The 115,343-nt window shown below is 66.8% G+C and carries 96 protein-coding genes and 1 other annotated feature (2 of these 97 running past the window's edge); of the genes, 45 read left to right on the top strand and 51 right to left on the bottom strand.

Features of this window, described 5'->3' with window-relative positions:
• The 4 genes from IFT71_RS04115 to IFT71_RS04100 all read left to right on the top strand — a co-directional run.
• Positions 1-752, top strand: partial view of a WD40/YVTN/BNR-like repeat-containing protein gene (locus IFT71_RS04115; protein WP_244654710.1) — the final stretch only. It extends 1,459 nt beyond the left edge of the window; only the last 752 of its 2,211 coding nucleotides appear in the window; the start codon falls outside the window, past its left edge; it ends in the stop codon at positions 750-752.
• Between the two features lie 4 nt (positions 753-756).
• On the top strand, positions 757-2,385 hold the full coding sequence (locus tag IFT71_RS04110; RefSeq protein ID WP_446740743.1) for a DUF5597 domain-containing protein: 1,629 nt from the start codon (positions 757-759) through the stop codon (positions 2,383-2,385).
• 52 nt (positions 2,386-2,437) lie between these two features.
• The gene (locus IFT71_RS04105) at positions 2,438-5,326 is read left to right on the top strand and encodes a glycoside hydrolase family 31 protein (protein WP_192139186.1); all 2,889 of its coding nucleotides are present in this window, start codon (positions 2,438-2,440) and stop codon (positions 5,324-5,326) included.
• 165 nt (positions 5,327-5,491) lie between these two features.
• Entirely contained in the window at positions 5,492-7,801 is a 2,310-nt protein-coding gene (locus IFT71_RS04100; protein WP_197976037.1) for a glycoside hydrolase family 3 C-terminal domain-containing protein, read from the top strand.
• Here the strand turns inward: IFT71_RS04100 and IFT71_RS04095 are convergent.
• On the bottom strand, positions 7,755-8,963 hold the full coding sequence (locus IFT71_RS04095) for an MFS transporter (protein WP_159510638.1): 1,209 nt from the start codon (positions 8,961-8,963) through the stop codon (positions 7,755-7,757). The two genes, IFT71_RS04100 and IFT71_RS04095, sit on opposite strands and share 47 nt — an antisense overlap.
• Before the next feature lie 224 nt (positions 8,964-9,187).
• Between IFT71_RS04095 and IFT71_RS04090 the strand changes: the two genes are divergently transcribed.
• Positions 9,188-10,078, top strand: coding sequence for a LysR family transcriptional regulator (locus IFT71_RS04090; RefSeq protein WP_192139280.1), 891 nt, complete (start codon positions 9,188-9,190; stop codon positions 10,076-10,078).
• Positions 10,079-10,104: 26 nt separating this feature from the next.
• On the opposite strand, the gene IFT71_RS04085 is transcribed toward IFT71_RS04090, so the two are convergent.
• The 8 genes from IFT71_RS04085 to IFT71_RS04050 all read right to left on the bottom strand — a co-directional run bounded on the left by IFT71_RS04085 (position 10,105) and on the right by IFT71_RS04050 (position 19,759).
• Positions 10,105-11,637, bottom strand: coding sequence for an MFS transporter (locus IFT71_RS04085; RefSeq protein WP_192139184.1), 1,533 nt, complete (start codon positions 11,635-11,637; stop codon positions 10,105-10,107).
• On the bottom strand, positions 11,634-13,073 hold the full coding sequence (locus tag IFT71_RS04080) for an efflux transporter outer membrane subunit (protein WP_192139183.1): 1,440 nt from the start codon (positions 13,071-13,073) through the stop codon (positions 11,634-11,636). Before IFT71_RS04080 ends, IFT71_RS04085 begins: the two co-directional genes overlap by 4 nt.
• Positions 13,073-13,975 (bottom strand): efflux RND transporter periplasmic adaptor subunit, encoded by a 903-nt coding sequence (locus IFT71_RS04075; RefSeq protein WP_192139182.1) that lies wholly within the window; start codon positions 13,973-13,975, stop codon positions 13,073-13,075. Before IFT71_RS04075 ends, IFT71_RS04080 begins: the two co-directional genes overlap by 1 nt.
• Complete coding sequence (locus IFT71_RS04070; RefSeq protein ID WP_107932953.1) at positions 13,972-14,178, bottom strand: DUF1656 domain-containing protein; 207 nt, start codon at positions 14,176-14,178, stop codon at positions 13,972-13,974. Before IFT71_RS04070 ends, IFT71_RS04075 begins: the two co-directional genes overlap by 4 nt.
• Positions 14,175-16,229: an FUSC family protein gene (locus IFT71_RS04065; RefSeq protein ID WP_192139181.1), complete on the bottom strand. Its 2,055-nt coding sequence runs from the start codon at positions 16,227-16,229 to the stop codon at positions 14,175-14,177. The genes IFT71_RS04070 and IFT71_RS04065 overlap by 4 nt, the downstream gene beginning before the upstream one ends.
• Entirely contained in the window at positions 16,226-16,678 is a 453-nt protein-coding gene (locus IFT71_RS04060; protein WP_192139180.1) for a MarR family winged helix-turn-helix transcriptional regulator, read from the bottom strand. The genes IFT71_RS04065 and IFT71_RS04060 overlap by 4 nt, the downstream gene beginning before the upstream one ends.
• Positions 16,679-16,791: 113 nt before the next feature.
• Positions 16,792-18,582 carry an IlvD/Edd family dehydratase gene (locus IFT71_RS04055; RefSeq protein ID WP_192139179.1) on the bottom strand — a complete coding sequence of 597 codons (1,791 nt, stop codon included), beginning with the start codon at positions 18,580-18,582 and terminating at the stop codon, positions 16,792-16,794.
• A 31-nt stretch (positions 18,583-18,613) separates the two neighbouring features.
• A complete protein-coding gene (locus tag IFT71_RS04050; RefSeq protein ID WP_192139178.1) occupies positions 18,614-19,759 on the bottom strand; it encodes an aldose epimerase family protein in 1,146 nt (381 codons plus the stop codon).
• A 135-nt stretch (positions 19,760-19,894) separates the two neighbouring features.
• Here IFT71_RS04050 and IFT71_RS04045 point away from each other — a divergent pair, with 135 nt between their 5' ends.
• Positions 19,895-21,226 (top strand): sugar MFS transporter, encoded by a 1,332-nt coding sequence (locus IFT71_RS04045; protein ID WP_183935740.1) that lies wholly within the window; start codon positions 19,895-19,897, stop codon positions 21,224-21,226.
• A 25-nt stretch (positions 21,227-21,251) separates the two neighbouring features.
• On the opposite strand, the gene IFT71_RS04040 is transcribed toward IFT71_RS04045, so the two are convergent.
• Positions 21,252-22,013 (bottom strand): FadR/GntR family transcriptional regulator, encoded by a 762-nt coding sequence (locus IFT71_RS04040; protein WP_056407587.1) that lies wholly within the window; start codon positions 22,011-22,013, stop codon positions 21,252-21,254.
• A gap of 111 nt (positions 22,014-22,124) precedes the next feature.
• On the opposite strand from IFT71_RS04040, the gene IFT71_RS04035 reads away from it, so the two are divergent.
• The 3 genes from IFT71_RS04035 to IFT71_RS04025 all read left to right on the top strand — a co-directional run bounded on the left by IFT71_RS04035 (position 22,125) and on the right by IFT71_RS04025 (position 25,667).
• Complete coding sequence (locus IFT71_RS04035) at positions 22,125-23,678, top strand: aldehyde dehydrogenase (NADP(+)) (RefSeq protein ID WP_166747840.1); 1,554 nt, start codon at positions 22,125-22,127, stop codon at positions 23,676-23,678.
• A gap of 67 nt (positions 23,679-23,745) precedes the next feature.
• Positions 23,746-24,738 carry an AraD1 family protein gene (araD1, locus tag IFT71_RS04030; RefSeq protein WP_192139177.1) on the top strand — a complete coding sequence of 331 codons (993 nt, stop codon included), beginning with the start codon at positions 23,746-23,748 and terminating at the stop codon, positions 24,736-24,738.
• Positions 24,739-24,740: 2 nt separating this feature from the next.
• Complete coding sequence (locus tag IFT71_RS04025) at positions 24,741-25,667, top strand: Gfo/Idh/MocA family protein (protein ID WP_192070498.1); 927 nt, start codon at positions 24,741-24,743, stop codon at positions 25,665-25,667.
• 42 nt (positions 25,668-25,709) lie between these two features.
• Here the strand turns inward: IFT71_RS04025 and IFT71_RS04020 are convergent, their stop codons facing one another.
• Positions 25,710-26,399: an OmpW/AlkL family protein gene (locus tag IFT71_RS04020; protein ID WP_183935735.1), complete on the bottom strand. Its 690-nt coding sequence runs from the start codon at positions 26,397-26,399 to the stop codon at positions 25,710-25,712.
• 126 nt (positions 26,400-26,525) lie between these two features.
• Between IFT71_RS04020 and IFT71_RS04015 the strand changes: the two genes are divergently transcribed.
• Positions 26,526-27,845 (top strand): radical SAM protein, encoded by a 1,320-nt coding sequence (locus IFT71_RS04015; RefSeq protein ID WP_192139176.1) that lies wholly within the window; start codon positions 26,526-26,528, stop codon positions 27,843-27,845.
• Positions 27,835-28,551 carry a Crp/Fnr family transcriptional regulator gene (locus IFT71_RS04010; protein WP_192139175.1) on the top strand — a complete coding sequence of 239 codons (717 nt, stop codon included), beginning with the start codon at positions 27,835-27,837 and terminating at the stop codon, positions 28,549-28,551. The genes IFT71_RS04015 and IFT71_RS04010 overlap by 11 nt, the downstream gene beginning before the upstream one ends.
• 22 nt (positions 28,552-28,573) lie before the next feature.
• Here IFT71_RS04010 and IFT71_RS04005 read toward each other — a convergent pair whose 3' ends face one another.
• Positions 28,574-30,232, bottom strand: a complete 1,659-nt coding sequence (locus IFT71_RS04005; RefSeq protein ID WP_192139174.1) for an ATP-binding cassette domain-containing protein — start codon at positions 30,230-30,232, stop codon at positions 28,574-28,576.
• Positions 30,229-31,950 (bottom strand): thiol reductant ABC exporter subunit CydD, encoded by a 1,722-nt coding sequence (gene cydD, locus IFT71_RS04000; RefSeq protein ID WP_192139173.1) that lies wholly within the window; start codon positions 31,948-31,950, stop codon positions 30,229-30,231. Before cydD ends, IFT71_RS04005 begins: the two co-directional genes overlap by 4 nt.
• Before the next feature lie 118 nt (positions 31,951-32,068).
• On the opposite strand from cydD, the gene IFT71_RS03995 reads away from it, so the two are divergent.
• From IFT71_RS03995 to IFT71_RS03980, 4 genes are all read left to right on the top strand, one after another.
• Entirely contained in the window at positions 32,069-33,670 is a 1,602-nt protein-coding gene (locus IFT71_RS03995; RefSeq protein ID WP_192139172.1) for a cytochrome ubiquinol oxidase subunit I, read from the top strand.
• Between the two features lie 33 nt (positions 33,671-33,703).
• On the top strand, positions 33,704-34,843 hold the full coding sequence (gene cydB, locus IFT71_RS03990; RefSeq protein ID WP_192139171.1) for a cytochrome d ubiquinol oxidase subunit II: 1,140 nt from the start codon (positions 33,704-33,706) through the stop codon (positions 34,841-34,843).
• Positions 34,844-34,871: 28 nt separating this feature from the next.
• Positions 34,872-34,994: a cytochrome bd-I oxidase subunit CydX gene (gene cydX, locus IFT71_RS03985; RefSeq protein ID WP_031440400.1), complete on the top strand. Its 123-nt coding sequence runs from the start codon at positions 34,872-34,874 to the stop codon at positions 34,992-34,994.
• Positions 34,995-35,097: 103 nt separating this feature from the next.
• Positions 35,098-35,808 carry a Crp/Fnr family transcriptional regulator gene (locus IFT71_RS03980; protein ID WP_192139170.1) on the top strand — a complete coding sequence of 237 codons (711 nt, stop codon included), beginning with the start codon at positions 35,098-35,100 and terminating at the stop codon, positions 35,806-35,808.
• 27 nt (positions 35,809-35,835) lie between these two features.
• Here the strand turns inward: IFT71_RS03980 and IFT71_RS03975 are convergent, their stop codons facing one another.
• Together IFT71_RS03975 and IFT71_RS03970 are read right to left on the bottom strand one after the other, a co-directional pair.
• A complete protein-coding gene (locus tag IFT71_RS03975) occupies positions 35,836-36,432 on the bottom strand; it encodes a hypothetical protein (protein WP_192139169.1) in 597 nt (198 codons plus the stop codon).
• A 242-nt stretch (positions 36,433-36,674) separates the two neighbouring features.
• Entirely contained in the window at positions 36,675-37,010 is a 336-nt protein-coding gene (locus tag IFT71_RS03970; RefSeq protein ID WP_159510654.1) for a hypothetical protein, read from the bottom strand.
• Here IFT71_RS03970 and IFT71_RS03965 point away from each other — a divergent pair.
• The 3 genes from IFT71_RS03965 to IFT71_RS03955 all read left to right on the top strand — a co-directional run bounded on the left by IFT71_RS03965 (position 36,982) and on the right by IFT71_RS03955 (position 41,802).
• Positions 36,982-39,450: a PAS domain S-box protein gene (locus IFT71_RS03965; protein ID WP_192139168.1), complete on the top strand. Its 2,469-nt coding sequence runs from the start codon at positions 36,982-36,984 to the stop codon at positions 39,448-39,450. The genes IFT71_RS03970 and IFT71_RS03965 overlap by 29 nt on opposite strands.
• 19 nt (positions 39,451-39,469) lie before the next feature.
• A complete protein-coding gene (locus IFT71_RS03960; RefSeq protein WP_031394397.1) occupies positions 39,470-40,084 on the top strand; it encodes a response regulator transcription factor in 615 nt (204 codons plus the stop codon).
• Between the two features lie 77 nt (positions 40,085-40,161).
• On the top strand, positions 40,162-41,802 hold the full coding sequence (locus tag IFT71_RS03955) for a Na+/H+ antiporter (protein WP_192139167.1): 1,641 nt from the start codon (positions 40,162-40,164) through the stop codon (positions 41,800-41,802).
• Between the two features lie 15 nt (positions 41,803-41,817).
• On the opposite strand, the gene IFT71_RS03950 is transcribed toward IFT71_RS03955, so the two are convergent.
• Positions 41,818-42,804: an alpha/beta fold hydrolase gene (locus IFT71_RS03950; protein WP_244654709.1), complete on the bottom strand. Its 987-nt coding sequence runs from the start codon at positions 42,802-42,804 to the stop codon at positions 41,818-41,820.
• A 152-nt stretch (positions 42,805-42,956) separates the two neighbouring features.
• On the opposite strand from IFT71_RS03950, the gene IFT71_RS03945 reads away from it, so the two are divergent.
• Positions 42,957-44,363, top strand: coding sequence for a coniferyl aldehyde dehydrogenase (locus IFT71_RS03945; protein WP_192139278.1), 1,407 nt, complete (start codon positions 42,957-42,959; stop codon positions 44,361-44,363).
• Positions 44,364-44,400: 37 nt separating this feature from the next.
• Here IFT71_RS03945 and IFT71_RS03940 read toward each other — a convergent pair whose 3' ends face one another.
• The 4 genes from IFT71_RS03940 to IFT71_RS03925 form a co-directional block, all read right to left on the bottom strand.
• On the bottom strand, positions 44,401-46,728 hold the full coding sequence (locus tag IFT71_RS03940; protein WP_192139166.1) for a TonB-dependent receptor: 2,328 nt from the start codon (positions 46,726-46,728) through the stop codon (positions 44,401-44,403).
• Between the two features lie 87 nt (positions 46,729-46,815).
• Positions 46,816-48,066 (bottom strand): MFS transporter, encoded by a 1,251-nt coding sequence (locus tag IFT71_RS03935; RefSeq protein ID WP_192139165.1) that lies wholly within the window; start codon positions 48,064-48,066, stop codon positions 46,816-46,818.
• A gap of 100 nt (positions 48,067-48,166) precedes the next feature.
• Positions 48,167-49,246, bottom strand: coding sequence for an LLM class flavin-dependent oxidoreductase (locus IFT71_RS03930; protein WP_192139164.1), 1,080 nt, complete (start codon positions 49,244-49,246; stop codon positions 48,167-48,169).
• Positions 49,243-50,136, bottom strand: coding sequence for an aldo/keto reductase (locus IFT71_RS03925; protein ID WP_192139163.1), 894 nt, complete (start codon positions 50,134-50,136; stop codon positions 49,243-49,245). Before IFT71_RS03925 ends, IFT71_RS03930 begins: the two co-directional genes overlap by 4 nt.
• A gap of 31 nt (positions 50,137-50,167) precedes the next feature.
• On the opposite strand from IFT71_RS03925, the gene IFT71_RS03920 reads away from it, so the two are divergent.
• The 6 genes from IFT71_RS03920 to IFT71_RS03895 all read left to right on the top strand — a co-directional run bounded on the left by IFT71_RS03920 (position 50,168) and on the right by IFT71_RS03895 (position 58,879).
• Complete coding sequence (locus IFT71_RS03920) at positions 50,168-51,256, top strand: Gfo/Idh/MocA family protein (RefSeq protein WP_274602296.1); 1,089 nt, start codon at positions 50,168-50,170, stop codon at positions 51,254-51,256.
• Positions 51,257-51,328: 72 nt separating this feature from the next.
• Entirely contained in the window at positions 51,329-51,628 is a 300-nt protein-coding gene (locus IFT71_RS03915; RefSeq protein ID WP_031394383.1) for a putative quinol monooxygenase, read from the top strand.
• A 108-nt stretch (positions 51,629-51,736) separates the two neighbouring features.
• On the top strand, positions 51,737-52,252 hold the full coding sequence (locus IFT71_RS03910; protein WP_056407618.1) for an RNA polymerase sigma factor: 516 nt from the start codon (positions 51,737-51,739) through the stop codon (positions 52,250-52,252).
• A 36-nt stretch (positions 52,253-52,288) separates the two neighbouring features.
• Positions 52,289-53,224: a FecR family protein gene (locus IFT71_RS03905; protein WP_192139162.1), complete on the top strand. Its 936-nt coding sequence runs from the start codon at positions 52,289-52,291 to the stop codon at positions 53,222-53,224.
• The gene (locus IFT71_RS03900; protein ID WP_342212586.1) at positions 53,221-55,602 is read left to right on the top strand and encodes a TonB-dependent receptor; all 2,382 of its coding nucleotides are present in this window, start codon (positions 53,221-53,223) and stop codon (positions 55,600-55,602) included. The genes IFT71_RS03905 and IFT71_RS03900 overlap by 4 nt, the downstream gene beginning before the upstream one ends.
• A gap of 79 nt (positions 55,603-55,681) precedes the next feature.
• Entirely contained in the window at positions 55,682-58,879 is a 3,198-nt protein-coding gene (locus IFT71_RS03895) for an autotransporter outer membrane beta-barrel domain-containing protein (RefSeq protein ID WP_192139161.1), read from the top strand.
• 24 nt (positions 58,880-58,903) lie between these two features.
• Here the strand turns inward: IFT71_RS03895 and moaC are convergent, their stop codons facing one another.
• From moaC to IFT71_RS03875, 4 genes are read right to left on the bottom strand one after another with little or no spacing between them, the layout of a single operon-like run.
• Complete coding sequence (gene moaC, locus IFT71_RS03890) at positions 58,904-59,377, bottom strand: cyclic pyranopterin monophosphate synthase MoaC (protein WP_031396379.1); 474 nt, start codon at positions 59,375-59,377, stop codon at positions 58,904-58,906.
• The gene (trpC, locus tag IFT71_RS03885; protein WP_031440383.1) at positions 59,374-60,150 is read right to left on the bottom strand and encodes an indole-3-glycerol phosphate synthase TrpC; all 777 of its coding nucleotides are present in this window, start codon (positions 60,148-60,150) and stop codon (positions 59,374-59,376) included. The genes moaC and trpC overlap by 4 nt, the downstream gene beginning before the upstream one ends.
• Position 60,151: 1 nt before the next feature.
• The gene (gene trpD, locus IFT71_RS03880; RefSeq protein ID WP_192139160.1) at positions 60,152-61,144 is read right to left on the bottom strand and encodes an anthranilate phosphoribosyltransferase; all 993 of its coding nucleotides are present in this window, start codon (positions 61,142-61,144) and stop codon (positions 60,152-60,154) included.
• Complete coding sequence (locus IFT71_RS03875) at positions 61,141-61,749, bottom strand: anthranilate synthase component II (protein WP_192139159.1); 609 nt, start codon at positions 61,747-61,749, stop codon at positions 61,141-61,143. The genes trpD and IFT71_RS03875 overlap by 4 nt, the downstream gene beginning before the upstream one ends.
• Before the next feature lie 167 nt (positions 61,750-61,916).
• Here IFT71_RS03875 and IFT71_RS03870 point away from each other — a divergent pair, with 167 nt between their 5' ends.
• Positions 61,917-62,327, top strand: a complete 411-nt coding sequence (locus IFT71_RS03870; protein WP_031440380.1) for a hypothetical protein — start codon at positions 61,917-61,919, stop codon at positions 62,325-62,327.
• Positions 62,328-62,415: 88 nt separating this feature from the next.
• Here the strand turns inward: IFT71_RS03870 and IFT71_RS03865 are convergent, their stop codons facing one another.
• Positions 62,416-63,921, bottom strand: coding sequence for a chorismate-binding protein (locus IFT71_RS03865; RefSeq protein WP_192139158.1), 1,506 nt, complete (start codon positions 63,919-63,921; stop codon positions 62,416-62,418).
• A complete protein-coding gene (locus tag IFT71_RS03860; protein ID WP_192139157.1) occupies positions 63,905-65,848 on the bottom strand; it encodes a peptidylprolyl isomerase in 1,944 nt (647 codons plus the stop codon). The genes IFT71_RS03865 and IFT71_RS03860 overlap by 17 nt, the downstream gene beginning before the upstream one ends.
• A 118-nt stretch (positions 65,849-65,966) precedes the next feature.
• On the opposite strand from IFT71_RS03860, the gene tpiA reads away from it, so the two are divergent.
• Entirely contained in the window at positions 65,967-66,722 is a 756-nt protein-coding gene (tpiA, locus tag IFT71_RS03855) for a triose-phosphate isomerase (RefSeq protein WP_192139156.1), read from the top strand.
• 54 nt (positions 66,723-66,776) lie between these two features.
• On the opposite strand, the gene IFT71_RS03850 is transcribed toward tpiA, so the two are convergent.
• The gene (locus IFT71_RS03850) at positions 66,777-68,165 is read right to left on the bottom strand and encodes a leucyl aminopeptidase family protein (protein WP_192139155.1); all 1,389 of its coding nucleotides are present in this window, start codon (positions 68,163-68,165) and stop codon (positions 66,777-66,779) included.
• A 10-nt stretch (positions 68,166-68,175) separates the two neighbouring features.
• Complete coding sequence (locus tag IFT71_RS03845; RefSeq protein ID WP_192139154.1) at positions 68,176-69,570, bottom strand: serine hydrolase domain-containing protein; 1,395 nt, start codon at positions 69,568-69,570, stop codon at positions 68,176-68,178.
• Positions 69,571-69,731: 161 nt separating this feature from the next.
• Here IFT71_RS03845 and IFT71_RS03840 point away from each other — a divergent pair, with 161 nt between their 5' ends.
• Positions 69,732-69,878, top strand: a complete 147-nt coding sequence (locus tag IFT71_RS03840; protein WP_107045915.1) for a lmo0937 family membrane protein — start codon at positions 69,732-69,734, stop codon at positions 69,876-69,878.
• A 78-nt stretch (positions 69,879-69,956) separates the two neighbouring features.
• Here IFT71_RS03840 and rimO read toward each other — a convergent pair whose 3' ends face one another.
• Positions 69,957-71,285: a 30S ribosomal protein S12 methylthiotransferase RimO gene (gene rimO / locus IFT71_RS03835; RefSeq protein WP_192139153.1), complete on the bottom strand. Its 1,329-nt coding sequence runs from the start codon at positions 71,283-71,285 to the stop codon at positions 69,957-69,959.
• Between the two features lie 96 nt (positions 71,286-71,381).
• Here rimO and IFT71_RS03830 point away from each other — a divergent pair, with 96 nt between their 5' ends.
• The gene (locus IFT71_RS03830; RefSeq protein ID WP_192139152.1) at positions 71,382-72,479 is read left to right on the top strand and encodes an anhydro-N-acetylmuramic acid kinase; all 1,098 of its coding nucleotides are present in this window, start codon (positions 71,382-71,384) and stop codon (positions 72,477-72,479) included.
• A 57-nt stretch (positions 72,480-72,536) separates the two neighbouring features.
• Here IFT71_RS03830 and IFT71_RS03825 read toward each other — a convergent pair whose 3' ends face one another.
• From IFT71_RS03825 to IFT71_RS03805, 5 genes are all read right to left on the bottom strand, one after another.
• Positions 72,537-72,845: a hypothetical protein gene (locus tag IFT71_RS03825; RefSeq protein WP_056676217.1), complete on the bottom strand. Its 309-nt coding sequence runs from the start codon at positions 72,843-72,845 to the stop codon at positions 72,537-72,539.
• Positions 72,846-72,928: 83 nt separating this feature from the next.
• On the bottom strand, positions 72,929-74,107 hold the full coding sequence (locus IFT71_RS03820) for a vWA domain-containing protein (RefSeq protein ID WP_192139151.1): 1,179 nt from the start codon (positions 74,105-74,107) through the stop codon (positions 72,929-72,931).
• A gap of 64 nt (positions 74,108-74,171) precedes the next feature.
• Positions 74,172-74,717, bottom strand: a complete 546-nt coding sequence (locus tag IFT71_RS03815; protein WP_192139150.1) for a CHAP domain-containing protein — start codon at positions 74,715-74,717, stop codon at positions 74,172-74,174.
• Between the two features lie 73 nt (positions 74,718-74,790).
• Complete coding sequence (locus tag IFT71_RS03810) at positions 74,791-76,194, bottom strand: hypothetical protein (RefSeq protein WP_192139149.1); 1,404 nt, start codon at positions 76,192-76,194, stop codon at positions 74,791-74,793.
• Positions 76,195-76,323: 129 nt separating this feature from the next.
• Positions 76,324-77,178 (bottom strand): AAA family ATPase, encoded by an 855-nt coding sequence (locus IFT71_RS03805; protein ID WP_192139148.1) that lies wholly within the window; start codon positions 77,176-77,178, stop codon positions 76,324-76,326.
• Between the two features lie 171 nt (positions 77,179-77,349).
• Between IFT71_RS03805 and bla the strand changes: the two genes are divergently transcribed.
• Positions 77,350-78,216 (top strand): class A beta-lactamase, encoded by an 867-nt coding sequence (bla, locus tag IFT71_RS03800; protein ID WP_192139147.1) that lies wholly within the window; start codon positions 77,350-77,352, stop codon positions 78,214-78,216.
• Positions 78,217-78,234: 18 nt separating this feature from the next.
• On the opposite strand, the gene IFT71_RS03795 is transcribed toward bla, so the two are convergent.
• Positions 78,235-78,903 (bottom strand): DUF6975 family protein, encoded by a 669-nt coding sequence (locus IFT71_RS03795; RefSeq protein WP_192139146.1) that lies wholly within the window; start codon positions 78,901-78,903, stop codon positions 78,235-78,237.
• Between the two features lie 401 nt (positions 78,904-79,304).
• Here IFT71_RS03795 and IFT71_RS03790 point away from each other — a divergent pair, with 401 nt between their 5' ends.
• Complete coding sequence (locus IFT71_RS03790; RefSeq protein WP_446740746.1) at positions 79,305-81,509, top strand: S9 family peptidase; 2,205 nt, start codon at positions 79,305-79,307, stop codon at positions 81,507-81,509.
• 98 nt (positions 81,510-81,607) lie between these two features.
• On the top strand, positions 81,608-82,636 hold the full coding sequence (locus IFT71_RS03785; protein ID WP_031439890.1) for an aspartate-semialdehyde dehydrogenase: 1,029 nt from the start codon (positions 81,608-81,610) through the stop codon (positions 82,634-82,636).
• 184 nt (positions 82,637-82,820) lie between these two features.
• Here IFT71_RS03785 and IFT71_RS03780 read toward each other — a convergent pair whose 3' ends face one another.
• Positions 82,821-83,462 carry a YitT family protein gene (locus IFT71_RS03780; protein ID WP_031394464.1) on the bottom strand — a complete coding sequence of 214 codons (642 nt, stop codon included), beginning with the start codon at positions 83,460-83,462 and terminating at the stop codon, positions 82,821-82,823.
• Positions 83,463-83,682: 220 nt separating this feature from the next.
• Here IFT71_RS03780 and IFT71_RS03775 point away from each other — a divergent pair, with 220 nt between their 5' ends.
• Positions 83,683-84,444: an alpha/beta fold hydrolase gene (locus IFT71_RS03775; protein WP_192139144.1), complete on the top strand. Its 762-nt coding sequence runs from the start codon at positions 83,683-83,685 to the stop codon at positions 84,442-84,444.
• A 162-nt stretch (positions 84,445-84,606) separates the two neighbouring features.
• A complete protein-coding gene (locus IFT71_RS03770; protein WP_192139143.1) occupies positions 84,607-86,439 on the top strand; it encodes a M2 family metallopeptidase in 1,833 nt (610 codons plus the stop codon).
• 119 nt (positions 86,440-86,558) lie between these two features.
• On the opposite strand, the gene IFT71_RS21330 is transcribed toward IFT71_RS03770, so the two are convergent.
• From IFT71_RS21330 to IFT71_RS03755, 3 genes are all read right to left on the bottom strand, one after another.
• A complete protein-coding gene (locus tag IFT71_RS21330; protein WP_192139142.1) occupies positions 86,559-87,023 on the bottom strand; it encodes a hypothetical protein in 465 nt (154 codons plus the stop codon).
• 79 nt (positions 87,024-87,102) lie between these two features.
• Positions 87,103-88,539 (bottom strand): AMP nucleosidase, encoded by a 1,437-nt coding sequence (locus tag IFT71_RS03760; protein WP_192139141.1) that lies wholly within the window; start codon positions 88,537-88,539, stop codon positions 87,103-87,105.
• Positions 88,540-88,660: 121 nt separating this feature from the next.
• Positions 88,661-89,140, bottom strand: a complete 480-nt coding sequence (locus IFT71_RS03755; RefSeq protein ID WP_031394784.1) for a peroxiredoxin — start codon at positions 89,138-89,140, stop codon at positions 88,661-88,663.
• Between the two features lie 109 nt (positions 89,141-89,249).
• Between IFT71_RS03755 and IFT71_RS03750 the strand changes: the two genes are divergently transcribed.
• Together IFT71_RS03750 and ahcY are read left to right on the top strand one after the other, a co-directional pair.
• Entirely contained in the window at positions 89,250-89,810 is a 561-nt protein-coding gene (locus IFT71_RS03750) for a YqgE/AlgH family protein (RefSeq protein ID WP_056407654.1), read from the top strand.
• A 173-nt stretch (positions 89,811-89,983) separates the two neighbouring features.
• Positions 89,984-91,417: an adenosylhomocysteinase gene (gene ahcY, locus IFT71_RS03745; protein ID WP_037530116.1), complete on the top strand. Its 1,434-nt coding sequence runs from the start codon at positions 89,984-89,986 to the stop codon at positions 91,415-91,417.
• A gap of 106 nt (positions 91,418-91,523) precedes the next feature.
• Here ahcY and IFT71_RS03740 read toward each other — a convergent pair whose 3' ends face one another.
• From IFT71_RS03740 to IFT71_RS03730, 3 genes are read right to left on the bottom strand one after another with little or no spacing between them, the layout of a single operon-like run.
• Positions 91,524-92,870 carry a cell wall hydrolase gene (locus IFT71_RS03740; protein ID WP_192139140.1) on the bottom strand — a complete coding sequence of 449 codons (1,347 nt, stop codon included), beginning with the start codon at positions 92,868-92,870 and terminating at the stop codon, positions 91,524-91,526.
• A gap of 5 nt (positions 92,871-92,875) precedes the next feature.
• Complete coding sequence (gene cysK / locus IFT71_RS03735) at positions 92,876-93,796, bottom strand: cysteine synthase A (protein ID WP_031394778.1); 921 nt, start codon at positions 93,794-93,796, stop codon at positions 92,876-92,878.
• Entirely contained in the window at positions 93,793-95,145 is a 1,353-nt protein-coding gene (locus IFT71_RS03730) for an MFS transporter (protein ID WP_192070465.1), read from the bottom strand. The genes cysK and IFT71_RS03730 overlap by 4 nt, the downstream gene beginning before the upstream one ends.
• 218 nt (positions 95,146-95,363) lie before the next feature.
• Between IFT71_RS03730 and pdhA the strand changes: the two genes are divergently transcribed.
• Positions 95,364-96,413 (top strand): pyruvate dehydrogenase (acetyl-transferring) E1 component subunit alpha, encoded by a 1,050-nt coding sequence (pdhA, locus tag IFT71_RS03725; RefSeq protein WP_031394777.1) that lies wholly within the window; start codon positions 95,364-95,366, stop codon positions 96,411-96,413.
• Positions 96,413-97,837, top strand: coding sequence for a pyruvate dehydrogenase complex E1 component subunit beta (locus IFT71_RS03720; RefSeq protein WP_192139139.1), 1,425 nt, complete (start codon positions 96,413-96,415; stop codon positions 97,835-97,837). The genes pdhA and IFT71_RS03720 overlap by 1 nt, the downstream gene beginning before the upstream one ends.
• Positions 97,838-97,886: 49 nt before the next feature.
• On the opposite strand, the gene IFT71_RS03715 is transcribed toward IFT71_RS03720, so the two are convergent.
• From IFT71_RS03715 to IFT71_RS03705, 3 genes are read right to left on the bottom strand one after another with little or no spacing between them, the layout of a single operon-like run.
• Positions 97,887-98,483, bottom strand: a complete 597-nt coding sequence (locus IFT71_RS03715; RefSeq protein WP_192139138.1) for a TadE/TadG family type IV pilus assembly protein — start codon at positions 98,481-98,483, stop codon at positions 97,887-97,889.
• A gap of 56 nt (positions 98,484-98,539) precedes the next feature.
• Entirely contained in the window at positions 98,540-99,139 is a 600-nt protein-coding gene (locus tag IFT71_RS03710) for a TadE/TadG family type IV pilus assembly protein (RefSeq protein ID WP_166747885.1), read from the bottom strand.
• Entirely contained in the window at positions 99,136-100,836 is a 1,701-nt protein-coding gene (locus tag IFT71_RS03705) for a TadE/TadG family type IV pilus assembly protein (RefSeq protein WP_183935691.1), read from the bottom strand. The genes IFT71_RS03710 and IFT71_RS03705 overlap by 4 nt, the downstream gene beginning before the upstream one ends.
• Before the next feature lie 75 nt (positions 100,837-100,911).
• Between IFT71_RS03705 and IFT71_RS03700 the strand changes: the two genes are divergently transcribed.
• The gene (locus IFT71_RS03700; protein ID WP_342212585.1) at positions 100,912-101,622 is read left to right on the top strand and encodes a squalene/phytoene synthase family protein; all 711 of its coding nucleotides are present in this window, start codon (positions 100,912-100,914) and stop codon (positions 101,620-101,622) included.
• A 79-nt stretch (positions 101,623-101,701) separates the two neighbouring features.
• Positions 101,702-102,181, top strand: a complete 480-nt coding sequence (locus tag IFT71_RS03695) for an EF-hand domain-containing protein (RefSeq protein WP_192139137.1) — start codon at positions 101,702-101,704, stop codon at positions 102,179-102,181.
• Here IFT71_RS03695 and trmFO read toward each other — a convergent pair.
• Complete coding sequence (gene trmFO / locus IFT71_RS03690) at positions 102,117-103,484, bottom strand: methylenetetrahydrofolate--tRNA-(uracil(54)-C(5))-methyltransferase (FADH(2)-oxidizing) TrmFO (RefSeq protein ID WP_192139274.1); 1,368 nt, start codon at positions 103,482-103,484, stop codon at positions 102,117-102,119. The two genes, IFT71_RS03695 and trmFO, sit on opposite strands and share 65 nt — an antisense overlap.
• Positions 103,485-103,542: 58 nt before the next feature.
• On the opposite strand from trmFO, the gene IFT71_RS03685 reads away from it, so the two are divergent.
• Complete coding sequence (locus IFT71_RS03685) at positions 103,543-103,974, top strand: DUF488 domain-containing protein (RefSeq protein WP_192139136.1); 432 nt, start codon at positions 103,543-103,545, stop codon at positions 103,972-103,974.
• A gap of 173 nt (positions 103,975-104,147) precedes the next feature.
• Positions 104,148-104,203, top strand: a sequence feature (sul1 is cis-regulatory element that is thought to sense ions involved in sulfur or methionine metabolism; They are found in Alphaproteobacteria).
• A gap of 71 nt (positions 104,204-104,274) precedes the next feature.
• The gene (locus tag IFT71_RS03680; RefSeq protein ID WP_192139135.1) at positions 104,275-105,756 is read left to right on the top strand and encodes a SulP family inorganic anion transporter; all 1,482 of its coding nucleotides are present in this window, start codon (positions 104,275-104,277) and stop codon (positions 105,754-105,756) included.
• Positions 105,757-105,854: 98 nt separating this feature from the next.
• Here IFT71_RS03680 and IFT71_RS03675 read toward each other — a convergent pair whose 3' ends face one another.
• The 4 genes from IFT71_RS03675 to yaaA all read right to left on the bottom strand — a co-directional run bounded on the left by IFT71_RS03675 (position 105,855) and on the right by yaaA (position 110,613).
• The gene (locus tag IFT71_RS03675) at positions 105,855-106,205 is read right to left on the bottom strand and encodes a DUF952 domain-containing protein (protein WP_192139134.1); all 351 of its coding nucleotides are present in this window, start codon (positions 106,203-106,205) and stop codon (positions 105,855-105,857) included.
• Complete coding sequence (gene gyrA, locus IFT71_RS03670; RefSeq protein ID WP_107933066.1) at positions 106,202-108,982, bottom strand: DNA gyrase subunit A; 2,781 nt, start codon at positions 108,980-108,982, stop codon at positions 106,202-106,204. Before gyrA ends, IFT71_RS03675 begins: the two co-directional genes overlap by 4 nt.
• Positions 108,983-109,180: 198 nt before the next feature.
• Entirely contained in the window at positions 109,181-109,867 is a 687-nt protein-coding gene (locus tag IFT71_RS03665) for an SDR family NAD(P)-dependent oxidoreductase (protein WP_192070459.1), read from the bottom strand.
• A complete protein-coding gene (yaaA, locus tag IFT71_RS03660) occupies positions 109,864-110,613 on the bottom strand; it encodes a peroxide stress protein YaaA (protein WP_192139133.1) in 750 nt (249 codons plus the stop codon). The genes IFT71_RS03665 and yaaA overlap by 4 nt, the downstream gene beginning before the upstream one ends.
• A 163-nt stretch (positions 110,614-110,776) precedes the next feature.
• Between yaaA and IFT71_RS03655 the strand changes: the two genes are divergently transcribed.
• The gene (locus IFT71_RS03655) at positions 110,777-112,069 is read left to right on the top strand and encodes a hypothetical protein (RefSeq protein WP_031439911.1); all 1,293 of its coding nucleotides are present in this window, start codon (positions 110,777-110,779) and stop codon (positions 112,067-112,069) included.
• 100 nt (positions 112,070-112,169) lie between these two features.
• Here the strand turns inward: IFT71_RS03655 and IFT71_RS03650 are convergent, their stop codons facing one another.
• Positions 112,170-112,637 (bottom strand): Lrp/AsnC family transcriptional regulator, encoded by a 468-nt coding sequence (locus IFT71_RS03650; protein WP_031393257.1) that lies wholly within the window; start codon positions 112,635-112,637, stop codon positions 112,170-112,172.
• Between the two features lie 195 nt (positions 112,638-112,832).
• Between IFT71_RS03650 and IFT71_RS03645 the strand changes: the two genes are divergently transcribed.
• Together IFT71_RS03645 and IFT71_RS03640 are read left to right on the top strand one after the other, a co-directional pair.
• Positions 112,833-114,650, top strand: a complete 1,818-nt coding sequence (locus IFT71_RS03645) for a histidine kinase dimerization/phospho-acceptor domain-containing protein (RefSeq protein WP_342212584.1) — start codon at positions 112,833-112,835, stop codon at positions 114,648-114,650.
• Positions 114,647-115,343 carry the 5' portion of a polysaccharide deacetylase family protein gene (locus tag IFT71_RS03640; RefSeq protein ID WP_192139132.1) on the top strand. Its footprint extends 290 nt past the window's final position, so 697 of the gene's 987 nt are visible here — the first part of the coding sequence; it begins with the start codon at positions 114,647-114,649; its stop codon lies off the right edge, out of view. The genes IFT71_RS03645 and IFT71_RS03640 overlap by 4 nt, the downstream gene beginning before the upstream one ends.

Here is a 115,343-nt window from a genome sequence, read left to right as displayed (position 1 = left end):
CGAGCCTGGCCTGGTCGCAGGATGGGGCCCGGAGCTGGCAACCGCTCGTCACGCCGGGCAGGGGCGCGTCCGAACGGACCGGCGATGCGCCGATCATCGTCTCGGCAGACGGTGCGGCGTTTATCGTCGAGACCGAACAGCCAGTCCTGACCCGCGATCGCGGGCAGACCTGGGTCCGGATCCAAGGTCTTCCGGCGAGGCTGCGGCCGGTCGCCGACAAGGTCGACCCATCCCGGTTCTACGTCGTCGACACGCTGAACAACCGCGTGTTGCGCAGCACGGACGGCGGCGCGCATTTCACGCCCGTCGCTGCACAGGGCCTCCCCGCTGACCTTTCGACGGCGCAGGGCCGCAACCGGGAGGCGCAGAGTCCGCTGCTCGCGACGCCGGGCACGGCGGGCCTGCTGTGGCTCAATCTCGGCGGCGACCTGTATCGCTCGGTCGACGGCGGCGTGCACTGGGTGCGGGTCGGGGCAGGGTTGCACGTCGCGCAATTCGGTCTGGGCAAGGCGGCAGCCGGCGCCCGCTGGCCGACACTCTACGTGATCGGCCAGCAGGCCGGACAGGATGCGGTGTGGCGATCGATCGACGGCGCGACGACGTGGCAGCGGATCAACGACGACCGGCATCAATGGGGACTGCGCTTTCGCGTGATCAGCGGCGATCCGCGAATATTTGGCCGGGTCTACATCGGTACCGACGGCCGCGGCGTCGTCTATGGCGACCCGGTCGCCCGGAACACGAAGAGCTGAGGGGATGAAGATGAAACGACAGGCTCTGCTGTTTGCGTTGACGATGTCCGCGCTGGTGACCGCCGCACATGCGCAACAGGCGACGCCGGTGCCGCATGTCGAGACGAAGAACGGCCGTCATGCGCTGATCGTCGACGGCGCGCCCTTCCTGATGCTCGGAGCGCAGGTCAACAATTCGAGCAACTATGCCTCCGCGCTGCCGAAGGTCTGGCCGATGCTCGAGCGGATCCATGCGAACACCGTCGAGGTCCCCGTTGCCTGGCAACAGATCGAACCGGTCGAGGGGCAGTTCGATTTCTCGTTCGTCCAGACGCTGCTCGATGAGGCGCGCGCGCATGACAAGCGGGTCGTCCTGCTCTGGTTCGGAACGTGGAAGAACACAGCGCCGGGCTACACGCCCGACTGGGTCAAGCTCGACAATCGCCGCTTTCCCCGGATGAAGGACAAGGCGGGGCAGGATCATTCCGTCCATACGCCGCTCGCCCGGTCGACGCTCGAGGCCGACAAGCGCGCCTTTGTACGCCTGATCGGCTATCTCAAGGAGCATGATCCGCAGAACACGGTCATCCTCGTCCAGCCCGAAAACGAGGTCGGCAGCTACCGCGTCCCGCGCGACTACAGCCCGGCGGCGAACGCGCTGTTCGCGAAGCCCGTGCCCGCGGCGCTGACGCGCAAGCTCGACAAGCGCGCCGGAAGCTGGACCGCGCTGTTCGGCGCGCAGGCCGACCGCGCGTTCAACACCTGGCACACGGCACGATATGTCGACGAGATCGCTGCCGCGGGCAAGGCGGTCAAGCCGATCCCGATGTACGTCAACGCGTCGCTGGCCGGACCATCCAATGTGCCCGACCCGACCGGTGTCGCCAGTGGCGGGCCGCAGCAGGACGTGCTCGATATCTGGAAGGCGGCAGCGCCGTCGATCGATTTCGCCGCGCCCGACATCTATGACCGTGCGAGCGAGAACGTCGCGCAATATCTCGATAAATATGCGCGGGCCGACAATGCGCTGATGGTCCCCGAAATCGGCAATGCCCGCGAATTCGCGCGCTATTTCTACGGTGCGCTGGGTCGTGGCGCGATCGGCTACGCGCCGTTCGGGATGGATGATACCGGCTACGTCAACTATCCGCTCGGCGCGCGGTCTCTCGACGAGGCGACGCTCGATGCGATCGCCAAGCCCTATGCCCTGTTTGCCGGCATGGCGCGCGAGTGGGCGAAGATCGCGTTCGAGCGTCCGACCTGGGGCGTCTTCAAACCCGACGACAATACGCCCCGGTCGACCGTGATGGGCGAATGGACGATCGCTGCGACCTGGGGCGAATGGCAGTTCGGTCAGAAGGACTGGACCTGGATCAAGACCGAGCCCGCGCCATGGGGCAACGAGCCCGTTGGCGGCGCGGCGATCGCGCACTTGTCCGCCAATGTCTTCCTGGTCGCCGGCGACCATGTCCGGCTCAACTTTGGCGCGCGATCGGGGGGGGCTGCAAACGGGCTCGTCCTGCGCGTCGACGAGGGGCATTTTCGGGACGGTGTCTGGGTGCGCGACCGGATCTGGAACGGCGATCAGACCGACTACGGGATCAACCTGATCGAGCCCGTGCTGCTTCGGGTCACGATGGGCGCATATCGCTGAAACATTACCGATCGACGCGCCGCGGGCTGCGTCGGCACCGCTGGAGAGTAAGATGACCAAGCCATTCCTGACCCTGTTGCTGGCGAGCAGCGCGATCGCCTCCGCGCACGCCGCTGCGCCCGGCGGGTACGAGAAGATCGACGGCGGCATTGCCGTGACCCCCGCAGGCGGCGCGACCGCGCGCGTAGAGGTCACGGTTCACGGCGACGGGATCATCCACGTCGTCGCCGCCCCGGCGACTTCGCTCGGCGCGACCCGCGCGGCGAGCCTGATGGTGCCGAGCCCGCCCAAGGCGGGCGCGTACACGGTGACGGAGCGGGCAGGGCATGTCCTCATCAAGACGGCGCGGGATACGGCGGACGTCGACCTCGCGACCGGGCACGTCCGGTTCCTCGACGCTGCCGGCAAGACGGTCCTCGACGAGGCCAATACGCGCCGCTTCCTGCCGAAGACGGTCGACGGGCGGCAATATGTCACGGCGTCACAGCAGTTCAACCGCGGTACCAGCGAGGCCTTTTACGGGCTCGGCCAGCACCAGAATGCGCAGATGGATTATAACGGCGAGGACGTCGAACTCGCGCAGCACAACATGGACATCGCCGTGCCCTTCCTGGTTTCGACCGGCAAGTACGGCATCCTGTGGGACAATGACGGGATCACCCGGTTCGGTAATCCCAAGCCGTATGACCTCGTCGGCGCGGGAACCGACACGGGCCTGCGCGTGACGAGCAACGGCAAGCCGGGCTTCACCGCCAACTATTATCTCGACGGCAAGCTGGCGGTCACGCGCCAGGAAGCCACGATCAACTATCAGTATATCAAGGACCAGGCCAACTGGCCCGAGGCGGCCAAGGCGCGCACGGTGGCGGCGACCGGCGGCCAGAACACGGCCGGCAACGCGGCCCAGACGCAGCGGGTCGTATGGACCGGCCGCGTCACGCCCGACCAGACGGGCGATCACAAATTCCAGCTCTATGGCTCGAGCTATTTCAAGGTGTTCGTCGACGGGCGCGAGGTGCTCAACCGCTGGCGGCAGAACTGGAATCCCTGGTACGCCAATTTCGACCTGCCGATGACCAGGGGCAAGGCGGCGGAGATCCGCATCGAATGGGATCCGAACGCCGGATATATCGCGCTGCTCCACAATGCCCCGCTGCCCCAGGCCGATCGCCACTCGGCCTGGTTTACAAGCGACGTCGCGCGGTCGGTCAATTACTGGTACGTGCCCGGCAGCGACATGGACGACGTGATTGCGGGCTATCGCAAGCTGACCGGCAAGGCCGTCATGATGCCCAAATGGGCCTATGGCTTCTGGCAGTCGCGCCAGCGCTACAACACGCAGGACGAGGTCGTCGACGTCGTCCGCAAGTACCGCGACCTCCGCATCCCGCTCGACAACATCGTGCAGGACTGGTTCTACTGGCCCGAAAACGCCTGGGGCAGCCACCAGTTCGACAAGACGCGCTTTCCGGAGCCGCAGAAGATGGTCGACCAGCTCCACGATCTGAACGCGAACTTCATGATCTCCGTCTGGCCGAAATTCTACCCGACCACCGACAATTACAAGGAGCTGGCGGCCAAGGGTTTCACCTATGACGGCAATCTGAAGATGGCGAACAAGGACTGGGTCGGGCCCGGCTATGCCAATACCGACTATGATCCGTATGCGCCCGAGGCGCGGACGATCTTCTGGCGGCAGATGCGCGACAGCCTCGCCAAATTGGGGGTCGATGCCTGGTGGCTCGATGCGTCGGAGCCGGACATCCATTCGAACCTGTCGATCCCCGAGCGGATTGCCGCGATGGGCCCGACCGCGCGCGGGCCGGCGGAGGAATTCTTCAACAGCTTCCCGCTGGTCCATGTCGGCGCGGTCTATGACGGCTGGCGCCAGTACAAGCCCGATGTCCGGCCGTTCATCCTGACCCGCTCGGGCTTTGGCGGACTGCAGCGCGAGGGGGCCGCGATCTGGTCGGGCGATGTCGCCAGCCGCTGGTATGACCTGCGCGCGCAGGTGTCCGCGGGCGTCAATGCGTCGATGTCGGGCATTCCCAACTGGACGCACGATATCGGCGGCTTCGCGCTCGAGGACCGCTATGCGAGCAAGACGCCCAAGCCGGCCGATCTCGATGAGTGGCGCGAGCTCAACCTGCGCTGGTTCCAGTTCGGTGCGTTCAGCCCGTTGTTCCGCAGCCATGGCGAGAGCCCGTACCGCGAGATTTACGAGATCGCGCCCGAGGGCACGCCGATGCGCGCCTCGATGCTCTGGTATGATCAGCTTCGCTATCGTCTGATGCCGTATATCTACACGCTCGCTGCGGAGACGTGGTTCAAGGACGGCAGCATCATGCGGGGCATGGTGATGGATTATCCCGACGACGTGAAGGCGCGCCGGATCAACGACCAGTATATGTTCGGCCATGCGTTTCTGGTCGCGCCGGTCACCGACTACAAGGCACGGTCGCGCCCGGTCTATCTGCCGGGTGCGGCGACGCTCTGGTATGATTTCCAGTCCGGGCAGACGTATCGCGGCGGCCAGACGATTGACGCGCCCGCGCTCTACACACGCATGCCGCTGTTCGTGAAGGTGGGGGCGATCGTGCCGATGGGGCCTGTCCGCCAGCATGTCGATGACCTGCCCGACGCACCCGTGACGGTGACCGTCTATACCGGCGCCAACGGGCAGTTCAGCCTGTACGAGGATGACGGTCGCAGCGAGCAATATCGCGGCGGTGCGTTTGCGCGCATTCCGATGCGGTATGACGATGCAGCGGGCACGCTGTCGCTCGGTGCGCGCGAGGGCAAGGGCTTCAAGGGCATGGCGACGTCCCGCATGATCAACGTGCGCTGGATCACGCCCGGCAAGCCGGTGACCGACGCCGATACCGCCGATGCGACGGTGACCTATGCGGGCAAGGCGATCACGGTGCAGCGCCCGCGTTGATGGCCGCGCGAGGGGGCACGGACGCGAAATCCCTTCGGGCCTGAACAGTCGCGGCGGACATCTGGACGCCGCGACGAATGCCGGGCTAGATCGGGCGAAACGAGACTAGGCGGGACGGCATGCGCCGCCCGTCTAAAGACGGCATGTAGAGAGAGAAATGTGATGATGACGCGCGGTACCCGATCGCTCCTGAACGTCTTGCTGCGCAGCGCGGTGCTGGTCGGTGTGATCGGGGTTTCGCCCGCGCTGGCGCAAACGACGAACAACGCGCCCACGGCGGCGGCGGCGAAGACCGATGCGCCGGTCGCGCGGCCATGGATGGATGCGAGCCTCGATCCGTCCGTCCGCGCCGATCTCATCCTCAAGGAGATGACGCTCGACGAGAAGCTGCAGCTGACCTTCGGCTATTTCTCGACCGATGCCGCCTGGCTCAAGACGCCGACCAAGAATTGGGAGTTTCCGAAGGACGGCTTGCCGGGATCCGCGGGGATCGTTCCGGGCATCGCGCGGCTGGGTATCCCGAGCCAGTGGCAGACCGATGCGGGGGTCGGTGTCGCCAGCCAGCGCAGCGCAACCCCGCGGCTGCGGACGTCGCTGCCATCGGGGATACTGACCGCGGCGACGTGGAACCCGGCGCTCGCCGAAGCCGGTGGCGCGATGATCGGCAACGAAGCGTTCCTGTCGGGCTTCAACGTGCAACTGGCGGGCGGCATGAATTTGCTGCGCGAACCCCGTAACGGCCGCAATTTCGAATATGGCGGCGAGGACCCGCTGCTCGCGGGCGTCATGACGGGGCATGCGATCAAGGGAATCCAGTCCGAGCATGTCGTCTCGACGATGAAACATTACGCGTTCAACGGGCAGGAAACCAACCGCTTCACGATCGATCACCGGATCGGCGAACAGGCGGCGCGCCAGTCGGATCTGCTGGCGTTCCAGATCGCCAACGAGATCGGCCAGCCGGGTTCGGTGATGTGCTCGTACAACCGCGTCAACGGTCATTATGCGTGCGAGAACGACTGGCTGCTGAACACGGTCCTTAAGAAGGACTGGGGGTTCAAGGGCTATGTGATGTCGGACTGGGGGGCCGCCCATTCGACGACGGAAGCCGCCAATGCCGGGCTCGACCAGCAGTCGGGCTGGGCGTTCGATCGGTCGCCCTATTTCTCCGAAGCGCTGCGCGAGGCGGTCAATAACGGCCATGTCAGCACGGCGCGTGCCGATGACATGGCCCGGCGCGTGCTGTGGGGGATGTTCTCGGTGGGCGCATTCGATACGCCGGTCCGCGGCGATCGCGCGACGACGATCGACTATACCGCGCACGCTGCGGTCACGCGAAGCGATGCCGAGGAGGGCATCGTCCTGCTGAAGAACGACGCCAATCTGCTGCCCCTGGCGAAAACGGCGAAGTCGATCCTGCTCATCGGTGCGCATGCCGATGTCGGCGTGTTGTCGGGCGGTGGATCGTCGCAGGTCTATTCTCACAACGCGCCGACGAGCGGCCTGATCGTGCCGGACGAGTTCAACAAGGGCTTTCCCGGCCCCAAGACCTATCACGCATCGTCGCCCATGACTGCGCTACAGGCCCGCACAGGTGCTCGCGTCACCTATCTCGACGGCAAGGATCTGCGCGCGGCGGCGGCTGCAGCGCGCAAGGCCGATATTGTGATCGTCTTTGGCGAGCAGTGGACGGGGGAGTCGATCGACGTCCCCGACCTGGCGTTGCCCGATGCGCAGAATGCGCTGATCGACGCGGTCGCCCGCGCCAACCGCAAGACCGTCGTGGTGCTCGAGACGGGCGGGCCGGTCGTCATGCCGTGGCTGTCTAAGGTCGGCGCAGTGATCGAGGCCTGGTATCCGGGCACGGCGGGCGGCGAGGCGATCGCGCGCATCCTGACCGGCGAGGTCAATCCGTCGGGTCGCCTTCCTGCGACCTTCCCCGCGTCGCTGTCGCAATTGCCGCGCCCGGTTCTGGAAGGCGACCCGAAGCTCGACCGCGACGCGCATCCGATGGGCAATTACGACATCGAAGGCGCCGCCATCGGCTACAAGTGGTTCGACAAGACCGGCCGCAAGCCGCTGTTCCCGTTCGGCTACGGTCTGTCCTATACCCGGTTCGCGCTCGACGGTCTGAAGGCCGAAGCAAAGGGGAAGGGCATCGCCGCGACGTTCGCAGTCCGCAATACCGGGTCTCTCGCAGGCAAGACCGTCGCCCAGGTCTATGTCGCGGCGCCGGGCTGGGAAGCGCCCAAGCGGCTCGGCGCGTTCCAGAAGGTCGCTCTGGCACCGGGGGCGAGCCAGTCGGTGGAGACGATGATCGACCCGCGCCTGCTCGCGACCTTCGACACGGCGACCGCGACGTGGAAGATCGCGGAGGGCAACTATCAGGTCATGCTGGCCGACTCCGCGGTGAGCATCGCGCAGACGGTCACCGTGCATCTGCCGGCGCAGACGCTCGACAGCCGGGGGAAATAGCGGATGGTGCGGGGGCTGTCGCGCGGCGCCGGACGCCGATCAGGACCGCGATCAGTCCCAGCGCCGACGCCCCGGCACCCGCAAGCGCGACCATCGGATAGCCGAGGCCTGCCGCGATGACGCCGCCGCCAAGTGCCGCGCCGATCGCGTTGCCCAGGTTGAACGCACCGATGTTCATCGCCGAGGCGAGGTTCGGCGCGTCGGCGGCGGCGTGCATGACCCGGACCTGAAGCGGGGGGACGAGCGCGAAGCTGGCGACGCCCCACAGGAAGATGAGGATCGCGGTCGGGACCTTGAATGGCATCAGCACGGCGAAGGCGACCAGGATCGCGGTGAGCAGCGCGAGCGTCACGATCAGTGTCCGGTCGACCGAGCGATCGGCGAACCGCCCGCCGAGCCAGTTGCCGACCGTCAGCCCCACGCCGTAGGTCACCAGCATCGCGGTGACATAGCCGAGCGACGCCTGCGTCACCTCGCGCAGGATCGGCGTGATATAGGTGAAGACGGTGAACATCGCGCTGGCGCCGACGACCGTCAGGCCGAGCGCACCCAGTACGGGCCCGCGCGTGAGGACACGCAGTTCGGCCTTCGGGTCGGCTCCGGTCGGCGCGGGCAACGTGGGAAGCGTCAACCGCAGCGCCGCCATCGTCGCGAAGCCCAGCGCCGAAATACCCCAGAACGACGCGCGCCAGCCGAGACGATCGCCTGCCCATGTCGCGAGCGGGACGCCGACGACATTGGCGATGGTCAGCCCCATGAACATCGCCGCGACCGCACCGGCCCGGCGTTCGGGCGGCACGAGGCTGGCGGCGACGATCGCCCCGACCCCGAAGAACGCGCCGTGGTTGAACGACGTCAGGATCCGCGCGGCCATCAGCATGCCGTACCCCGTCGACATCGCGGCGAGCAGGTTGCCGATCGTGAAGATGCCCGCCAGCATGATCAGCAGCGTGCGGCGCGGCACGCGCCCGGTCGTCAGCGTCATCAGCGGCGCGCCGATGACGACGCCCAGCGCATAGGCACTGATGAGCAGGCCCGCGGTCGGGATCGAAACGCCGAGATCGCCGGCGATGACGGGGAGCAGCCCCATGGGGGCGAATTCGGTCACGCCGATGCCGAACGCGCCGACGGACAGGGCCAGAAGCCCGGGGTTCAATTTCATCACTATGTTCCTAATGATTTGGGCGGTTCGGACCGTCGACGGACTTAGCCGGGCGTAACCCTCTCGCTGACGATTGGGCGGCAGGCATGGCTGGATCTGCAGCCCCGATGATCCCGATCGCGACTTAACCCGGCTTCGATTTCGAGGCATAAATAGGGCAACGCGCTCGGCGTTATTAGGGGGCGATGTGACGAAGGACCTTTGACTTGAACGCAAAGACCGGAATGGGGGCTGATCGGGCCCGTGCGCTCGAGATCTTCGCGGCGGTCATGCGCGAGGGAAGCTTCTCTGGAGCCGGCCGCGTGCTCGGACTGACGCCATCCGCGGTGGCGCGGGCGATCGACCGGATCGAGGCTCGGCTCGGCGTCCGGCTGCTCCTGCGGTCGACCCGTGCGCTGACCCCAACGGCCGAAGGGCAGGCCTATCTCCAGACGGCGCGTCGGATCCTGGCCGACCTCGACGATGCCGAGCAGCAGATCGCCGATCAGGGCGCGCCCCGGGGACGGCTGCGGATCAGTGCCGCGCTGTCGCATGGGCGGTTGTGCGTCGTCCCGCTGCTCGGCGCATTTGCGGAGGCCTATCCGCACATCCTAGTCGATATCGCGTTGACCGACACGATCGTCGATGTTGCGGCGGGGCAGGCGGACGTCGCGATCCGCTTCGGTCCGCTGGTCGACAGCCTGTTGACCGCCCGGAAGCTCGGCGAGAGCCGGCGGGTGATCGTCGCGGCACCCGACTATCTGGCGCGGCGTGGTACCCCGACCAAGCCCGAGGACTTGCACCGGCACAACTGCCTGAATTTCAACTTTCGTCGGGTCGAACCTGTCTGGCCGTTCCGTGTCGATGGGGTAGACATGGCGCTCGTCGTGACCGGCAATATCGAAGCCAATAACGGCGAAACATTGGGGCAGCTGGCCGCCGCGGGCGTCGGGATCGCGCGCGTCGGCGCGTTCAGCGTCGTCGACGATATCGCCGCAGGCCGTCTCGTCCCGCTCTTCGAGGCCTATAATCCGGGCGACGTCGAACATATCCACGCGCTCTTCGTCGGCGGTAGCAACACGCCGGCGCGGGTCCGGGTGTTCGTCGACTTTCTCGCGGAACGCCTCCGGGGCTGATCGCCGCGCCGGTGTGCCGGGAGGGGTTATCGACCCGCGGCCATCCCGGGCCGCGCAGGCGTCTGCCGGTGACCGCTGAGATCGGATCCGGCATCGACGGCAAAGCGGCGGTTCCAGATCGTCGCGGCCGCCGACACCGCCGTCACGACCAGGAAGGCGAGGGTGAAATCGGCGAGCACCGGGCGTGTCGTGCCCGATCCGAGCATGCCGACATGCAACGCGGCCGCGCCGACGCAGATGCCGAGCGAGAGCATGAGCTGCTGGAACGTCGCGTAGAAGCTGGTCGCGCTGCTCATCCGTGACGATGGAATCTCGTCATAGGCGATCGTGTTGTAGGCGGAGAACTGGAACGACATGAAGAAGCCGGAGAGCATCAGGACGCCAAAGATGACGGGGATGGGCCAGTCGGGGCGGAACAGCCCGCACACCGCATAGCCGCCGCTCGAACACAGGCCGCCGACGATCAGGCTGTTGCGGAATCCGAACCGTCGCAGCACGCGGGGGGCGAGGCTCTTCATCATCAGCGAACCGATCGCCCCGGCGATCGTGATGGCGCCGCTCGCCGCCGCGGTCATGCCGAAGCCGAGCTGGAGCATCATCGGCAACAGGAACGGTTGCGCGCCTTGCGTGATCCGCGTCAGCGATCCGCCGATCACCGACAGGCGGAAGGTCGGGATCCGCATCAGCGACAGGTCGAGGATCGGATCGCTGCGGCGTCTGGCGTGGCGGATATAGGCGACGCCTGCGACCAGGCCGACCGCGATGAGCCCGACGGCCTGCGCCAATTCGCCCGTGCGGCTGGTCATCTCGAACCCGAACAACAAGCAGCCGAGCGACACGCCCGACAGGATGAAGCCGGGGACGTCGAACCGTGCCGGCCGATCCTCGCGCACATCACCGATATAGCGGGTGACGAGCACCACGCCGAGCATGCCGATCGGGATGTTGAGGTAGAAGATCCAGCGCCAGTCCAGATAGGTGACGATCGCGCCCCCGACCGGCGGCCCGAGGATCGGACCGATCAGCGCGGGCATGATCAGCCACGACATGGCCTGCACCATGTCTTCCTTGGCCACGCTGCGAAGCAGGACGAGACGCCCGATCGGGATCATCATCGCGCCGCCCAGACCCTGCAGGAACCGCGCGCCCATCATGAACGACAGGCTGGTCGCCCGACCGCACAGGATCGAACCACCGACGAAGATCAGGATCGCGGCCCGGAACACGGTGCGCGATCCGAACCGGTCGGCGAGCCGCCCGCTCGCCGGGATGAAGATCGCCAGCGCCAGCAGATAGGAGGTGAGTGCCGATCCCATGCTCGTCGCGGGAACGCCGAAATCGCGCGCCATGGTCGGCAACGCCGTCGCGAGCACGGTGGAATCCATCTGCTCCATGAACAGCGCGCAGGCGATGATCAGTGCGGTGACGCGGTAGTCGCTCGGCGTGTGCGCGGGCGCTCCGGCGTCGCGCGGGACCCGCGCGATCGCGTCGGCGGCCGGGACGATGCCGTCGCGGACTTCGCTGTTGATCGCGGCGAGCCCCCGCCGGCGAAGCCTCATGCCTGCCACCCGCCGCCCAAGGCCCTGAAGACATCGACCTGACGATCGATCAACAACGCGTCGGACGCGGCGAGGTTGGCCTGGGCCGTGGTCAGCGCCGCCTGCGCGGTCAGCAGCGACAGGAAATCGGTTCGGCCAAAGCGATAAAGCGTGCCCGCCTGGCCGGCGGCGGTCGCGGCGCTCGCCTGCGCCCGCGACAGCGCGGCGTTGCGGTCGCCTTCGCGCGCATAGGCGGACAGCGCGGTCTCGGTCTCGCGCAACGCCTCCAGCGTCGTCGAATCGAACTGCGCCAGTGCCTGATCCGCCGAAGCGCCGGCCTGCGCGATCCGTGCACGGACGACCGGGCGGTTCGGAAAGCTCCAGCTGATGAGCGGGCCGAGCCCCAGGTGAAACGCGCTGGTGGATCCGAGCGTCGAGACCGGCCCGGTGAACCCAGCGGATCCCCCCAGGCTGACCTGCGGATACAGGTCGGCGGTGGCGATGCCGATCCGCGCGGTCGCTGCGGCCAGTGCGCGTTCGGCCTGACGGATATCGGGCCGGCGGCGGATCAGCGCGGCGCCGTCGCCGATCGGCAGCGGCCGGGTGAGTGCGGGGGGCTTTGCGCAGGTCGCGATCTCGGCGGGATAGGCGGCGGGGGCGCGCCCCATCAGCGTCGCCAGCCGGTAGAGCGCGGCGGTGCGCGTCGCGACCTGTGACGGGATCAACGCCTCGCTCTGGTCGACCGCGGTCCTTGCACGCGTGACGTCGAACGCCGTGCCGCGCCCGCCACGCTGCAGCCGGCGCGTGACGTTGAGCGTCTGGCGCTGGAGGGCAAGTACGCGGCTGTTGGCGGCGAGCACCATGTTCGCCGTGCACACCGCGGCATAGCTGCGCGCGGTTTCGGCAGCGACGGTCACGCGGACGTCGTCGCGCGCGGCGGCGACCGCCTGCGCATCGCCCTGCGCGGCTTCGATCGCGCGCCGAACGCGCCCCGACAGGTCGAGCGGGTAGGCGAGGGTGATGCCGAGATTGGCGTCAAGCGTTCCGGGCAGGTTGCCGCGGCTCGCATAGGGCCGGTCGATCGACGTACCGCCGCCGATCGTGGTCGACAGCGTCCGCCCGGCGGCAACCTCCGCAACCACCGCGTCGGCACGGCGGAGATTGGCATCGGCCGCGCGCAGATCGGTGTTCGCAGCCAGTGCCTCCGCGACGAACGCGTCGAGGCGGGGATCGCCATAGAGTTGCCACCAGCGATCGGGGAGGGGGGCATCGACGAACGCGGCCTCGTGACCGCTGTCGAACGCGCCCTGCGCGGCGGGCATCGCGGCGACGGCGCGGTCGGGGCGCGCATAGTCCGGGCCGGCGGTGGTGCAGGCGACGAGGCCGAGCGCGAGGATACTCGTGGCGAGACCGCGGCGGGTGGGGGAACGGCTGATTGGCGAGAGACGCGTGCGCATTACGCCGGCGCTCCCGACTGAAGTTTGGGTTCCACCGTCACTGTCGCCGTCCGCCCGACGATAAGCGGGACACCCTTCGGCACCTGCACGAGCTTCACACGCACGGGGATGCGCTGTGCGAGGCGGACCCAGTTGAACGTCGGATTCACATTGGGCAGCAGGTTGGTCGTGTTCGTCCGTTCGCTGTCATTGATGCCCGCCGCGATACTGTCGACGCGGCCGTGCAACGCCTGCGCTTCGCCCATCAGATGCACGGTTACCGGGTCGCCGAGATGGATGCTGCCGAGCTTGGTTTCCTCGAAATAGCCCTCGACGCGAAGCGAGTCCGTGTCGATCAGCGCCATCGCCTGCGCGCCCGTCGCAATATAGTCGCCGGGGTGCAGGTCGAGATTGGTGACGATGCCGTGCACGGTCGCCCGCACCGTCGTCCGCGCGAGGTTCAGCGCCGCGGTCGATCGCGCGCTCCGGGCCTGCGCGAGCGTCGCCGAGGCGGTGGCGACGCGCGCGACATTCTGTTCGTGCGCTTCCTTGGCGACCAGATCGCCTAGCGCGAGGTCGCGTTGCGCCTCGCGCCGTGCCTGCAGCAGGGTGGCGCGCGCGCTGGCGATCGAGGCATCCGACTGGGCGAGCGTCAGTTCGAAACGCGGACGATCGACCACGAACAGCACGTCGCCGGGCTTGACCATCTGGTTGTCCCGCACCGCGACGCGCGTGACGAGACCCGCGACATCGGGCGTGACGCGAACGATGTCGGCCCGGATATGCCCGTCGCGCGTCCACGGATCGCTCTCATAGCGCTTCCACAGCCACAGCGCGACGACCACCGCGAGCGCGACGATGACCAAGGTGACGGCGGAACGGCCGAGCGGGGCCAGCAGGGACTTGAGACGGGGCGAGGTCATGCGGAAGGTCCGGTGAGCAGGGCAAGCAGCCCGAGGATGAGGATGAACAGCGCCAGGTCGACCAGCGGACGATAGGTCACTGCGCGGTACACCCCGGCAAAGGCGAGCAGGCGGGTGGTGACGCCCGTGAGCACGACCGCGGCGACCGCGAGCAGGAGGAGGGTCGGCAGATAGACACCGCCGATCGAGATCTCGCCGGTCATGCGGGCATCTCCGGTGAGCCCGCATAGGCGGGGGCGGAGGGAAAGAGGTTGCGGCGCAGCGAGGTGAGCGCGAGCACGCTCGTGCGGTGTCGCTCGGGCATGCTCGACGCGAAGCCGGCCAGCGCCCGGTCGATCCCCGCGAGCAGATCGGGTTCGGGGGGCGCAGGCTGGTTGGGGCGTAGTGCGCGGTAATGCGCGCCGACCCCGCGCAGCACCGGCGTGATCATCGCCGCCTCGTCGACCGGACCGTCGATGCGGAGCTGGCGGAGTTCGCCGACCGCCACACCGACGCGCAGGTCGGTCAGCGCATCGAGCAGCGGCTTGCCGGGATCCTCGCCCTGCAGCGCCAGCCGCGGTGCGAGCAGGCCAATCCGGTCGAGCATCCGCGCGATCCAGCCCGCCGTATCGGGCCGGTCGGTCGAATCCGCGCGCGTCGCCAGTTCGCGCCAGCCGGCGCGGAGCAACCGCCGCGCGCTGGTCTGCGCCCCGATCGTCTGGAACAGGCCGACCGTGACGACCGCGAACAACGTCCCGATCAATTGCGCGATCGCGCCGTTCATAAACTGGTCGAACCCGCCGCCGAACCGGTCGTTCAGCCCGACCGTGTTGAGTCCGCCGAGCAGTGCACCGAGCGTGACGAGCAAGGTTGCCGGCCGCGCGAGGAACATTCCCCCGATCAGCATCGGCGGGGCGAGCACCGCGGCGAGCGTCACGAAGTCGGTCACGCGCGGCAGGATCGCAAACGCATAGACGGCCGACACGACCAGGCCGAGGATCGTGCCATAGAAGAACGCCTTGATCGCCGGCGCCGGGTTGTCGCTGTTGCCGAACAAGGCGCAGCACACTCCCGCAATCAGCACCGCGCCCGCACCGTCGGTCCATGCGGTCCCGATCCAGAAGGCGCAGCCCAGCAGGATCGTCATCACCGTGCCCGCGGCCGCGCGCAGCGCGATGCCGCGATCGCGGTGGAGCGGTCTGCGGGCGGAGCGTGCGAGCAGCCGCGCGACGGCGGGGGTGACGGGCGCGCGCGACGGCGATCGCATCTGATCGCGCAGGTCGCGCACGTTGCGATGCGCCTCGACCAGTTCCCCGAGCCGCGCCACCAGGCTTAGCCGCAACGCGTCACGCCAGATCAGCCCGCTGCCGGGCGCGGGTTCGAGCGCGCGGGCCCGGGCGATCAGCTCATCGGCGTGCGCGCCGCGCTCCGATGCCGAAGAGGGATCGCGCAGCCATTCGCGAACGTCCTCGATCAGCGCAAGCGCCTCGGGGCGCGGCACGTCGGCGCCCCGCTTGAGTTCGACAATCCGGTCGTCGATCGCACTCGCGAGCGGCAACAGCATCGACAGCTCCGCCTGGAGTGCGCGCAACGTCCGGACGCGCGGGAGCAGCCGTGCGGTGTCGAACGGCAGATGGATGGAAAGCTGGTGCAGCTCGTTGATGTCCAGTGCCAGCCGCCGCCGGTCGCGGTCGAGCGCGGCATCGCTTTCCCCCGCAAGCGAATCGCGCGACCAGCGTTCCGCGTCGGCGAGGATCGCGTCGATCCGGCCGAGCAGCACGGCGGTGACGGTCTGCGGGAAGACGAGGCCGTGGATCAGACTGCCGCACAGGATACCGATTGTGATCTCCTGCACCCGCAGCGCAGCGATGGTGAAGACCGCGCCCGGCGCCGCAACCGACGGAAACCCGATGATGCTGGCGGTATAGCCCGCGAGCAGGAACACATAGGCCCGCGGCGTCCGGTCGAGCAGCGAGATGTAGAGGCACAGCCCGAGCCACAGCGCGAGGCCTAGCGACAGGAGTTCGGGCGCGTTGACGAGGTTCGGCACGAGCACGACCGCGGCAATCGCGCCGAGCACGGTGCCCGCGACCCGGAACACTGCCTTCGACAACACCGCGCCGGCCAGCGGCTGCGCGACGATATAGGACGTCGTCACCGCCCAATAGGGCCGGGTCAGACCGATCCGTAGCGCGATGTAATAAGCGAGGATCGCGGCGACGAAGCATTTGACCGAGAAGAGCGCCTCTTTCCCCCCGAACCGGGACAGCGTCATCGTCCGCGATCTGCCACAAACCGCGCGCCAAGCCGTTCCGCAACGCGTAGCGCGGTGGCCAGATCGTCGTCCGGCACACCCTCGAGCATCGCATGGCGTAGCGTCGCGAACTTGGCCTCAATCGTGGTGACGAGCTTTCGCCCGTGCGGCGTCAGGCGGATCCGACTGACCCGCGCATCGGCGGGATCGCGGTGGCGCTCGACAAGCCCGGCGGCGGTCATCTGATCGATCGAGCGCACCAGCGATGCCTGTGTCACGTCGAGTTCACAGGCGAGATCGATCTGCCGCACATCGTCGCCCAGCCGTCCGACCTGAACGAGGGCCCAGCCGGTCGATGCCGACACCCCCATGTCGCGAAGCGCATGGTCGGCCGCCTGCCGCCAGCTGCGCGCGAGCGGCAGGAGGGTGCGGGCGTAGGAGGATTCGAGCACGGCACGGGGGGAAGTCATTAGCGTGCTAAGTAATCATGTCAGCCCATGCTGCAATGCAAAATAGTAAGTTATGCAACGAATTTGTTCGCGCCCGCCGGGCCGCGCGGCGTGCGCGGCCCGGCGGTTCGGACCTAGTGGTTGTCGCGCGGCAGGCCCATCGTCTGGGCGATGCGCTGGTATTTCTCGGCACCTTCGAGGATGGCACCGGTTTCCATCTGGCCGACGGTGGCGCGCTGGATTTCCTGCCACGGCGTCTGCGAGCGCGGGAAGGCGTATCCGCCCGCCGCAGTCAGCGTGCGGCGCCGCTCGGTTAGCTCCTCAACGGAGATCAGGACATCGGCGCTGCCCTTGCCGAGATCGATGCGAACCCGGTCGCCGGTGCGGATCAGCGCGAGGCCGCCCATTGCCGCCGCCTCGGGGCTGGCGTTAAGGATCGACGGCGAGCCCGACGTGCCCGACTGGCGACCGTCGCCGATGCAGGGAAGCGCATGGACGCCCTCGCGGATCAGATAGGCGGGCGGACGCATGTTGACGACTTCGGCGGCACCCGGATAACCGATCGGGCCGGCACCGCGCATGAACAGCAGCGTATCGGTGGTGATGCCGAGCGACGGATCGTCAATCCGGTGATGATAGTCCTCGGGGCCGTCGAACACGACCGCGGGGCCCTCGAACGCCTCGGGATCGTCCGGATTGCTGAGATAGCGTTCGCGGAATTCCGGCGAGATGACGCTCGTCTTCATGATCGCGCTATCGAACAAATTGCCACGCAGGACGATGAAGCCGGCATCCTCCAGCAGCGGCGTCGCGAACGGGCGGATGACGCGCTCGTCCTCGATCGTCGCGGTGCGGCAATTGTCGCCGATGCTCTTGCCGTTGGCGGTCATCGCGTCTTCGTGGATCAGGCCCTGCTTCATCAGCTCGGCGACCACCGCTGGCACCCCGCCGGCATGGTAATAATCCTCGCCGAGATACTCGCCGGCGGGCTGAAGGTTGACCATCAGCGGCACCTTGTGACCGTGCGTCTGCCAGTCGTCGATCGGCAGATCGACGCCGATGTGGCGCGCGATCGCGGCGAGGTGGATCGGCGCGTTGGTCGACCCGCCGATCGCCGAATTAACGACGATCGCGTTGTGGAACGCCTCCTTGGTCAGGATGTCGCTGGGCTTCAGGTCTTCGGCGACCATGTCGACGATGCGCTTGCCGGTCTTGTAGGCGACCTCCTGGCGGTCACGATACGGCGCGGGGATCGCGGCCGAGCCGGGCAGCTGCATGCCGAGCGCCTCGGCGAGCGAATTCATCGTCGTCGCGGTGCCCATCGTGTTGCAATAGCCGGTCGAGGGCGCCGACGAGGCGACGAGCTTGATGAAACCTTCATCGTCGATCGCGCCGGTCGCGAGCAGCTCGCGCGCCTTCCACACGATCGTGCCCGAGCCGGTTCGCTCACCCTTGTGCCAGCCGTTGAGCATCGGCCCGACCGACAGCGCGATCGCGGGAATATTGACCGTGGCCGCCGCCATCAGGCAGGCGGGCGTCGTCTTGTCGCAACCAATCGTCAGCACGACGCCGTCGAGCGGATAGCCGTAAAGTACCTCGACCAGCGCCAGATAGGCGAGGTTGCGGTCGAGCCCCGCGGTCGGGCGCTTGCCGGTCTCCTGGATCGGGTGGACCGGGAATTCGAGCGCGATCCCGCCCGCCTCGCGAATGCCTTCGCGCAGGCGTTCGGCGAGCACGAGGTGATGGCGATTGCAGGGGCTGAGGTCGCTGCCGGTCTGCGCGATGCCGATGATCGGCTTGCCCGAACGCAGTTCTTCCAGGCTCAATCCGAAGTTCAGATAGCGCTCCAGATAGAGCGCGGTCATGTCGATATTCTCGGGATTGTCGAACCACGCGCGGCTGCGGAGTTTGGGCAAGTCGGTCATGAGAGGCTTTCCGGGGTAAGCAGGTCGAATATCAGCGAGCGACAGAGACGCGGTAGATCATGGCGTGATGATAGGGCTTGCCCGGATCGACGCGCGCGGAGACGAAATTCGGCTTGTTCGGTGCGTCCGGAAATTTCTGCGGTTCCAGCGCGATACCGTCGCCCATCCGGTAAAGATGGCCGTGCTTGCCGATGAACGTCCCGTCAAGAAAATTGCCGGTGTAGAATTGCACGCCGGGCTCGGTCGACAGGACTTCGAGCACGCGTCCCGAGGCAGGATCCTCGAGCCGCGCGGCCAGCTCGGGCTTGGCGGTGACGCCCTTGTCGAGCGCGAAGTTGTGGTCGTAGCCGTGGCCGTAGCGGATCTGCTGGTCACGGCCGTCGCGAAGCCCTTCGCCGACGATCCGGCCGTTGCGGAAGTCGAACACGGTCCCCTGGACGGGCTGCAGCGCGCCGGTCGGAATCAGCTTGTCGTCGACGGGCGTGATCGCCTTGGCGGGGATCGTCAGTCTGTGGCCGTTCGCGCCCATCGCCGATCCCTCGCCACCAAGATCGAAGATCGCGTGATTGGTCATGTTGACGATCGTCGGCTTGTCGGTCCTGGCATCATAGGCGATGCCGAGATTGCCCGCTTCGTCGAGCGTGTAGGTGACGGTGACGTCGAGGTTGCCCGGATAGCCGGACTCGCCATCCGCGCTGCGGTGGCCGAGCACGAGCGTCGCGGTCGGGCCGTCCTTGATCGACAGGACTTTCCACGCGACCTTGTCGAAACCATTGCCGCCGCCGTGCAGCGAATTGACCTTGTCGTTGAGCGGAAGCTGATAGGCCTTGCCGTCGAGCGTGAAGCGGCCGCCGGCGATGCGGTTGGCGAAGCGCCCGACCGTCACGCCGAAGAAATTGGGATGGTCGACATAGGAGGCGAGGTCGTCATAGCCGAGCACGACGTCGGCGACCTTGCCGGCCCGGTCGGGCGCCATCAGCGATTGCAGCGTCGCGCCGTAGGACAGGATGCGCGCCGAGACGCCGTGCGCGTTGCTGAGCGTAATCGCCTCGATCGCCGTACCGTCGCGCAGCGTACCCGCGGGGGTGCGCCTGGCATCGGCCGCGTTCGCCGCTGGCGTTGCCAGAGCGGCTAAGAGAGTTGCCAAGATGATCCCCGTTTTTCCGATTCCGCTCATTCCGGTTCCTATCCTGATCCTCTGACGCCGTTGACGCGCCTTATGGGGGTATATAGTCGGACAATATATTTCTGAGCAAGCCATGCGGGAAAAGACTGATGCTCAGTCGCCGACATGGCACGGAGGATGATGACTATGGCGATGCCGATACAGACGCACGGGACGATCGCAGGCGCTGCACCGGGGGCAGGGGGCAGCGCGGAGGGGCCGAGTTACCGATCCGCGCTGACCTTGCTGGCCAGCCTGTTCTTCATGTGGGGCTTCATCACGGTCATCAACAACACGCTGCTGCCGCATCTGCGCAGTGTGTTCGACCTCAGCTACACACAGACCACGCTGATCGAGAGCGTCTGGTTCATCGCCTATTTCTTCGCGTCGATCCCGTCCGCCAAGCTGATCGAGCGCGTCGGCTATCAGCGCGCGATGGTGTTCGGGCTCGGCTTGATGGCCGCGGGCGCATTGATGATGGTGCCCGCCGCGCGGCTGCCGTCTTATGGCGTGACGCTGTTCGCACTGTTCGTGATCGCCAGCGGCATCACGCTGCTTCAGGTCGCGGCGAACCCCTATGTCGCGGTCGTTGGCCCGCCCGAGACCGCCTCGTCACGGCTCAACCTGGTCCAGGCATTCAATTCGGCGGGTGCGACGCTCGCGCCCTTGTTCGGCGGCTATCTGATCCTCGGCCGCTCGACCTCGGGTACGGCGGTCGCCGGATCCACCGCGGTACTGACCCCCGCCGAGCGGCTTGCCGACGCGCAGTCGGTCGTGCTGCCCTATCTCATCGTCGCGGGCGTGCTGGTCGTGCTCGCGGTCGTCATCGCACGCTTCCCGCTGCCGGCAATGGGGGCGGCGACGCAGCGTTCGGCAAAGGCCGATCGCAAGGGCCTGTCGCTCTGGTCGCATCGCAACCTCGTGCTCGGCATCCCGGCAATCTTCATCTATCTGATCGCCGAGATCGGCGTCGCCAACCTGTTCATCAATTTCGTCAGCCAGCCGCAGATCGGCAATCTGACGCACGAGCAGGCCTCGCACTATCTGTTCATCCTGTGGGGCGGGATGATGGTCGGGCGGCTGGTCGGCAGCGTCATCATGCGCAGCGTTCCGGCGGAGCACGTCCTGGCGCTGGCCAGCATCGGCGCGTTCGTCGTGATGCTGGTCGCCACCTTCACCACCGGGCATGTCGCGATGTGGGCGCTGATCTCGGTCGGGCTGTTCCATTCGATCATGTTCCCGACGATCTTCACGCTCGGCATCCGCGGGCTAGGACCGCTGACGGAAGAGGGGTCGGGGCTGCTGATCATGGCGATCGCGGGTGGTGCGCTGGTGATCGTGCAGGGCTGGCTTGCGGACCGTTATGGCCTGCAGATCTCGTTCCTGCTGACCGCGGCGTGTGAACTCTACATCCTGTTCTACGCGCTCTGGGGATCGCGCGTGACGCATGCGCTGCCGGAGCCGGTCGCGGTCGGATGATCCGGATATCGGCGATGCGGCGCGTTCAGCGCTGCATCGCTGCCTTCGTATCTTCCAGTGCCAGGTCGACCAGCGTGCGCATCGCGGCACTTGCCGCCGCGGCATCGCCGGCTGCGATCGCGTCATAGACCAGCACATGATCGGGGATCGGGTTGCGGGGCAGCGCGCGGGCGCGTTGCTTGTACTGCGTGGTCCAGTTGACCGCTGCGCCGATGCTGGCGCTCAGCACGATCAGCGCGTCGTTCCGCGTCGCGGTCAGCACGGCGTCATGGAATTCGCGATCCGCCGCGCGGCCCGCCTCGGTCGCGAGCGTGTGGCGACGCATCGCGGTGAGCGCGTCCTTCATGATCTTCAGATCGGCGCGGTCGCGGCGCTCGGCCGCCAGCGCGGCGGCGGCCGGTTCGACGATTGCGCGCAGTTCGAACAGGTCGCGCACGAACATGATGTCGGGCTCGGCCGCGAATGCCCAGGCGAGCACGTCGGGATCGAGCAGGTTCCAACGGCTGCGGGGCAGGACGCGTGTGCCGATCTTGGGCCGGCTCTCGACCAGCCCCTTGGCGGTCAGCACCTGCACCGCCTCGCGGTACGCGCTTCGCGACACATCGAGCGTCTTCGAGAAATCGACTTCCCCGGCCAGCGTGTCGCCGGGCGCATATTCGCCCGACAGGATCGCGGTGCCCAGCTTGTGCGCCACCGCGCCGTGAAGGCGGCGGCCGGTCCCCCGGGGGCTGCGTGCTGTTCCGGCGTCGGTCACAATCTCCTGTGGATCGTCGTCGTTGATCGTCATAGCGCCTGCTCCATCATCACGGCGTAACAGTCCGCGTGCCATCAAGGAACGCCAAAAGATTGCTAAATCGGGCCATTGCGCATAAGTCTGAGTATAAGGGAGCTACTATCCATGACTGATATCCAGACGGCCAAGACGGCCGGCAACGACGCGTTCCGTTCGATCGACGCGGCGACGGGGCTCGCGACCGGCGAGGCCTTTGCGGTCCACGGCGCTGATGACGTTGCGACGGCCTGTGCTGCCGCCGACGCGGCTTTCGATTCGTATCGCGCGACCGACAATGCAGCTCGCGCGGACTTTCTCGAACGGATCGGCGAAGAGATCGTCGCGCTTGGTGACACGCTGATCGTCACCGCGATGCGCGAGAGCGGCTTGCCGCGCGCGCGGCTCGAGGGCGAGCGGGGTCGTACCGTCGGCCAGCTGAAGCTGTTTGCCGGCGTCGTGCGCCGCGGCGGCTGGATGGGTGTCCGGATCGACCCGGCGCTGCCCGACCGCGCACCCTTGCCCCGTCCCGACCTGCGCCTGCGGATGATCCCGCTCGGCCCGGTCGCGGTGTTCGGCGCGAGCAATTTCCCGCTCGCCTTCTCGACCGCGGGTGGTGATACCGCCTCCGCGCTCGCTGCGGGCTGCCCCGTCGTCGTCAAGGGACATCCGGCGCACCCCGCGACCGGCGCGATGGTCGCTGGCGCGATCGAGGCGGCGGTTGCTGCCTGCGGCCTGCCAAAGGGTGTGTTCTCGCATCTGGTCGGCCCCGGCAACGATCTGGGCAGCACGCTGGTCCAGGATCCGCGGATCGCTGCGGTCGGCTTCACCGGGTCGCGCGCTGGCGGCCTGGCACTCGTCAAGCTGGCGCAGGCGCGCGACGTGCCGATCCCGGTCTATGCCGAGATGTCGAGCATCAATCCCGTCGTGCTGCTGCCCGAGGCGCTGAAAGCGCGCGGCGCGGCGCTGGGTACGGCCTTCGTCGGGTCGCTGACGATGGGCGCGGGGCAGTTCTGCACCAATCCCGGTCTAGTCCTCGCCATCGAGGGCGACGGGCTCGATGCGTTTGTCGCAGCGGCAGCCACTGCGCTTCCCGACGCACCGGCGGCGACCATGCTCACCGGCGGCATCCATGCCGCGTACCAGAAGGGCGTCGAGGCTCTCGCGGGCCATGACGCGGTCAAGACGATCGCACAGGGCAAGGTCGGCGAAGGTGTCGCACAGGGGCAGGCGGCGTTCTTCGAAACCACCGCCGCGCAGTTCCTGAGCGACGCGGCGCTGGGGCATGAGGTGTTCGGGGCGTCGTCGCTGCTGGTCCGCTGCGCAGACGAGAACGAGCTCCATGCCGTGCTGCGCGCCGCGGAAGGTCAGCTGACCGCGACGATCCAGATGGACGCGGGCGATGCCGGGATGGCGTCGCGTCTGATCCCGCTGCTCGAGCGCAAGGCGGGGCGGATCCTGGCCAATGGCTGGCCGACGGGCGTCGAGGTCGCGCATGCGATGGTCCATGGCGGACCGTTCCCGGCGACGTCGGACGGTCGCACCACCTCGGTCGGCAGCCTGGCAATCGACCGCTTCCTGCGGCCGGTATCCTACCAGAACCTGCTGCCGGAATTGCTGCCCGCCTGCGTGCGTGACGACACGGACGCGCCGCGGCTGATGGACGGCGTCGTCGCCGGCTGACCCGCCAATTCCCTGCATGATGACGTCCGGGCGAACCGTAACAGCGGCACCCGGAAAGGAGAGGATGATGAGCTTGCGCCTGTTGCAGCATGTTGGCGTCGACGGCACGCGATCGGTGATCGCGGCCACCAGCGCCGGGGCGGCGTTCGTTCCCGGCATGGACAGCGTTCGCGCGCTCGCCGAACGGGCGATCGCGGAGGGTCTCGATCTTGCCGCGACGGTCGCGGCCTGCGGTACGGGCACCAGTGTCGACATCGCGGCCGAACTGGCTGCCGGTCGGCTGATGTCGCCGATCGATCATGTCGACCCGGCGCATGTCGTCATGACGGGTACCGGGCTGACGCATCTCGGCTCGGCCGAGGGACGCGACAAGATGCACCGTGCCGCGGCGGATGCCGAGAAGCAGACCGATTCGATGCGGATGTTCCTGGAAGGGGTCGAGCGCGGCAAGCCGGGGCCGGGGGAGCGCGGCCAGCAGCCCGAATGGTTCTACAAGGGCGACGGTTCGGGGCTCGTCGCGCCGGGTGCCGCGCTGGAGATGCCCGATTTTGCCGAGGATGGCGGCGAGGAGCCCGAGCTTGCCGGGATCTACCTGATCGGGGCTGACGGCACGCCATTCCGGCTCGGCCTGTGTCTGGCCAACGAGTTCAGCGATCATGTGACCGAGCGGCACAATTATCTGTGGCTCGCGCATTCCAAGCTGCGCCAGGCGTCGCTGGGCCCGGAGCTGCTGGTCGGCACGCTGCCCGAGCATGTCGAGGGAATGAGCCGGATTCACCGCGACGGCGCCGTCCTGTGGGAGAAGCCGTTCCTGTCGGGCGAGGCGAACATGTCGCACAGCATCGCCAATCTCGAGGCGCATCATTTCAAATATGACCTGTTCCGCCGCCCGGGCGACATTCATGTCCATTTCTTCGGCACCGCGACGCTGTCGTTCGCCGAGGGCGTGACGACGCGTGAAGGCGACGTATTCGAAATCGAGGCTGCGCCCTTCACGCTCCCGCTGCGCAACACGCTGACCAGGGCCGCGCCGCGGTCGGTCTCGGTAAAGGCGCTCTGAGCATGGCAGCCATTCGCATCGCCGTCGTCGGCATGGGCAAGATCGCGCGCGACCAGCATCTCCCGTCGATCGCCGGCAACGCCGAATTCGAGCTCGTCGCCAGCGTCAGCCCGCGGGATCCGGGCGTCGAGGGCGTCGCCAACTTCAGGTCGCTCGAGGCGCTGCTCACCGACGGTCCGGCGATCGACGCGATCGCGCTCTGCACGCCGCCGCAGGTGCGCTATTCGCTCGCCACGATGGCGCTCGCCAAGCGGCTGCACGTGTTCCTTGAAAAGCCGCCGGGCGCGACACTCGCCGAGGTCGATGCGCTCGAGGCTCAGGCCGCACGGACCGGCGCGACGCTGTTCGCCGGCTGGCATTCGCGGTTCGCGGCGGGTGTCGCACCCGCCAAGGCCTGGCTTGCCGACCGTCGCATCGACCGCGTGTCGATCGTCTGGCGCGAAGACGTCCGCGTCTGGCATCCTGGCCAGGCGTGGATCTGGGAGCCGGGCGGGCTTGGCGTGTTCGATCCTGGCATCAATGCCTTGTCGATCGCGACGGAGATCCTGCCCGAGCCGTTCTTCCTCGCGTCCGCGACGCTGTCGACACCGGCCAATCGTGCCGCGCCGATCGCCGCCGATCTCGCCTTCCGCAGTGCGTCGGGCACGCCGATCACGATGGATCTCGACTGGCGTCAGACCGGCCCGCAAAGCTGGGACATCGTCGTCGACACCGACGCCGGTACGCTCCGTCTCGCCAGAGGGGGCGCGGTGCTCACACTGCCCGAGGGCAGCAGCGAGCATGACGATGCCGAATATGCCGGGCTCTACGCGCGTTTCGCCGCCCTGGTCCGCGACGGGCGCAGCGAGGTCGACACGACCCCCTTCACGCTCGTCGCCGACGCGTTCCTGCGCGGCACCCGCGTCTCGGTCGCGGCGTTCGACGACTAGGACCGCGGGCGCGATGGCCCGCGGTCCTGCTCGGCCGTGGGGTTAAAGCCTCAGGCCGAGACCGACGCCGAAGACGAGCGGATCGAGATTGATCTTCACGGTCTGCGTACCGATTGCCGTCGTGCGCAGGCGGGCGCTCGTGTCTATGTCGATATATTTGACGTCGAGATTAAGAAAAACCTTCGGCGTGATGTCGACATCGACTCCGGCCTGCGCCGCCCAGCCGAAGCTGTCCTTCATACGTACCCGCGTCCGTCCGACCGCCTTTTCGAGACCCGCCGAGGCATCCTCGTTCCAGAACATCGTGTAGTTCAGTCCGGCTCCAACATAGGGGCGGATCGAGCCGCGTGGGTTGAGGTGATATTGCGCGGTCAGCGTCGGGGGCAGCACCCAGGTCGAGGCCAGCTTGCCGATCGATCCGGTCGTCCCGCTACGCCCGCTGGCGCTGTGCTTGGTCGTCGCGGCGATCAGTTCGAAGCCGATCTGGTCGGTGGCCATATAGGTGACGTCGACCTCGGGCATCGCGCTGTTGTCGACGCTGACGCGCTCGCCGGGGAAGGTCGGGAGGATCCCGCCCGAGCGTTCGTTCGGGGCGACGAGGATCGCGCGCAGGCGGACGAGCACGTCGCCGGCCTTGATACCGGTGCGCGGTGCCGGGTCCTGCGCCATGGCCGGCGTGGCGATGCCGAGGCCGGCGGCGGCTAGAACTACGCCGATGGAAAGATGCTTCATTGCCCGACTCCTGATTGGGATGCGTTCGGGCTAGGCGTGCGGCGAGGCGGGGGCGTTGATCACGGCCAAACGCGGATTTGATGCCGATCAAAGACCAGTCGAAGGGGACATCGCACCCATCGTCGCATGTGGACCTATCACCCCGAACTGCTCGCGACATCCGTGCCGCGCTACACCAGCTATCCGACCGCTGCCGAATTCGGCAACGATGTCGGCCCGGCCGACATGGAGGAGGCGCTGGGGGGCATGGTGCCGGGGACGGTCGTTTCGCTGTATCTGCACATCCCCTATTGCCGGGACATATGCTGGTATTGCGGATGCAACACGGGGGCGGCGAACCGCGCCGCGCGGCTCGCCACCTATGTCGAACGGCTCGAACGCGAGATCGCACTCGTTGGGCAGCGGGTGACTGGCGTCCGCGTGGGACGGATCGCGTTCGGCGGCGGCAGTCCGAGCGCGATTCCGCCGGCGGCGTTTCTCCGGCTCGTCGAAAGCGTCAGGACGGCGTTCGACTGCACCGATGCGATACTATCGGTCGAGGTCGATCCGCGTGGCTTCGACCGCGACTGGGCGGGGGCGATCGGGCGAGCAGGGGTGTCGCGGGTCAGCCTCGGCGTCCAGACGCTCGACCCGCAGGTCCAGGCGGCGATCGGGCGTGTGCAGCCGTCGGAGGATATTCGTCGCACGACCGCGCTTTTGCGCGATGCCGGTGTCGGGTCGATCAATTTCGATCTCATGTATGGCCTGCCGCAACAGTCCGAGCAAAGCCTGCGCGCCAGCATCGTCGAGAGCATCGCGATGGCCCCCGAGCGGCTCGCGGTGTTCGGCTATGCGCACGTCCCGCACCTCGTACCGCGCCAGAGACGTATCGTCGCGGACGGGCTGGCCGGGACGGCGGAGCGCTTTGCGCAGGCGGCCCTCGCGCATCGCATGCTGGTCGATGCCGGCTATGATCCGGTCGGGTTCGACCATTTCGCCCGACCGGGCGATGCGCTCGCGCAGGTGGCGGCGAGCGGCGGCCTGCGCCGCAACTTCCAGGGATTTACCGAAGACCCGGCGGAGATCCTGATCGGTCTTGGCGCCAGCGCGATCAGCGACTTTCCCGACCGCATCCTGCAGACCGAGAAGAATACGGGGCGCTACGGCATGCGGATCGATGCCGGAACCCTGGCAACCTGTCGCGGGCTGCGGCGCAGCCCCGAAGACAGGCTGCGCGGCCGGGCGATCGAGACGATCCTGACCCGGGGCACGGCAGACCTGACCTCGCTGGATGGCGCGGCCGATATTCGCATGCGGCTGACGCCGTTCGAACGGTACGGGCTGATCGCCTGGGAGGGGAGCGTGCTCCGCCTGAGCGAAGACGCGCTTCCCTATGCGCGCGTCATTGCGAGCAGGCTGGACGCCTACCGGCAGACCGCGTCGGCACGGTTCAGCCATGCGGTCTAGCGCGACGGGCGGGGCGATCGTGACGCTGCCGCCTCGCTGTGCCGCCTGCAGCGTGCGCAACGATGCGCTGTGTGCGACGCTCGAAGACGCGGGCCTGGTCGCGCTGCACGGGATCGGCCGGCGGCGAACGATGCCGGCAGGGCAGGTACTGGTCTGGAGCGGGGATCCGAACGCGATCTGTGCCACCGTCGTGTCGGGGGTGCTGAAGGCGATGCGCGCGGGGCCGGAGGGTCGCGACCACATTGTCGGCTTCGCCTTTGCCGGAGATTTCGTCGGCGACCTGTTTGCCGACACCGCGAACGAGACGATCCGGGTGATCACCGATGCGGAGCTGTGCGTGTACCCGCGCGCGGCGCTGCAAAAAATGCTCGACGCGCATCCGGCGATGGAACGCCTGTTGCTGCACCGCGCGCTCGGTGCGCTCGACGATGCGCGGATGTGGATGCTGATGCTGGGACGCAAGGCCGCAGGCGCACGGATCGCAACGTTCCTGCTGGAAATGGCACGGCGGATGGGTCAGCCGGGCCCGGCCCGCTTCGACCTGCCGATGAGCCGGTCGGAGGTCGGCGCGTTGCTGGGGATGACGATCGAGACCGTCAGCCGGCAGATGACATCCTTGAAACGCCGTGGGGTCGTCGCCCTGCCGGGCGGGCGCGGCGTCATCATCCTCGATCGGGCGCTGCTCGCGCGGGCCGCAGCAGGCTGAGTGACAGCCTCCGGAGCCGCTGCTAGGCGGCGCTGCGCCGGTCCGATCCCACCTGTGTCAGGTCGAAACGCCGGGGGCAGAGGGCGACGAGCGCCGGGCGGTGGCTCACGAGGATCAGCCCCTGTCCGGTCGTGTCGAGGCGCTGCGCCAGTCGGACCGCGAGCAGCTTTTCGGTCGTGCGGTCCAGCCCCTCGCTCGGCTCGTCGAGCACGAGCCACGGCGCGAGCGAGCAATAGGCACGCGCAACCGCGAGACGGCGGCGCTCCCCGCCCGACAGGCGTGCGCCGTTTTCACCGACCCACGCGTCGAGTCCGTGATCGAGCGCGCGAACCCGATCGTCGAGCACCGCGTCGTGCAGCGCCCGCCACAGGGTCGCATCGTCGGCATCGGGGTTGGCCAGCATCAGATTGTCGCGCACCGTACCCGACAGCAGCGCGGCATCCTGTGGTGCCCAGGCGAAGCTGCGTCGCGATATCTCTGACGGGATCAGGCCGATATCGAGCCCGTCCAGCCAGATCTCGCCAGGCGCGCTTGGCCGCAACGACAGCAGCCGTTCGACGAGCGTCGTCTTGCCGATCCCCGAGGGGCCGGTCAGCGCGACCCGATCGCCCCGCCGCCCGTGACACGTCCCCGCCGACAGGACGAACTGCAGTGCGCTACGGCTAGGACGGGTCGTGTCCAGCAAGTCGCGCGGAGATGCATTCTGCGGGTAAGTCTCTGTGCTTTCAAGGGTTTCCAGAATATCGTCGAGCCGGTCGCGTGCCGCGCGCATGCGACCTCGCTCGATCATCGCGCGCAACACCGGCGTTCCCGCGTCGATCGTCATCGCCGCTGCCAGCGCCGCCAGTGCAGCCCGTGGCGCCCCCGATCCCGCCGACAGGATCGCGGCGATGGCGGCGGCGATACCGACGGCCGTCGCATGCAGCAGGTCCAGCCATCCGGCAGCTTCTGTCTGCGCACGCTGCGCGGCGGCGAGCGCACGGCTTCGATCGTCGACCTGCGCAGCGGCCCAGGGCTCGAGCCCGAAGCATCGCAGTTCGGGGGCGGCGTTGGCAAGGCCCGCGAACGTCTCGCGCAGTGCCCCGGCAGCATATTGCACCGCCTGGCCGAGCGGCGCGCTACGACGGGCAAGCCGGTCGGCAACGATCAGGAGCACCGCCATGCAGCACGCGGTGGCGATCGAGGCTGCGACGCTGCCGAGCGATACGAGCCCGAGCCCCGCGATCAGCGCGGCGGCGACGCCCCAGGGGGCGGACTGGCGTACAAACTGCATTTCCATCGCATCGACGTCGCCGATCAGCCGGGCGGTCGCCTCGCCCGTCCCGAAGGCCAGCGCGGTACCAGCGGGCTGTGCTGCGAGCGCGCGGAAGATGGCCGGGCGTATCCGCGCGAGCGCGCCGAACGCCGCCTCGTGGCTGGCGAGGCGCTCGCCGTAGCGTGCGCCGGTCCGCAGGATGGCGAGAAGCCGGATTTCCGCGCTCGGCAACATGTAGTTGAACGCGAGCGCTGCCGCCGGGCCCGCCAGACCGGCGATCGCGGCGGCGGTGATGAACCAGCCCGACAGCCCGAGCAGCAGGACCGACGCTGCCGCGACGATTGCGGCGAGCAGCGCGGCGCGTGCGAGAAGCGGGCGCTGCGCATGTCGCTCCTGCGCGAGCAACCTGTCGAGTGGACCGGTCACGCGGGGTCTCCAAGCCGAACCACATGATCGGCGATGCCGGCCAGGCGGTCGCTATGCGTCGCGATCAGCGTCGTCCGGCCGCGACAGGCGGCCGCGATCGTCGTGACCAGCGCAATCTCCGACAGCGCATCAAGATGTGCCGTCGGTTCGTCGAGCAGCAGGATCGGCGCGGGCTTGAGCATGGCGCGCGCCAGGGCAAGCCGCCGCCGTTCGCCACCGCACAGGCCGCCGCCGCGCGCATCGAGCCGCGTGTCGAGACCGGCCGCCATCCGACCGCCGCCGCGTGCCATCAGCATCGGCCGAAGACCGGCCTGCACCACCGCGCGGTCGATCGCATCGTCGGTGGCATCGGGGCAGGCAAGGCGCAGGTTTTCGCGGATCGTGCCGGCGATGATTAACGGATGCTGGCCAGCCCAGGATGCGCGCGGCGCGAGCGAACCGCCGGGTGGGATTCGCTGGCCGTCGATCACGACATCGCCCGCTACCAGCGGGGCCAGGCCGAGCAGCAGGTGCAGCGCGCTGGTCTTGCCGCTGCCCGATGGTCCGGTCAGCACGACGATGCGGCCCGGCGGGACATCGAACGACAGGTCGGACACGGCGTCCTGTTCCGCGTCGGGATAGCGGATCGCGACCGACCTGAACGCCAGTGCGGGCAGAGCGGGCAGATCGGGGCGCAGAGCGCGTGGTGTCGGTGGCAGCGACGCCGGCATGGGAGAGACGGGCGCGGGCAGGGCGATCAGGCGATCCGCCGCCGTCTCGGCCGCCTGCTTGTCGTGATAGGCGGCGGCGAGACGTCGCATCGGTGCGTAGAATTCGGGCGCGAGTGCCAGCACGAAGAAGGCACGGCCGAGATCGAGTTGCTCGGGCACCGGGAAGGGCAGGAGGTGGAGCAGGTTGAACCCGCAATAGACCGCGACCAGCGCGACCGAGAGTGCGGCGAAGAACTCCAGCGCCCCCGAGGACAGGAAGGCGACGCGCAGCACGCCCATCGTCCGCGCCGCCAGTTCGTCCGCTGCGACCCCCAGTGCGCGCGCCTCGCGGTCCTCGGCGCCGAACGCAAGGACGACCGGCAGCGCCCGCACCCGGTCCGCGAACCGCCCGGTCAGCCGGGCCAGCGCAGTGAACTGGCGCCGGGATTTGTCTGCGGCCGCGCCCCCCGCAAGTGCCATCGCGACGATGAACGGTATGAGCGTCACGACCAGGATGCCCGCGGCGACGGGGCTGGCCAATGCGGTCGCAAGCAGGATCAGGAAGGGTGCGATGGCGCCCGCTTTGCGCGCGGGCAGGAAACGCGCGATATAACCGTCGAGCGCGTCCACCTCGTCTACCACCGCGGCCATCAGGACACCCGTGGTCGTCGGCGCACCGGGGTCGCGGTGCAGCGCCGACGCGACGATCCGGCGACGCAGCGTCACCTTGGCGTTCTCGGCCTGGCGGGCGCCCCTGCGCGTCGCCAGCATGACGACGAGACCGCGAAGGCCGCCGGACAGGACGACGAGCGCGACCCAGGGCAGGACCGCGGCGGCACCGGCCGGAACCGCGACGATCGCCCCCGCCAGGCCGCCGGCAAAGCCGATTGCGGTAACGCTGTCGAGCATGAGCCACGCCGCCGCCGCATCGCCGCGGCGACCGCCCTGGGCGATGGTCTTGAGCCACTGGCGACGCGCGCGGGGCGTCGGGTCGGTGGATGCGAGGTCGCTCGAAGATAGTGCCGTCATGGACAGGCTTGTCGCGTATTGCCGTTCGTCTGGTCTTTGACCGCGGTCAATGTTCTGACCGGCCGCGCCACTTACGCCCCGACCAAACCGGCATGTTCGCCGGGGGGGAGACCGTTCCATGGACCTCGGGGTCATCGACCTGTCGCGGCTGCAGTTTGCGCTCACCGCGCTCTATCATTTTCTCTTCGTGCCGCTGACGCTGGGCCTGTCGATGATGCTCGTCATCATGGAATCGGTCTATGTCATGACGAACCGGCCGATCTGGCGCGTGATCACGCGCTTCTGGGGGCGGATCTTCGCGATCAACTTCGTGCTGGGGGTGGCTACGGGGCTGACGATGGAATTCCAGTTCGGTACGAACTGGTCGTATTTCTCGCATTATGTCGGGGACATATTCGGCGCGCCGCTCGCGATCGAGGGGCTGATGGCGTTCTTCCTCGAAGCGACGTTCGTCGGCATCATGTTCTTCGGCTGGGGGCGGCTATCGAAGCTCGGGCATCTGCTCGTCACGGCCATGGTGGCGCTCGGCACCAACCTGTCCGCGCTGTGGATCCTGATCGCGAACGGCTGGATGCAGAATCCGGTCGGCGCAAAGTTCAATCCGGAAACGATGCGGATGGAGGTCACCGATTTCGGCGCCGTCCTGTTCAACCCGATCGCGCAGGCCAAGTTCGTCCACACCGTCAGCGCGGGCTATGTCTGCGCGGCGGTAATCGTGCTGGGCATCAGCGCCTTCTGGTTGCTCAATGACCGCTACAAGGGCGTGGCACGGCGATCGATGACGGTGGCGGCAGCCTTTGGCCTGGCCGCATCGCTGTCGGTCGTCGTGCTGGGTGACGAGAGCGGCTATGCCCTGACCGACAACCAGAAGATGAAGCTCGCCGCGATCGAGGCGGCCTGGCACACGGCACCGGCGCCGGCCGGTCTGACGCTGTTCGGCGTACCCGACGTCGCCGCCCGTGAAACCCGGTACGAGGTTCAGATCCCCTGGGTCCTCGGACTGATCGCGACGCGCAGCCTCGACGGCACCGTCACCGGCATGTCCGAACTGGTGCTCAAGGCGCAGGAGCGGATCACGTCGGGCGTGGTCGCCTATGACGCGGTCGAACGGCTGAAGACCGACCCTGCCAATGTCGTGCAGCGCGCGCGGTTCGAGGCGCACAAGCGCGATCTGGGCTATGCCCTGTTGCTCAAGCGGCATGTCGCGGATCCGCGCACTGCCAGCCCCTCGCTGATCGCCACGACGGCGTGGGACGTGGTGCCGAACGTGCCGCTGATGTTCTGGAGCTTCCGGATCATGGCCGCGATCGGGGTCCTGATGATCGCGCTGTTCGGGGCGGCGTTCGTCCTGACGTCGCTCCGCCTGCACACGCAGACGCGGTGGTTCCTCAAACTTGCGGTGCTCGCGATCCCCTTGCCCTGGATCGCGATCGAGCTGGGCTGGATGCTCGCCGAGATTGGCCGCCAGCCCTGGGCGATCGAGGGCGTTCTGCCGACCTTCCTCGCCGCATCCTCGCTGACGCGCGGCGTGCTGTGGACGACGATCATCGGTTTCACCGCCATCTACGGGACGCTCGCGGTCATCGAGGTCCGTCTGATCCTCGCGACGATCCGCAAGGGGCCGTTCGAGCATGACGAGGATGCCTATCCGGTTCCCGATGCCGGATCGGCAGGGCGCGGCGCCACGCGCCCCGTTGCTGCTGATCCGATCCCCGCCTGACCCCTTTTCGCCTGATCCGAAAGGCACGATCCGATGTTCGACTATGAGACGCTGCGCATATTGTGGTGGGGGCTGATGGGGGTGTTGCTCATCGCCTTTGCCCTGACCGACGGGTTCGACCTCGGGGTCGCCACGCTTCTGCCGTTCGTCGCACGGACCGATTCCGAGCGCCGGATGGTGATCAACTCGGTCGGTCCGACCTGGGAGGGGAACCAGGTCTGGTTCATCCTGGGTGGCGGCGCGATCTTTGCCGCCTGGCCGTTCGTCTACGCGGTCAGCTTTTCCGGCTTCTACCTCGCGATGTTCCTCGTGCTCGCGGCGCTGATCCTGCGACCGGTCGGGTTCAAGTACCGGTCGAAGCGGCCGGATCCGCGGTGGCGGTCCGGGTGGGACTGGGCGCTGTTCGTCGGGGGTGTCGTGCCGGCGCTCGTCTTCGGGGTCGCGGTCGGCAATGTCCTGTCGGGGGCGCCGTTCCGGCTGGACAGCGATCTGCGCGCTTTTTTCGACGGCAGTTTCCTCGGGCTGTTCACGCTCTTCACACTGATCTGCGGCCTGTTGTCGGTCGCGATGCTGGTCCTGCACGGCAGCGCATGGCTGGCGATCAAGGTCGAGCATGGCCCGGTCCATGACCGCGCGACGCGGTTCGGGACGTTGGCCGCGATCCTGTCGCTGGTCCTGTTCGCGGCCGGCTGGGCGTTCGTCGCCTGGACCGATATCGGGTTCCGCATCGTCGGGACCATCGATGCGGCGGGGCCATCCAATCCGCTGCGCACGACGAGCGAAATCGCCGCGGGCGCGTGGCTGGCGAACTATGCACTCCATCCCTGGATGATGATTGCCCCGCTGCTGGGATTCGGCGGCGCGGTGGTCGCGCTGATTGGCATACGCCGACGGATCGAGAGTGCGGCATTTGCGGGATCCTCGGCATCGGCGGTAGGGATCATCGCGACCGTCGGGCTGTCGATGTTTCCCTACATCCTGCCGTCCAGCATCGACGCGCATTCGAGCCTGACGGTCTGGAATGCGTCATCGTCCGAAAAGACACTCGGGATCATGCTGTTCGTCACCGCCGTCTTCCTGCCGATCGTCCTCGCCTACACCGCATGGGCCTTCAAGCTGATGTGGGGCCGGGTCACCGCGCACGAGGTCGCGACCAATCCCGATTTCTACTGATCACTCCGTGCGGCAAGGACGATAGATAATGTGGTATTTCAGTTGGGTATTGGGTCTCGGCCTTGCGCTGGGCTTCGGAGTGCTGAACGGCATGTGGCATGAATTCTCGTTGCCGGCCGATGACGAGATCGACGTACCGGACATGCCGTAGACAGTGACGGGCAACATATCCTGCCCGGCCCGTCCGGCGATATTGACCAGTCGGCGCCGAATTGATGCGGTCAATTCGGCGACCGGGCGCTATATCTGCCGTCATGCTTGCTGCAACCATCTGCGTCGACTGTGCAGTTCGCGATCAGTCGCTCTGCGGAAGCCTGACCAATAGCGAACTGCATGCGCTCAATACCCTGGGTCGGCGGCGGATCGTGCGGCGTGGCGAGACGCTGATCTGGGCGGGCGAGGACAATATCCTGTGCGCCAACCTGCTGTCGGGCGTGCTCAAGCTCGTCGCATCGAGCGGTGACGGTCGCGAGCAGATCGTCGGGCTCCTATACCCCGCCGATTTTGTCGGGCAGCCCTATCCCGGGCAGGCCGATTTCAGCGTGTCGGCGCTGACCGACGCGGAAGTGTGCATCTTTCCGCGCGCATCGTTCGATCGCGTCCTGACCGATCATGCGCGGATGGAGCGGCTATTGCTGCAGCGGACGCTTGCCGCGCTCGACGAGGCGCGGTCGCGCATGCTGACGCTCGCGCGCAAGTCGGCGAGCGAGAAGGTCGCGGGGTTTCTCGTCGATATGGCGACCCGTGCCGCGGCGACCGGTTGCAGGGGAACGCCCAGCGGTCCGGTCACGTTCGACCTCCCGCTTTCGCGGGGTCAGATCGCGGACATATTGGGTTTGACGATCGAAACCGTCAGCCGGCAGATGACGCAGCTGAAGACCCGCGGCGTCATCGGCTTGCCCGGCGGACGAGCCATCACCATCGTCGACCGCGACGCTCTCGCGGCGCGCGCCGATCCGGCATAGCGACTCGGGAGCGACAGCTGGCTGCGCTCAGGGTGAAGTGCTACGCGCCAGGCTGTCGGTCAGCCGCATACTGGCGGCGCGCGTGAGGCGGGCATGCCCCAGGGTCAGGATCGCCAGTTCGGTGAAGTCGGTGGCACGCCGGCAGCCGTCGAAGAAGCATCGCAGCATATAGCCGAGCATGTCGGGCGCGAATCGGTCGGCTTCGATCGAACGCGGATCGAGTGCGACGATGAGATCCTGTGCGTAGACGGCGTCGGTCGCGCGGTGTGCGGCGACATGATCGAGCAACACGCCGATCAGCGGCTGTGACGGGGTTCGCCGGAACAGCGTGTCGAGCGTCGGCTCGAGGCCATCGTCGTGCCGTTCGGTCACCAAGGCCAGTCGCGCACAAATCCAGTCCGCATCGCGTGCCGAGGGTCTGACGGGCAAGCAGTCTGCGCAATGTTCGAGGATGCTGCACAGGCTTCGTAGATCGGCATGCGCGGACAACAGGTCCGCAAGATCGTCGTCGCGGATGACATGCCAGTGACGACACGCTGGAACCGGGGACGACTCGCCGTCGCGCGATGCCCGATCGACGCGCTGCGCCTTGCCGTCCTGCTTCGTGCCGTGCCCGTCCGTCATGCCGGCTCCTCCGGTCATCGCTCTGCCCGTCATGGCGAACCGTGGCATTGATCGTCGTCAAAGCGGCAGGGTGCCGGTTTGAGGCGACCCCGGCGCCAAGTCGCGAACTGATATTTGGTGACGTTTACCGATGCTTAGGTGCGCCGGCCTATCCTGAGACAGGTCGCCGCGTCGTTCCGAAGTCGCGGGATGGACGCATTTTCGCAACTGACCATAATGGTGGAACTGGCCATCATTATGGGTCAATATATTTGCCAATAAGCTAGGTAATAATACAGTATTGGCATATATTTGCCGGATAGCATGGAGACTTCAACGCAAGACGATTCCGTTTCGACAATGAGCCAGCCGGGCCGTACTGTGGCCGGGTTGTGCATCGCGGCTGTCTTTGCGTGTGCGACGGTCCCGATGATCGGGTGGATGCTGCGGATTCCCGTGCTGACGACGTTCGGTTTGGTCGAGCCAATGCCGCCGTTCGGCTGCATTGCCTTTGCCTGCATGGCGGCGGCGACCCTGATATTGTCACGCGGACATTCCAGTCGCCGGGCCATGCCGCTGCTCGCCGTGCCGATCGCCATTGGTCTTGAGCGCCTGTTCGTCCAACTGGTCCTGCCGGCCGGGAGCCATGGAATCGATGGGTGGCTGTTTGCGGACGATGTCCGGACAGCCTTTGATCGCGCGATGACGGGGCCGGGCATTGTCGCCGATCTCATACTCGTCGCATTGCCCGTCGCGATCGGCGCAGCCGCGGCAAATACCCGCTCCTATGGACGGCTGGCGGCGGCACTCGCAGGCGGCAGTTTGGTGACTGCAAGCACAGCCTTATTGTTGATCCCGATGCTCCCGGCCCTGCATGCGACCGGGTGGCATCTGTCGTCGACGTCCCTGCCATCCGCGATCGGCGCGATGCTGCTGGCCCTGGCGGTACTTGCCTGGCGAAGTGATATTCTGAACGAGCCCACCGCCTGGTCGCCCGAATGGCACATGTTGCGGCTTGTCCTGCCACTGCTGCTGGTCGTACCGGTGCTCGCGCCGCTGGTCGAAATGGCGAGCATCGAGCTTGCCGGGGTGTCTGCGGTCTGGGGCGAACTGCTGACCGTCACGCTGAATTTCGTGGTGGTCAGCGCGCTCGTCACTTGGACGGTGCGGAGCGCAGCGCGGCATCGCGCCGCGTTGTCCGAGCTGACCGAGGCATTGAATGCCGCACCGATGGCGCTGGTCGATACCGATGACCGGATCATCCACTGGTCGCGCGGGTGCGAGGAATTATACGGGTGGCGTGCGCACGAGGCGCTCGGCAGGCAGAAGCATGTACTGCTCGCGTCGCGCACCGCCGACGGCAGCTTGGCGACGGGCTGCCCGCATGCCGATGGCGAGCGTGAACTGATCGAGCGCCGCCGCGACGGCAGTGCGGTGCACGTGATCGAGCAGGCGCGCAGGGTCGAGAAGCTCGCCCGTGCGCCGGCCCTTGTCCTGTCGATGACCGATATCAGCACGCGGCTCGAGATCGAGGCCGCGCTGCGCAAGAGCGAGGAGCGTCTCGCGCTCGCCAGCAGCGCGCACGAGGTCGGGGTCTTCGAATGGGAGGTCGCGACCGGGGCACTGACCTGGACCGCAGGGTCCGAGCAGCGTCTGGGGCTGCCGGCGGGAAGCCTGCATGATTATCCGAGCTGGGCGGCGCTGATCGATCCGGACGATCTGGCGGAGGTCGAACGTACGATCGCCGAAACCGTCGGCAAGCGCGCACCACGCATCAGCTTCACCTATCGGCTCAGATTGCCCAACGGCACGCAGCGCTTTCTCGAGGGCTCTGCCCGGTGCTTCTATGATCAGGCCGGCGTCATGATCCGGACGACGGGGATCACGCTGGACATAACGCGGCACGAGGAGCGCGAGGCGGCGCTTCGCGTGCGCGAGGCGCAATTGCGGTCGATCCTCGAAACCGTGCCCGATGCGATGATCGTGATCGACGAGGCCGGCGCCATCCGCTCCTTCAGCGCCGCCGCCGAACTCATCTTCGGCTATAGCGCCGCCGAGGCGATCGGATTGAACGTGCAGACCCTGATCCCGGGCGAGCGCGAGGCGTGGCAGCAGGGGTATTTACGGCGCTATCCGGCCTCGGGCGATCGGCGTGGCGTTGGTCATGGCCGGCTCACCACCGCGCGGCGCGCGGACGGGAGCAGCTTCCCGGTAGAGCTGCATGTCGGCGAAGCGCTGGTCGACGGCGAACGCGTGCTGACGGGGTTCGTCCGTGACATTTCGGAACGGATCGCCGCGGAAGAGCGGCTGAGCCTCGTCCGGCGGGAATTGATGCAGGTCATCCGGTTGAACGCGGTCGGCGAAATGGCTGCGGCGCTCGCGCATGAACTCAACCAGCCGCTCGCTGCGATCGCGAACTTCGTCACGACCGCCGAATTGCTCCTCGACAGCGGCGCCGGCATGGATGGCGACCGGCTCAAGGCCACGTTGATATCGGCGAACGCGCAGGCCCTGCGGGCAGGCGACATCATCCACCGGCTTCGCGAGTTCATCGCCAAGCGCGAGTCCGAGATGCGGATCGAGCCCGTGGAGGCGACACTGCGTGAGGCCGTCACGTTGCTGACGTCCGGCGGACAGCATGCCGATATCGAGCTGAGCTTCGCGCTGTCCCCCGACGCCGACTTCATGCTCGCGGATCGGATCCAGGTGCAGCAGGTGGTCGTCAACCTGCTCCGCAACGCGTTCGAAGCATTGGCGACATCGCCCGACGGCGCGCGCGGCGTCCTCATCGAGGCGCGGTTGAACAAAGCGGCGCTCGTCGAGATCAGCATCTGCGACAATGGTCCCGGCTTGCCCGATGCGATCCTGTCGCGGATGTTCACGCCCTTCACGTCATCGAAGGGGGAGGGGGGCATGGGCTTCGGCCTGTCGATCTGCCGCCGCATCGTCGAAGCGCATGGCGGGGAGCTGGTCGGCTTCAACGCCCCGGGCGGTGGCGCCTGCTTTCGCTTCACCGTGCCGCATGTCTGTTTGGAATAAGCCGTGAAAGGATGTCTGGATGCGTACCGTCTATGTCGTCGACGATGACGACGCCGTCCGTGCATCGGTGCAGGGGCTGCTGTCGACCCGTCCGAACCTGCTGATCCGCGGCTTTCGCTCCGGGGATGCGTTTCTGGACGAGCTCAGCAGCCTCGACCCGGGTATCGTGCTGCTCGACCATCACATGCCCGGAACCACCGGGCTTGAAGTGTTGCGAAAGCTTGTGCCGTTCGCACCGCATTTTGCGCCGATCATCCTGACCGGGCAGGGCGACGTGCAGCTCGCCGTCGAGGCGATGAAGGCGGGCGCGCTCGAGTTTCTGGAGAAGCCGTGCGATCCGCACATCCTGCTGCGCACGGTCGACGAAGGTTTTGCGCGGCTCGAAACCGAAACCGCGGCCGCGGACCGGACCCAGGCGGCGCGTCAGCGGATCGCGCGGCTCTCGATGCGCGAGACCGACGTGCTGATGGGACTGATCGACGGCCAGCCGAACAAGGTGATTGCGCATGCGCTGAGCTTGAGCCCGCGGACCGTCGAGATTTACCGCGCCAATCTGATGGACAAACTCGGCGTACGCAGCCTGTCGGAGGCGCTGCGGATCGCCTTTGCCGCCGGCCTCGTGACGGTCGACTGACGATCGTGGGGTCCAGGGGGGTGTCGTTTGTGGCGTGTGCCGGTTAGGAAGGACCCGACGCCAAGCGGGAGTATCTTTTGGAAGCTGTATCGATCGTTCTGTTCCTCCTGCTCGCGGTCGTTTTGAGCGGGTCCATTTCGCGAATGCTCCCCGTGCCGGTGCCGACGCCTCTGGTGCAGATCATGCTCGGTGCGGTCATCGGTTTGTCGACGTCGTACCGGGTCGCGCTCGATCCCGAACTCTTCCTGCTGCTGTTCCTGCCACCGTTGTTGTTCCTCGATGGCTGGCGGATCCCCAAAGACGAGCTGCTCAAGGACATTTCGACCGTGGTCGAACTGGCGCTGGGGCTGGTCCTGATCACGGTCATCGGCATGGGACTGTTCATCCACTGGATGATCCCGGCCATGCCGCTCGCCGTGGCGTTCGCGCTGGCTGCGGTGGTGTCGCCGACCGATCCGATCGCAGTCTCGGCGATCGCCGCACGCGTCCCGATCCCGAAGCGGATGATGCACATCCTTGAAGGGGAATCGCTGCTGAATGATGCGTCGGGCCTCGTCTGTCTGCGCTTCGCGATCGCCGCGGCGCTGACCGGATCGTTCTCGCCGTCCTCCGCCGCAATCAACTTCGTCTGGGTGGCCGGCGCAGGGATCGTCGTGGGCGTCGGCCTGACGCTCGCGGTCACGCGCGCCAAAGCCTGGGTATCGCGGCGGTTCGGTGAGGAATCGGGGTCGCAGATCCTTGTCAGCCTGCTGATTCCGTTCGGTTCCTATCTGCTCGCCGAACATCTTCACGCGTCGGGGATCCTCGCGGCCGTCGCGGCGGGCGTGACGATGACCTATGCCGAGATATCGCGTCAGGCGCTGCCCAATACGCGGATGCGGCGCAACTCGGTGTGGGACACGATCCAGTTCGCGCTCAACGGTATCATCTTCGTGCTGCTCGGCGAACAGCTGCCGGCGATCCTTGCGGGTGCCAGGACGACGGTCAAGATGACGGGGCATGACAGCACTGTCTGGCTAGCTGCCTATGTCCTCGCGATCGTCGCCGGGCTTGCCGCCCTGCGGTTCGTCTGGGTCTGGGTTTCGTTGCGGCTGACGCTGCTGCGCCGACGCTATCGCGACGGGGTGACGGTCCACAGCCCGGACTGGCGGCTGGTCGCGGCGATGTCGCTGGCGGGTGTTCGCGGGGCGATCACGCTTGCAGGTGTCCTGACGATCCCGCTGGTGCTCGACGACGGCACCGCGTTTCCGGCGCGCGACCTCGCCATATTCCTCGCCGCAGGGGTGATCATCGTGTCGCTGGTGCTGGCGAGCGTCGGCTTGCCGATCCTCCTCAACGGCCTGACGATGCCGCCCGAGCCGTCGTTGCTGGCGGAAGAGGATGCGGCGCGGGTCGCGGCGGCGGAAGCGGCGATCCGCGCGGTCGAGCGGTCGCAGCATGAGCTGGCCGAACGGATGGGCGACGGCGATTTCTATGCGGCGGCGGGTGGTCGGGTGATGGACATCTATCGCGACCGGATCGACAGCCGCAGCGGTTCTGCCAAGGCGTCCGCGGCCGCGCGGGTGCAGGACCGGATCGAGCGCGACTTCAAGCTCGTCGCGCTCCAGGCGGAACGCAGCACGATCGTCGATCTCGCGCGCGATCGCCGGATCGGCAGTGCGACGATCCGCAAGCTGGTCCGAGAGCTTGATCTCGTCGAAGCCCGGTATCGCAGCTGACGGTTTGCGAGGGCCTTAGACGGGGGTTCCCGGCTTGGTCAGCGTGGAAAGCCATGCGACCACGTCATCGGGTCGTGTCACGGGGATCATGTGGCCGCCCGCGACCAGCGTGAGCGCTGCGGCGGGACAGGCGTTGGCGAGACCCTGGCCGTGGGCCAGCGGATCGAGCACCGCGTCGTCGCGTCCGAACAGAATCGCGGTCGGTACCGACAGTGAGGGATAGCGGGCGAGCATCGCGGGCAGATCGGCATTTGCCGCGGCGAGATCTGCCGCTGCTCCGGCAAAGGCCGATGGGCGACCAATCAGCGCGCCGCCGCCGCGGGTCGCGAAATCATCGGGTACCGGATCGGGTGCGAAGACCATGCGGGCGCCGCTGGGTCGCGCGAGCAACGCCGCGGGGGTGGCAACCGTCCATGCCAGCGCGCTGCGCATCGCGCGCGTTGCGATGGCGCGCGTTGCGACGATCTGCGGCACGGTGGCGAGTGGCTGGGTCAGGGGTGCAATCAGCGCGAGCCTGCCGACATGCTGCGGATGATCGAGCGCCAGCGCGAGCGCGATTGCGCCGCCCAGCGAGTGGCCGACGACGAGCGGTCGGTCGAGCCCCATCGCGGTGATGAACGCCGCGATGTGCACGGCTTGTGCACGGATATTGGCCTGCGCGATTGGCGCCGAATAGCCCGAGCCGGGGCGGTCGATCAGGATCACGCGGTGATCTGCACTTAGTTGGTCGAGCAACGCATAGCCGAAGTTGCGCATCTGCCCGCCAAGCCCGTGGATCATCACGATCGCCGGGCCCGTCCCGCGTTCGAGATAATGCACCCGTCGCCCGTCGATATCGATGAACCTGCCGTCGGCGGGCACGCGGCGTTCCACGCGGTTCGCCGCGAGCCTGGCGAACAGCGCAAGACCGGCCACCACACCGAGCGCGAGGCCGGCCGCACGCGCGGTCGGATGGCGAAGCGGCGTGGGGGCCGCATGGTCGTTCTCTTTCATCAGCGTCATCCGCCGACGCATAGGTCGCGCCGACAGGTCACGCCAAGCCTCCGCGAGGCCGGTATGCAGCCCGCTTGCGAAGCAGCAGGCGCAGGCGGCATGACGCTGGTATTGGAACCGGGCCGGGCGGGTGCGCCGGATGGGAGATGGTGATGAACGACATGATGGCGATCCTGGCGGCGCAGCGCGCGGCGTCGATGGCGGCGATGCCCGAGCCGCTGTCGGTCCGCAAGGACCGGCTGAAACGGGCCGTGGCAATGCTCCGCGAGTCCGCCACACGGTTCTGCGACGCGCTGTCGGAGGATTTCGGGCACCGGAGCCGCGAGCAGTCGATGATCACCGACATTGCCGGATCGATCGCGCCTCTCACGCATGCGATCAAGCATCTCGACCGCTGGGCGAAGCCGGAGCGGCGCGCGGTCCAGTTCCCACTCGGGCTGCTCGGCGCGAAGGCCTGGGTCGAATATCAGCCCAAGGGCGTGGTCGGGGTGATCGCGCCGTGGAATTTCCCGGTCAACCTCATCATGGCGCCGCTTGCGGGCATCTTCGCGGCCGGCAACCGTGCGATCGTCAAGACCAGCGAATACACCCCGGTCACGGGCGCGCTGTTCGAGGAGCTCGTCGGGCGGTATTTCGCGGCGGACGAACTGGCTTTTGTCGGGGGCGGTCCGGAGGTCGGCAAGGCGTTCGCCAGCCTGCCGTTCGACCATCTGCTCTTCACCGGCGCGACAGGGATCGGGCGCCATATCCTCCACGCGGCCGCTGACAATCTCGTCCCCGTGACATTGGAGCTGGGCGGCAAGTCGCCAGTGGTGATCGGTGACGGGACGGATATCGCGCGCGCGACCGAGCGGGTGGCGCTCGGCAAGATGCTGAATGCCGGCCAGATCTGTCTCGCGCCCGATTACATGCTGGTCCGCGACGCCGACGAGGCTGCGGTGGTGGCCGGGCTGACCGCGGCGGCCAGCGCGATGTATCCGACATTGCTCGACAACCCGGACTATACGTCGCTGGTCAGCGACCGTCACATGGCGAGGCTGAACGACTGGCTCGACGATGCCCGGGCCAAGGGCGCGCGGGTCGAGATCGTCAATCCGGCGGGCGAGGACCTCAGCTGTGCGAACACGCGCAAGATGCCGCTCCACATCGTCCGCGACGCGACCGATGACATGATCGTGATGCAGGAAGAGATCTTTGGTCCGGTCCTGCCGATCCGTCGCTATGACGATATCGACGACGCAATCGGCCAGATCAATCGCCGCGACCGGCCGCTTGCCCTCTATCACTTCGGCAGCGATGCGGGCGAGCGTCGCCGGTTGCTCGATCGAACCGTGTCGGGTGGCGTCAGCCTCGACGACGTGATCCTCCACGTGTCGATGGAGGATCTGCCGTTCGGCGGCATCGGCCCGTCGGGCATGGGCGCCTATCACGGCGCAGACGGGTTCCGTACGTTCAGCCATGCCCGCGCGGTCTTCCGGCAGGCGCGGTTTGACGTCGCCAAACTCGCTGGCCTGAAGCCCCCCTATGGCGCGACCGCGCGCAAGGCCGCCGCGCGGCTGATCGGGTGAACCGCGCGTCCAACCGGTCCGCCGCTGCCAGCGGCGGTCAGAAGTCCTTGCGCAGCAGCAGCCCGGCATAGCGCTGGTCGTCACGCGGGACGAACCGGACCGTCCCTGCGAACGTCCCCGCGGTGAGGAATGACGAATAGGACGTGTTCGTCAGGTTCTTCACATAGGCGCGCAGTTGCCAGCCCGACCGGTCGCTGAGCAGGGCGACGCTCGCATTCCAGATCGCATAGGCGGGCTGCACCGTGCTCGGCGTCTGCGCCAGCGCATATTGAACCTTGCTGCTGAACGTCACGTCGCTCTGCAGTTCGAGTGCTAGCGTGTCGCTGAGCGCGAAGCGGTACGCCGCATTCTCATAGAGCTTGATCTTGGGTGCATAGGGAAGCGGCTGGCCGTCGATGTTGCAGCTCGTCGGCGCGCCGGGTGGGCAGAGGAAATTGCGCACCGTGGCGTCGGTATAGACGGCCGAGACGTCGAGCGTCAGGCCCTTGGTCGGGCGCAGCGTCACGTCCGCCTCCGCACCGCGCGACCGCACCGAGCCGGCGTTGATCAGGCGGCTGACCTGCGCGCCCGCGACGACGTCGTTGAAGCTGGCCTGATACCCGTCGAAGTTCGTCGTGAATGCGGCCAGGCTGTAGCTGAGCGCGCGGTCCGCGGTGCTGCCCTTCAACCCGACTTCATAGGAGTTCGACGTCTCCGGGCTCAGCGGGACCTCGTCGAGCGGCGTCGTGGCGTTGAGCGACCGCATGTTGAAATACACGTTATACGCGGGGCCCTTGTAGCCGCGCGAATAGGTGAAATAGGTCTGCGCATGATCGCCGAGATCATATTGGAGACCCAGCCGGTAGCTGTCGCCACGCCGATCGAGCCCGTCGCTGGCATTGTGATAGGCGCGCACGCCGGGGCGATCGAGCGCCGCTGCCCCGGTATTGAGCGGATCCGCGCTTGACGTGCGGACATGGTAGAAATCCAGGCTGTCCCAGGTCGAACGATAGCCCGCGATACCACGGAAGCGCGGGGTGAAATTGACGTTGGCCTCGCCGAACAACGCGAAATTGTCGTTGGTGATGCCGTAGTTCGCGATGCCCGTCGTCGTGCTGCGTGCACCACCAGCGGCGAGCGACGTCAGCGTCCGCTGATAGGTCTCGTCGGTGGTGGCGTGGAGATAATAGGCGCCGAGCACGTAATCGATCAGCCCACCCTTGGGCGATGTGAGCCGCAGCTCCTCCGAGAACTGCTTGGTGTTCACCCGCCCCGTGTCCTGGCCGGACGGGAAGGCGGTCGATAGCGCGGCGACGCTGTCATAATCCTGACGCTGCGTGTTCAACCACTGCCGCCAGCCGGTGATCGAGGTGAGGTGATAGTCGCCGAGCGTCAGGTCGCCCGTGAACGAGCCGCCGTAATTTTCGTCGCGCACGTCGGTGATCGTATCGTTGTTCGTGCGGCGGTTACTGGCGTTCGCACCGATGCCACTTGCCGTAAGCGCGGCAGCCAGGTCGGGCGAATTGGTGACGGTGCCGGTGGGGTAGGCGGTCCGGCTGGTGCTGGCATAGACGCTGGTCGGGGTGGTATCGCGCGAATTGAGATAGTCGCCGATAATCGTGAACTTGAGCGCGTCCGACGGCGTGATCACCAGCTTGCCGCGCGCACCGTAGCGTCGATAGCCGTTGACGTCGGCGTTGCGCGTGACGTTGCGGACATTGCCCTTGAAGTCGTCGTAAAGGCCGCCGATCAGCGCCTGGACCTTGCCGGGCACGATCGCGCCCGAGATGCCGGCCTTGATCCGGTATTCCTCGTCCGACGTGACGCCCGCTTCGCCGAACATCCGGAACTCGTCGGTCGGATTGCGCGTGACGATGTTGACGACGCCCGCCGACGCGTTCTTGCCGAACAACGTGCCCTGTGGACCACGCAGCACCTCGATCCGCTCGACCTCGCCCAGGTCGAGCGTCGACTGGCCGGGGCGGGTGAGGACGACGCCGTCGAGCACGGTCGACACCGACGGCTCGACGCCCGGCGAAGTGGTGATCGTGCCGACGCCGCGAATGAAGATCGTTCGGTCCTTGTTCGACGCACCGCTGCGAAAGCCGACCGCGGGGATCGTCGCGGCGATGTTCTCGACGGTGTTCAACTGGCGTTCGGCGAGCGACTGCCCGCTGACGGCGGTGATCGCGATCGGTACGGACTGTAAGCTTTCGTTGCGAAAGCGCGCGGTGACGACGACGTCTTCGCCGGTGTCGGCGGCAGGCGTCGCCGCCTTGGGCGGCGCGACTGCCGGCGCCGCGGCCGTGTCCTGAGCGAATGCCGGCGCGGCCAGGGTCGCAAGCGCGGTGCCGGCCAGCAGCGCCACATGGCGTGGATCGATCATGATATCCCTCCCGAAGATGATGTCGTCTTTTAAATCCCATTCAGCCGATGGGTATATAGATCTGGATGCAGCCGCATCGTATCAGCTTTAGTGCCCCTCGACCGGGCGCAACCGCGGCAGCAGCAGCTGGATCCAGCCGACCGCGAGCAGATAGGAGACGCTGGCGAACAGAAACAGCGGCAGGTAGCCGAGCCCGGCGGTCAGTACGAGGCCGGCGACCTTGGCGATCACCATACCACCGACATTGCCGCTGAACGAGCCGAACGCGGTGACCCGGCCAAGCTTGTCCTGCGGGACGACGTCGGCGATCAGCGCGAACAGGTTGGTCGAGAACGCCTGGTGCGCGGCGAGCGTCAGCGCCATCAGCGCGATCGTGACGGGATAACTGCCGACGTAAAGCACGAGCGGCACGGGCAGGACGCAGAGCGCGGCAACCAGCAATATGCCCTTGCGGACGGCGTTGACGCTGTAGCCGAGGCTCAGCAACCGGGTCGCCACGCCGCCCCCGAGCAGCGAGCCGACCGCCGCGCCGCCATAGGCGATGGCCAGCGGCACGCCGAGCGCGACTCCGCTCAGCCCAAATTGGCGGTGGAAAAAGTCGGGCAACCAGAAGAGCATCAGCCACCAGGTCGCGTCGGACAGGATCTTGGCGACCGCGATCGCCCAGGTCTGGCGATTGCGCAGGATCGGGCCATAGTCGCCGACCGGTGCCGCGGCATCTACGGCGCCCACGGGCTGCGAGGTGAAGCGCAGGCGACGGGTCGCGATCAGCCAGACCGCTGCCCAGACGAGCCCGAGCGCGCCTGCGACGACGAACGTCCCCCGCCAGCCGACGAGCAGCGCGACGCCCGGAATAGCCAGCGGCGCCAGGATCGCACCGATGCTGTTGGCCGCATTGGTCGCGCCGAACCCGCTCGATCGCCAGTTCTTGGGCAGCACCGACGCGATCGTCTTGATCCCGGTCGGCGTGCCCATCGCCTCGGTCGCGCCCAAGCTGACGCGGATCATCACGAACTCGGTCATCGATCGCGCCCAGCCATGCGCCATCGCGGCGATGCTCCACGCCGCGACACCGATCGGGTTCGCCCATTTCACCCCGAGCTTGTCGACGATCCAGCCGGTGAACAGGAACGCGAACGCGGCGCCGCCCTGGAACCAGGCGGCGAGCGTCCCGTAATCATCGTCGCTCCAGCCGAGATCGGCGGCGATCGTCGGCTTCAGCACGGCGATGATCTGGCGATCGACGAGGTTGAGGATGCCGGCGGTGACGACCAGCGCGAACAGCAATGTGCGGCCACGGGCGCTGAGTTGTGCGACGGTCTTGGTGGGCAAAGTCATAGCGGGCCAGCATGGACAAGAGGACGATGGATGCGAGCCAGTTTCTCTTGTCCGCGTCGGTTATTTGATTTCAGTCGGTCTCAGCGGGCAGGCCTGCGTCCTAGACGACCAAGGGACCATGCTCGATCCGCGGCAGCACGTGGCGTGCGAACAGGTCGGCCTCGGCGGCGTGCGGATAGCCCGACAGGATGAACGCATCGATTCCTTCGGCCCGGTAGGCGTTGAGCTTGGCGAGCACCTGATCCGGATCGCCGACGATCGCGGCACCGCATCCCGACCGTGCGCGGCCGATCCCGGTCCACAGATTCGCCTCGGCATAGCCATCGTCGGATCCCTCGCGCAGTTCGGCCTGGCGACGGACGCCGGCGGACTGAGAATCGAGCGAACGCGCGCGGATCGCCTGGCCTTCGGCATCGTCGAGCTTTGACAGCAGACGATCGGCCGCGGCGCGGGCTTCGGCCTCGGTGTCGCGGACGACAACATGGACACGGTAGCCGAAGCGCAGCGTGCGGCCGTGACGTGCGGCGCGGGCACGCAGGTCGGCGATGATCGCACGAACGCCGTCCATCGTGTCGGGCCACATCAGATAGACGTCGGCATTGGTCGCCGCGGCTTCCCGCGCCGCCTCGGACAGGCCACCGAAATAAAGCGCGGGACAGCGCCCCGACACGGTGATCGTCCGGGGAGGATCGAGCTTCAGCTTCCAGAAGTCGCCGTCATGGTCGAGCGGCTTGCCGTCGAGCAGCGTGCGCAGGATGTGCATCGCCTCGACGGTGCGCGCATAGCGTGGCGCGCTTGCGAGCGTTTCGCCGGGCAGGTCGCTGGAAATGATGTTGATTGCCAGCCGGCCGCCGAGCATCTGGTCGATCGTCGCGATCTGCCGGGCGAGCTGCGGCGGCCAGCTTTCGCCGATCCGTACCGCCATCAGCAACCGCAATCTCTTGAGCATCGGTGCGATGCCCGCGGCGAACGCGGTCGTGTCGATGCCGAGCGTATAGCCCGAAGGCAGCAGGATGTTGTCGTATCCCGCCGTCTCGGCCTGCATCACGATGTCGCGGCAATGCTCCCAGCTCGATTTCAGCGCAGGGTCGGGTACGCCGAGAAACTCGTAATCATCGTCGCACAGCGCCGAAAACCAGCTGATCTCGCAGGGCGGAAGGCTTGCCGACGGATCGATCATGGCAGCGAGACGCCCATGCCGGCCTGCAGCACCGCATACCATTCGCTGCGGGTCCATTCGACCTTGTACGCATCGGCCGAGGCTGCGATCCGCGCGGGGGTCTGCGAGCCGACGATCGGGATGATCCGCGCCGGATGCGCCATGATCCAGGCGAGGGTCGCGGTCGCGGCGTCGACGCCGTAGCGCGCGCCATGCTCGGCGAGCAGCGCTGCCGCCGGGTGATCGCCCTGCGCCAGCCGGCCCCCGCCAAGCGGCGACCACGCCATCACCGCGACGTCGTGCGCCATCGCCTGATCAAGCGTGCCATCGAACAGGGGTGCGGTCTGGAGCGGGGAAAACTCGGGCTGGGTGCTGACGATCGGCTGGCCAAGAAACGCCTGCAACGCGGCGAATTCGTGGACGCTGTAGTTCGAGACGCCGATGCTGCGCACCTTGCCCGCCTCGACCATGCGCGTCAGCGCCTCGGCGACCTCCTGCGGATGGGTCATAAAGTCGCGGCGGTGGATCTGGTACAGATCGACCTGTTCGATCGCCATGCGCGTCAGCGACGCGTCGAGGGCGTCGGCCAGATAGTCTGCACTGGAATTATACGGGATGCCGGGACGGATGCCCGCCTTGGTCGCGATCACCATGTTTGCGCGCAGGCTCCGGTCCTCGGCCAGCGCGCGACCGAACAGCGCCTCCGCCGAGCCGAAGCCCGCCGGGACGTCGCAGCCATAGATGTCGGCGGTGTCGAAGAAGTTGATCCCCGCACCCAGCGCCGCGTCGATCATCGCGTGGACCGGCGCGGTTTCTCCGGCCAGCCGCCACATGCCCCAGGCTATCGGCGAAACAAGGATTTCGCTCTTGCCGAGCGGGCGAAGGTCGTTGGAAAGGCGGATCGTCGTCATGCCGACGGCTCATGGCATAGGGATAGACAGCTTGGTAGCCACGATCAGATACGGTGTCGTCGGAACGGGCATGATGGGCGTCGAACACATTCGCAACCTGGCGATCCTGCCCGGTGCAGAGATCGTCGCGATCGCGGATCCGGTCGCGACCTCGATCGACTGGGCGACCGAGGCGCTCGGCGACCAGGCCGATGGCGTCGCGCGGTTCGACTCGGTCGAGTCGTTTGCGAAGCGCGCCGATGTCGATGCGATCGTCATCGCGTCGCCGAACAACACCCACCGCGATGTGCTCGAGCAGCTATTCGCGATGGACGCCGCGATCCTGTGCGAGAAGCCGCTGGCGACGACGATCGACGATGCGCGGTGGATCGTCGAGCGTGCCGCCGCACACGCCAAGCCGTTCTGGACCGGGATGGAGTATCGCTTCATGCCGCCCGCAGCCGCCTTTATCGAGCAGGTCCAGGCGGGCCGGGTCGGCCGGTTGCAGATGCTGTCGATCCGCGAGCACCGCTTTCCCTTCCTGCCCAAGGTCGGCGACTGGAACCGGTTTTCCCGGAACACCGGCGGGACGATGGTCGAGAAATGCTGTCACTTCTTCGATCTGATGCGGCTGATCGTCGGGTCGGAAGCGGTGCGCGTCCATTGCTCGGGCGCGATGGACGTGAACCATCTCGACGAACTTTATGACGGCGAGCGCCCGGACATCATCGACAACAGCTATACGACGGTCGATTTCGCGAACGGCGTGCGGGCGATGCTCGATCTCAGCATGTTCGCCGATGGTGCGGAGAATCAGGAGGAGATGTCGGCGACGGGCGATGCGGCGCGGCTCGACGTGCTGATTCCTGCAGGCGAACTCGTCTATTCGCCACGGGTCGGATTTCTCAACCCCAAGGCGGTCGAGCGCAGTCATGTCTCGGTCGATCCGGCGGCCCGGGCCGCAGGCTCGCACGAAGGCGCAACCTATTATCAGCACGCCGCTTTTGCCGCCGCCGTGCGCGGCGAGGGACCGGTACAGGTCACCGCGGAGGATGGCCTGCGCGCGGTCGCGATCGGTACCGCGGCGGAGATCAGCGCGCGCGAGCACCGGGTCGTGACGATGGCGGAACTGGGCGTCTGACATGGTCGCGGGGTTGCGCGCCATCCGCGGCGCGCGCACAGGCTGTGGCGAAATCACGCCCAGGAGGTCGATATGCCCGTGAAGGTCATTGCGTTCGTTTCCGTCAAGCCCGGCCATGAGGAGGCGTTCATCGACGCCGCCCGCATCTGCGCCGCGGCGTCGCGGAATGAACCGGGGGTGCTCCACTACGACCTGTGGCGCGAGGCCGATGGCGACCGGCGTTTCGTGTTCAACGAGCTGTATGTCGACGATGCCGCGGTTCAGGCGCACATGGCGTCCGACCATTTCAAGGCGCTGGGCGTAGCCTCGCGCGATCTCGCCGCCGCGCGACCGACGATCATCGCGACGCATCCGGTCGACGTTGCAGGCTGAGGCAACACCGGGCCCGCGACGCGCGCATCCGTGAGGGGCTAGCGCTCGCCGCCTGCGGCCGAGCATCCGCCATGGTCGTGACGTTTTCTCTTACGGTATAGGCGACGGATGGACACGCAGGGTCTGGAGGCCGTCTTCCTCGCCAACCGCGATACGCTGCTCCGCTTTCTGTCGGCGCATGGCGCGGGGGATGCGGCGGAAGACCTTTTGCACGAGCTCTGGATCCGCGTGCGAACGCCGCGCGGCGGGCCGATCGCGGCGCCGCTAGCCTATCTGTACCGCGCGGCGCACAATCTCATGCTCGACCGTCATCGCGCGGTCCGGCAGGCCGCCCGACGCGATAATGACTGGAGCGACGCGGTCGGCGCCACGGTCGCGGGCCAGTCCGATGCGCCATCGGGTGAGCGCGTGCTGATCGCGCGCGAAGAGGCGCGGATGGCAGCGCGCGCGCTGGAGGCGGTCGGCGAACGTGCCGCGGCGGTGTTTCGCCGCCACCGGATCGACGGGATCGCCCAACGTGCGATCGCGGACGAGATGGGCGTGAGCCTCAGCACCGTCGAAAGTGATCTGCGGCAAGCCTATCGTGCGATGATCGCGTTGAAAGGGCGGCTCGATGAGGTTTGAGGCGAACGTCTCCGTCAAGCCAGTCAGGAGGCCATGATGGCGCAGGACGACACCGCATTGGACGCACAGGCGCTCGACTGGATCGTGCGGACGGGCGATCCCGCATTCGACGACTGGCCCGGCTTCATGGCTTGGATGGAGGCGGACCCGACGCATGCCACGCGCTATCATGCGCTGAGCGCCGCGATCGATGATGGCGTCGCACTGGTGCGCGCGCCGCAGGCGGGTGCGGTGGCGCCGCCGATGGCCAGCCCGTCACGACGTGCGCCGAAGCGGATAGGACGGTGGGCCGGTGGGGCGATCGCCGCATCGCTGGCGGTCGTCGCCGGCTTTTCGGTCTATGAGCGCCGCCCCCAACCCTATGCCGTCGAGGCGGCGGCGGGGGCCGCGCGGACGATCCTCCTTGCCGAGGGAAGCCGGATCATGCTGGCCGGCGGGTCCCGCGTGACGATCGATCGACGTGACGCGCGCATCGCGACGCTCGATCGTGGCGAGGCGATGTTCGTCGTCGCGCATGATGCGGCGGATCCGTTCGAGGTCCTGGTCGGCGAGACGCGGCTGGTCGATGTCGGCACGGCCTTCGACGTCAAGCGGACCAGCGACGGCATGCGCGTTGCCGTGTCCGAAGGTGCGGTTGACTATGATCCGGGTCCGAACGCGATCCGGATGACGGCGGGGCAGGGTGTGGTGGCCACGCGCGGCGGTGTGATGCGGATCACGGTCGATGCCACGGCGGTCGGATCGTGGCGCGAGGGGCGGCTGGCGTTCGAAAATACGCCAATGACCGAAGTCGCGGACGATCTGTCGCGAACACTGGGCATCACGATCACGGTGGCGCCGGACGTCGCCAATCGCCGCGTCCGTGCGACGATCGCCACGGCCGGGCTCGCGCGTGATCCCATGCCGCTCGCCGTGCTGCTCGACGTGACGATGCGGCGGTCCGCACAGGGTTGGACGATGTCGGCACGGTGATCCGGCGGGGCGGGGTCTTTGTCGTTGCGGTGGCGATCGCCGGGCTGACCGCTGCGTCGGCTGCGGCGGGGCCGGTGTCGCTCGACCTTCGCGCGGGCCGGCTGGGCGACTCCGTCCTGGCACTGGGGCGGCAGGCGGGGGTCAGCATCGCCGTCGACGACCCGGTCCTGTGGGCACGCCCCGTCCCCGCGATCCGGGGACGCTTCACGGCGCGGCAGGCGCTCGCAAAGCTCGCACGGTCGACGGGGTCGACGATACGGTCCGCAGGGGCTGGGGGGTGGCGTCTGGTCGCGCGTGCCGCGCCGCCACGTGCGGCACAGCGCCGGCTTCCGGGGGCGACCGCGAATGCTGCGTCGGCAGTACCGACCATCGCAGGGGCCGATATCATCGTCGCCGCGAGCAAGCGGGACACCCGGCTGCGCGATTTCGCCGGGCAGGTCGCGCACCTCGATGGAATCGACCTGGCGCTTGGCGGCGCGGGGGGCAGCGACGCGGTGCTGGCGCGGCTGGCGAGCGTGTCGTCGACGCATCTCGGTGCGGGGCGCAACAAGCTGTTCATTCGAGGCATCGCGGACTCAAGCTTCACCGGGCCGACGCAGACGACTGTCGGCCAGTATCTCGGCGACATCCGGCTCAGCTACAACGCGCCCGATCCCGACCTGCGGCTCTACGATATCGCCTCGGTCGAGGTGCTCGAGGGGCCACAGGGCACGCTGTACGGCGCAGGATCGCTCGGTGGCATCATCCGCACCGTTCCCAATGCGCCGGTGATCGACGACACGACGGCCGCCATCGCGACGGGCGTGTCCGCGACGACGCATGGCGACCCCGGCGGCGACATCGGCGCGACGCTCAACCTGCCCGTGATGGAGGGCCGGATGGCGCTGCGCATCGTGGGCTATGCGGTGACGGAGGGCGGGTATATTGACAACCCGACGCTCGGGCAGAGCGACGTGAACCGCACCCGCATCGCCGGCTGGCGGGGTACGCTGCGCGTCGATCTGGGGCGCAACTGGACGCTCGATCTGGGCGGCGTGTACCAGCGGACCCGCGGCGACGACAGCCAGTATACCGATCGCGATGCCCCGCCCCGCACGCGGAACAGTGCCGTCGTGCAGGGCTTCGGTGCGGACTACCGGATGGGTGATCTGGTCGTGTCGGGCACGCTTGGCGGACTGATGCTGCGATCGTCGACGGCGATCGTGGGGCAGACGCTGACGGAACGCTATGACGCCACCATGGTGAACGGCGATCCGCGGCTGTTCGTGCAGCGCAACGCGACCGCGATGGTGACCAACGAGACCCGGTTGTGGCGGCCGATGCGCGCCGGCTTCGGCTGGGTGGTGGGCGGCAGCTTCACGCACAACCGTACGCGGCTGTCGCGCGCACTCGGCGCAGTCGACGCACCGGTGCCCGTGACGGGCGTCACCAACCGGATCGACGAGGCGACGCTCTATGGCGAGGCCAGCGTCGCGCTGTTCCCCGGATTGATCGCGACCGGCGGCGCGCGCGTGACACGGGCCGCGCTGTCGGGGACGGGCCAAGATCTGGCGGAGGCCCTCGCCCCGGTCACGCTGGCAAGGGCGCAGGTCACCGCCAGTCGTCGCGAGACCAGCCTGTTGCCTTCCGGATCGCTGATCGCAACCGTGCTGCCGCGGCTGTCGCTCTATGCCCGATACCAGCAGGGGTTCCGGCCCGGCGGCTTGGCGATCGAGAGCGACTTCGTCCGGCGGTTCCGCAACGACCGGGTCCGCACGATCGAAAGCGGCATACGGTTCGGGCAGAGCGGGATTGATCCGGTATCCGTGTCGGCCGGGCTGTCACATACGCTGTGGGACGATATCCAGGCGGACTTCATCGACGGGTCGGGGCTGCCGAGCACTGCCAATATCGGCAACGGCCGGATCTGGTCGGCAAGCGCGGCGGCCGCCTGGCGACCGGTCGCCGGGCTCACGATCGACGCCGGGCTGACCTATAACGACAGCCGGGTGACCGAACCCAGCCAGGCCTATGTCCTGGCAGTCGCGCGCATGAGCCAGGTTCCCAATATCGCCCGGTTCGCAGGGCGGCTGGGGCTCGACTATAGCCGGCCGCTCCGCGGTGACCTCGATCTGCGGGTTTATGGCTGGGCGCGTTATGTCGGCCGCTCCCGGCTCGGTATCGGCCCGGTGCTCGGGGAGGAGCAGGGCGATTATCTCGATACCGCGCTGACAATGCGCGTCGGCCGGCCGACACTCGGCTTCACGCTCGGCGTAACCAATCTGACGGATGGCACCGGCAATCGCTTCGCGCTGGGCACGCCGTTCCAGATCGGCAGCGGCCAGATCACGCCGTTGCGTCCCCGCACGTTGCGCCTCGGGATAGACGCGGCATTCTGAAAAGCTGCGCAGCCCGGCAAGGCTGCGCGGCAATGGTTCCGTCCTGTGTTCGAAACATATTCGAAAAGGGACCTGGTTCATGCGTCGTATCCTGCTTGCCTCTACCTGCCTGATGGCGGTCGTTCCGGCCCACGCGCAGACCACGATCGAGACCAAGCGCACCGATGCGGTGCGGACCTCGACCGTGAAGGCCGGGGCGCCGGATGCGATCCGGATCACGGCCGCGGGATCGGTGACCCCTGCCGGCGGCACGGCGGTGACGATCGACAGCGTGCACGCCGTCACCAACGAAGGCACCGTCCAGATCACCAATGCGGACAATGCGACGAGCATTCTCGCGGTGGCGGGGACCGGCGGCGGCATCACGAACAGCGGCAAGATCATCGTCGACGAGACCTATGAAGCGACCGACGTCGACAAGGATGGCGATCTCGATGGGCCCTTCGCGGCGGGCAGCGGCCGGACCGGCATCCGCACCGCGGGCGCCTATAGTGGTGCCATCACCAACACGGGCGCGATCACGGTCGAAGGGAACGAGTCCGCAGGGATCTGGCTCGGCGGCCCGCTGTCCGGCGCGCTCAAGACCGAGGGCACGGTTGCGGTGACGGGGACGAACGTCGTCGGCGTGCGGACGGGGGACATTACCGGCAACGTCCGGCTCGCCGGAACGGTCGCGGCGATCGGGCAGGGGGCCGTGGCGGTGCGGCTCGACGGCGCGATCACCGGCGCACTGGTGGTGCAGGGTGCGCTCGGCGCAACCGGCTACCGTACCACGACCGCGCCGGCGGATCCGTCGAAGCTCGATGCCGACGACCTGTTGCAGGGCGGCTCGGCACTGGTCGTCGCGGGCAACGTGTCGGGCGGGATCATCTTCGCGGTGCCGCCAAAGGATGCCAGCACGACCGACAATGACGAGGACAAGGACGGGATCGACGACAGCAAGGAAGGATCGGCGTCGGTGACCGCCTATGGTGCGGCGCCCGCGGTCCAGATCGGGTCGGCGACCAATGCGGTCGCGATCGGCGCAGTCGCGGGCAGCGGCACGAATTTCGGGCTGATCGTCGATGGCGGCATCGGTGGCAGCGGTGTCTATGCGGGTATCACCGCGACCGGCCTCTCGATCGGCGGCCTTGGTGGCAGCGTGTCGATCGCCAACGGGATCGCGGTCAACGGCACGGTCCAGGCACAGGCCAATGGGGCGAGTGCGACCGCGATCCGGATCGGCAGCGGCACGACGACTCCCGAACTGCGCAATGCCGGGACGATCGCGGCGGCGGGCGGCGGCACGACCGCATCGCTGTCGAGCGCGGTCCTGATCGAGGCGGGCGCGACGGTCGGCACGATCCGCAACAGCGGGACGATCAAGGCGAGCGCACAGGCGGCCGATGGCAGCGCCACCGCGATCCTCGACCGGTCCGGCCGGGTGACGCTGGTGGAGAATAGCGGGGCGATCACCGCAAGCGGTGCACTCGCGACGTCGGAGCGCAACGTCGCGATCGACCTGTCCGCAACGACGGCGGGCGCAACCGTCCGCCAGACCGCGGTCGCGGCGGGCGTCACGGCGCCGAGCATCGTCGGCGACGTCCGCTTCGGTACGGGGAACGACGTTTTCGAGATCGCCGATGGCACCGTGTCGGGCACGACCCGGTTCGGCGGCGGCGCAAACCGTCTCGCGCTGTCGGGCGACGCAGCCTATGCGGGGACGGCGCTCTTCGGCACCGGCAATGACGCGATGGCGCTTGCCGGTACCGCGGTGTTCAGCGGCGCGGCGGATTTCGGTGGCGGGGCGGACACGCTGACCATTGGCGGGACGTCGCGCTTTTCGGGCACGCTCGCCAACAGCGGCGGGCTGGCGGTGACGGTCGCAGGCGGTACGCTCGACCTGACCAAGGCGACGACGATCGCGTCGCTGGCGATGGGTTCGGGCAGCGTGCTCGCGGTGACGCTGGACAAGACCGGGGGGACGGGGACGTCGATCACCGTCGCCGGGGTGGCATCGTTCGAGAAGGACACCAAGCTCGCGCTCAAGCTCGCCAGCATCACCGGTGCGGAAGGGCGGTACACGGTCCTGCGCGCGGGGAGCCTGACCGGCGCGGCAAACCTGACCGCCTCGACCACGCTGTTGCCGTTCCTGTACAAGGGGAACGTCGCGACGGGCACTGGCAACGACGTTGCGATCGACATCGTCCGCAAGACTACGGTCGAACTCGGCCTCAACCGCTCGCAGACCTCCGCCTACAACGCAGTCTATGCGGCGCTCGGCACCGACGCCAAGGTCGGCCAGGCGTTCCTGAACATCAATGACGGCGACGTATTTCGCGGTTCGCTGCGCCAGATGCTTCCGGATCATGCCGGCGGGACGTTCGAGACCGTGACCATGGGCTCGCGCGCCACCGCCCGGGTGATCGCCGACCCGCACGGCCCGTTCAAGGACGAGGGGCAGTGGGGCTATTGGGTCAGCCAGGTCGGCTGGGGCACGTCGAAGAGCATCGGCGATACCGGCGGCTATGACGTGACCGGCTGGGGCGTCTCGGGCGGGGCCGAATACAAGACCGGGCTGGGCAATATCGGTGCGTCGCTCGCCTATCTCAGCGGCCGCGATGCCGATGAGGGGACCAGCAACGAAGTCAGTTCCAATCAGTATGAGCTCGCGGCCTATTGGCGTGGGCACTGGGGCGGGCTGAACGCCAATGCCCGCGCCTCGGGTGCCAGGATCGGTTTTGACGGGGTACGGCGTTTCGCCGGCACCGCAGGGACCGAGGCGGTCCAGCGCGTATCGAGCGCGGACTGGAACGGCACGCTCTACTCGGCATCGGGCGGCCTGTCCTATGATGCCGATCTGGGCAATATCTCGTTCCGGCCGATCATCGCGGTCGATTATTACAAGCTGAAGGAGGACGGCTATAGCGAAACCGGGGGCGGCACCGCGATCGATCTGGTCGTCCAGTCGCGCAGCAGCGACGAACTGGCGGTCACCGGCAGCGCGGCGCTGGGTCTCGATCTCGGGGAGCAGAACCAGGACGCAGGCTGGTTCCGCTTCGAGCTTGAGGGCGGACGACGCGAGCTCGTTGGCGGGGGGCTGGGTGCGACGACCGCGGCCTTTGCCGGCGGGACCGCGTTCACGCTGACACCCGAGGAGCGGACCAGCGGCTGGGTCGGCAAGCTGCGCGCGGTCGGCGGCAATGCGGCGTTCCGCTTCGGCGGCGAATTCCTTGCCGAGGAGCAGCAGGGACGCGCCGCGTTGTCGCTGCGCGCAAGCCTGCAGATCGGGCTGTAACGACGGAAGACTGGTCTGCCCGCGTCAGCGCGGTGCAGACCAGTCCCCGGATTTCCCGCCGCGCTTTTCGAGCAGGCGGATCCCGTCGATCTCCATCGCCTTGTCGATCGCCTTAGCCATGTCGTAGACCGTCAGCAGTGCAACGCCGACCGCGGTGAGCGCCTCCATCTCGACGCCGGTCTTGCCGTCGGTCGCGACGGTTGCGGTCGCGGTGACACCGCTGTCGTCGACGTCGAGGTCGAGCGTGATCTTGGTCAGCGGCAGCGGGTGGCACAGAGGGATCAGATCACTGGTCCGCTTGGCGGCCATGATCCCCGCAACGCGGGCGACGGCGATGACGTCACCCTTCTTGGCCGAGCCCTCGGCGATCGCGCGCGCGGCCTCGGCCGACATGGTGATCCGGCCGGTCGCGACGGCCTCGCGTGCGGTCGGCGTCTTGCCGCCGACATCGACCATCCGCGCGGCACCCGCCGCATCGACATGCGTCAGCTGGCTCATCCGACCAGCGCCCGCGTCGCGGCCTCGACATCGTCCTGGCGCATAAGCGCTTCCCCGATCAGGAAGCACCGGATCCCGCGCTCGGCCATCGCGTCGAGGTCGGCGCGCGTCGTCAGCCCGCTTTCGGCAACAAAGGTACAGTCGCGCGGGGCCTTGTCGACCAGATCGTAGGTCCGTTGGAAATCGACCGTGAAGTCGCGCAGGTCGCGGTTGTTGACCCCGATCAGCCGCGACTTGAGCTTGAGCGCGCGATCGAGTTCGTGCGCGTCGTGGATCTCGACGAGTACGTCCATCCCGCATTCGAGCGCGGAGGCCTCGATCTCCGCCATCTGGATATCGTCGAGCGCGGCGACGATGATCAGGATCGCATCGGCACCGATCGCGCGCGCCTCGGTCGCCTGCCACGGGTCGACCATGAAGTCCTTGCGCAGCACCGGAATCGACACGGCGTCACGCGCGGCGGACAGATAGGCGTCAGCGCCCTGGAACCATTTTTCGTCGGTCAGCACCGAGAGGCAGGCGGCACCGCCCGCCTCATAGGCGCGGGCATGCGCGGGGGGATCGAAATCGGCGCGGATCAGCCCCTTGGACGGACTGGCCTTCTTGACCTCGGCGACCAAGGCATAGCCCGACTTCGCATCGAGCGCAGCGCGGAAGCCGCGCGGCGCGGACATGCGGGCGATGCCGGCGTCGATGTCCGACAGCGATGTGGTGGCCTTGCGCGCGGCGACTTCGGCGCGCTTGGTCTCGAGGATACGGTCGAGCATGGTCATGTCAGTAGTCGATCCAGCGGTCGAGCAGCGCGTCGGCGCTGCCGGTGTCGAGGGCGGTGGCGGCCAGCGCCGCGCCCGCGACAAGGGTGGGGACGGTCCCGGCGACCATCAAGGCCGCGGCGGCGTTGAGCAGGACGGCGTCGCGGTAGGCGCCCGCCTCGCCCTTCAGCAGGCGGCGGAGCGCCTCTGCATTATGGGCGGCATCACCGCCGCGAATTGCCGTGATCGCATGCCGCGGCAACGCTGCATCGTCGGGCGTGACGCGCGCGGGAAGCACGACGTCTCCAATGGACGCAACGACGCTGGGGCCCGCGCCGGACAGTTCGTCGAGCCCTTCCTCGCCGGAGACGACGAGTGCGGCCTGGGTGCCGAGCTGGGCGAGGGCATCGGCGTAGAGCGGGACATAATCGGGCCGCGCGATGCCGATCAGCTGCCTTGTCGTTCTCGCCGGATTGGCGAGGGGGCCCATGAGGTTGAAGATCGTACGCCTGGCGATACGCTGACGGATCGGGGTGATCCGCCTCATCGCCGGATGGTGATTGGCGGCGAACAGGAAGGCGATGCCGATGTCGCGCAGGCTGGCCTCGGCGGTTGCGCCCGCCCGGTCCATGTCGAGGCCGAGGACTTCGAGCGTATCGGCGGCGCCGGCCTTGCTCGAGGCGGCACGGTTGCCGTGCTTGGCGACGGGGACGCCGCACGCCGCGACGACGAGCGCGACCGCGGTCGAGACGTTGAGCGTATGGTGGCCATCGCCGCCGGTGCCGCAGACGTCGATCGCACCCGGCGGCGCATCGATCGGGATCATCCGCTCACGCAGCGCACGCGCGGCCTCGGCGATCTCGATACTGGTCTCGCCACGCTCGGACATGGCGATCAGGAATGCAGCGATCGCGTCCTCGCTGGCGCGCGCGTCGAGGATATCGGCAAACGCCGCACGCGCGGTCTCGCGCGACAGCGGCGTCGTCGGATCGGGCAGGAGCACCGTGGTCGTCATCGATCGAGCCCCTCGCGCAGGCGGCCGGGCAGCTGATGCGAAATCCCCGCGAGCGTCAGGAAATTGGCGAGCATCGCGTGGCCGTGTTCGGTCGCGATGCTCTCGGGATGGAACTGCACCCCGTGGATCGGCAGCGTCGTGTGGCGGAACCCCATCACGCTGCCATCCTGCGCGGTCGCGTTTACGACCAGCGTATCGGGGACCGCGTTGACGATCAGTGAGTGATAGCGCGTCGCGATAAACGGCGAAGGCAGGCCGGCATAGAGGCCGGTGTCGTCATGGACGACCGGCGACGTCTTGCCGTGCATCAGGCCGCCACGTTCGACCTTGCCGCCGAAATGCTGCCCGATCGCCTGATGGCCGAGACAGACGCCGAGCAGCGGTTTGCCGGCATCGGCGCAGGCGGCGACGAGGTCGAGGCTGACGCCCGCTTCGGTCGGCGTGCAGGGGCCGGGGGAAATGAGAAACGCCTCCGCGCCGGACGACAGGGCCTGTCCAGCGGAGATCGCATCGTTGCGGACGACCTCCACCTCGACACCCAGTTCCATCAGATAATGGACGAGGTTCCAGGTGAAGCTGTCGTAATTGTCGACGACCAGGATCATGCGTTCGCCATAGACGAAGTCGAAGCCGGTGCAACGGGGATGCGCATCGGCGGCTGCTACACACCATGCCCGCCATAATCGCTGACGGGCTACGCGCGGGGCATGCTATTCAGCACGGAGCAACATGCGGCGGCAGACGTTGTCTGTCTGCAAGGAGTTTTCCACCAATGTTCCGTCTCACCGTCCTCGCCGCGCTGATCGCGCTTCCCGCCCTCGCTTCGGCGCAGGAGCAGACGGCCGAACAAGGCCAGCCCCCGCAGCGGATCCGCAGCGTCACGCTCGGGGCTGGGCAGAAGTGCCCGACATCGACCAATGGCGAGATCGTCGTCTGTTCGACGCTTGACCAACCCTATCGTATCCCCAAGGAACTGCGCGATACCGCACCGATCGCCGCGCAGAACCAGAGCTGGGTCAACCGGGCTGCGACCGTTGACCAGGTCGGCCGCGTCGCGGGCGGGTTGCCGGACACCTGTTCGCCGGTCGGTACAGGCGGACAGTCGGGATGTGCGCTCGCGCGTGCCCGCGCCTATTCGGCCGAGCGTCGTGCGCAGGCTGCCGGGCAGGCTATCGATCCCTGACGCCACAGCGAGCGTTATCCGGATCCTAGGCCGCGGTCGTCACCTGACGCCCGCGGCCTTTTACTGTGTTTGTCGAACGATGGCGGGATTACTGCCCGTAGGACATCCCGCCGGCGCGCGCGACCGCTTCGCGGGCGGCGGCGAGGATCGCCCCGGCCTTGGCCTCGCATTCGCGCTGTTCGGACACGGGATCGCTGTCGGCGACGATTCCCGCCCCGGCCTGTGCATGGATCATCCCGTCCTTCACGACGGCGGTCCGCAACACGATGCACGAGTCCATCGATCCGTCGGGGGAGAAATAGCCGACGCCGCCGGCATAGGCGCCCCGCCGTTCGGGTTCGAGTTCGGCAATGATCTGGCACGCCCGGACTTTGGGTGCGCCGCTGACCGTGCCGGCGGGGAACCCCGCGAACAGCGCGTCGAGCGCGTCGCTGCCGGGCGCGAGCGACCCGACGACGTTCGAGACAATGTGCATGACATGACTGTAGAATTCGACGCCGTAGCTCGCCGTGACGCGGACCGATCCCGGCGCCGATGCCCGTCCGACATCGTTGCGGCCGAGGTCGAGCAGCATCAGATGCTCGGCGCGTTCCTTCGGATCGGCGAGCAGGCTGGTCCGGTTCGCCTCGTCTTCCGCAGCACTGCGGCCCCGCGGGCGGGTCCCGGCAATCGGGCGGATCGTCACCTCGTCGTCGCGGACGCGGACGAGGATCTCGGGTGAGGATCCGATCAGCGCGAAGCCGGGAAGATCGAGGTGATAGAGGAAAGGCGACGGATTGATCCGCCGGAGCGAACGATAGAGTTCGAACGGCGGGAGCGTGAACGGCGTGCTGAAGCGCTGGGCAAGGACGACCTGAAAGATGTCCCCGGCCACGATATAGTCCTTCGCACGCGCGACCATCGCGCCGTAGCGATCCGGCGACAGCGCCGGCGTGTAGGACGGCTCGGGTGAGACCGCCCGGACCGGCGCCGGTACCGGCGTGGTCATGAGCTTCGCGGCGACGGCGTCGAGCCGCTCCTCGGCACGCGCGACGATCGTGGCGGGATCCATCGCGGGATCCGGCCAGGCGGGGGCGACCAGAAACAGCGCGTCGGCGAGCCGGTCGAAAACAAGAACCACCGAGGGACGCACGAAGATCATGTCGGGCAGGCCGAGCGGGTCGCGGTCGGGTTGCGGCAAGGCCTCGACCAGGCCGACCGTCTCATAGCCGAAATACCCGACCAGACTGGCGAGCGCGCGCGGCAGCTCTTCCGGGACGTCGCTGCGGCATTCGGCGACGAGAGCGCGCAGGGCATCGAGCGTGGGCAGCGCACAGGGTTCGAACGCCTCGCGATCGGTCGACCAGTGACGGTTGATCTCGGCACGATGACCCGCGGCACGAAACAGCAGATCGGGCGCGAGGCCGATCAGACTGTGCCGTCCACGCGTTGCGCCGCCCTCGACCGATTCGAGCAGGAAGTCGCCACGCCCCGGCTCAATGAGCTTGAGGGCGGCGGCGACCGGCGTCTCCGTGTCGGCGACCTGCCGCCGCCAGACAAGGGCGGGGCGTCCGGCGGCGAGCGCCGCGCGTGCGAGCTCAGTTATTGGAACCACCCTGTGCCAGCAGTTCGGCACGGACGCGGGCGACGGCCTTCGGATTGGTCTTCACGCCGACCTGCGCGCGGACGGCCTTGACGAACTGGTCGACATATTCGCGACCGACGCTGCGCGCGATCGAACCGCGAGCGGCCTGGATCGCCGCCTGGTTGCCGGTCGCGTTGCCGCGATCGATCTTGTCGAGTTTGACCACGAACCAGCCATCGGGGCCGGCGATCGTCTTGGCGGTACCCTGCGCCATGCTGAACATCAGGCGCAGCACGGGCGGGGTGTTTTCGGGGTTCTGCATGATCTGCGCGCGCGACGCCGTGACGGGACGCGCGGGCGGGACCGGGAAGCCCGACTGCCCCAGCGCCTGCTGCAGCGGCATACCCTTGTTGATCCGTGCCAGTGCGGCATTGGCATATTTACGGGCGGCCTGGCTGGCGCGGTCAGCCATCAGGTCGCGCATCACGGCAGGACGGACCTGTGCGAGCGGACGGGGTGCGGCGCGAACGACGCGGCCGAGCGCGACGACCGCGAAGCTGCCGTCCGACCCGGTCTGGACCATCTGCGGCGCATCGCCCTCGGCGGCCTGGAACGCGGCACTGACGATCGGCGCTAGAGCGGCGTCGGGCTGGGTGGCGGGCGCGTCGGGGTTGGTGCCGTTGGCGACGAGGCCGGGCGTGGTGATCGCGGTCAGCTTGCGGTCCGCGATGATCTCGTCGAACGTCGCATTGTCCGACAGGCCGTCGTCGATCGCGTCATGGATCTTGCCGAGCGCTGCCTGTGCCTTTTGCGCGCTGAGTGCTGTGGCGATCTCGCCCCGTGCCTGGTCGAGCGTCTTGGCGGGGACGTTCTGGATCGAATCGATGCGAGCGATCGTCCAGCCGAGCGGCGTACGGACGGGGCCGACAACCGCGGCATTCGCTGCCGCGAACACGGCATCCGCGACCTGCGGGCTGGTCGTGCCGGCATAGGCGGTCTTTTCGACACCCGTCTGGGTCGATGCCTCGAGCCCGGCGGCGCGGGCGGCATCGGCGATCGCGGTTCCGGCCTTCACCTTGGCAGCGATCGCAGCGGCGCCCGCCTGATCGGCGACGACGACCTGCGTGATCGTGCGCTTCTCCGTCGGGGCGTAGCGTGCGCGATCCTGCTGATACTGGGCAGCGATTTCGGCGTCGGTCGGGACGGCCTGCGCCTTCACCTGTGCCGCGTCGACGACGGCGTAGCGGATGACGCGGCGTTCGGGGATCGTGTAGCGCGCGACGTTGCGACGGTAGAAGGCGTTCAGTTCGGCGTCGGTCGGCGCAGGGCCGGCGGGCACCGCGGCGGTCGGGATGAAGCCGACGAGACCGCTGCGCTTCTCGAGCAGCAAGGAGGCGAAGGGGAGGGCGAGCTGGCTGGGGACCTGCGACGCGCCGCGCGTCGGCAGGATCAGCTGCTGCGCATAGGTGTCGCGGACGATATCGGCGCGAATCTGCGCGTCGGTCAGCTTTCGTTCGACCAGCACGCGCTGATACAGGGACGGATCAAACTTGCCGGTCGGGCCCTGCAGTGCGGGGATGCTGGCAATCTGCCCGTCGACCGCGCGCTTGCTGACGACCATGCCCTGCTGCCGGCCGAACTGCTCGAGCGCGAGGCTCGCCGTGATGCGGTCTAGCGTGCCGTCGAAGCCGCCTTGCTGGACATAGCTTGCCATGTCGAGCGTCGGCTGCTGCTGGCGGAACCCTTCCATCTCGGTCTGGACACGCGTGCGAAGCTCGTTCGCCGTCACGTCCGCCTTGCCGACCGTGGCGACGTCGTCCGCAGCGATGCCGCTTGTTCCGCCGCCCAACCCGGTCATGTCACCCGCCGCGAAGGCGAGTGCGATGACGCCGAGGAGGCCGAAGGTGATGATCACGCCGAACCTCGACTGGGTGAGGCGGCGGAAGAAACTGAGCATGAATGGCCGATCGACAGGGACTGAGTTCCTTCCGCTTTACGGTGCGCATCGGCGCGCTTCAAGCTTGTGCCGTTCCGTGTCGGCGCTATCCGGGACCGATGATGATCGGGAGAGTGCGATGCGGCGCAAGTTGGTAGCGGGAAACTGGAAGATGAACGGGTCGCGCGCGGCGCTGGCCGAACTCGACGCGATCGCGGCGGCGGCGGCGGCAGCGCCGGACGTCGATGTTGAAATTGCCGTGCCCTTCACGCTGATCGCCGCGGCGGCTGATCGCGCGCCGGCGCTCGCGATCGGTGCCGAGGATGTGCACGAGGCCGATTCGGGCGCGCATACGGGTTGCGTGTCGGCGGGGATGGTGAAGGAAGCGGGTGCGCGCTTCACGATCGTCGGTCATTCGGAACGCCGTGCTGACCAGCACGAAACCAGCCACGACGCCTGGGCGAAGGCGGCGGCGGCGCGGCGGCAGGGGCTGCGCGTCATCCTGTGCTGCGGCGAAACCGAGGCCGAACGCGATGCCGACCGGGCCGAACGTGTCGTGCAGGCGCAGATCGAGAAGTCGGTGCCCGACAATGCGGACGGGAGCTGGTTCACGCTGGCCTATGAGCCGCGCTGGGCGATTGGTACCGGGCGTACGCCGACCCTCGACGAGATCGCCGCGATCCATGCGATCGCGCGGGCGAAGCTGCGCATGCTGATCGGCGATGCGGCAGCGGGGGTGCGGATCCTCTATGGCGGGTCGGTGACCGGCAGCAACGCAGCCGCCATTCTGGCGACCGCGAATGTCGACGGCGCTCTGGTCGGTGGCGCGAGCCTGACTGCGGACAAGTTCGTCCCTATCATCGAGGCCGCGGCGGGCATCGACGGCGCCGGCTGATCCGCCGAGAGCGCGGCACGCCCTGTCTTCGGGCGTGCCGCGTCAGGCCTTTGGTCAAGAGGTGCCGTACCGCGTGCTCAGCATCGCGAAGGCGGCGCGCAAGGCATAGGCCTCGCCCCCCTTGGGGCGGCCGGGCTTCGCAACCGGGCGCCAGGCGAAGACGTCGAGATGCGCCCAGGCGATGCCGGGCGGCACGAAGCGGCGCAGGAACAGCGCCGCGGTGATCGCGCCGGCAAAGCCGCCATCGGGGGCGTTGACCAGATCGGCGATGTCCGACTTTAGCATGTCGTCATACCCGTTCCACAGCGGCATCCGCCAGAGCGGGTCGGCTTGTGCGTGGCTGGCGGCGATCAGTTCTGCCGCGAGCGTCTCGTCGTCGGTGAACAACGGCGGAAGATCGGGGCCGAGCGCGACCCGCGCCGCGCCCGTCAGCGTGGCGAAATCGAGGATCAGCGCGGGCCGGTGCTCGACCGCGCGGGTCAGTGCGTCGCCGAGAACGAGCCGCCCCTCGGCATCGGTATTGGTATTCTCGACCGTCATGCCCTGTCGCGTGTCGAGCACGTCGCCCGGGCGGAAGGCATTGCCGGCAATCGCGTTCTCGACCGCGGGGATGAGCAGGTGGAGACGGACGGGGAGCTTTGCGCCCATCACCAGCCCGGCCAGGGCGAGCGTGTGCGCGGCGCCGCCCATGTCCTTCTTCATCAGCCGCATGCCCGCCGACGGCTTGATGTCGAGACCGCCCGAGTCGAAGCAGACCCCCTTGCCGACCAGCGCGACGCGTGGATGTGTCGGATCGCCCCATTCGAGCTCGATCAGCCGGGGCGCGCGTGCCGCCGATGCTGCCTGGCCGACCGCGTGGATCATCGGATAGCCGCTGGCGAGCGCGTCGCCGCGCGTCGTCGTGACGGTCGCGCCATGCCGTGCGGCGAGCGCTTCGACCGCCGTCTCGAGCTCGGCGGGGCCGAGATCCGATGCGCCGGTGTTGACAAGGTCGCGGACCATTGCGGTTGCCTCGGCAAGACGGATCGTCGGCTCGATCGACGCGACTTCGCTCGTCAGCAACACGCGCGCGGGCTTGGCGGCGGGTTTGCGATAGCGATCGAACTGATGCTGTGCGAGCATCCAGCCGAGTCCGGCACCCCCCACGTCGCCCTGCGCAAGGCGGTAAGTGCCCGCGGGGAGTGAAGCACCGAGCGAGGCGATCCGCCACGGCGACGACATCGCCTCGTCACAGACGAGCAGCATCGACCATGTATCGGGGGCGTCGCCCGGGAGCACGGCACGGTCGCCCGGCTTGCCGGTCAGGCCATGGGCCGCGATCGCGGTGCGGATGCGCGGAGGCTGAGCACCGAGCCAGCTTGCAAACTCCTCCGGACGGACGACGTGGATCGGCGTGGCGGGCTGGCCGCGGTCGGGCTGAAGCAGGGAAGCGAAATCGGTCATTGCGTGCCAGTTACTGAGAGGGAGCCACGAGAAATTGTTCGTACCGGCCGTTTGCGCCGGGTTCGGCATAGGTGCTGAGCGACAGCGTGCGGTCGGGATAGGTGATGCGATAGGTGCGGTTGACGAAGCCGCCGCGCAAGCGGGCGCGGCCGGTTTGCGCAAAACCGGTCGGTTCGCCGAGCGCGCCGAGGCTCGACTTATAGTCCGCGAGCGCCACCGGCTTGAAATAGAAATTGGCGTCCTCGGTCAGGCGGCTGCGGTCGAGCGTGCCGGTGCGGAGCTGATCGTAGACTGCGCGTGCCCTGGGCAGGGCGGCGGTATCCTCTGCGTTCGCGGCGGGGGGTGGCAGGACGATCTTCGCGATGCCGCTCGAGATGCGGCCGACCGCATCGCTGAACCAGCTGTTGGTCAGCACGACGATCGCCGCCTGATCGTCGGGATACACGATGTTCTCGGACAGGAAGCCGACCGCCTCGCCGCTATGCTCGACATAGCGACGGCCGTCGGCGGTGCCGGTCGAGACGCCGAGGCCATAGCCATTGGTCGATCCGTCGGCGAGCCTGACCGGCGTCTCCTGCGCCGCCCAGTCGTCCGTGGGCAGCGTGGTGCGGGTAAGCCGCGCGACGTCCCATTTGGCGAGGTCCCGCGCACTCATCGACAGCTCGCCCGCGGCGTAGAGCCAGCCCGGCGCACTCGGCGTCTCGGGGCGGACGGGCCCGAGCGCGAAACGGCCATAGCCTTGCGGGAATGCCTTGCCGATCGCCTTGTCCTGATCGAGTGCGCGAATGTCGAGCGGCTTGAAGATGCGCTGCTGCAGGAAGTCGAGCAGCGGTTGGTTCGCGACCTTCTCGACGATCAGGCCCGCGACGACATAGCCCGTGTTGGAATATTGCCACTGCGTGCCCGGCTCGAAATCGAGCGGCTTCTTCCCCCAGCGATCGACGATCTGCTGTGGCGTGACGGGGGTGGCCATCGCCGCAAAGCTGTAATCCTGCGGCCAATAGTCCTGCAGCCCCGAGGTGTGGCTGAGCAACTGGCGGATCGTGACGCGGTCGCCGCCGGTGACGCCGGGGACATATTTCGCGACCGTATCGTCGAGGCTCAGCCCGCCCTCATCCTCGAGCAGCAGGATGGCGGCGGCGGTGAATTGCTTCGAGATCGACGCGATCTGATAGGGCAACGCCGGATCCGCCCGCGCGATCGTTTCGGACGGCTTGCCATAGGCCTTGGCGAATATGATCCGCCCGCCGCGCACGATCGCGATCGATGCGGACGGGACGCCTGTATCACGGAGCGAACCGGCGACGAGCGTATCGATCTGCGCGCTTTCCGCAGGCGTGAGCGACTGGGCGATGGCGGGCAAGGGAAGCGCGAGCGCGGCGAGCGTGAACAGGCGAAACAGCATGGTGGCATCGAAGCAGAAGGCGGGTGTCGGCGCAACGCCGCAACTTAATGTCGAGCCAGCTGAAGAGTTTAACCCATATCAGGTTAAACAGCGGAACACGCCCGTGCACGGGGACGTTTCAGCGGCATCGATCACGTCATCACAACAGATTGGGAACTGCCATGCTCTGGACCATCGCCGTCATCTTGCTCGTCCTCTGGCTTGCCGGTTTCGCCTTCCACGTCGCGGGCGGGTTGATCCACATCCTGCTGGTGATCGCGGTGATCGTGGTGCTCGTGAAGCTGTTCACCGGTCGCAACGTAGTCTGAATCCGTGAGCCCCAAGGTGCAGGCGTTTTCGCGTGCACCTTGGGGTAGTATCGTTGCGGCAAGACCGACGCAGGCGCGTCAGACCGGCACGCCGTACAGATCATGATCGTCGGCATCCTCGATCGTCACGGGTACGATATCGCCGACCGTCAGGTGACCTGCGTCGCGCAGGAAGACCTCGCCGTCGATCTCGGGCGCATCCGCCTGTGAGCGACCCGTCGCCCCCTCGTCGTCGACCACGTCGATGATCACGTCGAGCGTCCGGCCGATCTTGGCCTGCAACTTCGCAGCCGAGATCGCCGCAGTCTTTTCCATGATCCGGGCGTAGCGCTCCTCCTTGAGCGCCTCGGGCACATGATCGGGCAGCAGGTTGGCGGCCGCGCCTTCGACCGGTTCGAACCGGAACGCGCCGACGCGGTCGAGCTGCGCCTCGTCGAGCCAGTCGAGCAGATACTGGAAATCCTCCTCGGTCTCGCCGGGGAAGCCGACGACGAAGGTCGAGCGAATCGTGATGTCGGGCGCGATCTCACGCCATTTGTGAATGCGCTGGAGCACCTTGGCATCATTGCCGGGGCGCTTCATCCGGCGCAGCACCGATGGCGCGGCATGCTGGAACGGGATGTCGAGATAGGGCAGCACTAGGCCCTCAGCCATCAACGGTATGACGTGGTCGACGTGCGGATAGGGGTAAACGTAATGCAGCCGCACCCACGGCGCGATCTTGCCGAGTTCGCGCGCGAGGTCGGTCATGTGCGCACGAACCTCGCCGCCACCCTTCAATGGCCAGACCGAGTGGCGCAGGTCGACGCCATAGGCCGACGTGTCCTGGCTGATGACCAGCAGTTCCTTCGTGCCCGCGGCGACGAGCTTTTCGGCTTCGCGCAGGATCGCGTCGGGACGACGGCTGACGAGATCGCCGCGCAGGCTCGGGATGATGCAGAAGGAGCAGCGATGGTTGCAGCCTTCCGAGATCTTCAGATAGCTGTAGTGCCGCGGGGTCAGCTTGAGCCCGGCATCCGGGATCAGGTTGAGGAACGCGGACGGCGGCATCGGAGCGGCTTCGTGGACCGCGCCGACGACCTGCTCATATTCATGCGCACCGGTGATCGCGAGGACCTGCGGGAAGCGCGCGCGGATCGCCTCGGCTTCCTTGCCCATGCAGCCGGTGACGATGACGCGGCCGTTCTCGGCGATGGCTTCACCGATCGCCTCGAGGCTTTCTTCCTTCGCCGAATCGAGAAAGCCGCAGGTGTTGACGAGGACGACATCGGCGCCGGCATAGTCGGGCGACATCTGATAGCCGTCACTGCGCAGCTGGGTGAGAATCCGCTCGCTGTCGACGAGGTTCTTCGGACAGCCGAGCGAGACCATGCCGATCTTGGGCGGAGTGGGGAGTATGGTTGCCATGGGAGCCGCGCACATAGGCGCAAAGTTCGGTTTTTTCTAGGCGGTCGAGATGCGATCCGTCATGGCCGGGTCTGAGGACAGGGAAAGGGACCCAAAATGCTGGCGATTGGATTGATGTCGGGGACGTCGCTCGACGGGATCGACGCCGCGCTGATCGAGACCGATGGCGAGGCGATGGTCCGCCCCATCGCGTTCCGTGGGGAGCCCTATTCGGATGCGGCGCGCGCGGAACTGTCCGACGCGACACGTATGGCGCTGACGTTCGATCGGCCGCGCGCCAGTCCGCCGATCGTCGCCGCGGGCGATCTCATCACGCGTACGCATGTCTTCGCAGTGCACAAGCTGCTGGCGGATGCCGGTGTCGCCGCAGCGGAAGTAGACGTGATCGGGTTTCACGGACAGACGATCGCGCATCGACCCGATCGGGGCTGGACCTGGCAGATCGGCGACGGCGCGGCGATGGCACGCGCCACGGGGATCACGACGGTATCCGATTTCCGGTCGGCCGATGTGGCGGCGGGGGGGCAGGGCGCGCCGCTGCTGCCGGTCTACCATGCGGCGCTGGCGTCCACGCTCGACGGGCCGGTCGCGGTGCTGAACCTGGGCGGGGTCGGCAACATCACCTTCATTCCCGGTGCGACAAATGGCAACGACTCGCTGGTCGCGTTCGATACGGGGCCGGCGAACGGCCTGATCGACAGCTGGGTCGAGGCGGAGACGGGCGCGCGCTACGACAAGGGGGGCGCGCTGGCGGCGGCGGGGCGCGTCGACGAGACGGTACTGACGGCGATGCTCGATCACCCGTTCTTCGATGCACCGCCGCCCAAGTCGCTCGATCGCAATGACTTTACCATACAGCCGGCACGCGGACTGTCGGCGGCGGATGGTGCGGCAACGCTGACCGCATTCACCGCGCAGACGGTTGCGGATGCGGTACGGCATCTGCCCGCGCGACCCAAGCGGCTGCTAGTCGCGGGCGGTGGACGTCACAATCCGACGATGCTGGCCATGATCGCCGCGGTGACCGGGCTCGGCGTTGAGGCGACGGACGCGCTTGGGTGGAACGGCGATGCGCTGGAGGCGGAAGGGTTCGCCTATATGGCGGTGCGGACGCTCCGCGGGCTGCCGATCAGTTTTCCGGGCACAACGGGGGTGCCGGCGGCGATGATGGGCGGGATCGTTCACCCGGCCTGAGCCCGCCAAGATACAGAAGACTATGGCCCACCGTTGCCGGCGGGCCACACATTTCCCTCAGTGAGCCTTTTTCGGCTTGCCGGGCTTCTTGGGCGCGGGCTTTGGCGGGGTCTTCTTTTCCGGTGCGTCCTTTGCGCGGAGCGCAGGTGCGGCAATCGCGGCGGCAATGCCGGCGACCAGCGTGGCGCCGACCGCGATCGCGGTCTTCGGGTGCGACTTCACCGCGTCGGTGGCGGTGGCGATGCCGGCCTTTGCCGCGTCCGTCGCATCGTCCATCCAGTCGCCCTTCGCGGCGGGAGCCGGCGCGGCGTCGTCGTCATGCTTGACCTTGGCATGCGGCATGGCAGAATTCGGGATCGACGACATAAGCTATTCCTCGCACAGGGATGATGCACGCTAAACCGACCGGGTCCATGACGGTTCCGTTACGGGATCGCGCAGGCGGGGCCTTAGCGCTTGCGGGTAAGCTCACGCATCGCGTCGTCGAGACCGGCGAGAGTCAGTGGGTACATGCGGTCGGTCATCAGTTCGCGCATGATGCGGACCGATTGCGAATAGCCCCATTGCGCCTCGGGCACGGGGTTGAGCCATGCCGCAGACGGATAGGTGGTCGTCAGGCGCTGCATCCACACCGCGCCCGGCTCCTCGTTGAAATGCTCGACCGAGCCGCCGGGATGGGTGACCTCGTACGGGCTCATCGATGCGTCACCGACCAGCACCAGTTTGTAATCATGGCCGAACTTGTGGAGCACGTCCCACAAGGGCGTACGCTCGGCGAAGCGGCGCGTGTTGTCCTTCCACACGCCTTCGTACGGGCAGTTGTGGAAATAATAGAATTCGAGGTTCTTGAACTCGGTGGTCGCGGCCGAGAAGAGTTCTTCGCAAAGCTTGACGAAGGGATCCATCGATCCTCCGACATCGAGGAACAGCAGCATCTTGATCGCATTGCGGCGTTCGGCGCGCATGACGATGTCGAGATAGCCCTGACGTGCGGTACCGGCGATCGTGCCGTCGATGTCGAGTTCGTCCGCGGCCCCGTCGCGCGCGAACCGGCGCAGGCGTCGCAGCGCGATCTTGATGTTGCGCGTGCCGAGTTCGCGGGTGTTGTCGAGATTGCGGAACTCGCGCTGGTCCCAGACCTTGAGCGCGCGCTTGTGCCGGCTCTCGCCGCCAATGCGCACGCCTTCGGGGTTGTAGCCGCCATTGCCGTACGGGGAGGTGCCGCCGGTACCGACCCATTTGTTGCCGCCCTGATGGCGTCCCTGCTGTTCCTCGAGCCGCTTCTTGAGCGTCTCCATGATCTCGTCCCACGAGCCCAGTGACTGGATCGCGGCCATCTCGTCGGGGGTGAGGAATTTCTCGGCGACCGCCTTCAGCCAATCCTCGGGGATGTCGGTCGGCGTCGTGCCATAGCTCGTGGCGAGGCCGCGGAAGACCTTGGCGAAGACCTGGTCGAAGCGGTCGAGCAGCCCCTCATCCTTCACATAGACCGCGCGGGAGAGGTAGTAGAACTCCTCGGGTGTGCGCTCGATCACCTCGGCGTCGAGCGCCTCGAGCAGGAGCAGGTGCTCCTTGAGACTGGCCGGGATGCCCGCGCGGCGCAGCTCGTCGAGAAAGTTGAGAAACATCGCTCCATCCTGCCTCTCCAGCCCCGCGAAGTCGAGGGGCGAGTCGAGGATCGGGTATGCGCGGTCAGCTGCCCGGGACGTATGCGTCGATCAGCGCGCCGACATAATCGGGATTGCGGCTGGTCAGTTCGGCCGCGGGTCGCGCATCGCCGTGGATGAAGCCGTAGACGGGGTAGATCCCGCCGCCGAGGCCGTCGACATCCTTGTACCAGACCTTGACGCGGCTCCAGTCATTGGCGGGCGAGACGTCGAACAGCGTGACGTCCTGTTCGGCATGACCGCGTTCGCCGTTCTGGCGCGACCAATTGGCATGGGTCAGCATCACGACGCGCTTCTCGACGACGCGGCTGATGACCGCGACATGCCCCGTCGGCAGGCGGGCCGTCTTCGCAAAAACGATGACCGAGCCCGTCTTTGGCCGGTGCGTGCGCTCGTAGCGGCCATCGGCCTGACGCCACCAGGTCCAGGCATCGCCATAGATCTCGATCCCCGAGGCCGCTCGCGCAAACGGAACGCACTGGCCGACATAGTCGAGCAGCGATGCCTGTGCAGCAGACCCCGCGCCGATCATGAGGACAGCGGAGAGAAGGGCGCGACTGAAGCGATTCATCCCGTGATCCTAAAGGCCGTCCCATGACCGCCATGTTGCCGCCTGTGGTTAATGGCATGACGATGCGCCAGCCTCAATATGGATTAGACGACAAGGCGTTGCGCGCGCGGGGTAGTCCGTAAAGTGCCCAGTCGGTTCCCGACAGCATTCCCCGGCGGCGCACGGTCCGAAGCGTATAAAGGCGTCCGCAGCGTCGCGTCGTGGCCGCCGCCGCGCCGCCGTCGTCGAGATCGACGAAGACGAATTGCACAGGTCGGCAGTCGCCTGTCAGAACGAGCGGATAACGCGCCGTCGCGGCTGCGACCCGAAGCGGGGCAACGGGCTGGAGGTGATCGACATGAACGCGTGCGCCGCCCGGTGCTTCGATGCGGACGCGGGCGATGGCGGCATCGATATCGCCGCGTCGTCGCGCGATGTCCTGCGTGATGTCGTGGTTCATGCCGATCGCGAGGAGGGTGAGGGCGAGCGCGGCCAACATCCTTGACCGCGGGCCTTTCGTCAGCGCCGTGGCGATCAGGTCAGTCAGGAGCAACAGAACCGCGACGCTAGACAGCAGGAAGTAGCGCGGCATTCCCGTATTGGCGATGTGAAGCGTGGCGAGGGCGATCGGCAGCCCGGCAATTGCGAGCATTGCCAGCCACGCCATGGGGCGTCGATGCGCGACGGCGACCATTGCGGCGACGCATAGTGTGAGCGCGAGCACCGCGATCCACCAACGGGGCAAGGCGGATGCGCCGAGCGTCGTCGCCAGCATGACCTGCAGCGCATCGACCAGGCTGGCGAACGAGAAGGGCACATAGTCGCCGACCTGCATGCCGCCGGGGCTTGCGGCCGCGGCGCCGAAGACCAGCGTGAAGACGAGCATGACCGCAACGACGCTCGGCAGCATCAGCCGCGCGGTCATCGCGGCGGCCGTCCCGGTGGAAAACCTTTGGCGCAGCGTCAGCGCGACCCAGGCGGCAATCGCAACCACGAAGAACAGCATCGTCAACTGCGACAGGAGTCCGAGAATGGTCAGCAGCGCGAGCAGCCCCGGCGGATGGCGGGGCGCAGGGGCGGGGGCGTCGAGCCAGCGTGCGGCGACCAGGATCGCACCCAAGGCGCACAGCAGCATCGGCGCATAGCCGCGCGCTTCGCTGCCATAATTGACCAGGATCGGCGACAGCGCGAATAGCGCCGCGCCGACCAGCGCATGCGCCGTGGAGCGCCGCGCACCGATCGCGGCGACGACCAGCACCGTGGCGGCACCGGTGACGATCGACAGCGCGCGCAGGGCCAGCGGCGGCGTGGCATAGCCGACCGCCTGCATCCACAGGCTGTTCAGATGGTGATTATTATCGTGGTTGATCGAGGTGAACACGTCCAAGGGTGTGTCCACCTTCGCCACCAGCACCGCAGACCACGCCTCGTCGACCCACAGCCCGCCATGGGCCGATAGGATCCGGATCCAGACCGCGACGCCCAGGATCGCAAGCAACGCGTATGCCGCGGGGAGGGGCAGGTGGTGACGCACACCCGGAGCAATAGCGCGCAACTGATTAAAGCCGCGTTTTCAGCGTCGCTCAGGCGGACCGTTCCGGCCGCGGCTGTCTCGTCGCTCCCGAAGCTACCCCTGGTTCTTCTGCCGCTTCGCCATGAAGGCGAGGCGTTCGAACAGCATCACGTCCTGTTCGTTCTTGAGCAGTGCGCCGTGCAGCGGCGGGATCGCCTTGGTCGGATCACGGTTCTGCAGCGTCTCGAGCGGCATGTCCTCGTACAGCAGCAGCTTGAGCCAGTCGAGCAGTTCGGAGGTCGAGGGCTTTTTCTTCAGGCCGGGTACGTCGCGGACGTCGTAGAACAGGTCCATCGCGCGCGAGACGAGCATGCGCTGGATCCCGGGGAAATGGACGTCGACGATCGCCTGCATCGTGTCGCGATCGGGGAACTTGATATAGTGGAAAAAGCAGCGGCGCAGGAATGCGTCGGGCAGTTCCTTCTCGTTGTTGCTGGTGATGATGACGATCGGACGCTCGACCGCGCGGACGGTTTCCTTGGTCTCGTAGACGTGGAATTCCATCCGATCGAGTTCCTGCAGCAGATCGTTCGGGAACTCGATATCGGCCTTGTCGATCTCGTCGATCAGCAGGACGGGCGGTGCCGGCTGGGTGAACGCCTCCCAGAGCTTGCCCTTGCGAATGTAGTTGCCGATGTCGTGGACGCGCTCGTCGCCGAGCTGGCCGTCGCGCAGGCGGGCGACCGCGTCATATTCGTACAGCCCCTGCTGCGCCTTGGTCGTCGACTTAATGTTCCATTCGATCAATGGCGCGCCGAGCGCCTTGGCGATCTCATAGGCGAGCACGGTCTTGCCGGTGCCGGGCTCACCCTTGATCAACAGCGGGCGGCGTAACGTCACCGCGGCATTCACCGCGACCTTGAGGTCGTCGGTCGCGACATAGCTCTGCGTGCCTTCGAAGCGCTTCATGCCCATTCCCGTCAGAATCGAATTCCCGGTACGGATAGAAGCTGTTGGGCATCCGACGCAACCCGGACGATGGCGACACCGACAGCGATCGGGTTTCGTTGCAAGGCCTGGACGGTGTACCGAGCATCCGCGCGGCGAAACGACGCGGCTGGAGGAGGCATCACGATCATCATGCTGAACAGGCGGGCTCTCCTGTCAGGCGTTTCCGCAACGCTCGTTACGCGTCCGGCCTTCGCACGCAGCGAGGCTCCTCCGCCCGGCGTCGCCGACTATGAGACCGCGAGTGGCGGCCATGTCGGGCTCTACGCGCGCAACCTGACGACGGGGAGGGCGATCGCCTGGCGTGCCGATGAGCGGTTCGTCATGTGCAGCACGTTCAAGGCGTCGCTCGCCGCGTGCGTGCTGAACCGGGTCGATCGCGGCCGGGCCCGGCTTGCGGACAGGATCGCGCTATCGCCCGCAGACCTGCAGGACTGGCACGCACCCGTTACCCGTCAGAATCTGGCGCGCGGCGAGATGTCGCTTGGCGAGATGTGTCAAGCGGCAGTCGAGCAGAGCGACAATAGCTGCGCCAACATCTTGTTGCAGCGGATCGGCGGACCCGCCGCGCTCACCGCCTATTGGCGGGGTCTCGGCGACGATGTCAGCCGGCTCGACGATATCGAGCCGTTCCTGAACCGTACGCCGCCGGGTGGGTTGCGCAACACGACGACGCCGAGGGCGATGGCGGCGACGATCGGACGGATGACGCGTGGTCCGGTATTGTCGCCCTCGTCACGCGCGCTGCTCATGCTGTGGCTCCGGCAATGCCGGACCGGCGCCGCGCGGTTGCGGGCCGGTCTGCCGCGCGGATGGGCAATCGGCAACAAGACGGGGAACAACGGCAAGGACGCGGCCGGCGACATCGGGCTGTTGTGGCGCGATCCCGACACGCCGATTATGATCAGTGTCTACACGCGCGGCGGCACGCCGACCGAGGCGCAGTTCAAGACGTTGTTTTCAGAGGTTGCCCGGGGAGTTGCTACGATACTGGCCTAGGCTGCGAGTGCAATCCGTTCAGAGATCGCCGCGCGCGCTGGCGCGGGCTTCGAGCAGCGACCAGAGGCCGCGATGCTGGGCGTAGAGCTGCTGCGCCCCGAAGGTGATGGCGCGCCGTGTACCAGGCGTCGCACCCAGCGTCGCCAGCGCCTTGGCGCTGACGTCAGCGGGCGGGAGCGCGCGCGGCGGCGCGACGATGCCGAAGCGGGTCGCGGCAAGGTCGAGCACATCGCGCGTCACCGCCCAGTCGTGGAGCAGCGCGGCCACTGCCCCCGTGGCGCAACCGGCGCGCTCCGAACCGGACAGGATCTCCAGCGCGTTGCGCACGCCGGCGAGGGCGGCCTCGGTCGCCGCCTGACCCGGTGTCGAGGGCAACGGCCCCACGGCCGCGGTCAGTTGGGCGAGATAGCCGCGTTCGATCGCGAACCCGGTCGCTGCGGTTTCGAGCCAGGGCAGCGATGCGAGCTGTGCGCCGCGCAGCAAGGCGTCGTCGATCATCCCGGGATGCCGTCCATAGACGTCGCAGAACGCGTGCACCGCATCTGACAGGTTGCGCTGGGCTGGGGCGGATTGAATCAGCCGCGTCGCGTGAGGGTGCGCGACAGCACCGTCTACGGCGCCAAGGCGCGCGACGACGTCCCAGGCGCCGGGCCGTGTTTCGTCAATGGATGCCGTTGTCGAAGCCATTAGTCCCCGGTCATGTCTGGGATGCCCGCGCGCCATATGCGTGCGGACGTCCGGCCACAGGTCCTTGCACGTCACGTGTAAAGACGGCGTGCACATGACGTTAACCGGCTGCTAACCATCCGCCGGCGAGTCCGGTCGGCCTGGGCGTGACGCCTTGGCCGCGGGCAAGCGCGTGACGCGGGGTTTACGGCTTTACGGGGGCGGGACGCGCCGCGATAACGCGCGCGGCACCGGCGCCGCGCTGGAGCCCGTCCATCGGAGACTATAGGATGCGTACATGGTTGCTTGGGCTTGCACTTGCTTCGGTCGGAACCGCCGCGATGGCTGCTGACGGCGCGTCTGCGCAAACGGCTGGCGGCGCCGACGGCGTTGCAACGCCGAGCGATCCGGCCGCGGCTCCCATGGCAGCTGCAACCCCGGCCGGCGATCTGACGCTGGCGCGGGTGTTCGGCAATCCCGACCTGTCGGGCCCGCAGCCGCGCGCGGTTCGGCTGTCGCCCGACGGTGCGCTGTTGACCTCGCTGCGGAACCGGGCGGACGAGAAGGAGCGGTTCGACCTGTGGGCGGTCGATACCGCCACGGGCCAGGAGCGGATGCTCGTCGATTCGAAGAGTGTAGGCAGCGGCGCCGAGCTGAGCGAAGCCGAGAAGATGCAGCGTGAGCGCGCGCGGATCGCCGGGTCGAAGGGTATCATCGCCTATGACTGGGCCCCCGATGGCAAGTCGATCCTCGTGCCACTCGACGGCGACCTGTACATCGCGACGCTCGACGGCAAGGTCCGGCGGCTGACTGATACACCGGGTGGCCAGCTGAACCCCGTGATCAGCCCCAAGGGTGGGTTCGTGTCCTATGTCCGCGACCAGAATCTGGTCGTCCAGCCGCTCGCGGGCGGCGAGGCGCGCGCGGTCACCAAGGGCGGCGGCGGCACCGTCCATTTCGGCGAGGCGGAGTTCGTCGCGCAGGAAGAAATGGATCGTCGCACGGGCTATTGGTGGTCGCCCGACGAGCGCTATGTCGCGGTCGAGCGCTTCGATGAGGCGCCGGTGCGCATCTTCACGCGTGCCTCGATCGGCGCGACCGGGACCAAGGTCTATGATCAGCGCTATCCCGCCGCTGGCACGCCCAACGCGCTGGTGGACCTGTACGTCATGAAGCCCGACGGGTCGGGCCAGGTGAAGGTCGATCTGGGCACCAATCCCGACATCTATCTGGCGCGGGTCGACTGGACGCCGGACGGGACGATGCTGCTCGTCCAGCGCCAGAGCCGCGACCAGAAGCTGCTCGAGATGCTGCGCGTCGACCCGGCAACGGGCAAGTCGACGATCCTGTTCACCGAGAAGTCGGGGGTGAAGAGCTGGCTGAACCTGTCGGACGCCTACCGCGTGCTGAAGGACGGCAGCCTGATCTGGCGGTCGGAGCGCAGCGGCTATGGCCATCTCTACCGGTTCGCGGCGGGGCGCTGGACGCAGCTGACCAAGGGCGACTGGGTCGTGACCGGGCTGGTCGGCGTCGACCAGGCCAAGGGGCGGTTGTTCTTCACGGGCAACAAGGACGACGTGCTCGAGCAGCAGCTCTATTCGGTCGATATCGCCAAGCCGAACGCGATCACCAAGCTGACCGAGAGCGGCTGGTGGAACAGCGCGTCGATGGACGGTGCCGGCACGCGGTTCATCGTCTCGCGCTCGAACCCGTCACAGCCGACCCAGGTCTATCTGGCGGATGCGACCGGCAAGCGGATTTCGTGGATCAACGAGAATGCGGTGAAGGAGGGGCATCCCTATCATCCCTATGCCGCCAGCCATCAGCAGACCAAGTTCGGCACGCTGAAGGCCAAGGACGGCACGACGCTCTATTACGAGATGATCACCCCGCCGATCGAGCCGGGCAAGAAATATCCCGTCTTCTTCCAGCATTATGGCGGCCCGGGCACCGGCCAGCAGGTCACGCGCGGCTGGCAGGGGCCGCTGCCGCAATATCTGGTCGATCAGGGCTGGATCTTCTTCCAGATCGACAATCGCGGCTCGTACAACCGCGGCAAGAAGTTCGAGGACGCGATCTATCATGCGATGGGCACGGTCGAGGTCGAGGACCAGCTGAGCGGGGCGGAGTATCTGAAGACGCTGCCGTTCGTCGAGCCGAGCAAGATCGCGACCTATGGCTGGTCCTATGGCGGGTACATGTCGCTGAAGATGCTGGAGAAGACGCCGGGGGTCTATGCCGCTGCGGTGTCGGGCGCGCCGGTCACCGACTGGCAGCTCTACGACACGCATTATACCGAGCGCTATCTGGGCGACCCCAAGACCGATCCGGCGAGCTATGCGACGTCGGCCGCGGTCGAGGATGCGGCGCTGATCAAGGATCCGCTGCTGCTGATCCACGGCATGGCGGACGATAACGTGTTCCTCGACAATTCGACCAAGGTCGCGGCCAAGATGCAGGCGACTGCGACGCCGTTCGAGATGATGTTCTACCCGGGCTATACGCACCGCGTCGCGGGGCCGGGGATCAGCGAGCATGTCTGGGGGACGATCCTCAACTTCCTCGACCGGACGGTGAAGGACAAACCGGTTCCCGGTGAAGGGACGAGCTTGCCCGCGACGAAATAAAGTTATCTGGCAGGGTGCGTCGGAGACGTATACGGACGCGCCCGAATGAAAATCAGCAATGTCGCGATCGTTTCGCGGCGGCATCAAGGGACGACATAATGGGTTATCGGATCGTGGTCGCAGGGGCGACCGGCAATGTCGGGCGCGAAATGCTCAACATCCTGGCGGAGCGTGAATTTCCGGCGGACGAGATCGCCTGCGTCGCATCGTCGCGCAGCCAGGGCGAGATGGTCGATTTCGGTGACACCGGCAAGCAGATCAAATGCCAGAATATCGAGAATTTCGACCCCACCGGCTGGGACATGGCGCTGTTCGCGATCGGGTCGGAGGCGACCGCGGTCTATGCACCGAAATTCGCCGCGGCGGGCTGCACCGTGATCGACAATTCGTCGCTGTACCGGATGGATCCGGACGTGCCGCTGATCGTGCCCGAAGTGAATGCGGACGCGATCGACGGCTACAAGGTCCGCAACATCATCGCCAACCCGAACTGCTCGACCGCGCAGATGGTCGTCGCGCTCAAGCCGCTGCATGACGCGGCCAAGATCAAGCGCGTCGTCGTCGCGACCTATCAGTCGGTGTCGGGCGCGGGCAAGCAGGGCATGGACGAGCTGTTCGAGCAGAGCCGCAACATCTTCGTCGGCGACCCGGCCGAGGCCAAGAAGTTCACCAAGCAGATCGCGTTCAACGTGATCCCGCACATCGACAGCTTCCTCGACGACGGATCGACCAAGGAAGAGTGGAAGATGGTGGTCGAGACCAAGAAGATCCTCGACCCGAAGATCAAGGTCACCGCGACCTGCGTCCGGGTGCCGGTTTTCGTCGGTCATTCGGAAGCGATCAACATCGAGTTCGAGAACGAGATCTCGGCCGAGGAGGCGCAGAACATCCTGCGCGAGGCGCCCGGGGTCATGCTGATCGATAAGCGCGAGGATGGCGGCTACATCACGCCGATCGAATGCGTCGGCGAGTTCGCGACCTTCATCAGCCGCGTGCGCGAGGATTCGACCGTCGAGAACGGCATCAACCTGTGGTGCGTGTCGGATAATCTGCGCAAGGGCGCGGCGCTGAACGCGGTGCAGATCGCCGAGCTCCTGGGTCGTCGGCATCTGAAGAAGGACGCGTAAGCGGGGGAGCGGGAGGGGGAGCCTCCTTCCGCTTATCCGACGTCGAGCGCGGGATGACGTATCGCGGGCGTCATCCTGCGTGGGCGGACACGGGCAAAGCCCGTGTCGTCGACCGGCGCTGAGTGCGCCGTCGGCCGATCTTGCCTATGCGATCCTGCTTCGCTGGATCGTCTTATGGCTGCGATCAGTGACCGATATACCGTCCCGGCCTATGCCAGGCGATCAGGATCAGGCTGATCGCGGCCGCGCTTAGGACCGACCAGCCGAACTGACCCGCGCTGACGACAGGGATCGCGGCGGCTAGGATTACCACGTCGAGTGCGATCTGCGTGCGGCCCGCATTCCATCCCCGCGTGCGCTGCAGCCACAGCGTCACGACCCCGGTGCCGCCGACCCCGGCCTGATGCCGCGCGAGGACGAGGATGCCGAGCCCGATCACCGTGCCGCCTACGATCGCGGCGAAGAACGGGTGCATCTGATCGACGTGCATCGATCCGCCCGCGAAGGTCGAGAAGGCGGCGATCCCGGCATTCACCAGCATCGTCTTGATCGCGAAGCGGCGGCCCATCGCGTAATGCGCGAACAGGAAGAAGGGCAGGTTGATCAGCGTGAACAGCACGCCGGTCGGCAAGGGCACCAGATAGGACAAGAGCAGCGCGATCCCGGCGATCCCGCCGGTGACGAGCCCCGCCGCCTTCAGGAAGACCAGCCCGATCACCAGCAGGATACAGCCGATGACGAGCGCGTAGAAATCCTCCGCGATGCTGTGCGGGCGTCCCAGGGGAAGGGTGGCTGAGGGGAGGGTGGCGTCGGCAGATGGCGGCATTGCGGGTCCTTGGTCGGGCCCTTCGCGCATCCTCGGTGAATCGTCCGACGCGATCCTTGCCCCTTAGCTAGAGGAGTTTGCGTGCCACACTACCCCTTTTTGTGATCGAGTCGTGCGTTGCGGGGTTTAGCGCCGGTCCCGGTCCCGGTGGCGGTTGACAGCACGGTGTCGTGTGTCGGACGGGGGCGGCAACATCCTACGATTATAGGGATCTGGATCCGTGGCACATTCCCCGACCGAAACGCAGTATTTCGAGAGCTTCGACGGCACGCGGATCGCGTGGCGCGAGGTCGGCGAGGGGCGACCGGTGGTGCTGATCCACGGCTATTTCTCCGACGCGAAGACCAACTGGATCCGCTATGGCCATGCCACCAAGATCGCGGCCAAGGGGTTCCGCGTGATCATGCCCGACCTGCGCGCGCACGGAGAGAGCGGCAAGCCGCATGGGCTGGAATTCTACCCCGCGGATGCGCTGACGCTCGACGGCCATGCGCTGGTCGATCATCTCGGGCTCACCGATTATGATCTCGGCGGCTATTCGCTGGGCGCGCGGACGACGTCGCGAATGCTGGCGACGGGCGCGACCCCAAGGCGGGTGATCTTTTCGGGAATGGGCCTCGCCGGGCTGACCGAGACGTCGCGGCGCGCGGGGCATTTCCGCAATATCCTCACCAATCTGGGCAAGCATGTCCAGGGCACGCCGGAATGGCTGGCCGAGGCGTTTCTAAAGACCACGGGCGGCGATCCGGTCGCATTGCTCGGGATCCTCGAGACCTTTGCGGATACACCGATCGAGGCGGTCAGGGCGATCGAGCAGCCGGCGCTGGTGGTGTGCGGTGCGGAGGACGAGGATAACGGGTCGGCACCGGACCTCGCCGCGGTGCTGCCGCATGGCCGCTATGTCGCGACGCCGGGCGGGCATATGAGTGCGGTGGTGAAGCCCGAGCTTGGCCAGGCGATTGCGGACTTTCTTGCTGAATAGCCCCCGGTCATCCTGACGAACGTCAGGACCCGGAGCCAAGCAGCGCCGTCCCCGGTAACCCTGGGTCCTGACTTTCGTCAGGATGACGGGAGGGGGCGTGGCTGGCGGGTTGACCATCTGGCGGCGGATCATCCATCAGGGCCTCACGATAAGGGGATGATGATGGTTCGGTTCAGCGTTTCGATGTTTGCTCTCGCCGGCGCGCTGTGCGCTGCGCCGTCGGTGGCCGGTGCCCAGGCCACCGCCGCCGCGTCCAGCCCGACCGCCGCGCAGGCGGATGCGTTCGTCGCCGAGGCGGAAAAGGTCTTTGCCGCCAAGTCGGTCGACGCCTCGCGCGTGGCGTGGGTGAACGCGACCTACATCACCGACGATACCGATGCGCTCGCGGCGAAGTCGGGGGCGGAGATGACCGATCTCGGCGTGAAATATGCGCTGGGTGCGGCGAAATACGCCAATGTCCCAGGGCTGTCGGTCGACACCAAGCGCAAGCTCGACCTGCTCCGCGGGGGGCTGACGCTGCCCGCGCCGACGCGGCCGGGCGCATCGGACGAGCTGTCGATGCTGACGACGAAGATGTCGTCGTCCTACGGCAAGGGCATGGGGACGCTCGACGGCAAGCCGATCAACGGCTCAGACATCGAGGCGGCGATGGGCGAGAGCCGCGATCCCGCCAAGCTGCAGGAGATGTGGACGAGCTGGAACGACGCGGTCGGCGCGCCGATGCGCGGCGACTATGCCAAGATGACCGCGATCTCGAACGAGGGCGCGCGCGAGCTCGGCTACAAGGATGTCGGCGCGCTGTGGCGGTCGGGCTACGACATGAGCCCCGAGCAATTCGCCGCGCTGACCGACAAGATCTGGAAAGACGTCGAGCCGCTCTACATGGCGCTGCACACCTATACGCGGTGGAAGCTCAACGAGAAATATGGCGATGCGGTCCAGGCGAAGACCGGCCCGATCCGTAGCGACCTGCTCGGCAATATGTGGGCGCAGGAATGGGGCAACATTTACGACATTGTCGCTCCCAAGGGATCTGGCGATCTCGGCTTCGACACGGGCGAGCTGCTGAAGGCCACGGGCTATGACGCGGTGAAGATGGTGAAGCAGGGCGAGGGCTTCTACTCGTCCTTGGGCTTTGCGCCGCTCCCCGAGACCTTCTGGAAGCGATCGCAGATCACCAAGCCCGCGGATCGCGACGTGATCTGCCATGCATCGGCTTGGGATATCGACAACCAGGACGATATCCGCATCAAGATGTGCACCAAGGTGAATGCGGACGACTTCGTCACGATCCATCATGAGCTCGGCCACAATTACTACCAGCGCGCGTACAAGGCGCAGCCGATGCTGTACAAGAACGGCGCGAATGACGGCTTCCATGAGGCGATCGGGGATACCGTCGCGCTGTCGATCACGCCCGATTATCTGGTGAAGATCGGACTTCTCGACCAGGCGCGCGTGCCGAGCGCGGACAAGGATATCGGCCTGTTGCTGCGTCAGGCGATGGACAAGGTCGCGTTCCTGCCGTTCGGGCTGCTGATCGACAAATGGCGCTGGGGCGTGTTCTCGGGACAGATCCCGACGACCGGCTATCAGGCGGCGTGGGACCAGATGCGGCTGCAATATCAGGGGATCAAGCCGCCGGTCGCGCGCGACGAGACGAAGTTCGACGCGGGCGCGAAATACCATATCCCGGCGGCGGTGCCCTATACGCGCTACTTCCTCGCGCGCGTGCTGCAGTTCCAGTTCTACAAGGCTGCGTGCGAGCAGTCGGGGTGGAAGGGGCCGCTGCATCGCTGCTCGTTCTACGGCAACAAGGCGGTCGGCACGAAGCTGAACGCGATGCTGAGCATGGGGCAGTCCAAGCCCTGGCCGGATGCGTTGCAGGTGTTCACGGGGAGCCGCGAGATGTCGGGCGCGGCGCTGGTCGAGTATTTCAAGCCGCTCAAGGCGTGGCTCGACGTGCAGAACAAGGGCAAGCCCACCGGCTGGTGAGCTTTAGGCAATTGGTGGCGGCCCTGTTTCCCCGCGAAGGCGGGGATCCACGGCGCAAGCGCGCTTTGGCTCTAGCTGGGCCCCCGCATCCGCGGGGGAACAGTGGGGGCCAGGGACGATTATTCCGGGATCGTTCCTTCGTCGGCAATCCCGGCTTCGAACGACTTCGACGAATCCGTACCGTCCGCCTGATGCGCGTGCTTGCCAGCGGGTTTGGGCGTCTTCGGCGTGCTGCCGCGCAACGTCAGTAGCGCTGCGGCAGCGCCAAGTACCGCGACGCCGCCCGCGATCGCGGCGGCACCCCATTTGCCGCCGACCTTGTCGATCGGCTTGGCGACGGGCGGCGGCGTCTTGCGCGCCGATATCGGTCGCGGCGTGCTGCGCTTGGTCGAGCGCGGCTTGGGGGCGGGTTTGGGCTTGCGCGAGACGGGGACCGCCTTTTCGGATGCCGGCTTGTCGAGTACCGGCGCGGCCGGCGCAACCACGGGCTTGGCCGGCTTGGGTGCACTGGCCTTGCGCGGCGCGCGGCGGCGCGTGACGACGGGCTTCTTGGCGTCCGTTTCAGGCGGGTCGGTGTCGGCCACGGCTATGCTCCCTCACAAAATGATCCCGCGGGCGTAACGCATCGGCATGCGATGCGCTCCGAAAATCGCGCGGTAGGCCTTACCGGAACGGCGGCTCATCGAACGCCCGCAGCTTGCGGCTGTGCAGCTTGGCACCCTCCTGGCGAAGCTGCTCACAGGTTTCGATCCCGATCCGCAGATGCTCGCTGATCGCGCGTTCGTAGAAGCGGTTGGCCTGACCCGGCAGCTTCAGCTCGCCGTGGAGCGGCTTGTCCGAGACGCAGAGCAGCGTGCCGTAGGGAACGCGGAAGCGATAGCCCTGTGCGGCGATCGTCGCCGATTCCATGTCGATGCCGACCGCTCGCGACAGCGAGAAGCGCAGCGCCGATTTCGAATAGCGCAGCTCCCAGTTGCGGTCGTCGGTGGTGACGATCGTCCCCGTACGCAGCCGGCGCTTCAGGTCCTCGCCCGACTGGCCCGAGACGATCTCGGCGGCCTTGGCCATCGCCACCTGGACCTCGGCGATCGCAGGGACGGGGATTTCGGGCGGGAGCACGTCGTCGAGCACATGGTCGTCGCGCAGATAGGCATGCGCGAGCACATAGTCGCCGATCCGCTGGCTGGGACGCAGGCCGCCGCAGTGACCGATCATAAGCCAGGCCTCGGGACGCAGCACCGCGAGATGGTCGCAGATTGTCTTGGCGTTGGACGGGCCGACGCCGATGTTGACGAGCGTGATCCCGGTGCGGTCGTCCGCCATCAGGTGATAGGCGGGCATCTGGTGCCGCCGCCATGCGCTGTCGGAGATGATCTTATCGATATCGTCCCCTGACGAGATCGTGATCCCGCCCGCACCCGACAACGTCGTGAACCGGCTGTCTTCGCCGAGCTGCGTGCCCGCCCAGCGAACGAATTCATCGACATAGCGGTGGTAGTTCGTAAACAATACGAAGCGCTGCGCGTGTTCGGCAGGGGTGCCCATGTAATGGCGCAGCCGTGCGAGACTGAAATCGGTCCGCAAGCCATCGAACAGCGCGAGCGGGCGCGTGTCGTCCTGCGCCACCCACAGCCCGTCGGCGATTTCGTCGCCGATATGCGCGAGCTCGGTGGCGGGAAAGAATCTTGCGAGCTCGGTCGCGGAGACCTCGTCGAGGCTCAGCGCGTGGCCGGGGTCGATGACATAGGGGAAGGGGATCTCCTGCCGCCCTTCGACGGCTTCGACCTCGACGTCATAATCCTCGATCAGCAGGGTGAGCTGTTCGGTTAGGTAGTCGGCGAAGATCGCGGGCTTGGTCACGCTGATCCGGTATTCCCCGGGATTCACCATCCGCCCGAACGAGCGGAGCGGCGTGGGACGGTCGATGCCGCCTTTGTAGATCAGCCGGATTTCTGGATAGGCGAACGAGCCATCGCTGCGGGTTGCCGGATCGGGCACGGTGCCGTCGGCGATATAGGCGCTCATGGCGGACTGGAGCCGCGCAACGGAGGCGCGGTAGAGGCGGTCGAGTTCGGCGACCAGGTCGGATGCGATTGTCATCGCCCAGTGTTACGCGGGCGAGATTACGGAGGCAAGACTGGCGCGCGTGCTACGCCAGCTCCGTCATTCCCGCGTGCGCGAGGATGACGGAGCGCGACGTTCAATCAGGCGCGCGTCGCAATCAGATCTCGCTGAGCAGATGCTCGGCAGAGCTCACCTTGAACTCACCGGGGGCCTCGACGTTCAGCTGCTCGACGACGCCGTCATTGACGATCATCGAATAACGCTGGCTGCGCGTGCCCATGCCGAAACCCGAGCCGTCCATCGTCAGGCCGACCGCCTTGGCGAAATCGCCATTGCCGTCCGCGAGCAGCGTAATGTCGCCGGCACCGGCCGACTTGCCCCATGCATCCATCACGAACGCGTCATTGACCGATGTGCAGGCGACCTCGTCGATGCCCTTGGCCTTCAGCGCGGCTTCCTTTTCGACGAAGCCCGGCAGGTGCTTGGCGGAGCAGGTCGGCGTGAAGGCGCCAGGTACGGCGAAGAGCGCGACCCTGCGGCCTGCGAAGAAGGTCTCGGACTCGACCTGATCGGGGCCGTCCGCGGTGGCCTTGACGAGAGTGGTGTTGGGAAGCCGGTCGCCGACGCTGATCGTCATGGAAATTCTCCTGTCGCCGCGAGATCGTCCCGGGCGGACGGTACCTCGTATGGGAGGCGCGCGATTTCAAGCGTGGCGGCGGGGCCGTCGCGACGCTATGGTCTAGGGCATGGACAAGACGGCTTTTCTTTCCGGGCAACTCCTCCTGGCGATGCCGGGGATGAGCGATCCGCGGTTCGCCCGCGCGGTCATCGCAATGTGCAGTCATGATGAGAACGGCGCGCTCGGGATTGGTCTCGGCGCCACCGTGGACGGTCTTGGCTTTCATGACCTGCTCGAACAGTTCGAGATCGCACCCGGTGACGCGCCCAATGCCCCGGTGCATTTCGGCGGGCCGGTCGAACCCCGCCGCGGCTTCGTCATCCATTCGTGCGACTGGGGCGGGCAGGACACGATCGAGGTCGCAGGGCTCTGGGCCTTGTCGAGCACGATCGACGTGCTCCGCGCGATCGCGGAGGGGAAGGGGCCGTCGCAATGGGTCGTCGCGCTCGGCTATGCGGGATGGGACAGCGGGCAGATCGAGGGCGAACTGGCGCGTCCCGGCTGGTTCAACGTCGCCGGCGCTGCCGATCTGGTGTTCGACACCAACGCGGACGAGCGCTGGAGCAGGGCGTTCGAGCGGGCCGGCGTCGACCCGCGGCTGCTGGTGGCGGATACCGGTACGGCCTGACGGTCGCCGCGCGTATCGGCGGGTCAAGATGACATTCTAGCGCGGCGAGGACCGTTCCGGGCGTCATATAAAGATATCTTTATATTTGATTTGGGCGGCCCGTTCCTCTATGCGGCCCTGCATCCGGCACGGGCATGAGGCTCGCCGATCAAAGATTTCCAGGAGATATCCTCGTGGCCACCACGCTCGCGCCCCAGAAGACGGACGGCAAGACCGATTACGTCGTCGCCGACATCAGCCTTGCCGATTTCGGCCGCGCCGAGATCAACATCGCCGAAACCGAAATGCCGGGCCTGATGTCGCTTCGCGAGGAATTCGGCGCCGCGCAGCCGCTCAAGGGCGCGCGCATCACCGGTTCGCTGCACATGACGATCCAGACCGCGGTTCTGATCGAGACGCTGACCGCGCTCGGCGCCGACGTCCGCTGGGCGACGTGCAACATTTTCTCGACGCAGGACCATGCCGCCGCCGCGATTGCCGCGTCGGGCGTGCCGGTGTTCGCGATCAAGGGCGAGACGCTCGCCGACTACTGGAACTATGTCGGCGACATCTTCTCGTGGGATCGCGACGTCGAGGGCCAGACCGCCAACATCATCCTTGATGACGGTGGCGACGCGACGATGTTCGCACTCTGGGGTGCGAAGCTCGAAGCCGGCCACACGATGCCCGAGCCCGAGAATGAGGAAGAGGTCGAGATGCAGCGTGCGCTCAAGGCGTATGTCGCAAAGAACCCCGGCTATCTGACCGAGACCGTGAAGAACCTGAAGGGCGTCTCGGAAGAGACCACGACCGGCGTTCACCGGCTGTACGAGATCGCCAAGAAGGGCGAGCTGCCGTTCCCCGCGATCAACGTCAACGACTCGGTCACCAAGTCGAAGTTCGACAACCTTTACGGCTGCAAGGAATCGCTGGTCGACGCGATCCGTCGCGCGACCGACGTCATGCTCGCCGGCAAGGTCGCCTGCGTCGCCGGTTTCGGTGACGTCGGCAAGGGTTCGGCGCAGTCGCTCCGCAACGGCGGCGCACGCGTGATGGTCACCGAAGTCGATCCGATCTGCGCACTGCAGGCGGCGATGGAGGGCTTCGAGGTCGTGACGATGGAAGACGCCGTGAAGCGTGCGGACATCTTCTGCACCGCGACCGGCAATGCCGACGTCATCACCGCCGATCACATGAAGGCGATGAAGCCGATGTCGATCGTCTGCAACATCGGTCACTTCGACTCGGAGATCCAGATCGCCGCGCTGTCGAACTATGACTGGACCGAAGTGAAGCCCGGCACCGATCTGGTGAAGTTCCCGGACGGCAAGCAGATCATCATCCTGGCGAAGGGTCGCCTCGTGAACCTGGGTTGCGCCACCGGCCATCCGTCGTTCGTGATGTCGGCCTCGTTCACCAACCAGACGCTCGCGCAGATCGAGCTCTGGACCAAGGGCGAGAACTACAAGAACGAAGTCTATGTCCTGCCGAAGCATCTCGACGAGAAGGTCGCAGCGCTGCATCTCGAGAAGCTGGGCGTGAAGCTGTCGCAGCTTACCCCGAAGCAGGCCGGTTACATCGGCGTGCCCGTCGAGGGCCCGTTCAAGCCGGATCACTATCGCTACTGATCGCCCACGCGATCTGAAGCGGAAAAGGCCGCGTCTACCGAAGGGTGGACGCGGCCTTTTCTTTTGGATCTGACTGTTGTGTGTAACTAGTGCGCCGTTCTTTTCGTTACATCTCGGTCGCTTGTGGTGCTTTCCTGACGTCCGGCTTCAACGCCGGGGGTGCTGCCGCCGCTGGCGTGCCGGGCGTCTTGCGCCGCACACCGTCGAGCTCCTGTGGCGCATCTGCTTGGGGCGCAGCCTTGTCCGCCGCCGCGGGGGCCGCGCGCAGCGTCTGTCGCGCGCGCATGCACTGCGACGGATCGGGCCGGCGGACCTGCTGGCAGTTCCACAACGCCTTTTCGTAATCAGCCGAGCGATCGCGCAGGTAGCTGAACGTGATTGCCGCGCTCTGCACCGGCGTCAGCGGCGTGGACGTTGCGGCCTTGGTTTTGTCGGCCCATGCCATGAACCGACAAAAGGCACGGTCGCCGCAGGCGATCGTCGCGAGCGTCGGGTAGGCGTTGGGGAGCACGCCCGGCGAGAAGGTCATCAGCACCGTATCGCCCTCGGCCGTCGCGAAAGGCGTCGAGGCGGCGTTCGCGCCGTCACCGGCGACCGCGTCATCGCCCAAAACAAAGCCGAGCGCGGCGGATGCTTCGGCAATCGCGGCATCAGCCTCTGACAGCGCGGCGGCGGTGCGGTGCGCGTCCGAAATAGGCGCGAGCTGCGCGATGACCGGTTCGCCCTGCTCGGGCGCGCGCCGGAAGGCTGGGGGCGTGCCCCACCAGCCCGACCAGCGGAAGAACAGGTGTGACCCGACCGCGACGATCTTGTCGAGGCTCGACTGCCAATAGGGGACGACCCAGTCGGTGTGGTAATGCGTGGCATAGCCGACCGGTCGATAGACATTGCCTGACAATGCGGCGGTCGCGACGCTGCGCGCCCGGCGCCAGGCGTCGTCGGAGGGCTTCCAGCGGAGCAGCGCGCCGTCGCAGCTGAAGCTGAACTGGCAACCCGTCGCACGCGTCTCGCCCTCGAATACGACCCCGCAGACGGTCTTCGGAAAGGCGGGATGACGCAGGCGGTTCAGCACGACCTGCGCGACGGCGCGCTCGCCAACCGTGTCGTCCCCCGCCTCGTACAGCGTTCCCGCCGCGAGGCAGTCGGTCGCGCGTGCGAGGTCGTCTGCGGTACCGGCGAAGCGGAACGGCCGTGCAGCGGGGTTCGGATCGGTCGAGAACGGCACCGTGGCGTTGAACGCCCGCGCATCCTCGGGCGCGAGGTCGACGAACCGGACCGGCTCGACGGGGGGCAGCTCGGCCTGGGGCACAACGCGCTGTTTCGGCATCGCAGCGCGCGCCGGGTGGGGCAGCGCCGGAGGATTGGTCACGACGAGCGTCGGTCCGACGATCGCCGCGGCCGCGATCGCGAGTACCGACACGCGCAGATAAACGGCGCCACGCGCATCGGTCATCGTCGTCACTGCTCCGGAAGGAAGTCCGGCACGGACAGATAGCGCTCGCCGGTATCATAGTTGAAGCCGAGGACGCGGACGTCGTCGGGAAGATCAGGGAGCTTCTGCAGGATCGCGGCCAGCGTCGCGCCCGAACTGATCCCGACCAGCATGCCCTCTTCGGCCGCCGATCGGCGTGCCATGTCCTTGGCGACCGCGGCATCGACCTCGATCACGCCGTCGATCGCCTGGGTGTGGAGATTGGCGGGGATGAAGCCTGCGCCGATGCCCTGGATCGGATGCGGGCCCGGCTGGCCACCGGCGATCACGGGCGAGGCGGCGGGCTCGACCGCATAGACCTTCAACTCGGGCCAGTGCGCCTTCAGCGCCTCGGCGACGCCCGTGATGTGGCCGCCGGTGCCTACGCCCGTGATGATCACGTCGATCGGCGTATCCCGGAAATCCTGGAGGATTTCCTGTGCTGTTGTACGGACATGCACGTCGATGTTCGCAGGATTTTCGAACTGCTGCGGCATCCAGGCGCCGGGCGTTTCGGCGACGCGCTCGCGCGCGCGTTCGATCGCGCCCTTCATGCCCTTCTCGCGCGGGGTCAGGTCGAAGGTCGCACCATAAGCGAGCATCAGACGCCGACGTTCGACGCTCATGCTCTCGGGCATCACGAGGATCAACTTGTAGCCCTTGACCGCTGCCACCATTGCCAGGCCGACGCCGGTGTTGCCGCTGGTCGGTTCGATGATCGTGCCGCCGGGCTTGAGGTCGCCGGCCTTTTCGGCGGCCTCGATCATCGCCAGCGCAATACGGTCCTTGATCGAACCGCCAGGATTCGACCGTTCGGATTTCACCCAGACTTCGGAATCGGGGAAGAGCTTCGACAGGCGGACATGCGGCGTGTTGCCGATCGTGTCCAGGATCGAGGAGGCTTTCATGGCTTGGCTTCTCCGTGCTGTGGTTCGGTCTCTAGGATCTCGGGGGGATCAAAGGTCTTCGCCGCCCCGAGTTCCGGGAACAGGCGCGCCCAGCCGATCGTGACGGCAATAGCACCAACCCCGCCGAACACCACTGCGCCGACGGGGCCGAGCAGCGACGCCATCACCCCGCTTTCGAATTCGCCGAGCTCGTTCGAGGCCGAGATCGTCAGCTGCGACACCGCGCTGACGCGGCCGCGCATCACGTCGGGCGTGTGCAGTTGGATCAGCGACTGGCGGACATAGACCGAGATCATGTCCGCACCGCCCGCGACGATCAGCGCGACGAGGCTGAGGACGAAGGCGGGGTGGATGGGGAACCCCGCAATCGTGCCGGGGGTGAGCCCGATCAGCTCGACGATCGGCGTCGCGACCCCGAAGGTGAGGATCGCGATACCGAACACGATCACCGCGATCAGCATCTTGACCCCGACATTGCGCGACATCGGTCGAATCGAGAACCAGATCGCGGTGACCGCGGCACCGATCCCCATGCCCGCGGCAAGCACGCCGAGCCCTTGCGACCCGACATGCAAAATATCGCGGGCATAGACGGGCAGCAGCGACGTGGCTCCCGCCAGCAAAACCGCGAACAGGTCGAGCGTGATTGTCGCGAGCACGAGCCGGTTGCGGCGGACATAGGTAAAGCCCTCGATGATCCGCGCGAGGGGGCGATGGTCGGTCTGCGCGGCGGGCTGTGCCACCGGGCCGATCAGGAACATGAACACCAGCGCGACGAGGAAGAGCAGCGTCGCCACGCCGTACGCGACCTCGGGATGGATCGCGTAGAGCAGCCCGCCGACGCTCGGGCCTGCGATCGTTCCGACCTGCCACGCGATCGAACTGATCGCGATCGCGGTGGGGAGCACAGCCCGGGGCACGAGATTGGGCGCGAGCGCCGAATAAGCCGGGCCGGAAAAGGCGCGCGCGACGCCGAAGGCGACCGCGGCGGCGAACAGCGCGCCGAGCGTGAGATGGCCGGACCATGTCAGCAGCCAGAGCGTCGCGGCGGTGAGCACCAGCAGCGTGGTCGTGCCGCGGACGATCCAGCGCCGGTCGAAGCTGTCCGCGACGAGCCCGGTGATCGGGGTCAGCAGGAACAGCGGCACGAACTGCGCAAAGCCGATCATCCCGAGCATGAACGCCGCCTGGCGGATGTCCATCGTTTCGCGCGCCAGGTTGTAGACCTGCCAGCCGATGACGATCGACATCGCGCTCACCGCGATCGTGCCGGCGAACCGCGACAGCCAATAGGCGCGAAAATTGGCGATCCGGAAGGGATGCTGATGCGGGTCGATCGTCGGGTTCATTGTCCCGGGCTTTAGGGGGTCGGGCGCGGGAAGGGCAACCGGAGCTTTGCTTGGGGCGGGGATAGGGGCGGGGGCCACAGCCCGCGTGTCGGGCGCGACGGATCGAGGTTCGCGGGACAGTCGCAAAATCGCATACCCCAGACGGGAATTGATGTTCGGCCCCGTCCGCGCCTATAGGCTGCGGCAACTCCCCTACGGAAAACGAGGTTTCCCACATCGTGGCCAAAGCCCCCCCAGCACGTGCAATCGCCGAGCCCCCGATCACCAACCGTGAACGGCCGGCCGAACCCAAGCCCTATGAGGCCAGCAAGGACGAGCTGCTCGCCTTCTACAAGCAGATGCTGCTGATCCGGCGTTTCGAGGAAAAGGCGGGCCAGCTTTACGGTCTCGGCCTGATCGGCGGCTTCTGCCACCTGTACATCGGCCAGGAAGCCGTCGCAGTCGGCCTGCAGTCCGCGCTCGACGGCGAGACCGATTCGGTCATCACCGGCTATCGCGACCACGGCCACATGCTCGCCTACGGGATCGACCCGAAGGTTATCATGGCCGAGCTGACCGGGCGCGGCTCGGGCATCTCGAAGGGCAAGGGCGGGTCGATGCACATGTTCTCGACCGAGCATAAATTTTACGGCGGGCACGGCATCGTCGGTGCTCAGGTGTCGCTGGGCACCGGCCTCGCGTTCAAGCATAAATATTCGAACGACGGCGGCATCTGCATGGCCTATTTCGGCGACGGCGCCGCGAACCAGGGCCAGGTGTATGAGAGCTTCAACATGGCCGAGCTGTGGAAGCTCCCGATCATCTTCGTGATCGAGAACAACCAGTACGCCATGGGCACGAGCGTCAATCGCGCCTCGGCCGAGGACCAGCTTTATCGCCGCGGCGAATCGTTCCGCATTCCCGGCATCCAGGTCGACGGCATGGACGTGCTGGCGTGCCGCGGGGCCGCCGAAGAGGCGATCGCCTGGGTCCGCGCGGGCAAGGGCCCGGTCATCCTCGAAATGAAGACCTATCGCTATCGTGGCCACTCGATGTCCGATCCGGCAAAATACCGTACGCGTGACGAGGTCCAGGCGGTCCGCGACAAGTCCGACCCGATCGATCACATCAAGAAGCTGCTCGACGAGCAGGGCGTGACCGAGGCGGACCTGAAGTCCATCGAACAAGAGATCAGGAAGACCGTGAACGAAGCCGCCGATTTCGCCGAGCAGACCCCCGAACCGGATGTCGCCGAGCTCTACACCGACGTTCTGGTGGAGTCGTACTGATGGCGATCGAGATCAAGATGCCCGCGCTCTCCCCAACGATGGAAGAGGGTACGCTCGCGAAGTGGCTCGTCAAGGAAGGCGATAGCGTCAAGTCCGGCGACATCATGGCCGAGATCGAGACCGACAAGGCGACGATGGAGTTCGAGGCGGTCGACGAAGGCACGATCGGCAAGATCATGGTCGCCGAAGGTACCGATAATGTGAAGGTCGGCACCGTCATCGCGACGCTGCTCGAAGAGGGCGAAAGCGCCGACAGCGCGCCGACCGAAACGCGCGCGGGCGAAGCTGCCAACGCCGCGCCGAAGGAAACGCCGTCCGACGACAAGGCGCCGCCGGTGCCCGAAGGCGCGTCGCCCGCCAAGGCGGAGAGCGGTACGCAGCAGCTCGTCGCGTCGGCCGAGAAGGTCGGCAAGGCGGACCCCGCGATTCCGGAAGGCACCGAGATGGTCAAGACGACCGTGCGCGAGGCGCTGCGCGATGCGATGGCCGAGGAAATGCGCGAGGACGACCGCGTCTTCGTGATGGGCGAGGAAGTCGCGCAGTATCAGGGCGCGTACAAGGTCACGCAGGGGCTGCTCGACGAGTTCGGCGAGCGTCGCGTGATCGACACGCCGATCACCGAATACGGCTTTGCCGGCATCGGTGCAGGCGCGGCGATGGGTGGCCTCCGCCCGATCGTCGAGTTCATGACCTTCAACTTCGCGTTGCAGGCGATCGATCACATCATCAACTCGGCGGCCAAGACCAACTACATGTCGGGCGGCCAGATGCGTTGCCCGATCGTGTTCCGCGGTCCCAACGGTGCCGCGTCGCGCGTGGGTGCGCAGCATTCGCACAACTTCGCGGCCTGGTATGCGAGCGTCCCCGGCCTGATCGTGATCGCGCCCTATGATGCTGCGGATGCCAAGGGCCTGCTGAAGGCGGCGATCCGTACCGACGATCCGGTCGTGTTCCTCGAGAACGAGCTGATGTACGGCCGCAGCTTCGACGTCCCCAAGCTCGACGACCACGTCCTGCCGATCGGCAAGGCGCGCATCGTACGCGAGGGCAAGGACGTGACGATCGTCAGCTACTCGATCGGTGTGGGCATCAGCCTCGAAGCCGCCGAGAAGCTCGCCGAGGAGGGGATCGACGCGGAGGTCATCGACCTGCGCACGCTGCGCCCGCTCGACACCGACACGATGCTGAAAAGCCTCGCCAAGACCAACCGCATGATCATCGTCGAGGAAAACTGGGCAACCTGCTCGATCGCGTCCGAGATCGTGTCGGTGGTGATGGAGCACGGCTTCGACGACCTCGACGCGCCAGTGCTGCGCGTGACCAACGAAGACGTGCCGATGCCCTATGCGGCGAACCTCGAAAAGCTGATGCTGGTCGATGTCGCCAAGGTCGTCGATGCGGCGAAGAAGGTGACGTACCGGTAATCAGTGAGCTGTTGCTGATCGCTCCGACCGGGTGCACCGGTCGGAGCGATCATGCTGCGTAGGTCGAGCACAAGCTCGGCGTTACTCCCGCAACGGCGGCTAAAGTCTGATCGTTGCGTTCTCGCACATTGTACACCGCTTCGGCGCGCAGGACCGGAGCGCCGAAAAATCGCTGCGAGACGAGCGGCTGATATTTGTAGGTCACCTCGATGAAGATCAGCGCGGTTCCGGGGGCCGCCGCAATCTTGCGACTGGCCAGTCCCATATATTGCAGGCTTGCATCGGCCTTGCCCTTGTCCTGCAGGCCATAAGCCGGCTGCGAGGCACTGGTGTTCAGCGCCCCCGTGCACCGCTGCCAGCGGATCCACTGCCCCGCCTTCGTGCCAGTCTGACCATTGGGTTCGACGCTCGAGATCACGACGCGGCCGTTATCGGCAAAGTCGATATCGGTCCCTAGCAACTTCGGGCTGAGCAGGACCTCGTTGACATCGGCCTCGTTGATCGAGTCCCGCACGCGGGCGACGTTGTCGGACGCAGTCGTGGCGATCTGGTTGACGCGCATCTTGGCAATCGACATGTGCGTCAGTTCGGCGCCGGCGAGGCCCAGCGTCAAAAGGAACGGCGCAACGATCGCAAATTCGATCATCGCGAGTCCGCGCGTGTCCGCGAGAACCCCTGGCCTTGCGGTGCGGTCCGTCCTCGTCATGGCTTGGTACATACGACCGTCGGTGCCGCACGCGAGGTGAAGGGCTGGTTACGTACCAGCGTCGTTTCCGTAACTGTCCGGGTGCGCGTCCAGCCCATCAGCGGTCCGACCGGCGTCAGATTGGGGTATCTCACCGTCGCTGTGTAGAAGATGACGTCGTCCGCGCTACCGACACCGTCATCGCCCGGCGTTGCGTCGTAAATGCCATTGTTGTTCGCATCTTCGAAACAGTCCCCGAGATTGAACGTGCCGCGCGGGTCCGTGTCCGACGTGATCTTCTCGGGCTTGCCGACATTCGAGAAGTTGTAATAGCGGCGCGTCGACACGGTGACATATTCTGCCGGGACGACGGCGCGGACTTCGGCCTTGATCGTTGCGCTCACGTTGGCCGCGGTCGTGTTGCCGACCGTGGTCAGCCGTGATGCCTTTGCGAGCGCGCCCTGTACCATGGCCTCGACATAATTCTGATACCCGACCTCCAGGATCATCATCAGCAACCCGATCAGTAACGGTACGATCAGGGCGAATTCGACGATCGTTGCGCCCGCGACATCTGCCGCAATGCGCCGCCTTGCCGGTGCTAATCGCGCGATCACTGGCTCACCCGTAGCGATCCAACCTTGGTACCGATTTCCTTGAACTTCTGGATGAGCGCGGCGGAGGTGGTGATGCCTGACGCCATGGAAGGCTGTGTCGCGCAATCCCGCATGTCGTTGGTCAGCGTGGTCGAAAACGCAATGACGTACAGCTGGATACCCTGCGCCCTGGCAGCATTGCAGGCCATGCGAAATCGCTGGAGATGGCGCGACAGCTGCGCTGCGGCGAGCTGGGTGGTATTACCCGTCGTCGTTCCCAGCACGCGCTTGTCGCGCTCCTCCGCGCCATAGGTCGTATAGACGTCCAGGTATGGCGACAGGTCGCCGTCGGTCATGAAGATCATGAACTTCCTGACCGAGAAGCCGCGAAGCTTTCTCGGATTGTCGGGATCGCTCTGATTGTTCGTTTCGGGCGTTGCCGATGCGAAGATGCCGTCCGACGAGATAAACCGGGCGCCCCATATCATGCCGATATCATGATAGGTGCCGCCAAGCGGTTGCAGATCATTAAGGTATTTCATGAAGCCAGCCTTGTCGCCGTAATATTCCTTCAGGCGGCTGGCCTCGCTGGCGCAGTATTTCGGGTCGGTATAGATGGCGCGCCGGTCGGGATCGAATTCCGTCTCGGGCCACCACGGCGCCCAACGGCTGGCGTCCGAGTTCGGCAACCGGTTGATGTCGAGGTCCCACGCGTCCGACGGTGCCGTCGTCAGCGATCCGCCGTCGATCGTCGTGTTGTTGGTCTGGCGCTCCTCGATGCATCCGGCCCATTTCGATGTCGCCGTACTGGGCGATCCGCCAGGCGTCGGTACCGATGCGCCCGTCTTGAACGTCGCGGTGTTCAGCGTCGCCTGCTGGTAGGTCCAGTAGTTCGAGCAGACCCCCCAATAGCTTGAATAGCTGCCGTCATACGCGTTGCACCAGTTCAGCGAGCTGTAGACAGGTCCGCCGGTCCGGGCCCGCGTCTGATAGGGTGCGCTGTTGCGGATATAGCTCGCATCCTTGGCATAGACGAGCCTGCCGACATTGACCGTCGCATTATAGGGTACAAAGCCATAGCGAAGCCTGAGGTTGTTGTTGTGCAGCTGGTTCTGCGCTGACTCCAGGGTGTCGTAGAGGGACTCGGACGCGTCGCGCAGCGCCTGCATTTTCGATCCTGATTGTTCGATCTCGCCGCAGGCGTCATTGGGACGGCTCGTCGGGCAGTTCATCGATCCCGACATGTCGAGGACGAGCACGACGTCCGTGCCGACGAAATCCTGCGTCGCCGCGCAGGTGATCGACAGGGGTAAGGTGTTGAACCCGAAGATTTTCATCACGGTGGTCGGTATCGCGGTCGTCGCGGTGATCCGGACGGTACCAACGGCGGGAACGGTGACCACGGGAGTGAACGGGGTCGTGTCGAAGGCCCCGCTGGGGAAGTTGAAGTTAAAATAGTTTCTGGCTTCGGTTTCGACGTCGCTCGTCAGCGTCGGGCCCGCCAGCAGGCGCCGCGCCGCCAGCGAGCCCGCGTCGCAGGCCTGCTGCAGCCGGTCACGCGCGACATAGGCGCGTGACATGTCCAGCCCGGACCCGACCATCGCCAGCAGCGGCATGATCGCGAAGGCGACGATCACCAACGTGTTGCCTTTGACGTTCCGCCGCAGACGCGCGAGGAACGTCAGCGCTGCAAATTTCGGGGCAATCGTCTTGGCCATGAATGTCCCACTGGATCTTGATCGCGCACCCATGCCCGGCAATCCGGTAAGCCCGGCTCAAGAGATATGGTTAACGTGAGCGGGGGGCGTGCCCTGCGACGCGTTCGCAGCTATGGCAGCGCGATGGTCGATCCTGCCAACTTACCCAATCCCGAGCGCGCGCTTGCCCTGAGCTATGCGCCGGCCTCGACCCGGCCCGGGCTCGAGGCGCTGTTCGCGCTCGACACGGCGCTCGGCACGATCCTCAAGACGACGCGCGAGCCGATCGTCGGGCAGATGCGGCTGACCTGGTGGTATGAGGCGCTCGGCCGGCTCGATACGGCGCCGCCGCCGGCCGAGCCCGTGTTGCAGGCGCTCGCACGCCATGTCGTGCCGCAGGTCGGCGGCGCCACGCTCGCGACGATCGCCGAGGGGTGGGAGGCGCTGCTCGAAACGCCGCTCGACGATGCAGCGGTCGAACGCTTTGCCCGCCTGCGTGGCGGGCAGCTGTTCGCGGCGGCGGCATGTTTGCTGGCGGTGTCGGACGATCGCATCGCGGCGGCGGGCGAGGGATGGGCACTGGCAGATCTGTCGCTGCGGCTGTCGGATCCGCAACGCGCGGCAGGCGTGGCCGCGATGGCGCGCGGGCGGCTCGATACGGCGCTCCACGGCCGCTGGCCACGACGCGCACGATCGCTCGGCGCACTCGCACTGCTGGCGCGGGCCGATCTTGCGGCGCCGGAGCAACCGGCCGGCAGCCCGAAGCGGGTCGGCCGTCTGCTGCTGCACAGACTGGTCGGATACTGACCGGTTCGTTTGAGATCGGCGCGCTGCGGGACTAGCCTTGCGCCTGGACAGGGACGTCCGGGGGTGGGGGAGACCGGGGATGTGGCGATACCTGACGGGCGGCGCGGCGCTGATCGCGCTGATCGGTGCGGCAATACTGGGCTTTGGCGGCAAGGTGCGATCCGGGCCAGTGCTGGCGCCACAACCGACCGCGCAGGCGCAGACCCAGACCCAGGCGGACGGCGGGACCGACCCCTTGCCGCCCACGGCGCCGCGCGCAACCGATGCAACGCGCGAACAGCGGCGATTTCAGCGGTATGACAAGGATCGCGACGGCGCGGTGACGCGCGACGAATATCTGGTCGCGCGGCGGAAGGCCTATACGAAGCTCGACGTCGATGGTGACGGGCGGCTGTCGTTCGACGAATGGGCGGTCAAGGCGACAACCAAGTTCGCCGGTGCGGATGCGGACAAATCGGGCGCGATGACCGCGCCCGAATTTGCCACCACCGCGGTCAGGCGGAAGCCGTCGTCTCGGGCTGCCTGTCCGCCGGTTCCGCCGTCGTCTGAGGAGAGTTGAGCCACGCCGCCAGCGCCGCGCGGCCGCGATCGGTATACATCCGCTTGCGATCGGTCTTCTTGGTGCGGCCGGGAATCGGCGGGAACAGCCCGAAATTGACGTTCATCGGCTGATAGGTCTCGGCCTCGGCCCCACCGGTGATGTGGCCGAGCAGAGCGCCGAGTGCGGTCGCAAAGGGCGGCGGCGTCAGCGTCTGGCCGGTCAGTTCGGCGGCGGCGAACCGGCCCGCGAGCAGGCCGATGCCGCAGCTTTCGATATAGCCCTCGCAGCCCGTGATCTGCCCGGCGAAGCGGATGTTCGGCCGCGATTTCAGCCTCAGCGTCGCGTCGAGCAGCTCGGGCGATCGGATGAAGGTGTTGCGGTGCAGACCACCCAGCCGCGCGAACTCCGCATTCTGCAGGCCGGGGATCGTGCGGAACAGCCGGACCTGATCGGCATGCTTCAGCTTGGTCTGGAAGCCGACGATGTTCCACAGCGTGCCCTGCGCATTGTCCTGGCGCAGCTGGACGACGGCGTGCGGCCAGCGCCCGGTCTTGGGATTGTCGAGCCCGACGGGCTTCATCGGCCCGTAGCGCAGCGTGTCGACGCCGCGCTCCGCCATCACCTCGATCGGCATGCAGCCGTCGAAATAGGGCGTGTCCTTCTCCCAGTCCTTGAACGGCGTTTTCTCGCCGTCGACCAGGCCCTGATGGAAGGCGAGATACTGGTCCTTGTCCATCGGGCAGTTGATGTAGTCCTTGCCCTCGCCCTTGTCCCAGCGCGAGGCGAACCAAGCCGTCTCCATGTCGATCGAGTCGCGGTGGACGATCGGCGCCAGCGCATCGAAAAAGGCGAGCGCCTCGCGGCCGGTCTCGGCGCCGATCCCGGCCGCGAGCGAGGCGGCGGTGAGAGGGCCGGTGGCGATGATCGTCGGGCCGTCGGGCAGCGCGTCGATACGTTCGCGGACGAGCGTGATGTTCGGATGCTGGTCGATCGCCTCCGTCACGCTGTTCGAGAAATTGTCGCGGTCGACCGCGAGCGCGGAGCCGGCGGGGACGCGGTGGATATCGGCCTGACGCATGATCAGCGAGCCGAGCGTGCGGAGTTCCTGATGGAGCAGGCCGACCGCGTTGCTCTCCGCATCGTCGGATCTAAAACTGTTCGAGCAGACGAGTTCGGCGAGGCCGTCGGTCTGGTGCGCGGGCGTGGCTTCGCCGCTGCCGCGCATTTCGGAGAGGCGGACCTTGAGGCCGGCTTCGGCGAGCTGCCAGGCGGCTTCGGATCCGGCGAGTCCGCCGCCGATAACATGGATGTCGTGGGTCATTCCCGCCAGATAGCGCCGGACGCTTGCCGTGTCAGCGGTCCAATCCCACTTCGTCGTCATGAAGATCTTCACGATCGGCTATGAAGCCACCACGATGACGGACTTTCTCGCGGCGCTGACGCAGGCCGGGGTCGAGCGGGTGATCGACGTCCGCGCGCTGCCGCTGTCGCGTCGGCCGGGCTTCTCGAAGACGTCGCTTGCGGCGTCGTTGCGCGAAGCCGGGATCGATTATGCGCATCTGAAAGCGCTGGGGACGCCGAAGCGCGGGCGCGATGCGGCCAAGAAGGGTGACGTCGCGACGCTGACCGCGGTGTATGACGAACAACTCGAACTGCCCGAGGCGCAGGCACAGGCGGCGATCATGCTCGCGCTCGCAGCGGAGAAGCCGAGCGCGCTGCTGTGTTACGAGCGCGACCCCTGCCATTGCCACCGGACCCTGCTGTTGCAGGCGGTGGGCGAGGGGGCCGAGGTGGTGGACCTGTTTACGTGATTTTCGACGGGCTTGACCCTCCGTCATCCTGACGAAAGTCGGGATCCAGAGCCACGAACGGTGAACTTCAGTAACTCTGGATCCTGACTTTCGTCAGGATGACGGGGTTGTGGAGGAAGAGTGGCAGACCGTGTTGCAATGCAGCACCGTATCCGCTAGCAGGCCCGCATTCGCTTGGACCCGGTGCAATTCCGGGTGGCTATTCCGGCCGCCGATCCGCCGGACAACGCAACGACGCCATTGTGAACACCCGCGACCGAAAGCGTCGCCGCGGTTCGTGCGTCCTATGCGGACACATCCATGACAATTTCTGCTTTTTCTCGTTACTGCGCCGAGTGGTATAGCGGCCCGACGGCCGCGCGGCGTGACATTCTCGCCGGCATGGTCGGCACCTTCGCGCTGATCCCCGAGGTGATCGCCTTTTCCTTCGTCGCCGGCATCGATCCCGAAGTTGGCCTGTTCGCTTCGTTCGTGATCGGCATCGTCATCGCCTTTGCGGGCGGGCGCCCCGCGATGATCTCCGGCGCGGCGGGGTCGGTCGCGCTGGTCGCCGCCGCGCTCGTTCATGCGCACGGACTTCAATATCTCCTCGTCGCGACTATCCTCGCGGGCATGCTGCAGATCGCGTTCGGGCTCGCCAAGCTCGATGTGCTGATGCGCTTCGTCTCGCGCTCGGTCCATGCGGGCTTCGTCAACGCGCTCGCGATCCTGATCTTCTCGGCGCAGGTGCCGCAGATGGTGGGGGTCAGCTGGCAGGCCTATGCGATGATCGCGGGCGGGCTTGCGATAATCTACCTCGTGCCGCGGATCTCGAGTGCGATTCCGTCGCCGCTGATCTGCATCGTCGTGCTGACCGCAATCGCGATGTGGTTTCCAATGCCGCTGAAGACGGTCGGCGATCTCGGGCGGCTGCCCGATTCGCTGCCGTCGTTCGGCTTGCCCGATGTGCCGCTCAGCTGGGATACGCTGCGCATCGTCGCCCCCTATGCGCTTGCGATGGCGGCGGTTGGGCTGCTCGAATCGATGATGACCGCCAATGTCGTCGACGAGATGACCGAGACGCGCAGCTCGAAGGCGCGCGAATGCACCGGGCTCGGGCTTGCCAACATCGCCGCGGGCGCGTTCGGCGGGATCGCCGGGTGCGGGATGATCGGCCAGACGGTCGGCAATGTCCGCTATGGCGGCACCGGACGGCTGTCGACGATGGTCGCGGGCGTGTTCCTGCTCGTGGTGATGGTGCCGTTGCGTCCCTGGGTCGCACAGGTGCCGGTCGCGGCGTTGGTTGCGATCATGATCATGGTGTCGATCAGCACCTTTTCCTGGGGATCGCTGCGCGATCTGGTGCGACATCCCAAGGTGTCGAGCGTCGTGATGCTGGCGACCGTCGTTGTCACCGTCGCGACCCACGATCTGTCGCTCGGCGTCGGGGTCGGCGTGCTGCTGAGCGGTGTGTTCTTCGCGTGGAAGGTCACGCGGATGATGGATGTCGTGGTCGATTACGATGCGGCGAGCGATACGCGCATCTACAGCGTGACGGGGCAGGTGTTCTTTGCCAGCGCGGATATCTTCGCGGACCGGTTCGACCTGCGTGAGGAGGCCAAGCATGTGCGGATCGACCTGACGGGCGCGCATCTCTGGGATGTGACCGCGGTCGGCGTGCTCGACGATGTGGTCGCCAAGTTGCGGCGGCATGGTGCGGTGGTCGAGGTCGTCGGGCTGAACCAGGCGAGCGCGGTGCTGGTCGACCGGCATGCACCGTTGATGCGCGATCTGGCGGCGTGATCGGGTAGCGGGGGCGGATAAACGACGGTCGTCGTTGCCGCCCCCTCCGTCAGGCTCTGCCTGCCACCTCCCCCGGGCGGGGAAGGATGGTCAGGGCTTCAGCCGGCTACGGGCAGCTTAACCTGGCCGGCATCGTCGCGTTCGAGCGGGCCGTAGGACAGCACCGTCTCGAGCAGGAGCGGGCCGTTATAGATGTGCGGGAAGAGCTGGCCGCCGCGCGACTCTTCCCACGTCACGTCGTCGCCGATCGCTTCAAGATCGACTGCGGCGACGTACAGGTCGGACTGGCCGGCGAAATGCTTGTCGACCGTCTCGGTCAACTGCGCCGCGGTCGAGAGATGGATATACCCATCCGCCAGATCGACCGGCGCGCCGGCGAAGCTGCCGCTTTCCAGCGACGCCAGCTGCTCGCCCGTCAGCACCTTGTAGGCGATAGGGTCGCGGCTCATTCGCCGTCCCCCTGGCCTTCGGTCGGATCGCCCGCCGCCGTGTCCTCGCCGATCGTCGCGCCGGTATCGGGCGCCAGCTCTGGCGTTGCGTCGGCCAGGTTCACTTCGGCGTCTTCCTCGGTCTCCTCGATCCGCGCGGCCGAGACCACATGCTCGCCCTTGGCCACGTCGAACAGCTTCACGCCAGCCGAATTACGGCTGATGACGCGCAGCGACGCGAGCGTTGTGCGGATCAGCTTGGCCTGGTTGGTCACCAGCATCAGCTGATGGCCCTTGGCGGCGGCAAAGCTCGCCACGACCGGACCGTTACGGCCGATATTGTCGATGTTGGTGATACCCTGACCACCACGCCCCGTGCGACGATAGTCGTACGCGCTCGACAGCTTGCCATAGCCGTTCTCGCAGACCGTCAGGATGAACTGTTCGCGGTCCTTGAGATCATTGTAGCGCTCGTCGCCCATTCCGTGATCGCCCTCGCGCTCGCCCTTCCAGGGGGCGAACTTCAGGTACGTCTCGCGCTCTTCGGGCGTCGCGCCGACACGGTGGAGGACTGACAGCGAGATGACCTCGTCGTCGCCCTTCAGCGTCACGCCGCGCACGCCGGTCGAGGTGCGGCTCTGGAACTCGCGGACGTCGTCGCCGGCAAAGCGGATCGCTTTTCCGAGCCGCGTCGCGAGCAGGACATCGTCATGCTCGGTGAGCAGCGCGACGCCGATCAGCTTGTCCTCGGAGCCTTCTTCGAAACGCATCGCGATCTTGCCGTTCGACGGCACGTTGGTGAACGCGTCCATCGCGTTGCGGCGCACCAGCCCGCGCTGCGTCGCGAACATCACGTGCAGACGGCTCCACTCGCTCAGATCCTCGGGCAACGGGAGCACGGTCGAGATCGTCTCGCCCGGCGCCAGCGGTAACAGGTTGATCATCGGCCGGCCACGCGTGGCTGGGCCACCCTCGGGCAGGCGCCAGACCTTGTAGCGATAGACCTTGCCGAGGTTCGAGAAGAACAGCACCGGCGTGTGCGTCGACGTGACGAACAGCTCGGTGACGACGTCTTCGTCCTTGGTCGACATGCCCGCGCGGCCCTTGCCGCCGCGTGCCTGTGCGCGGAACGTGTCGAGGCTGGTGCGCTTGATATAGCCCTGCATGGTCACGGTGACGACCATGTCCTCGCGCTCGATCAGATCCTCGTCGTCGATGCCGTTGGCGGCGGCGGCGATCTCGGAGCGGCGCGGCGTGGCGAATTCGTCGCGGATCGCGATCAGCTCGCCGCGCATCACTTCGTACAGCTTGGCGCGATCGGCGAGGATGTGGAGCAGCTCGGCGATCGAGGCCGCGAGCGTCTTCAGTTCGTCGCCGATCTCGTCGCGGCCCAGCGCGGTGAGGCGGTGGAGACGGAGGTCGAGGATCGCGCGGACCTGCGGCTCGGACAGCTTGTAGATGCCTTCCTGCTGCTTGTCCTCGACCGCCTCGACGAGCGCGATGTACGGCGCGATCTCTGCGACCGGCCATTCGCGCGCGAGCAGCTTGCCGCGTGCTTCGGCGGGGCTCGACGATCCGCGGATGATGCGGACGACTTCGTCGAGATTGGTGACCGCGATGACGAGGCCGAGCAACAGGTGCGCGCGCTCGCGGGCCTTGGCGAGCTCGAACTTCGAGCGGCGGGTGATGACCTGCTCGCGGAAGGTGATGAACGCGCCGATGATGTCGCGCAGGTTCAGCAGCTCGGGGCGGCCGCCGCGGATCGCGAGCATGTTGGCGGGGAAGCTCGACTGCGCAGGCGTGTGCCGCCAGAGCTGGTTGAGCACGACGTCAGGGGTCGCGTCGCGCTTCAGGTCGATGACGATGCGCACGCCCATGCGGCTCGATTCGTCGCGAATGTCGCTGACGCCCTCGATGCGCTTGTCCTTGGCGGCTTCGGCGATCTTCTCGACCAGGCCGTTCTTGCCGGTCTGGAACGGGATTTCGGTCAGGACGATCGAACGGCGATCACCCTTGCCCTCTTCGACGACGTGGCGCGAACGGACGATGATCGAGCCGCGGCCGGTCTCGTAGGCGGACTTGGCGCCCGCACGGCCGAGGATGATCGCGCCGGTCGGGAAATCGGGACCGGGGACGATCTCGAACAGTTCCTCGGTCGTGATCGCGCCATTGTCCATGTAGGCGAGGCACGCGGCGATCACTTCGCCGAGATTGTGCGGCGGGATGTTGGTCGCCATGCCGACCGCGATGCCGCCGGCGCCATTGACGAGCAAATTGGGGAAGCGCGCCGGCAGCACCGACGGCTCGCGCTCCGACCCGTCATAGTTGGGCGTGAAGTCGACCGTATCCTTGTCGAGATCGCCGAGCAGCGCGTTGGCGACCTTGCCGAGGCGGGCCTCGGTGTAGCGCATCGCTGCGGGCGGATCGGGATCCATCGAGCCGAAGTTGCCCTGACCATCGATCAGCGGCACGCGCATCGACCAGTCCTGGGTCATGCGGGCCAAGGCGTCGTAGATCGAGCTGTCGCCGTGCGGGTGATATTTACCCATCACGTCACCGACGATACGCGCCGACTTGCGATAGGGCTTGCCCGCGACGAAGCCGCTCTCGTGCGCGCCATAAAGGATGCGGCGATGAACGGGTTTCAGGCCGTCGCGGACGTCGGGGAGCGCGCGCGCGACGATCACGCTCATCGCATAGTCGAGATAGCTCGACTTCATCTCGTCGACGATCGAGATGGTGGCAATGCCGGCTGGCTCGCCGCCGGTGGGTTCGGCGAGCATGGTCTCGTCGGTCAAATCTGAAGGCTTTCGGCTTGTTTCGGTACGATGACACACCTTAGCCGAGGGGGGACCACCTTACTACCCCCGCGCACGCGTACGCGCGGGGAGAGGAGAGGTTTCATCGGTATGTGCGAGCGGTTGCCGGTTGTCGGCACGATGCGTTTTACCAGCTTTCGCCGGGGTGACGGACTTCAGGGCGGGCGAAGGCCCGGGTCAGGGGGTAATCTCGACCCCGTCCCAGGCGAACAACTTCCCGCTGTCGGGCGCGCGGAGGCCGTCGATCACGTCGAGCAGCTGGACCGCCGCCCGGTCCGGCTTGAACAGCGTGCCGGGCGTCACATTGCCCTGGAACGGCTGCGACAGGCCGGTGTCGACCGTGCCCGGATGAAGCCCGACGACGATGCCGCTCGAATTGCGCCGCTTGTCCTCGATCGCAATCGTCCGGACGAGCTGGTTGAGCGCCGCCTTCGACGCGCGATAGCCGTACCAGCCGCCGAGCTTGTTGTCGCCGATGCTCCCGACCCGCGCCGAGAGGACCGCGAACACGATCCGCCCCGCCTTGGGCATCGTCGGCAGGAAATGCTTGGCGACCAAAGCGGGACCGATCGCGTTGATCGCGAAGTTGCGCGCCATCCATGCCGGATCGAGATCGCGCATCGCCTTTTCAGGCCCCTTGTCGCCCGCATGGAGCAGGCCCGTCGCTACGATCACGAGCGTCGGCGATCCGACCTTCGTTGCAGCCGCGACAATGCTCGCTTCATCCTCCAGGTCCAGATGGCGATCACCATCGGCCGACCGCGAGAAGCCGTGGACGGCATCGAATGTGCCCTCGTCGCGCAGCGCCTCTTCCAGCGCTTTGCCGATCCCGCCCGAGGCGCCGATGACGACAGCGCTGCTCATCGGCGAACGAACCGCCACTGCGCGTCGGTACTGCCAGCCGCGTCATAGGCATACCCGTCGGTGTCGAAGCCCTTCATCCCCTCGATATCGTCGATGCGGTGCTCGAGCATCCAGCGCGCCGCCATCCCGCGCGCCTTTTTGGCGTGGAAGCTGACGAATTTCTGGGCCTCCCCCTCGCGGAAATCGAACGCGACGACGCGGATCCCGGCAGGCAGCTTGCCATCGGCTGCCGCCCAATATTCCTGGCTGGCGAGGTTGAGGATCGTCCCGGAGCCTTCGGCCTCGACGTCTTCGGCCAGAAGCTTTGCGATCCGGTCGCGCCACCAGTCGGTCAGCTTCTTCTGACGGGGCGCCCAGCGCGTCCCCATTTCGAGCCGATAGGGGCGCATCGCGTCGAGCGGACGGAGCAGGCCGTAAAGCCCGGAAAGCATACGCAGATGATCTTGCGCATAGTCCACCGCCGCCTCGTCGAGCGTCTTCGCATCGAGCCCGGTATAGACGTCGCCCGCGAACGCAAACATCGCAGGGCGTTCGGGCAGCGTGTCGAAATCGCCGAACCGGTCGGCGTTGAGCTTCGCGAGCGCCGGCGAGATGTGCATCAGCTCGCTCAGCCGCTTCTGCGTCAGATGCGCCGCCGCATGCGCCAGCGTCGTCGCCTCGTCGGCGAAGCGAGGCTGTGTCGGCGTGACGGGGGGCAGGGCGGTCTCATAGTCGAGCGTCTTGGCGGGCGAGAGGACGGCGATCATGCGGGTCACCTAGCCGTGCAACCCGGCGCGTTCAATCGGCGTTCAGTGCGCGGGACACATAAGGCGTGTCTTCACCCTGATTCCCGCTGCTTGCTTGAACGCAATCGGCCACACCCATATAGCGTCGCGCCAAGTCGCAGATACGCACGAGGAGAGTTCCCGCATGAAGACCATTTCGAAACTCGCACTGGCCGCGGTGCTCGCCACCGGGGTGAGCGGCATGGCACTTAGCGTTCCGGCCATGGCCAAGGACAAGAAGGAAGAGGCCAAGGGCGGTCTCAAGCTGAGCCCCGAGGTCCTGAAGGCTGCGCAGGTCGCACAGCCCGCGATCGCGGCGAAGGATTTCGCCACCGCAGAGCCCGCGCTCGCGCAGATCGACGCAGCCGCGAAGACCGACGACGACAAATATATCGGCGCCGCGCTGCGCTATGATCTGGAACAGCAGAAGCTGGCCGCCGCACAGGCCGCCAACCCCAATGCTCCGATCAACGAGACGGTTCTGGCGGGGCCGCTCGACGTGCTGATCGCCAATCCGAGCACGCCTGCCGACATGCGCGGGCGCTATACCTATCGTCGTGGCGCGCTCGCGTTCAACGGCAAGCAGTATCCGGTCGCGATCCAGTATTTCCAGAAGGCCAAGGCGCTCGGCTTCACCGATCCCAACCTCGACCTCCAGATCGTCAAGGCGAAGATGGAAAGCGGCGACGTGAAGAGCGGCCTCGCCGATCTCGATGCGTCGGTGACGGCATCGACCGCGGCCGGCCAGAAGGCACCCGAGGATTTCTATCGCTATGCGATCAGCAAGGCCAATGCCGCCAAGCTGAAGCCCGAGACCTTTGCCTGGTTGCAGAAATACGCGGTCGCCTATCCGTCGCCCAAGACGTGGCGCGACGTGATCGTGACGTTCGGTCTCCAGCAGAACGGCGTTGTCACGCTCGACGAGACGCAGAAGATCGACCTGTTCCGGCTGATGCGCCAGACCAAGTCGCTCGCCGATCAGAACGACTATCTTGAATATGCGGACAGCGTGAACCGTCGCGGTCTGCCGAGCGAAGCGCAGGCCGTGCTCAAGGAAGGCATGGCTGCGGGCAAGATCCCTGCGACCAACACCATGGCGAAGACCCTGCTGGCGGATACCGGCACGGCGATCCGCAATGACGGCCCCCTGTCCGGGCTCGAGAAGAAGGCTGCGAGCAACGCCGATGGCAAGCTGGCTGCCGGCACCGCTGATGCCTATCTGGGTCAGGACAATTACGCCAAGGCGATCGAACTCTATCGCCTCGCGCTCAGCAAGGGCGGCGTGAATGCCGATGACGTCAACCTGCATCTCGGCATCGCGCAGGCGAAGTCGGGCGACAAGGCTGGTGCGGCGACCTCGTTCGCAGCGGTGAAGACCACGCCGCGTCTGGAGACGGCGCAGCTCTGGACGGCCTGGATGAACGCTCCCGCCGCCTGAGCGGGTGGCAGAAATGGAAAAGGGGGCGGCAGCGATGCCGTCCCCTTTTTTTGTGCCCCGCGTCGGAGGGGGCGCCGCGGATGCGGCGTTGAGCTTGAGTCTAGTCGAGCGTGACGGGAATGCCCGACAGCGCCTTGGCGGTGCGGATCGTCAGCGAGGTCTTCACGCTGGCGACATTGGGGGCAGGGGTCAGGTGCGTGGTCAGGATTTCCTGGAAGCTCTTCAGGTCGGCGGCGACGATCTTCAAGATGAAGTCGATCTCGCCGTTGAGCATGTGGCATTCGCGGATCTCGGGAATGTCGGCGATGTGCGTTTCGAACGCGGCCAGGTCGTGCTCGGCCTGGCTGCGCAAACTGACCATCGCGAAGACGGTGATCGGGAAGCCAAGGCGGCCGGCGTCGAGATCGGCGTGATAGCCGCGGATCGCGCCCGCTTCTTCCAGCGCACGGACGCGGCGCAGGCACGGCGGCGCGGTCAGTCCGACCTGGTCTGCTAGGTCGACATTGGTCATCCGACCGTCAGCCTGCAGAAGCGACAGGATCTGACGATCGATCCGGTCAAAACTCATTACGTGTAACTCCCATGAAACGCGTCAAACACGGCGATCGACCCTCCATAGCGATAAGATTGTTGCGGCGAAACGCAATTGTCCCACATCGCCACGGCATAACCATGCACGCCAATTCTGTTGTTCCTTCCAAGGCCGCGTCGGGGTATGACACCTTGATGACGCAGGCGGTGCAGCGTCCATTCGGGGAACTCCGTGCGCTTCGACGACAGCCTGAAGACCGTGCTATCTGCCGACATGGCCACGGATTTCGGTGCTCAATCGGCGTGGCGTCAGATGGTCGACCTGATCGGACGCGGGCGTAGCCCGGCCGATGCTGAGTCGCTGGAACGGTTGGAGGCGCTTCGCAAGCTGATCCCCGACACGGTTCGCGCGGCAAGCGCACGCGCGCTGGCGTTCGCGAAGCCCGATGTCGCACTGGTAGGGTTTTTTGCCGAAGACACCTTGGCGATCGCCGCCCCCGTGTTGCGGACCGCGATGCTGCCGGCGGATGACTGGCTTGCTCTGCTGCCTCAGCTGACCCCGGCGGGCCGATCCGTTCTGCGGCATCGGAAAGATCTGCCCGAGCCCGTCTGCCGCGGTCTTGAGAGTTTCGGATCAACCGATTTCGTCCTCGCGCATCATCCGGCGCCGTCCGAGGCTGCTCCCGCGATCAACCCCGGTGCAGAGGTGCAGCTTTCTGTCGATGACGTGGTGCCCGCACCTGCCGTCGAGGCTCCAGCGGAATCACCGTCGTGTCCGACCATGCCGCGCACCGCGTCGCCCTTTGTCACGCTCGGCGCGATTACGCGCGGTCTGCCAGTCGTGGCCGAAGCGCTGCGTCACGCGGCGGTACCGGCGACCGACGCCGCGCCCGAGCCCGTCGCGAAGCCCGAGCGGTTCGAGATTTCGGACCTCGTCAAACGAATCGACGCGTTCAATCGCGACCGGATCGTGCCTGAGGCGACGGACTTTGCCGCGGAGGTTGCCGACAGCTTCCGCTACGAAACCGATCCGACGGGCGTGATCCGCTGGGTCGACGGCGTGTCGCGCACGGCGCTGGTTGGCGCCTCGCTGGCCTATGCCGCCGTTCAGGGTGAGGTTCAGATCGACGGAGTCGCGGCAGGCGCCTACCGGCGGCGCTCCGCCTTCGACGCGGCGCGGCTCCAGATCGGCGGTTTGTCGAGCGCTGCCGGTGCATGGCGTATTTCGGGTGTCCCGGCCTTCGATCCCGCATCGGGGCGGTTTACCGGGTTTCGCGGCACCGCCCGCCGGCCGCGGCGCGACGAGGTTGCGTCGCTCGGTGAGCCGTTGGCCGCGCCCAAGTCGCCGGTTTCCGATTCGTTGCGGCAACTGGTGCACGAACTGCGCACGCCGACCAATGCGATTGCGGGCTTCGCCGAACTGATCGAGACCGAATTGCTCGGCCCGGTCCCTGCAACCTATCGCGAACGCGCGGCGATGATCCGGAGCCAGGCGTCCGAACTGCTGGCCGCGATCGAGGATCTGGATACCGCGGCACGGATCGAAGGCGATGCGCTCGAGCTGCGCCCGACGATCGTGCCCGTCCTGCCGTTGCTCGACGGCGTGGTGCGTGACCTCGCACCGCTAGCGGCGTTGCGCGGCGCCCAGGTCGTCATCGATCCGTCGGCGGCCCATTGCGACATCGCCGGTGACGACCTTGCGGTCGAACGGCTGGTGGGGCGCCTGCTGGCGACCCTCGTATCGGCCTGCAGCGCGGACGAGATGCTGATGGTCGCGGTCCTGTGCTGCGGCGATACGGTGGCGCTGCGCTTCGATCGGCCTCGTGCGATGGCGGTGCACGACACGAACATCCTGCTGAGCATCGACAACGACCGCGGTCACGAGCGCGATGGTGCCCCGTTGCTGGGCACCGGATTTGCGCTGCGGCTGGCGCAGAATTTTGCGGTCGAACTGGGTGGGCACATGGCGTTCGAGTCCGAACACATCATCCTCACGCTACCCGCCGTCGCGGCCGAACGGATGGAGCGCGTTCTCGACCGGTTTCGGTGAACGACGCGCGGTACAGGCTGGCTTCACCGCCGGAGCCCATCGTCTGGCGTCCGGGTTTCGGACCGCGCTACACGCTGTTCGTCGATGTCGAGGAGCAGTTCGACTGGAATGCGCCGTTTGAGCGCTCGGGACATTCGACAAGTGCAATGGCGGCATTCCCCGAGGCGCATGCGCGGTTCCGCGAGCAGGGCGTCGCGCTGACCTGTCTGGTCGATTATCCGATCGTCGACGACCCCGCCGCCGTCGAGATCCTGCGCGACGTCGTTGCCGATGGCCGGTCTGAGATCGGCGCGCAGCTGCACCCCTGGGTCAACCCGCCCTTTGGTGAGCCGCTGACCCCGGCGATGAGCTTTGCGGGCAATCTTCCCGAAGGCCTCGAAGCCGCGAAGCTCCGCTTTCTCACCGATGCGATCGCCACGGCGTTCGGTCGACGCCCGCGCGCGTATCGCGCCGGTCGCTACGGGGTCGGCCGGGACACGTTCGCGACGCTTACGGCGCTCGGCTATCGCCTCGATAGCTCTGTCCGGCCCGGCTATGACTATTCGGCCGAGGGCGGGCCCGACTTTTCGTCGAGTGACCCGCGTCCCTGCCGCCGGGGCGCGCTGCTCAGCGTGCCGTTGTCGACGCTGTATGTCGGCGCGCTGCGTGGTCGTGGCGCGGCACTGTACCGGACACTCGGGCGGGTGCCCTATG

The organism is Sphingomonas sp. CFBP 13733, from assembly GCF_014841795.1.
In the GTDB taxonomy this organism is placed as follows: domain Bacteria; phylum Pseudomonadota; class Alphaproteobacteria; order Sphingomonadales; family Sphingomonadaceae; genus Sphingomonas; species Sphingomonas aerolata.
Note: the sequence above shows the minus strand (reverse complement) of the source record. Positions and strands in the feature narration are given on the sequence as shown.

What these genes read in the sequence shown, in the direction of transcription:
- IFT71_RS04110 (WP_446740743.1), top strand. Translation starts at nt 757, where the DNA reads ATGAAGATGAAACGACAGGCTCTGCTGTTTGCGTTGACGATGTCCGCG.
- IFT71_RS04105 (WP_192139186.1), top strand. Translation starts at nt 2,438, where the DNA reads ATGACCAAGCCATTCCTGACCCTGTTGCTGGCGAGCAGCGCGATCGCC.
- IFT71_RS04100 (WP_197976037.1), top strand. Translation starts at nt 5,492, where the DNA reads ATGACGCGCGGTACCCGATCGCTCCTGAACGTCTTGCTGCGCAGCGCG.
- IFT71_RS04095 (WP_159510638.1), bottom strand. Translation starts at nt 8,963, where the DNA reads ATGAAATTGAACCCCGGGCTTCTGGCCCTGTCCGTCGGCGCGTTCGGC.
- IFT71_RS04090 (WP_192139280.1), top strand. Translation starts at nt 9,188, where the DNA reads ATGGGGGCTGATCGGGCCCGTGCGCTCGAGATCTTCGCGGCGGTCATG.
- IFT71_RS04085 (WP_192139184.1), bottom strand. Translation starts at nt 11,637, where the DNA reads ATGAGGCTTCGCCGGCGGGGGCTCGCCGCGATCAACAGCGAAGTCCGC.
- IFT71_RS04080 (WP_192139183.1), bottom strand. Translation starts at nt 13,073, where the DNA reads ATGCGCACGCGTCTCTCGCCAATCAGCCGTTCCCCCACCCGCCGCGGT.
- IFT71_RS04075 (WP_192139182.1), bottom strand. Translation starts at nt 13,975, where the DNA reads ATGACCTCGCCCCGTCTCAAGTCCCTGCTGGCCCCGCTCGGCCGTTCC.
- IFT71_RS04070 (WP_107932953.1), bottom strand. Translation starts at nt 14,178, where the DNA reads ATGACCGGCGAGATCTCGATCGGCGGTGTCTATCTGCCGACCCTCCTC.
- IFT71_RS04065 (WP_192139181.1), bottom strand. Translation starts at nt 16,229, where the DNA reads ATGACGCTGTCCCGGTTCGGGGGGAAAGAGGCGCTCTTCTCGGTCAAA.
- IFT71_RS04060 (WP_192139180.1), bottom strand. Translation starts at nt 16,678, where the DNA reads ATGACTTCCCCCCGTGCCGTGCTCGAATCCTCCTACGCCCGCACCCTC.
- IFT71_RS04055 (WP_192139179.1), bottom strand. Translation starts at nt 18,582, where the DNA reads ATGACCGACTTGCCCAAACTCCGCAGCCGCGCGTGGTTCGACAATCCC.
- IFT71_RS04050 (WP_192139178.1), bottom strand. Translation starts at nt 19,759, where the DNA reads ATGAGCGGAATCGGAAAAACGGGGATCATCTTGGCAACTCTCTTAGCC.
- IFT71_RS04045 (WP_183935740.1), top strand. Translation starts at nt 19,895, where the DNA reads ATGGCGATGCCGATACAGACGCACGGGACGATCGCAGGCGCTGCACCG.
- IFT71_RS04040 (WP_056407587.1), bottom strand. Translation starts at nt 22,013, where the DNA reads ATGACGATCAACGACGACGATCCACAGGAGATTGTGACCGACGCCGGA.
- IFT71_RS04035 (WP_166747840.1), top strand. Translation starts at nt 22,125, where the DNA reads ATGACTGATATCCAGACGGCCAAGACGGCCGGCAACGACGCGTTCCGT.
- araD1 (WP_192139177.1), top strand. Translation starts at nt 23,746, where the DNA reads ATGAGCTTGCGCCTGTTGCAGCATGTTGGCGTCGACGGCACGCGATCG.
- IFT71_RS04025 (WP_192070498.1), top strand. Translation starts at nt 24,741, where the DNA reads ATGGCAGCCATTCGCATCGCCGTCGTCGGCATGGGCAAGATCGCGCGC.
- IFT71_RS04020 (WP_183935735.1), bottom strand. Translation starts at nt 26,399, where the DNA reads ATGAAGCATCTTTCCATCGGCGTAGTTCTAGCCGCCGCCGGCCTCGGC.
- IFT71_RS04015 (WP_192139176.1), top strand. Translation starts at nt 26,526, where the DNA reads ATGTGGACCTATCACCCCGAACTGCTCGCGACATCCGTGCCGCGCTAC.
- IFT71_RS04010 (WP_192139175.1), top strand. Translation starts at nt 27,835, where the DNA reads ATGCGGTCTAGCGCGACGGGCGGGGCGATCGTGACGCTGCCGCCTCGC.
- cydD (WP_192139173.1), bottom strand. Translation starts at nt 31,950, where the DNA reads ATGACGGCACTATCTTCGAGCGACCTCGCATCCACCGACCCGACGCCC.
- IFT71_RS03995 (WP_192139172.1), top strand. Translation starts at nt 32,069, where the DNA reads ATGGACCTCGGGGTCATCGACCTGTCGCGGCTGCAGTTTGCGCTCACC.
- cydB (WP_192139171.1), top strand. Translation starts at nt 33,704, where the DNA reads ATGTTCGACTATGAGACGCTGCGCATATTGTGGTGGGGGCTGATGGGG.
- cydX (WP_031440400.1), top strand. Translation starts at nt 34,872, where the DNA reads ATGTGGTATTTCAGTTGGGTATTGGGTCTCGGCCTTGCGCTGGGCTTC.
- IFT71_RS03980 (WP_192139170.1), top strand. Translation starts at nt 35,098, where the DNA reads ATGCTTGCTGCAACCATCTGCGTCGACTGTGCAGTTCGCGATCAGTCG.
- IFT71_RS03975 (WP_192139169.1), bottom strand. Translation starts at nt 36,432, where the DNA reads ATGACGGACGGGCACGGCACGAAGCAGGACGGCAAGGCGCAGCGCGTC.
- IFT71_RS03965 (WP_192139168.1), top strand. Translation starts at nt 36,982, where the DNA reads ATGCCGCTGCTCGCCGTGCCGATCGCCATTGGTCTTGAGCGCCTGTTC.
- IFT71_RS03970 (WP_159510654.1), bottom strand. Translation starts at nt 37,010, where the DNA reads ATGGCGATCGGCACGGCGAGCAGCGGCATGGCCCGGCGACTGGAATGT.
- IFT71_RS03960 (WP_031394397.1), top strand. Translation starts at nt 39,470, where the DNA reads ATGCGTACCGTCTATGTCGTCGACGATGACGACGCCGTCCGTGCATCG.
- IFT71_RS03950 (WP_244654709.1), bottom strand. Translation starts at nt 42,804, where the DNA reads ATGACGCTGATGAAAGAGAACGACCATGCGGCCCCCACGCCGCTTCGC.
- IFT71_RS03945 (WP_192139278.1), top strand. Translation starts at nt 42,957, where the DNA reads ATGATGGCGATCCTGGCGGCGCAGCGCGCGGCGTCGATGGCGGCGATG.
- IFT71_RS03940 (WP_192139166.1), bottom strand. Translation starts at nt 46,728, where the DNA reads ATGATCGATCCACGCCATGTGGCGCTGCTGGCCGGCACCGCGCTTGCG.
- IFT71_RS03935 (WP_192139165.1), bottom strand. Translation starts at nt 48,066, where the DNA reads ATGACTTTGCCCACCAAGACCGTCGCACAACTCAGCGCCCGTGGCCGC.
- IFT71_RS03930 (WP_192139164.1), bottom strand. Translation starts at nt 49,246, where the DNA reads ATGATCGATCCGTCGGCAAGCCTTCCGCCCTGCGAGATCAGCTGGTTT.
- IFT71_RS03925 (WP_192139163.1), bottom strand. Translation starts at nt 50,136, where the DNA reads ATGACGACGATCCGCCTTTCCAACGACCTTCGCCCGCTCGGCAAGAGC.
- IFT71_RS03915 (WP_031394383.1), top strand. Translation starts at nt 51,329, where the DNA reads ATGCCCGTGAAGGTCATTGCGTTCGTTTCCGTCAAGCCCGGCCATGAG.
- IFT71_RS03910 (WP_056407618.1), top strand. Translation starts at nt 51,737, where the DNA reads ATGGACACGCAGGGTCTGGAGGCCGTCTTCCTCGCCAACCGCGATACG.
- IFT71_RS03905 (WP_192139162.1), top strand. Translation starts at nt 52,289, where the DNA reads ATGGCGCAGGACGACACCGCATTGGACGCACAGGCGCTCGACTGGATC.
- IFT71_RS03895 (WP_192139161.1), top strand. Translation starts at nt 55,682, where the DNA reads ATGCGTCGTATCCTGCTTGCCTCTACCTGCCTGATGGCGGTCGTTCCG.
- moaC (WP_031396379.1), bottom strand. Translation starts at nt 59,377, where the DNA reads ATGAGCCAGCTGACGCATGTCGATGCGGCGGGTGCCGCGCGGATGGTC.
- trpC (WP_031440383.1), bottom strand. Translation starts at nt 60,150, where the DNA reads ATGACCATGCTCGACCGTATCCTCGAGACCAAGCGCGCCGAAGTCGCC.
- trpD (WP_192139160.1), bottom strand. Translation starts at nt 61,144, where the DNA reads ATGACGACCACGGTGCTCCTGCCCGATCCGACGACGCCGCTGTCGCGC.
- IFT71_RS03875 (WP_192139159.1), bottom strand. Translation starts at nt 61,749, where the DNA reads ATGATCCTGGTCGTCGACAATTACGACAGCTTCACCTGGAACCTCGTC.
- IFT71_RS03870 (WP_031440380.1), top strand. Translation starts at nt 61,917, where the DNA reads ATGTTCCGTCTCACCGTCCTCGCCGCGCTGATCGCGCTTCCCGCCCTC.
- IFT71_RS03860 (WP_192139157.1), bottom strand. Translation starts at nt 65,848, where the DNA reads ATGCTCAGTTTCTTCCGCCGCCTCACCCAGTCGAGGTTCGGCGTGATC.
- tpiA (WP_192139156.1), top strand. Translation starts at nt 65,967, where the DNA reads ATGCGGCGCAAGTTGGTAGCGGGAAACTGGAAGATGAACGGGTCGCGC.
- IFT71_RS03850 (WP_192139155.1), bottom strand. Translation starts at nt 68,165, where the DNA reads ATGACCGATTTCGCTTCCCTGCTTCAGCCCGACCGCGGCCAGCCCGCC.
- IFT71_RS03845 (WP_192139154.1), bottom strand. Translation starts at nt 69,570, where the DNA reads ATGCTGTTTCGCCTGTTCACGCTCGCCGCGCTCGCGCTTCCCTTGCCC.
- IFT71_RS03840 (WP_107045915.1), top strand. Translation starts at nt 69,732, where the DNA reads ATGCTCTGGACCATCGCCGTCATCTTGCTCGTCCTCTGGCTTGCCGGT.
- rimO (WP_192139153.1), bottom strand. Translation starts at nt 71,285, where the DNA reads ATGGCAACCATACTCCCCACTCCGCCCAAGATCGGCATGGTCTCGCTC.
- IFT71_RS03830 (WP_192139152.1), top strand. Translation starts at nt 71,382, where the DNA reads ATGCTGGCGATTGGATTGATGTCGGGGACGTCGCTCGACGGGATCGAC.
- IFT71_RS03825 (WP_056676217.1), bottom strand. Translation starts at nt 72,845, where the DNA reads ATGTCGTCGATCCCGAATTCTGCCATGCCGCATGCCAAGGTCAAGCAT.
- IFT71_RS03820 (WP_192139151.1), bottom strand. Translation starts at nt 74,107, where the DNA reads ATGTTTCTCAACTTTCTCGACGAGCTGCGCCGCGCGGGCATCCCGGCC.
- IFT71_RS03815 (WP_192139150.1), bottom strand. Translation starts at nt 74,717, where the DNA reads ATGAATCGCTTCAGTCGCGCCCTTCTCTCCGCTGTCCTCATGATCGGC.
- IFT71_RS03805 (WP_192139148.1), bottom strand. Translation starts at nt 77,178, where the DNA reads ATGAAGCGCTTCGAAGGCACGCAGAGCTATGTCGCGACCGACGACCTC.
- bla (WP_192139147.1), top strand. Translation starts at nt 77,350, where the DNA reads ATGCTGAACAGGCGGGCTCTCCTGTCAGGCGTTTCCGCAACGCTCGTT.
- IFT71_RS03795 (WP_192139146.1), bottom strand. Translation starts at nt 78,903, where the DNA reads ATGGCTTCGACAACGGCATCCATTGACGAAACACGGCCCGGCGCCTGG.
- IFT71_RS03790 (WP_446740746.1), top strand. Translation starts at nt 79,305, where the DNA reads ATGGCAGCTGCAACCCCGGCCGGCGATCTGACGCTGGCGCGGGTGTTC.
- IFT71_RS03785 (WP_031439890.1), top strand. Translation starts at nt 81,608, where the DNA reads ATGGGTTATCGGATCGTGGTCGCAGGGGCGACCGGCAATGTCGGGCGC.
- IFT71_RS03780 (WP_031394464.1), bottom strand. Translation starts at nt 83,462, where the DNA reads ATGCCGCCATCTGCCGACGCCACCCTCCCCTCAGCCACCCTTCCCCTG.
- IFT71_RS03770 (WP_192139143.1), top strand. Translation starts at nt 84,607, where the DNA reads ATGGTTCGGTTCAGCGTTTCGATGTTTGCTCTCGCCGGCGCGCTGTGC.
- IFT71_RS03760 (WP_192139141.1), bottom strand. Translation starts at nt 88,539, where the DNA reads ATGACAATCGCATCCGACCTGGTCGCCGAACTCGACCGCCTCTACCGC.
- IFT71_RS03755 (WP_031394784.1), bottom strand. Translation starts at nt 89,140, where the DNA reads ATGACGATCAGCGTCGGCGACCGGCTTCCCAACACCACTCTCGTCAAG.
- IFT71_RS03750 (WP_056407654.1), top strand. Translation starts at nt 89,250, where the DNA reads ATGGACAAGACGGCTTTTCTTTCCGGGCAACTCCTCCTGGCGATGCCG.
- IFT71_RS03740 (WP_192139140.1), bottom strand. Translation starts at nt 92,870, where the DNA reads ATGACCGATGCGCGTGGCGCCGTTTATCTGCGCGTGTCGGTACTCGCG.
- cysK (WP_031394778.1), bottom strand. Translation starts at nt 93,796, where the DNA reads ATGAAAGCCTCCTCGATCCTGGACACGATCGGCAACACGCCGCATGTC.
- IFT71_RS03730 (WP_192070465.1), bottom strand. Translation starts at nt 95,145, where the DNA reads ATGAACCCGACGATCGACCCGCATCAGCATCCCTTCCGGATCGCCAAT.
- IFT71_RS03720 (WP_192139139.1), top strand. Translation starts at nt 96,413, where the DNA reads ATGGCGATCGAGATCAAGATGCCCGCGCTCTCCCCAACGATGGAAGAG.
- IFT71_RS03715 (WP_192139138.1), bottom strand. Translation starts at nt 98,483, where the DNA reads ATGATCGAATTTGCGATCGTTGCGCCGTTCCTTTTGACGCTGGGCCTC.
- IFT71_RS03705 (WP_183935691.1), bottom strand. Translation starts at nt 100,836, where the DNA reads ATGGCCAAGACGATTGCCCCGAAATTTGCAGCGCTGACGTTCCTCGCG.
- IFT71_RS03695 (WP_192139137.1), top strand. Translation starts at nt 101,702, where the DNA reads ATGTGGCGATACCTGACGGGCGGCGCGGCGCTGATCGCGCTGATCGGT.
- trmFO (WP_192139274.1), bottom strand. Translation starts at nt 103,484, where the DNA reads ATGACCCACGACATCCATGTTATCGGCGGCGGACTCGCCGGATCCGAA.
- IFT71_RS03685 (WP_192139136.1), top strand. Translation starts at nt 103,543, where the DNA reads ATGAAGATCTTCACGATCGGCTATGAAGCCACCACGATGACGGACTTT.
- IFT71_RS03680 (WP_192139135.1), top strand. Translation starts at nt 104,275, where the DNA reads ATGACAATTTCTGCTTTTTCTCGTTACTGCGCCGAGTGGTATAGCGGC.
- IFT71_RS03675 (WP_192139134.1), bottom strand. Translation starts at nt 106,205, where the DNA reads ATGAGCCGCGACCCTATCGCCTACAAGGTGCTGACGGGCGAGCAGCTG.
- IFT71_RS03665 (WP_192070459.1), bottom strand. Translation starts at nt 109,867, where the DNA reads ATGAGCAGCGCTGTCGTCATCGGCGCCTCGGGCGGGATCGGCAAAGCG.
- yaaA (WP_192139133.1), bottom strand. Translation starts at nt 110,613, where the DNA reads ATGATCGCCGTCCTCTCGCCCGCCAAGACGCTCGACTATGAGACCGCC.
- IFT71_RS03655 (WP_031439911.1), top strand. Translation starts at nt 110,777, where the DNA reads ATGAAGACCATTTCGAAACTCGCACTGGCCGCGGTGCTCGCCACCGGG.
- IFT71_RS03650 (WP_031393257.1), bottom strand. Translation starts at nt 112,637, where the DNA reads ATGAGTTTTGACCGGATCGATCGTCAGATCCTGTCGCTTCTGCAGGCT.